This is a genomic window from Chitinophaga sp. RAB17, assembly GCF_052114225.1.
Classification (GTDB): domain Bacteria; phylum Bacteroidota; class Bacteroidia; order Chitinophagales; family Chitinophagaceae; genus Chitinophaga.
This window is the reverse complement of record NZ_JBFREI010000001.1, coordinates 807401-922743: the sequence shown is the minus strand read 5'-3', so window position 1 is coordinate 922743 and position 115343 is coordinate 807401. Positions and strand designations below refer to the sequence as shown.

89 protein-coding genes (1 of these 89 cut by a window edge) are annotated in these 115343 nt (G+C 44.9%); 59 read left to right on the top strand and 30 right to left on the bottom strand.

The features are described 5' to 3' along the window. Window positions 1-519, top strand: the 3' portion of a protein-coding gene (locus tag AB4Z08_RS03435) for an NAD-dependent epimerase/dehydratase family protein (protein WP_441572372.1). 546 nt of this gene lie to the left of the window's left edge; 519 of the gene's 1065 nt are visible here — the last part of the coding sequence; its start codon lies off the left edge, out of view; the stop codon is at window positions 517-519. A 254-nt stretch (window positions 520-773) separates the two neighbouring features. Continuing rightward, complete coding sequence (locus AB4Z08_RS03430; protein WP_441572371.1) at window positions 774-1973, top strand: glycoside hydrolase family protein; 1200 nt, start codon at window positions 774-776, stop codon at window positions 1971-1973. 97 nt (window positions 1974-2070) lie between these two features. Here AB4Z08_RS03430 and AB4Z08_RS03425 read toward each other — a convergent pair whose 3' ends face one another. Continuing rightward, entirely contained in the window at window positions 2071-2559 is a 489-nt protein-coding gene (locus AB4Z08_RS03425) for a DUF6702 family protein (RefSeq protein ID WP_441572370.1), read from the bottom strand. A gap of 70 nt (window positions 2560-2629) precedes the next feature. Between AB4Z08_RS03425 and AB4Z08_RS03420 the strand changes: the two genes are divergently transcribed. From AB4Z08_RS03420 to AB4Z08_RS03410, 3 genes are all read left to right on the top strand, one after another. Continuing rightward, on the top strand, window positions 2630-3211 hold the full coding sequence (locus tag AB4Z08_RS03420; protein ID WP_441572369.1) for a HupE/UreJ family protein: 582 nt from the start codon (window positions 2630-2632) through the stop codon (window positions 3209-3211). A gap of 8 nt (window positions 3212-3219) precedes the next feature. Beyond that, the gene (locus tag AB4Z08_RS03415) at window positions 3220-5544 is read left to right on the top strand and encodes a M1 family metallopeptidase (RefSeq protein WP_441572368.1); all 2325 of its coding nucleotides are present in this window, start codon (window positions 3220-3222) and stop codon (window positions 5542-5544) included. 84 nt (window positions 5545-5628) lie between these two features. Beyond that, entirely contained in the window at window positions 5629-6438 is an 810-nt protein-coding gene (locus AB4Z08_RS03410; protein ID WP_441572367.1) for an alpha/beta hydrolase, read from the top strand. A gap of 255 nt (window positions 6439-6693) precedes the next feature. Here the strand turns inward: AB4Z08_RS03410 and AB4Z08_RS03405 are convergent, their stop codons facing one another. The 7 genes from AB4Z08_RS03405 to AB4Z08_RS03375 form a co-directional block, all read right to left on the bottom strand. Next, window positions 6694-8316: a RagB/SusD family nutrient uptake outer membrane protein gene (locus tag AB4Z08_RS03405; protein ID WP_441572366.1), complete on the bottom strand. Its 1623-nt coding sequence runs from the start codon at window positions 8314-8316 to the stop codon at window positions 6694-6696. 26 nt (window positions 8317-8342) lie between these two features. Beyond that, on the bottom strand, window positions 8343-11459 hold the full coding sequence (locus AB4Z08_RS03400; protein WP_441572365.1) for a SusC/RagA family TonB-linked outer membrane protein: 3117 nt from the start codon (window positions 11457-11459) through the stop codon (window positions 8343-8345). A gap of 387 nt (window positions 11460-11846) precedes the next feature. Next, window positions 11847-13427: a SusD/RagB family nutrient-binding outer membrane lipoprotein gene (locus AB4Z08_RS03395; RefSeq protein ID WP_441572364.1), complete on the bottom strand. Its 1581-nt coding sequence runs from the start codon at window positions 13425-13427 to the stop codon at window positions 11847-11849. Between the two features lie 12 nt (window positions 13428-13439). Next, window positions 13440-16922, bottom strand: a complete 3483-nt coding sequence (locus AB4Z08_RS03390) for a SusC/RagA family TonB-linked outer membrane protein (protein ID WP_441572363.1) — start codon at window positions 16920-16922, stop codon at window positions 13440-13442. 5 nt (window positions 16923-16927) lie between these two features. Beyond that, window positions 16928-17953, bottom strand: coding sequence for a FecR family protein (locus AB4Z08_RS03385; protein WP_441572362.1), 1026 nt, complete (start codon window positions 17951-17953; stop codon window positions 16928-16930). Between the two features lie 115 nt (window positions 17954-18068). Then, on the bottom strand, window positions 18069-18653 hold the full coding sequence (locus AB4Z08_RS03380; RefSeq protein WP_441572361.1) for an RNA polymerase sigma factor: 585 nt from the start codon (window positions 18651-18653) through the stop codon (window positions 18069-18071). A 139-nt stretch (window positions 18654-18792) separates the two neighbouring features. Then, the gene (locus tag AB4Z08_RS03375; RefSeq protein ID WP_441572360.1) at window positions 18793-19668 is read right to left on the bottom strand and encodes an AraC family transcriptional regulator; all 876 of its coding nucleotides are present in this window, start codon (window positions 19666-19668) and stop codon (window positions 18793-18795) included. A 314-nt stretch (window positions 19669-19982) separates the two neighbouring features. On the opposite strand from AB4Z08_RS03375, the gene AB4Z08_RS03370 reads away from it, so the two are divergent. From AB4Z08_RS03370 to AB4Z08_RS03350, 5 genes are all read left to right on the top strand, one after another. Next, complete coding sequence (locus AB4Z08_RS03370; protein ID WP_441572359.1) at window positions 19983-21002, top strand: LacI family DNA-binding transcriptional regulator; 1020 nt, start codon at window positions 19983-19985, stop codon at window positions 21000-21002. A 215-nt stretch (window positions 21003-21217) separates the two neighbouring features. Beyond that, complete coding sequence (locus AB4Z08_RS03365) at window positions 21218-24328, top strand: SusC/RagA family TonB-linked outer membrane protein (protein WP_441572358.1); 3111 nt, start codon at window positions 21218-21220, stop codon at window positions 24326-24328. 11 nt (window positions 24329-24339) lie between these two features. Next, on the top strand, window positions 24340-25908 hold the full coding sequence (locus tag AB4Z08_RS03360) for a SusD/RagB family nutrient-binding outer membrane lipoprotein (RefSeq protein WP_441572357.1): 1569 nt from the start codon (window positions 24340-24342) through the stop codon (window positions 25906-25908). Between the two features lie 665 nt (window positions 25909-26573). Then, window positions 26574-29825 (top strand): SusC/RagA family TonB-linked outer membrane protein, encoded by a 3252-nt coding sequence (locus AB4Z08_RS03355; protein ID WP_441572356.1) that lies wholly within the window; start codon window positions 26574-26576, stop codon window positions 29823-29825. Window positions 29826-29855: 30 nt separating this feature from the next. Then, window positions 29856-31556 carry a SusD/RagB family nutrient-binding outer membrane lipoprotein gene (locus AB4Z08_RS03350; RefSeq protein WP_441572355.1) on the top strand — a complete coding sequence of 567 codons (1701 nt, stop codon included), beginning with the start codon at window positions 29856-29858 and terminating at the stop codon, window positions 31554-31556. Window positions 31557-31630: 74 nt separating this feature from the next. On the opposite strand, the gene mutS is transcribed toward AB4Z08_RS03350, so the two are convergent. After that, window positions 31631-34240: a DNA mismatch repair protein MutS gene (mutS, locus tag AB4Z08_RS03345; RefSeq protein WP_441572354.1), complete on the bottom strand. Its 2610-nt coding sequence runs from the start codon at window positions 34238-34240 to the stop codon at window positions 31631-31633. Window positions 34241-34286: 46 nt separating this feature from the next. Between mutS and AB4Z08_RS03340 the strand changes: the two genes are divergently transcribed. The 9 genes from AB4Z08_RS03340 (at window position 34287) to AB4Z08_RS03300 (ending at window position 41358) form a co-directional block, all read left to right on the top strand. Continuing rightward, window positions 34287-34826, top strand: coding sequence for an RNA methyltransferase (locus AB4Z08_RS03340; RefSeq protein ID WP_441572353.1), 540 nt, complete (start codon window positions 34287-34289; stop codon window positions 34824-34826). Between the two features lie 240 nt (window positions 34827-35066). Continuing rightward, the gene (locus AB4Z08_RS03335; protein ID WP_441572352.1) at window positions 35067-35933 is read left to right on the top strand and encodes a UbiA-like polyprenyltransferase; all 867 of its coding nucleotides are present in this window, start codon (window positions 35067-35069) and stop codon (window positions 35931-35933) included. A gap of 68 nt (window positions 35934-36001) precedes the next feature. Next, entirely contained in the window at window positions 36002-36415 is a 414-nt protein-coding gene (ruvX, locus tag AB4Z08_RS03330) for a Holliday junction resolvase RuvX (RefSeq protein WP_441572351.1), read from the top strand. 94 nt (window positions 36416-36509) lie between these two features. Further along, window positions 36510-37088 (top strand): peptide deformylase, encoded by a 579-nt coding sequence (def, locus tag AB4Z08_RS03325; protein ID WP_441572350.1) that lies wholly within the window; start codon window positions 36510-36512, stop codon window positions 37086-37088. Between the two features lie 149 nt (window positions 37089-37237). After that, window positions 37238-37711: an RNA polymerase sigma factor gene (locus tag AB4Z08_RS03320; protein WP_441572349.1), complete on the top strand. Its 474-nt coding sequence runs from the start codon at window positions 37238-37240 to the stop codon at window positions 37709-37711. 66 nt (window positions 37712-37777) lie between these two features. Beyond that, window positions 37778-38641: an anti-sigma factor domain-containing protein gene (locus AB4Z08_RS03315; protein WP_441572348.1), complete on the top strand. Its 864-nt coding sequence runs from the start codon at window positions 37778-37780 to the stop codon at window positions 38639-38641. A 204-nt stretch (window positions 38642-38845) separates the two neighbouring features. Continuing rightward, a complete protein-coding gene (locus AB4Z08_RS03310; RefSeq protein ID WP_441572347.1) occupies window positions 38846-39394 on the top strand; it encodes an RNA polymerase sigma factor in 549 nt (182 codons plus the stop codon). 60 nt (window positions 39395-39454) lie between these two features. Beyond that, the gene (locus AB4Z08_RS03305) at window positions 39455-40258 is read left to right on the top strand and encodes an anti-sigma factor (RefSeq protein WP_441572346.1); all 804 of its coding nucleotides are present in this window, start codon (window positions 39455-39457) and stop codon (window positions 40256-40258) included. A gap of 149 nt (window positions 40259-40407) precedes the next feature. Then, entirely contained in the window at window positions 40408-41358 is a 951-nt protein-coding gene (locus tag AB4Z08_RS03300) for a hypothetical protein (protein ID WP_441572345.1), read from the top strand. A gap of 16 nt (window positions 41359-41374) precedes the next feature. On the opposite strand, the gene AB4Z08_RS03295 is transcribed toward AB4Z08_RS03300, so the two are convergent. Next, the gene (locus tag AB4Z08_RS03295; protein ID WP_441572344.1) at window positions 41375-43048 is read right to left on the bottom strand and encodes a gliding motility-associated C-terminal domain-containing protein; all 1674 of its coding nucleotides are present in this window, start codon (window positions 43046-43048) and stop codon (window positions 41375-41377) included. A 170-nt stretch (window positions 43049-43218) separates the two neighbouring features. Then, window positions 43219-44292: an RluA family pseudouridine synthase gene (locus AB4Z08_RS03290; protein ID WP_441572343.1), complete on the bottom strand. Its 1074-nt coding sequence runs from the start codon at window positions 44290-44292 to the stop codon at window positions 43219-43221. Window positions 44293-44410: 118 nt separating this feature from the next. Here AB4Z08_RS03290 and lipB point away from each other — a divergent pair, with 118 nt between their 5' ends. Beyond that, window positions 44411-45115 carry a lipoyl(octanoyl) transferase LipB gene (gene lipB, locus AB4Z08_RS03285; RefSeq protein ID WP_441572342.1) on the top strand — a complete coding sequence of 235 codons (705 nt, stop codon included), beginning with the start codon at window positions 44411-44413 and terminating at the stop codon, window positions 45113-45115. Window positions 45116-45190: 75 nt separating this feature from the next. Here lipB and AB4Z08_RS03280 read toward each other — a convergent pair whose 3' ends face one another. The 3 genes from AB4Z08_RS03280 to AB4Z08_RS03270 form a co-directional block, all read right to left on the bottom strand. After that, window positions 45191-45886, bottom strand: a complete 696-nt coding sequence (locus AB4Z08_RS03280) for a hypothetical protein (RefSeq protein ID WP_441572341.1) — start codon at window positions 45884-45886, stop codon at window positions 45191-45193. 104 nt (window positions 45887-45990) lie between these two features. Continuing rightward, a complete protein-coding gene (locus tag AB4Z08_RS03275) occupies window positions 45991-46884 on the bottom strand; it encodes a 1-aminocyclopropane-1-carboxylate deaminase/D-cysteine desulfhydrase (protein ID WP_441572828.1) in 894 nt (297 codons plus the stop codon). Window positions 46885-46923: 39 nt separating this feature from the next. Then, window positions 46924-48264, bottom strand: coding sequence for an alpha-L-fucosidase (locus AB4Z08_RS03270; RefSeq protein ID WP_441572340.1), 1341 nt, complete (start codon window positions 48262-48264; stop codon window positions 46924-46926). A gap of 131 nt (window positions 48265-48395) precedes the next feature. Between AB4Z08_RS03270 and AB4Z08_RS03265 the strand changes: the two genes are divergently transcribed. From AB4Z08_RS03265 to ilvA, 8 genes are all read left to right on the top strand, one after another. Further along, window positions 48396-49295 (top strand): sugar phosphate nucleotidyltransferase, encoded by a 900-nt coding sequence (locus tag AB4Z08_RS03265; RefSeq protein ID WP_441572339.1) that lies wholly within the window; start codon window positions 48396-48398, stop codon window positions 49293-49295. Beyond that, window positions 49286-50383 (top strand): phosphotransferase enzyme family protein, encoded by a 1098-nt coding sequence (locus tag AB4Z08_RS03260; RefSeq protein WP_441572338.1) that lies wholly within the window; start codon window positions 49286-49288, stop codon window positions 50381-50383. The genes AB4Z08_RS03265 and AB4Z08_RS03260 overlap by 10 nt, the downstream gene beginning before the upstream one ends. 549 nt (window positions 50384-50932) lie before the next feature. After that, on the top strand, window positions 50933-51835 hold the full coding sequence (locus AB4Z08_RS03255; RefSeq protein WP_441572337.1) for a branched-chain amino acid transaminase: 903 nt from the start codon (window positions 50933-50935) through the stop codon (window positions 51833-51835). A gap of 313 nt (window positions 51836-52148) precedes the next feature. Further along, window positions 52149-53828: a dihydroxy-acid dehydratase gene (gene ilvD / locus AB4Z08_RS03250; protein ID WP_441572336.1), complete on the top strand. Its 1680-nt coding sequence runs from the start codon at window positions 52149-52151 to the stop codon at window positions 53826-53828. Beyond that, a complete protein-coding gene (gene ilvB, locus AB4Z08_RS03245) occupies window positions 53794-55542 on the top strand; it encodes a biosynthetic-type acetolactate synthase large subunit (protein WP_441572335.1) in 1749 nt (582 codons plus the stop codon). Before ilvD ends, ilvB begins: the two co-directional genes overlap by 35 nt. A gap of 48 nt (window positions 55543-55590) precedes the next feature. Further along, the gene (ilvN, locus tag AB4Z08_RS03240; RefSeq protein ID WP_441572334.1) at window positions 55591-56130 is read left to right on the top strand and encodes an acetolactate synthase small subunit; all 540 of its coding nucleotides are present in this window, start codon (window positions 55591-55593) and stop codon (window positions 56128-56130) included. A gap of 151 nt (window positions 56131-56281) precedes the next feature. Then, window positions 56282-57328: a ketol-acid reductoisomerase gene (gene ilvC / locus AB4Z08_RS03235; RefSeq protein WP_370912358.1), complete on the top strand. Its 1047-nt coding sequence runs from the start codon at window positions 56282-56284 to the stop codon at window positions 57326-57328. 162 nt (window positions 57329-57490) lie between these two features. Next, a complete protein-coding gene (ilvA, locus tag AB4Z08_RS03230) occupies window positions 57491-58747 on the top strand; it encodes a threonine ammonia-lyase IlvA (RefSeq protein WP_441572333.1) in 1257 nt (418 codons plus the stop codon). Between the two features lie 25 nt (window positions 58748-58772). Here the strand turns inward: ilvA and AB4Z08_RS03225 are convergent, their stop codons facing one another. Next, on the bottom strand, window positions 58773-59297 hold the full coding sequence (locus AB4Z08_RS03225; protein ID WP_441572332.1) for an OB-fold protein: 525 nt from the start codon (window positions 59295-59297) through the stop codon (window positions 58773-58775). Between the two features lie 149 nt (window positions 59298-59446). Next, window positions 59447-60493, bottom strand: a complete 1047-nt coding sequence (locus AB4Z08_RS03220) for an NAD(P)-dependent alcohol dehydrogenase (RefSeq protein ID WP_441572331.1) — start codon at window positions 60491-60493, stop codon at window positions 59447-59449. A 149-nt stretch (window positions 60494-60642) separates the two neighbouring features. Between AB4Z08_RS03220 and AB4Z08_RS03215 the strand changes: the two genes are divergently transcribed. Both AB4Z08_RS03215 and AB4Z08_RS03210 read left to right on the top strand, forming a co-directional pair. After that, window positions 60643-61443 carry an SDR family NAD(P)-dependent oxidoreductase gene (locus AB4Z08_RS03215; protein WP_441572330.1) on the top strand — a complete coding sequence of 267 codons (801 nt, stop codon included), beginning with the start codon at window positions 60643-60645 and terminating at the stop codon, window positions 61441-61443. 9 nt (window positions 61444-61452) lie between these two features. Further along, complete coding sequence (locus AB4Z08_RS03210) at window positions 61453-62592, top strand: NAD(P)/FAD-dependent oxidoreductase (RefSeq protein WP_441572329.1); 1140 nt, start codon at window positions 61453-61455, stop codon at window positions 62590-62592. A 35-nt stretch (window positions 62593-62627) separates the two neighbouring features. Here the strand turns inward: AB4Z08_RS03210 and AB4Z08_RS03205 are convergent, their stop codons facing one another. Further along, a complete protein-coding gene (locus AB4Z08_RS03205; protein WP_441572328.1) occupies window positions 62628-63674 on the bottom strand; it encodes a DUF481 domain-containing protein in 1047 nt (348 codons plus the stop codon). Window positions 63675-64199: 525 nt separating this feature from the next. Here AB4Z08_RS03205 and AB4Z08_RS03200 point away from each other — a divergent pair. The 6 genes from AB4Z08_RS03200 to AB4Z08_RS03175 all read left to right on the top strand — a co-directional run bounded on the left by AB4Z08_RS03200 (window position 64200) and on the right by AB4Z08_RS03175 (window position 71109). Then, window positions 64200-65885, top strand: a complete 1686-nt coding sequence (locus tag AB4Z08_RS03200) for a sodium/sugar symporter (RefSeq protein ID WP_441572327.1) — start codon at window positions 64200-64202, stop codon at window positions 65883-65885. Window positions 65886-65992: 107 nt separating this feature from the next. Beyond that, entirely contained in the window at window positions 65993-67471 is a 1479-nt protein-coding gene (locus tag AB4Z08_RS03195; RefSeq protein WP_441572326.1) for a xylulokinase, read from the top strand. A 42-nt stretch (window positions 67472-67513) separates the two neighbouring features. Then, on the top strand, window positions 67514-68842 hold the full coding sequence (xylA, locus tag AB4Z08_RS03190; protein ID WP_441572325.1) for a xylose isomerase: 1329 nt from the start codon (window positions 67514-67516) through the stop codon (window positions 68840-68842). A 141-nt stretch (window positions 68843-68983) separates the two neighbouring features. Then, the gene (locus tag AB4Z08_RS03185; RefSeq protein WP_441572324.1) at window positions 68984-69937 is read left to right on the top strand and encodes an aldose 1-epimerase; all 954 of its coding nucleotides are present in this window, start codon (window positions 68984-68986) and stop codon (window positions 69935-69937) included. An 82-nt stretch (window positions 69938-70019) separates the two neighbouring features. Then, a complete protein-coding gene (locus AB4Z08_RS03180) occupies window positions 70020-70205 on the top strand; it encodes a CsbD family protein (protein ID WP_133810180.1) in 186 nt (61 codons plus the stop codon). Window positions 70206-70386: 181 nt separating this feature from the next. After that, on the top strand, window positions 70387-71109 hold the full coding sequence (locus AB4Z08_RS03175; protein ID WP_441572323.1) for a hypothetical protein: 723 nt from the start codon (window positions 70387-70389) through the stop codon (window positions 71107-71109). A 100-nt stretch (window positions 71110-71209) separates the two neighbouring features. Here AB4Z08_RS03175 and AB4Z08_RS03170 read toward each other — a convergent pair whose 3' ends face one another. Together AB4Z08_RS03170 and AB4Z08_RS03165 are read right to left on the bottom strand one after the other, a co-directional pair. Then, entirely contained in the window at window positions 71210-72304 is a 1095-nt protein-coding gene (locus tag AB4Z08_RS03170) for a trypsin-like peptidase domain-containing protein (protein WP_441572322.1), read from the bottom strand. Between the two features lie 13 nt (window positions 72305-72317). Next, window positions 72318-72893, bottom strand: coding sequence for an RNA polymerase sigma factor (locus AB4Z08_RS03165; protein WP_441572321.1), 576 nt, complete (start codon window positions 72891-72893; stop codon window positions 72318-72320). Window positions 72894-73025: 132 nt separating this feature from the next. On the opposite strand from AB4Z08_RS03165, the gene AB4Z08_RS03160 reads away from it, so the two are divergent. The 8 genes from AB4Z08_RS03160 (at window position 73026) to AB4Z08_RS03125 (ending at window position 81354) form a co-directional block, all read left to right on the top strand. Then, entirely contained in the window at window positions 73026-73259 is a 234-nt protein-coding gene (locus AB4Z08_RS03160; RefSeq protein WP_441572320.1) for a hypothetical protein, read from the top strand. Window positions 73260-73815: 556 nt separating this feature from the next. Continuing rightward, window positions 73816-74640, top strand: coding sequence for a prephenate dehydratase (locus tag AB4Z08_RS03155; protein WP_441572319.1), 825 nt, complete (start codon window positions 73816-73818; stop codon window positions 74638-74640). 8 nt (window positions 74641-74648) lie between these two features. Then, entirely contained in the window at window positions 74649-75812 is a 1164-nt protein-coding gene (locus tag AB4Z08_RS03150) for a pyridoxal phosphate-dependent aminotransferase (RefSeq protein WP_441572318.1), read from the top strand. Then, entirely contained in the window at window positions 75809-76651 is an 843-nt protein-coding gene (locus tag AB4Z08_RS03145; protein WP_441572317.1) for a prephenate dehydrogenase, read from the top strand. The genes AB4Z08_RS03150 and AB4Z08_RS03145 overlap by 4 nt, the downstream gene beginning before the upstream one ends. Before the next feature lie 33 nt (window positions 76652-76684). Continuing rightward, the gene (locus AB4Z08_RS03140) at window positions 76685-77788 is read left to right on the top strand and encodes a chorismate mutase (RefSeq protein WP_441572316.1); all 1104 of its coding nucleotides are present in this window, start codon (window positions 76685-76687) and stop codon (window positions 77786-77788) included. A 159-nt stretch (window positions 77789-77947) separates the two neighbouring features. Then, complete coding sequence (aroB, locus tag AB4Z08_RS03135) at window positions 77948-78976, top strand: 3-dehydroquinate synthase (protein WP_441572315.1); 1029 nt, start codon at window positions 77948-77950, stop codon at window positions 78974-78976. 40 nt (window positions 78977-79016) lie between these two features. After that, window positions 79017-80279, top strand: coding sequence for a 3-phosphoshikimate 1-carboxyvinyltransferase (gene aroA, locus AB4Z08_RS03130; RefSeq protein ID WP_441572314.1), 1263 nt, complete (start codon window positions 79017-79019; stop codon window positions 80277-80279). Window positions 80280-80355: 76 nt separating this feature from the next. Beyond that, window positions 80356-81354, top strand: a complete 999-nt coding sequence (locus tag AB4Z08_RS03125) for a chorismate synthase (protein WP_441572313.1) — start codon at window positions 80356-80358, stop codon at window positions 81352-81354. 70 nt (window positions 81355-81424) lie between these two features. Here AB4Z08_RS03125 and AB4Z08_RS03120 read toward each other — a convergent pair whose 3' ends face one another. Then, window positions 81425-82153: an FKBP-type peptidyl-prolyl cis-trans isomerase gene (locus AB4Z08_RS03120; protein WP_441572312.1), complete on the bottom strand. Its 729-nt coding sequence runs from the start codon at window positions 82151-82153 to the stop codon at window positions 81425-81427. Between the two features lie 154 nt (window positions 82154-82307). On the opposite strand from AB4Z08_RS03120, the gene AB4Z08_RS03115 reads away from it, so the two are divergent. Further along, window positions 82308-83492 carry an acyloxyacyl hydrolase gene (locus AB4Z08_RS03115; protein ID WP_441572311.1) on the top strand — a complete coding sequence of 395 codons (1185 nt, stop codon included), beginning with the start codon at window positions 82308-82310 and terminating at the stop codon, window positions 83490-83492. A gap of 93 nt (window positions 83493-83585) precedes the next feature. Here AB4Z08_RS03115 and AB4Z08_RS03110 read toward each other — a convergent pair whose 3' ends face one another. The 4 genes from AB4Z08_RS03110 to AB4Z08_RS03095 form a co-directional block, all read right to left on the bottom strand. Further along, entirely contained in the window at window positions 83586-85478 is a 1893-nt protein-coding gene (locus AB4Z08_RS03110; protein WP_441572310.1) for a CocE/NonD family hydrolase, read from the bottom strand. A 78-nt stretch (window positions 85479-85556) separates the two neighbouring features. Further along, window positions 85557-85907, bottom strand: a complete 351-nt coding sequence (locus AB4Z08_RS03105; RefSeq protein WP_441572309.1) for an MmcQ/YjbR family DNA-binding protein — start codon at window positions 85905-85907, stop codon at window positions 85557-85559. A gap of 286 nt (window positions 85908-86193) precedes the next feature. After that, the gene (locus AB4Z08_RS03100; protein ID WP_441572308.1) at window positions 86194-87021 is read right to left on the bottom strand and encodes a hypothetical protein; all 828 of its coding nucleotides are present in this window, start codon (window positions 87019-87021) and stop codon (window positions 86194-86196) included. Between the two features lie 195 nt (window positions 87022-87216). Then, on the bottom strand, window positions 87217-87729 hold the full coding sequence (locus tag AB4Z08_RS03095) for a hypothetical protein (RefSeq protein WP_441572307.1): 513 nt from the start codon (window positions 87727-87729) through the stop codon (window positions 87217-87219). Between the two features lie 314 nt (window positions 87730-88043). On the opposite strand from AB4Z08_RS03095, the gene AB4Z08_RS03090 reads away from it, so the two are divergent. Further along, window positions 88044-89297: an alkaline phosphatase family protein gene (locus tag AB4Z08_RS03090; protein WP_441572306.1), complete on the top strand. Its 1254-nt coding sequence runs from the start codon at window positions 88044-88046 to the stop codon at window positions 89295-89297. 74 nt (window positions 89298-89371) lie between these two features. Here the strand turns inward: AB4Z08_RS03090 and gcvP are convergent, their stop codons facing one another. Next, window positions 89372-92233, bottom strand: coding sequence for an aminomethyl-transferring glycine dehydrogenase (gene gcvP / locus AB4Z08_RS03085; RefSeq protein WP_441572305.1), 2862 nt, complete (start codon window positions 92231-92233; stop codon window positions 89372-89374). Window positions 92234-92397: 164 nt separating this feature from the next. Between gcvP and AB4Z08_RS03080 the strand changes: the two genes are divergently transcribed. Next, window positions 92398-92892, top strand: coding sequence for a YkgJ family cysteine cluster protein (locus AB4Z08_RS03080; protein WP_441572304.1), 495 nt, complete (start codon window positions 92398-92400; stop codon window positions 92890-92892). Window positions 92893-93012: 120 nt separating this feature from the next. Here the strand turns inward: AB4Z08_RS03080 and AB4Z08_RS03075 are convergent, their stop codons facing one another. Continuing rightward, complete coding sequence (locus AB4Z08_RS03075; RefSeq protein ID WP_441572303.1) at window positions 93013-94269, bottom strand: MFS transporter; 1257 nt, start codon at window positions 94267-94269, stop codon at window positions 93013-93015. A 180-nt stretch (window positions 94270-94449) separates the two neighbouring features. Here AB4Z08_RS03075 and AB4Z08_RS03070 point away from each other — a divergent pair, with 180 nt between their 5' ends. From AB4Z08_RS03070 to AB4Z08_RS03060, 3 genes are all read left to right on the top strand, one after another. Continuing rightward, window positions 94450-95667 (top strand): PQQ-dependent sugar dehydrogenase, encoded by a 1218-nt coding sequence (locus AB4Z08_RS03070; RefSeq protein ID WP_441572302.1) that lies wholly within the window; start codon window positions 94450-94452, stop codon window positions 95665-95667. A gap of 210 nt (window positions 95668-95877) precedes the next feature. Beyond that, window positions 95878-97998 (top strand): carboxy terminal-processing peptidase, encoded by a 2121-nt coding sequence (locus AB4Z08_RS03065; protein WP_441572301.1) that lies wholly within the window; start codon window positions 95878-95880, stop codon window positions 97996-97998. 311 nt (window positions 97999-98309) lie between these two features. Further along, window positions 98310-99053, top strand: a complete 744-nt coding sequence (locus AB4Z08_RS03060; protein WP_441572300.1) for a hypothetical protein — start codon at window positions 98310-98312, stop codon at window positions 99051-99053. A 398-nt stretch (window positions 99054-99451) separates the two neighbouring features. On the opposite strand, the gene AB4Z08_RS03055 is transcribed toward AB4Z08_RS03060, so the two are convergent. Beyond that, complete coding sequence (locus tag AB4Z08_RS03055; protein ID WP_441572299.1) at window positions 99452-101056, bottom strand: S41 family peptidase; 1605 nt, start codon at window positions 101054-101056, stop codon at window positions 99452-99454. A 214-nt stretch (window positions 101057-101270) separates the two neighbouring features. On the opposite strand from AB4Z08_RS03055, the gene AB4Z08_RS03050 reads away from it, so the two are divergent. The 8 genes from AB4Z08_RS03050 to AB4Z08_RS03015 all read left to right on the top strand — a co-directional run bounded on the left by AB4Z08_RS03050 (window position 101271) and on the right by AB4Z08_RS03015 (window position 111092). Next, window positions 101271-102119, top strand: coding sequence for a BadF/BadG/BcrA/BcrD ATPase family protein (locus AB4Z08_RS03050; RefSeq protein ID WP_441572298.1), 849 nt, complete (start codon window positions 101271-101273; stop codon window positions 102117-102119). 19 nt (window positions 102120-102138) lie between these two features. Beyond that, entirely contained in the window at window positions 102139-102957 is an 819-nt protein-coding gene (murQ, locus tag AB4Z08_RS03045) for an N-acetylmuramic acid 6-phosphate etherase (protein WP_441572297.1), read from the top strand. 35 nt (window positions 102958-102992) lie between these two features. After that, window positions 102993-103556 (top strand): hypothetical protein, encoded by a 564-nt coding sequence (locus AB4Z08_RS03040; protein WP_441572296.1) that lies wholly within the window; start codon window positions 102993-102995, stop codon window positions 103554-103556. 186 nt (window positions 103557-103742) lie between these two features. Then, entirely contained in the window at window positions 103743-104426 is a 684-nt protein-coding gene (locus AB4Z08_RS03035) for a succinate dehydrogenase cytochrome b subunit (RefSeq protein WP_441572295.1), read from the top strand. A gap of 19 nt (window positions 104427-104445) precedes the next feature. Beyond that, on the top strand, window positions 104446-106419 hold the full coding sequence (locus AB4Z08_RS03030; RefSeq protein ID WP_441572294.1) for a fumarate reductase/succinate dehydrogenase flavoprotein subunit: 1974 nt from the start codon (window positions 104446-104448) through the stop codon (window positions 106417-106419). A 63-nt stretch (window positions 106420-106482) separates the two neighbouring features. After that, window positions 106483-107247 carry a succinate dehydrogenase/fumarate reductase iron-sulfur subunit gene (locus AB4Z08_RS03025; protein ID WP_133810154.1) on the top strand — a complete coding sequence of 255 codons (765 nt, stop codon included), beginning with the start codon at window positions 106483-106485 and terminating at the stop codon, window positions 107245-107247. A 225-nt stretch (window positions 107248-107472) separates the two neighbouring features. Then, window positions 107473-108864, top strand: a complete 1392-nt coding sequence (locus AB4Z08_RS03020; RefSeq protein ID WP_441572293.1) for a Gfo/Idh/MocA family protein — start codon at window positions 107473-107475, stop codon at window positions 108862-108864. Window positions 108865-109043: 179 nt separating this feature from the next. Further along, entirely contained in the window at window positions 109044-111092 is a 2049-nt protein-coding gene (locus AB4Z08_RS03015) for a S9 family peptidase (protein WP_441572292.1), read from the top strand. A gap of 67 nt (window positions 111093-111159) precedes the next feature. Here the strand turns inward: AB4Z08_RS03015 and murI are convergent, their stop codons facing one another. Both murI and AB4Z08_RS03005 read right to left on the bottom strand, forming a co-directional pair. Continuing rightward, window positions 111160-111978, bottom strand: coding sequence for a glutamate racemase (gene murI / locus AB4Z08_RS03010; RefSeq protein WP_441572291.1), 819 nt, complete (start codon window positions 111976-111978; stop codon window positions 111160-111162). Window positions 111979-111980: 2 nt separating this feature from the next. Continuing rightward, window positions 111981-112643 carry a carbonic anhydrase gene (locus AB4Z08_RS03005; protein WP_441572290.1) on the bottom strand — a complete coding sequence of 221 codons (663 nt, stop codon included), beginning with the start codon at window positions 112641-112643 and terminating at the stop codon, window positions 111981-111983. A gap of 302 nt (window positions 112644-112945) precedes the next feature. Between AB4Z08_RS03005 and AB4Z08_RS03000 the strand changes: the two genes are divergently transcribed. Then, window positions 112946-114589 carry an ABC-F family ATP-binding cassette domain-containing protein gene (locus tag AB4Z08_RS03000; protein ID WP_441572289.1) on the top strand — a complete coding sequence of 548 codons (1644 nt, stop codon included), beginning with the start codon at window positions 112946-112948 and terminating at the stop codon, window positions 114587-114589. Between the two features lie 119 nt (window positions 114590-114708). Here AB4Z08_RS03000 and AB4Z08_RS02995 read toward each other — a convergent pair whose 3' ends face one another. Next, window positions 114709-115095 carry a response regulator gene (locus AB4Z08_RS02995; protein ID WP_441572288.1) on the bottom strand — a complete coding sequence of 129 codons (387 nt, stop codon included), beginning with the start codon at window positions 115093-115095 and terminating at the stop codon, window positions 114709-114711. Window positions 115096-115343 lie beyond the last annotated feature (248 nt).

Here is a 115343-nt window from a genome sequence, read left to right as displayed (position 1 = left end):
CGGCAGTCCCATTTTGATCTTGTAACCATCAATCCCAGTCTGATACTTGGTCCCCCGCTGAATCCCAATGACACTTCTTCTGAGAGCTTCAAACTTTTAAAGCAACTGGGAGATGGCAGCATGAAACGGGGCATTCCCAGAGTCGGGCTGGGACTCGTTGATGTAAGGGATGTGGCTGAGGCGCATTTTCAAGCAGGCTTTTCGCCTAACGCCAGTGGCCGGTATATTACCTCCGGCCATAATACTGATCTGCTGGAGATCGCACGAATGTTGTTGCCAAAATACGGTACTAAGTTTCCACTTCCTAAAAGTGCTGTTCCGAAATGGTTGTTAATGCTCATCGGACCAATAGCCAATAAAATACTGACAAGGAGGTTTATACAAAACAATGTAGACATTCCCTGGAAAGCGGACAATGCTAAAATCAGGAGAGAATTGGGCGTTACTTTTCGTCCAATGAAAGAAACAATGGAAGATGCCTTCCAGGCGCTGGTGGACAGGGATGTTTTCGTTGCCTGAAGGACTTTAAAAGGGCTGCCCGATAACAGCATCACAAATCAAAAGCATCTTTAAAATTATTGAAGAACGAGGATGTCCGCAAACAGCAATGTAGTGGGATTCCTCGTTTTTAGTTATAAGCACAGATGTGTTTATTTCAGCAATAAAAGTGACGGTTGAAACGGGAACGTTCCCGGCCACTTCGTTTTCATTTATGAATGTAATGCCACCTGTAGCAGTATATTTGAGAAGTTTCCACCGTTAATGAAATGCAGATGATTGGAAAGCGGGACCAGATTTATTTCCTGATTGAAAAAGACAACGAACAACTTATGCTGCATCAATTTAAAGGATTTATCCTGTGCTCATTGTTCATCGTATCCGTAAGCCATGCGCTGGCACAGCATCCTGAGCTGGACAAAGCAGGAAATCTTATTTCTATGGATGACGTGAACATTTTTTCCATGGTACAACCAATTCCGGCTACAAATATTTTTAAAGATAGTTTGTACAATATCTGGTGCGGGTCAGTAGTAAAAGGAAAGAATGGCAAATTCTATATGTTCTACAGCCGGTGGCCGATCGCCGATGGTCATTTTGCGTGGGTAAACCGTTCAGAAATTGCGCTGGCGGTTGCAGACCAACCGGGTGGACCTTACCGGCACGTAAAAGTGATTCTTGCGCCAAGAGGAGGCCAGTACTGGGATGGCACCTGTACACACAATCCCGCTGCCATCGTGTACAAAGGAAAATATTATCTCTTCTACATGGGTACTACCGGTAACAGTACGCTAAAAGCACCTATTTCAATGGGAGACCCAAACTGGTGGGAATACAGGAACAACCAACGTATTGGTGTAGCGATGGCCGATGATCCGGAGGCAGTATGGGAGCGTTTTGATAAACCGGTGCTTGATATTGGTAAAGATAGCACAGCCTATGATGCGTTGATGGTATCGAATCCGGGCATAACGGTAGATGAGCAGGGAAGGGCGATCCTGGTATATAAAGAAGTTGGTAAGAATGGAAAACTGCAGGGTGGGCAGGTTCGTTTTGGTGTGGCTTTCGCCAAATCATTAGCAGGACCCTTTACGAAACATCCCGAACCAATCTTTGAAGCGAAGATACCCGGCCGGGAGGGCATGTATATGATGGCGGAAGATCCTTTTCTTTGGCATTATAAGGGGGTGAATTATGCTATTGTACGCGATGTGATGGGCGTTTTTAGTAAGAAAACGGCTACCTGGGCCTTGTTGCGTTCCACAGATGGGATAGATTGGCAACCTGCGAAATATCCCGCAGTAGCGCCCTGGTATCCACTGTTTGCCGATGGTACGAAGGCGAACGAATCTCCCGAAAGACCCTGTTTGTATCTGGAAAATGGAGTGCCTAAAGTATTGTTTGGCGCGCTGGGTATTACGATAAATAATAAAAGAAGGGCTACTGCTGAGAATATAGCGATGCCTTTGAAATAGATGTATTTCTTACGATCATTATAACGCCACGTAATGATCTGCTATTTGCCTGTCGCCGCTGGTTTGCAATGTCCGGCGGCGTGGGCGATGGCTGATCTCAAAACCCCATCACCGCTACATCCTTCGGATTATCCAGCTTCACACTCTTTCTTTCTCCCTGCACCAGCACATGGATCATATTCGTTTGCGTAGCATGCCTTTCATATAGCAAATCATTCTTCACCTGCACTTTCTTGGGCACAGGTACATTTTCCGCTTCCAGGAAGCTCCACACCGCATCTTCTTCTATTTTATACCCGATAAACCGCAGGGGAATATTTTTACCATCCAGGGTAACGGCCAGGTGCTGCGCTAAATAGGCGGCAATGTAGCCCTCTACCTGCTTGCGGTTGGCGGGATGCGTAATATCAAACGATGTTTTATACTGTGCTTTGAGCGTATTTTCCAGGTCATCTGCGAAAATGCGGCAACTTACCTGCAGTTCCTTTTTATCGGCATTATGGGAAATCTCCGTTACACTGGCATAGAAGGGGTGCAGTGCCGTCAGCCATAAAGTCATCCACCATTTACATAATAATAAACCCACTGGACTAATATTTTTTTTAAAATTAACTTTTACGCTTTATACTTACCAAAATTATAGAAAGCAGTGCACAATGGATGAGTTGTATTTTCAGTTAGGGTGGCAACATATTATAAATTGGGATGCTTATGATCATATTCTCTTTGTAATAGCGTTGAGTGCCATTTACTTACTGCGTGATTGGAGAAAAGTGCTGGTGTTGGTAACCGCTTTTACGGTTGGACATTCTATTACCCTGGCATTGAGTGTATTACATATTATCCGTATACCCGGCCCGCTGGTGGAATTCCTGATACCTGTCACCATTTGTGTGACGGCCATCTCCAATATCCTGCGAAGGGACGAAGAGCCGCAGAAATTACAGCTCAACTATTTTTACGCACTGTTTTTTGGATTAATTCACGGATTGGGGTTTTCCAATTATCTGAAAAGTTTGCTTGGCAGCCAGGCAAATATTGTTCAACCACTCCTGGGATTTAATTTAGGGCTGGAATTCGGGCAGATCCTCATCGTGATGAGTATACTGCTTATATCAACCGGAATCGTGAAAATTGGGCATATTAAACGCCGCGATTGGAATATGTTCCTGTCGTCTGCTACATTTGGAATTGCTTTTTTAATGGTTATACAAGGCGTGAGAGCGCTGTTTTTTTAATACTGTTTATGAGAAAATATCTTTACCTCGCCGGGGTACTGTGTGGCAGCCTATGCACGTTGCAGGCGCAGAACAACCCGGGATCCAACCATGGCAACCGTTTTGAGCAGCTGGGCACTATGCTGCAAACGCCTAACATGTACCGCTCTGCTTCCGGCGCTCCCGGGCCAAAATACTGGCAACAACGCGCCGACTACGAAATAGAGGCCCAACTGGACGATGCAAAGCAAAAGCTGACCGGCGCAGAAACCATCACCTACTTCAACAATTCTCCCGACCCGCTCACCTATCTCTGGTTACAGCTCGATGAGAATGAACACGACCCTAACAGCGATAACCAGCAGTTTAACGAAAGCCGTATGTCAGATAAAATGACCATGGCTACGTTGAACAGCCTGTTGCCCTCCACTAAAGACCTCGGTGTGAAGATCGTGAAGCTCACCGATGCAAATGGTACAGCACTGCCTTATACGGTTAACCAGACCATGATGCGCATTGACCTGCCTAAACCATTGATGCCGGGCGAGAAATACCGCTTCAAAGTATCCTGGTGGTATAACATCTCTGATCGTATGACCGTAGGCGGCCGCGGTGGTTATGAATATTTTCCGGAAGATAAAAATTACCTGTATACCATTGCCCAATGGTATCCACGCTTAGCCGTGTATTCCGATTTTCAGGGCTGGCAAAACAAACAGTTTACAGGAAGAGGAGAGTTTGCACTCACCTTCGGTAATTTTCGTGTACGCATGACAGTGCCCGCCGACCACGTGGTAGGCGCCACCGGCGAATGCCAGAACTACCGGGAAGTGCTGACACCAGCGCAATACCAGCGCTGGCAGCAGGCACAAACCAGTAAAGAGCCAGTGGAAGTTGTTACCCTCGATGAAGCAAAGAAAGCGATGCAGGGCAGCGCAGCGAATACCAAGACATGGGTATACGAAGCGCAGAATGTACGCGACTTTGCACTGGTATCTTCCCGCCGTATTGTTTGGGATGCGCTGGCCACCAATGTAGAAGGCAATAAGGTAATGGCCATGTCGTACTATGGTCCCGAAGCCTACCCGCTTTATCGCCGTTATTCTTCCAAAGTAGTAGCACATACGGTAAAATCCTATTCTAAACATACCATCCCTTACCCTTACCCGGTGGCTATTTCAGTAGAAGCGGCGAACGGGATGGAATACCCGATGATTTGTTTCAACTACGGCCGTGCTGATAAAGACGGTACCTATTCTGAATCCACCAAAAACGGTATGATAGGCGTTATCACCCACGAAGTAGGGCATAACTTCTTCCCCATGATTGTGAACTCTGATGAAAGACAGTGGACCTGGATGGATGAAGGCCTGAATACTTTCTGCCAGTTTATGGCGGAACAGGAGTGGGATAGCAACTTCCCATCCGGCCGCGGACCTGCGCATAAGATTGTGGATTATATGAAGATGCCAAAAGATCAGCTGGAGCCGATTATGACAAACTCCGAGAATATTGTACAGTTTGGACCTAATGCCTACGCTAAACCGGCTACTGCATTGAATATTCTCCGGGAAACAGTCATGGGCCGCGATCTGTTTGATTTCGCTTTCCGTGAATATGCACGCCGCTGGGCTTTCAAACATCCTACACCGGCAGACTTTTTCCGCACGATGGAAGATGCTTCTGCAGTTGATCTGGACTGGTTTTGGCGCGGATGGTTCTTTGGTACCGAGCCGGTAGACATCTCCCTGGACAACGTTAAATGGTACAGGATGGATGGCAAAGATCCTAATGAAACAGCGAAGGCAGCACAGGCAGCCTATGATAAAGGTATGGATCATGTAGCCAGACAGAAAAACAAGGCTGCCGGTGTGAAATATACCGTAGATCAGGATACCAGTCTGCAGGACTTCTACAGCAAATGGAACCGCTTTGAGGTAAGCCCCGAAGATAAAGCTGCCTATAGCCAGTTTTACAACGGATTAAGCCGCGAAGAGAAAGCATTGTATGATAGTAAGAAAAACTTCTACCAGCTCACTTTCTCCAATAAGGGAGGTCTCGTGATGCCATTGATCATTGAGTGGACCTTTACCGATGGCACCAAAGAAACAGACCGGATCTCTGCCTATATTTGGCGTAAAGATGAAAATGAAGTCACCAAAGTATTTGCGAAAGATAAACAGGTAGCAGCTGTAAAAATCGATCCATTGCGTGAAACCGCAGATATCGATGAAAGCAATAACAGCTGGCCCCGGGAAGCCACTCCATCTAAATTTGAGTTGTTTAAGGCAGCCGGAGCGGTACGCGGTGCCTCTACCGGTGACAACCCAATGAAGAAAGCAAATTCGAAATAAACAAGCTATTTTATATTTTGTGGCGGCTATCATCTCGTATGATAGCCGCTTTATTTTTTTAGGATCCTTTTAAAAGCCTAAGTTATGAAACGACTAGCCCGTCTTTTACTTTTGATATGCCTGGTGCAAACAGCCAGGGCCGCGGATGTAGATACTGTTAATATTTATAGCGATAAAATGCACCGTGCCTACAAGTGTGTGGTCATTACCCCATCGTCTTATAAAAACGGTACGCGACGCTATCCGGTGGTATATCTCTTGCATGGTGCCGGCGGCAATTATGCCAACTGGGTAAAGAATGTGCCCATGGTAAAAGAACTGGCCGACGCTTATCAGTGTATGATCGTTTGCCCCGATGGAGCAGTGTCCAGCTGGTATTTCGATAGCCCGGTAGACAGCTCCATGCGCTTTGAAACTTATGTATCCAAAGAAATTCCAGCCTATATAGATCGGCATTACCAGACATTGCCCGAACCCGCCCACCGGGCTATTGCCGGTCTGAGCATGGGTGGACACGGCGCTTTGTTCCTCGCTATCCGCCATTCGGATGTATTCGGTGCAGCAGGTAGTATGAGCGGTGGGGTGGATCTTCGCCCCTTCCCGAAAAACTGGGACCTGGCAAAACGCCTGGGCCCTCCCGGAACAGACGGTGCTAACTGGACCGACTATACGGTCATTAAACAGATAGAACGCCTGAAACCAGGTACCTTATCCCTGATCATCGACTGCGGAGTAAAAGACTTTTTTATTGATGTAAACCGGGATCTGCATAAAAAATTATTGCTGGCAGGTATCGATCACGACTATACGGAGCGCCCAGGGGAGCATAACTGGGCATACTGGGGTAATGCCATCAGATACCAGTTATTGTTCTTTCACCAGTTTTTTCAGTAAATACTTTAAATAGGAAAGCCGGTCTTTAACAAGACCGGCCTTTTATTTTGTCCAATTCTTATGAAAAATTAAATATTTGTTCTCTCTGAAAAAAGTCCGTCAGCAGGAATACCAACGGCTATTATTTGAATGTGACCTATGTTGATTGAATGCTAAGCGAATTATGTTAAGAACCGCGAGGTTTTATATAATGCCGGTCCTCAACAGGACCGGCCTTTTTTATGCACGCGATTCAAAATAAAAAGTTGAATAATATCATGGTTTATCCCACCAGAGACGGGTACCGGCATTGTCAAGCCCACCGAGCAATGTCACTGCTTTATCCACTTCCGCTTTGTTGGAAGTATACTCTGTATTCGGGAATGGTAATCTTCTGATCTGGATGGTGGTGCTCACCAGGCCATTGCTGTAGTTGTTTACCACGGTAAATAATTTAGGATAACCGGTTCTGCGGAATTCAGACCATGCTTCCTGTCCTTCAGGGAATACGGAGATCCATTTCTGCGTGATAATGCGTTCCAGCTTCTTATCGAAGGTGGCTGCGTCATCCCATTTGATAGTAATATCAGTAGTAGCCGGTGCATTGTTAACGGCAAACTGCGGATCTACGTATGCAATAGGCTTGCTGGTATTATCATTCAGGTAGTTGGAAATGCTGGCAGCATCTGCATCCCATTGTGCCAATGAGATACCCACTCCTTTTTCATACAGTTGCTGTGGTGTTCCGCCAGCATTTTTCCAGCCTCTTAAAGCCGCTTCTGCACGGAGGAAAAATACTTCTGCAGATACCATCAGCTGTATAGGTGTGTTGTTACGGAAAGTTTTAGTTTCTCTGACAGCCGGAACGGAGTAACCGGTGTAACCAGGTTTTGCAGTAATGGTGCTACCAATACGGATACCTTTGTACGTGTTAGGATAGCTAACAGAGTGGTCAAAGTACTTTGGAAGACGCGGATCTTTATAACCAACGAGGAACGATTCCATAGATGCACTCATGGAACAATCTGTCCAGGAGGTAACAATGGTAAACAGTGGATGTCTCAGACCAAAGCCGGAAACCTGCACGTTGTCCTTGTTGATTTCCATTACGCCTCCGTTAGCAGGATCGAGGGCTTTTTCGCCTTCCGCCTGTGCGCGTGCAGCATCTACTTTTACAATGCGCATTGCCAAACGTAAACGTAAGGAGTTGGCAAACTTAATCCATTGCTTGTAATCACCGGCATACACCATATCAAACTTACCAAATGGTGTTAAGCCAGGGTGCGCTGCTACGAAAGCTTTCAGTGTAGTATTAGCGGTATCCAGCTCTTTAAAGAAACGATCGTATATAACGGATTGTGCATCATAGGAGGAAGTAGTACCACCACTACCATAGCTGCTGTATGGAATAGGGCCGTAAACATCCGTTACCCGGTGCATGGCTTCTACTTTAAGGATCAGCGCTACTGCCCAGAAATCAGGTGCAATGGTTTGTGCTCCTCTGCGTTTGATTTCATTAATAGGCGCCATCACGTTGTTATAAGCCAGGTTGAAAGTGAAGCTATTCCAGCCATCAATCATCTTATACGACAGGTTACTCTGGTTTCCCTGGAAATCATGTGGAGGTGTCAGATAACCGGAATAAGCATCTGCATTCAGATTTTGTTGGAGCTGATAATCAGCCGTGGTATTGCCGAAGTTGAAATAGATAGAAGACTGAATCTGCGGAAAGAATCCACCGATAAAGTTAAAATCTGCTTTCAGGTCGTCTTCACCTAACCCGGTTTTATCAGTATTATATTCCTCGAATTTTTTTGTACAGGCACTCATGGCCAGTATGCCTGCCGCAAGAGCGATAGCAGTTAACGGTTTGTATAGTTTGAATCTGATCTTTTTCATCTGCTTTGATTTAAAGGTGAACATCATTAAAATCCAACATTCAGGCTAAAGCCATAACTACGGTTAGCAGGCATACTGAAAATGTCTACACCAGAAAGACCGTTGCCGGTAGACATGGTGATTTCAGGATCATATGGCGCCTTTTTGGTAATGTACCAGAGGTTTCTGCCAATCAGGGTCATACGGATGCTTTTTACGAAGCCATGTCCAAGTACACTGGATGGGATAGTGTAAGCAAGTGATGTTTCACGTAATCTTACAACAGTACCATCGTACATGTACTCGCCGGTAACACCATCACGTCCGCCTATTACACCATACCAGGTGGCAGCATCAATTTTGGTCACTTCTTTTTTAGTTTCTGTATTGATACCGTTGATGGTTACACCACCATTTTTACGTGCATCGCCGGTTTCAGCAGATACACCGTATTTATCCAGCAAGGCTTGTGTCAGTGACATTACTTTACCACCAAATTTGCCATCTACCAGGAAGTTCAGGCTGAAGTTTTTGTAAGAAAGATTGTTGCTCCAACCACCCTGCCATTTTGGAGTAGGGTTACCTATCAGCACGTTGTCGGAAGTAACCACTGGTTTGCCATCACTGCCAATCTGTACACGGCCCTGATCATCACGCACCAGTGTTTTACCATAGATGTCGCCATAAGAGCTTCCTTTCGACAGGATTAAAGCATAGTTGTTAGAGTTGGGAGGAGTGAGTACAAACTGATCAATGTTTGGCGCCAGCTCTATCACTTTGTTTTTATTCTGAGAGTAGTTGATAGTGGTATTCCAGTTGAAATCTTTGGATTTAATCACATTGTAACCTAACATCACTTCCACACCTGAGTTCTGGATATCTCCTGCATTGATGAAGCGGAAGCTATAACCGGTTCCTGGTGGTACGGCAATCTGGAAGTATTGATTTTTGGTATTGGTTTTATAGTAAGTGAAATCAAAGCTTAATCTGTTCTGGAGGAAACGCCATTCTGTACCTAACTCAAATGATTTTGTTCTTTCTGGTTTCAGGTCAGTGAAAGGCGCCTGGTTGTTGAATACAAATGTTCCGCCTACAGCACCTAACCTGTTTCTTGGGTTAGTTACATACACCGGAACAGAGTTGCCCACATCAGCAAAAGAAACACGCAACTTACCGTAGCTTACCGGTTCTGGTAAGTTCAGCAGCTGATGTACCATCAATGAAGCACCTACAGATGGATAGAAATAAGATCCATTAGGAGTGAATGCCAGTTTGGAAGACCAGTCGTTACGGCCGGAGAAGTCCAGGAATACGAGGTCTTTAAATGACAGGTTCACGTTACCAAATACTGCCTGTAATTGTTCGTGATTTTCCGGAGCCGTGAGAATTAAACTACCTGGTGTCATGTTCTGTAATGCAAAGAAATTAGCTACATACAGATCACCGTTGAAAGAATCGCCGAGTGTACCTTTGGTACGTATATCACTGATGCTGGTACCTAAGAGTGCATTCAGTTTAAACTGACCGAAAGATTTATTCAGGTTTACGATGAAGTCACCATACATCTGCGTAGTAGTGAGTTCGCTGGTGATGTAACGGCCATTAGGACCTGATAATACACCCTGTGTACCTGCGTAAATTTTTCCATCATAGTTATCAGTGGTGCGGTCTATATTACCACGTGCCTGTACATATAACCAGTCAGCAACATCATATTTGCCGGAAAGGCTGGCCAATGTTCTGTTACGTTTCGCTTCGCTGCCATTCCTGTTAACGATCCAATATGGATTTTGCTGTAAATCCTCATCAAAAGGCCAGTTTTGCAGATCAATCTGACGGTCTTTATCAAATTTGGTATAGTTTGTTTTGTAAGGAGACATATCCACCCCTCTTGGGAACAGGTACAAGCCAGTCAGCGGGTTAAAGTATAAACCGTTTACAGGGCCGTTGTCCAAAGATTGTGTTACGATATTTACATTACCATCCAGCGTTAATTTATCATTCAGGAATTTGCCGGTTTCTCTGAACGTAAAGTTATTACGTTTAAGGTCATTGCCCGGCATTACACCCTGTGCGGTAGTATTGGCGTAGGAAATGAAAGTTTGTGCTTTTTCTGTACCACCGGAGAAATTGATGGAATTGATCCAGGTATTACCTGTACGATAGAAATCACCGATATTATCGTGCGCGTTGCTGATATCTTTACCCCAGCTCTGTGTAGATCCTGGTTCTGTAGGACCATATGAATTCTGCAGTTTCGGAGTATATGCAACTTTATCCAGGGTAATACCGCTGGAGAATTCTACTTTGGAATTACCAGCTTTACCTTTTTTAGTGGTAATGAGGATAACACCATTGGCAGCCTGACTACCATATAAAGCCGATGCGGAAGCACCTTTTAATACAGAGATACTTTCGATATCATCGGGGTTCAGGTTGGAGATACCATCACCACCATCACGACCGGGAGAGTAGGTAATGTTACCATCACCACCCCAGGTACTATTGGGTTGTTGTGTGGTATAGTTGGTCATTGGAATACCATCTATTACATACAACGGTTGGTTGGAACCCTGTGCGGATTTGCTACCACGGAGCGTTACTTTTACGGAACCACCTACACCGGAACTACTCTTGCTGATGTTGATACCAGGAGCCTTACCATTGAGGGAGTTCATTACGTTCGCATCTTTAATTGTACTGATTTCTTCGTTGCCGATGCGCTGTGTGGAGTAGGTGAGTGATTTGGCCGCTTTCTTTACACCGAGTGCGGTTACTACCAGTTCATTTAATCCTTTAACGTTGTCATTAAGTCTTACATTCACTGATGCACTGCTACCTACTGTTACTTCGGTAGGTTCAAATCCGATAGAGGTGAATACCAATACATCACCTGATTTTGCGGCAAGGTGATAGGCACCCTGGTTATTTGTCTGAGTACCTTTGGTGGTTCCTTTTATTTGTACGGAAACACCAGGAAGTAAAGTTCCTTTGGCATCCTTTACGGTGCCGCCGATTTCTTTTTCCTGATAAGCGCTACGGAATGAAGATGTGGGCGACCAGGGATTGCCGGCTGCCTTCACATATGCACTGTCTGCTAATATGGAAGTGAGCGCCAGACCGGTCATAGCACACACTTTCATAAGGCGTAGGTTTTTTTTCATACTTGCCTTTTTTTTGGTTAATAAATGGGATTTGTATTGTTGAATTAAACTGACCATTTTTAATAGCGTGCATTGTTAGAAAATACGGAGCCGTTAGCATGGCGCGCACCATCCTTCGGGTCCTGATATTATACATGTTTTACTGTTGGCTACCTGTCCATAGGGGCGTGCAAGGCCTCATTGCTCATGGCAATGTGTAATCCGGGTTGAGTCGCAGCAGTATATTGTTATGTGTTTTCCTTACATGAAATGTTGTTTTTATAACGTCCTATTTTTACAGGCAGCATAGCTAATGAGCGCTGAAATGTTGCGCTACAGGAAAGGAGTCGTGTGTACGTATAAATAGTACTATCGGGTTTTAAAAAATTCTTAACTTTTTTTTAATTCTTATCGAAGGTCCCACCAGAGCGGAGTTCCGCCATTGTCTAAACCCTTTAATGTGAGTACAGCACGTGCTACTGCCTGAGGATTTGTGTTCAACTCCCGTTGTGGCATGGGTAAGCGGCGGATAAATTTTTCTGAAGAGATAGTGCCATTACTATTATTTATCACTACCGGAAATAATTTAGGATAGCCGGTGCGGCGAAATTCGCTCCAGGCTTCCTGTCCTTCCGGAAACATGGCAATCCATTTCTGGGTGATGATGCGTTCCAGCTTTGTTTGTACATTGTCGCCCTCGTTCCATTTAATGGTGATGGTGCTTAAATGTTTGTCGCCGGCTGGTACATTGTTATCTGCATTTTGTGGATCAATATAGGGTTTGGGTTTGTCCACATTATTATTCATATAGTCGTTAACGTTACTGATATTGTATTGTTTGAAAGAAGCAGTAATACCGGCTGCATAGTTCGCTGCGGCTGTCCCGGCGCCCTTCCAGCCATACAATGCTGCTTCCGCCTTCAGGAAGTATGCTTCGGCCGTTGTCATGAATTGTATTTTACTTTCAAACCTGACAAGCGGAGAAAAACCACTGTATTCTTCTTTTGCAGAAATTTTGATGCCATTACGGATACCATGATATACATTTACACCATCATCGGTAGGCACAAAATAATGGGATAACCGCGGATCTTTGTAACCAGTGAGAATGGATTCCATGGGAGCACTCATTCGCAAATCTGCCCAGGTATAACACATAATATTCAGCGGGTGTGTAACCGGCGAAATATTCACCGAAAAATTATCCTCCGGCGCAGATTGCAGTAAGCCTAAAGGATGACTGAGCGCAGCTTCCCCTTCTTCTTTGGCCTTTTTAGGGTCTACACCTGAAATACGTATAGCCAGCCGCAAACGCAGGGTGTTGGCAAATTTTACCCACTGGGTATAATCACCTTTATATACAAGGTCAAATGCCTGGATACGTTGCGGCGCTCCTCTTTTGATATAGGCAGTGAGGGTATCTATGCCCTGTGCCAGATCTTTGAAAAAAGCATAGTAAGCTTGTTGCTGGGAGTCATATTCTATACCCATTTCGCCGTTGGTTTCACCATAATGGGTATAAATAATTGGTCCGTAAATATCACTGAGGCGATGCATGGCTTCTACTTTGATTATCTGTGCCCAGGCATAAAAATCAGTAAAAGTATCCTTGGATTTCATCTGTGCAAAGTCACAGGTCTTCATCACCCGGTCGTAGGTTACTACCCAGGGGTTGTTGTTCCAGTAATACAGCAACCCATAATTGGTGTTATTAACATTCCCTTCAAATGGAGTAGGGGCCATCATATAACCGGAAAATACGTCTGCATTCAGATTCTGTTGCAGTTGTGCAGTAGGAGGGTCGTTGTAAATGAGCAGGTTTAACTGCGCCTGTGATAAAGGTTCCCCCATCAGCCGGAAGTCGGCTTTTAGTTCATCTTCATCAAAATCGTAGGGATTTTTGTTAATCTCAGCAAACTTTTTCGTACAGGCACTTGCCAGCAAAACAGCCAATAGGGCGAATAATGTGGTGATTTTCCAGTTTTTCATTTGTGAGTATTTTTAAATTCCTAATCTCAGGTTGATACCCATGCTGCGCACAGGCGGTAATCCGAATACATCTACGCCCTGCAAACCATTGCCGGTGCCCATAGATACTTCCGGATCAAATGGTGCGTGTAATTCAAAAAAGAACAGGTTCCGGCCAATGATTCCCATGCGCATATTGCGTATCCATTTCCACTTCAAAGGAATGCGATAGCTCAGGCTCAATTCCCGTAAACGGATATTGGTAGCGCTGTACATATACATTTCTCCAATACCTGCCCTGCTGCCAATGGTGGTGTAATAAGTTTGCGCGTCAATTTTTCCGGTATAAGGACTACCATCTTTATTAACCGCCCTGATGCTTACCCCTCCGTTATCCCGTGCCAGGGCGCTCGTTTCACTTACACCATACCAATCTAATACCGCCTGGGTTACGCTCATTACTTTTCCGCCAAAACGGCCATCTATCAAAAAGCTCAGATTTAAATTCTTATAGTCTATGCTGTTATTCCACCCCAGCGTAAAATCAGGATTGGGATTCCCTACTTTTTTAAACGCATTACGCGTTTGCAACTTGCCTGCAGCGTCCAGCATATAAGCCCCATTTTCATTCTGCACCAACTCTTTGTTAGAGTAAATATCTCCCCACGACCCACCTTCCATGATAAAGGAGCCGAACATATTCACACCAAAATCAGTCAGCACAAACATGCTGCTGGTGTCTGCTCCAATGATCCGTGAATTGGTAAGCGATACGATCTTATTTTTATTGGTCGCAAAATTAATGGTGCTGGTCCAGGAAAGATCTTTATTACGTATAGGCGTCAATGTGAGTGTTGCTTCCAATCCCTGGTTCTGTATATTACCCATGTTCAGATAATAGGTGTTATACTTGATACCCAGTGGAGCCGGCACTTCCATATACTGTTTGTAGTTATTATTTTTGTAGAAAGTAATATCTGCGGTAATCCTGTTTTTGAGCAGATGTGTTTCCAGTCCTATCTCAAAGGCACGGTTATCTTCCGGTTCCAGGGAAAGGCCCGGATAAAGGATGCGCTGATTAAGCATTACCCGGCTAACACCGGCAATAGTTTGTAAAGAAAACTGTGCCGGCCGGGAAGAATAAGCGGCAATGTCGTTGCCCACACGCGCATAGGAAATCCGTGAGCGCAGAAAATCTACAGGGGCCGGCATCTTAAACATATCGCTCCACACAGCAGAGAGACCGGCAGAATAATAAAAATATCCTTTATCCATGGTAGAAGTGAACGCAAAGGTGCTGGACCAGTCGTTTCGTCCGGTGAGATCCAGGAAGAGGAAGTTTTTAAATCCCACCTGCACGTTTGCGAAGAGGGCCTGCAGCTGCTTCTGATCTACACTGTGCTGCGCATCCATAGAATTGCTCGTAATATTGGATACGGAAAACTTATTGGGATAAATCAAACCCGGATCTGCGTTGGGATTAGAGCCATTAAAAGTACGTTCATGTGCTTTGGTGTCTGTAATGCTGGCGCCAATATTCCCTGATAGGTTCAGCCACTTATTTACTTTTCTGCTGGCATTCACCATCAGATCTCCATAGAGCTGTGTATTAAATTCTCTTTCCAGCGTATAGCGGCCATTGGAGCCGGCCAGTACGATCTGTGTGCCGGCATAGGCTTCAAGTTCATACTGATCCAGTGATTTATCAAAGTTGGCGCGTCCTTTCACGGCTAACCAGTCATTGAGCTGCCAGGTAAGCGACAAGGTGGCCAATCCCCGGTAACGGGTATCCAGTCGCAGGTTACGCAGCAATGCCCACATCGGGTTCTGCTGATCATCCTGCCCTATCCATCCTTTATCATTCCGGATGTCCCACCAGTTCTGCATATACAGGCTACGGCCGGCATCGTAATATTCGAAGTTGTTTTTATAATAACTAAAATCCTGTCCCCGTGGAAAAGTATACAGACCGGAAATAGGGCTGTAGTATAATCCGGAGGACAACCGGTTCTCTGTATTTTGTGCAGTAAAAGAAACGTTGGCGTCCATTACCAGTTTTTCATTCAGCAGTTTTAATGTTTCGCGTAGGTTGACAGTATGTCTGTTGAATTTATTGGTAGGCAATATGCCTTTGTTGGTGGTGTTGGCGTAGGAAAAATAACTTTGTGCTGTTTCGGTGCCGCCACTGAAGGCGATAGTATTGGTCCAGGTGGATCCGGTATTATAGAAATTTTTTACGTGGTCAGGAGCCTGTACAGGCGTGCCCCAACTGCCGAGAGAACCGGGTTGCGGCTTCCCTACGCGGTCGATCCCGGGAGGATCTGTTTGTCCGTAACGGTATTGTAAAGAAGGTAGGAGAGAAGGTGTTTCCCTGGTGTAATCAGAGGAAACATCAATTTTGCTTTTGCCGGGTTTCCCTTTCTTGGTAGTAATGAGGATCACGCCATTCGCGGCCTGACTGCCGTACAGTGCAGCTGCGGAAGCACCTTTCAAGATGCTGATGCTTTCAATATCATCGGGATTGATATTGGAAATACCATCTCCGCCATCCCGGCCGCCGGCGCCGGTGATATTGTGTGATTGCCCCCACACATCTGTTGGTTGGGAAGGCGTGTAATTAGCATACGGTACTCCATCTACAATATACAGTGGCTGATTTTCCCGGGTAGATTTGTTGCCACGTAAAACTACCCTTACGGAGCCGCCAACGCCGGAAGCACTGCGGGTAATAGTAACGCCGGCTGTTTTCCCGTTCAGACAGTTAATCACATTGGCGTCTTTCACCAGTTGAAGATCATCTCCATCCAGTTGTTGTGTAGCGTAAGGAAGTTCTTTGGCTTTTTTCTGCAGGCCCAGCGCAGTGACAACCAACTCGTTCAGTGCTTTCACGTTTTCCTGCATACGTACGTTGATGTCATCTTCTGTACCTACCAGTACTTCGCGGTTTAAAAAACCTACGCTACTAAACACAAGCATATCGCCGGTGCTGGCTTTCAGTGTAAAACCAGCATCGGCGTTTGTTTGGGTCCCTTTATTAGTGTGTTTAATCTGTATGGTTACTCCCGGGAGCGGCGTGCCTTTATTGTCGCGTACTATTCCTTTGATGTCCCTTTCGAGTGATACATGATTTAGCAGATCTACAGTGGGTGAGGGTCCGGTGTCACTTGCTGCGCCTACAATGATTTTGTTATTGATTCGGGTAAACTTTAATCCTGACTGAGTTGACATTAACGCGAGCACCTCATCGATGGGTGTTTTGTTGCAGTTTAAGGTGATCTTTTTCTTCAGGTTAAGATCAGTCTTGTCGTAGTGAAAGTTTAGCCCTGTTTTTACCGAAATTTCGGTCATTACATCTTCCAGGTTTTTATTTTTTACCTGGATGGTGACAACAGTCGGTGGCGGGTCGGGTGTTTGCGTGATAGCGCTAGTCGTAGTATTCAAGCTCCCCGCCAACAATAGTGTCAGCATCAACCCCATGGATACAAACCATTTCACGGGGCATGGCCTTACCCTCATATGGACTAGTTTTTGTTTTGCAGATAAATGGTGTCGTTTTTAATGGTATAGGAAAGTGATTTAGCCAGGCTGATGATGTCCATTACTTCTTTCAGGTTCTCATTTTTGAAAGATCCGTTGTAATTCCATTCTTTTTTGTTGCTTTCATTCATAACGGTAACACCATAACGATTTTCTATTCCTGTTACTACCTCATTATACGGAGCATCTTTAAATACCAGGTAGCCTTGTTTCCAACCGGTAATTTCTTCTGGTTTATTGAAAATGGTTTTTATGAGACTGAGTGAAACCCGGTCATAGCTGATTTGTTCGCTGGGAAGCAGGATTAGTGAGTTTGTTTTAGTCGTATTGTTATTTAACTGGTCAACTTTTACTTTACCACTTACCAGGGCTACAATTACTTTGTGCTCGCTGGCATAGGCCCTGATATTGAAAGAAGTACCCAAAGCGGTGGTAGCCAGTTCGCCGGCATTCACCACGAAGCGTCTGCGCGGGTCGGCAGCTACACTAAAAAAGGCTTCCCCTTCTTCCAGAAAAATGGTCCGGCTGCTATCGCTGAAATGTTCGGGATAGCGCACCTTGCTGCCGGCATTGAGTTCCATGGTACTGCCGTCTTCTAGCGTAATACTTTCTTTATGTCCTTTGATGGTAGCGATTTCAACGAATCCATTCCTGATTACACGGTTGGCCTGGTTAACAGCCATTGGTGCGGGTATTGGGCCGGTGGGCGGCTGATGTTCTTTTGATGACTGGTTAAACCAGAAAAGGCCGGCTGCAAGCAATACGGCTGCTGCTGCCGCTGCATACCAATAACGGGTATTCATCCGGCGTACCGGTGTGGCAGGCGTAATGTGCAGGTTCAATTGCCCTTTTATCTGATCAAGTTCCCGGTCAAGCTCATTTTCTTCTATGTAGGTGGACTGATGACGATTGATATTCTCAAACCATTGATCTACAATAGCCGCTTCCTCCGGTGAGCAACTCCCCTGATTATATCGCTCCAGCAATATTTTTATCTGTTCTGTGTCCACCTTGTTGGCGTTTTATGCGTTCTTAAGTCGTAATAACGTGGAAAAGGTACCATTGCACCTCGCTTTTTTTTCCTGGTTAATCGTTTTTGCACTGATACCGGCATTAAGCCGATGCCTATATAATGAAATAAACGAGTAGCAAAATGACGATAAGGTCTGTTCTGGCGTAGTTGGCCCTTAATATCTTTAATGCTTTGGTAATCTGGTTTTTAACGGTTTGTTGAGACAGACCTAAATGCGTGGATATTTGTTCTACGGTCAGATTCTCAAAGCGGCTGAGCATAAAGATCTCTTTCATGCGCTCCGGCAAATGATTGATCGCTTCGAACAGTTCCTGTGTTCTGGCCTTATTATCCACTGTTTCCGTAATTGAATGCGGCTGCGCATCGAAATGCTCGATCAGCTGCTGCAGATATTTGCGGTAGGTGGCGTTTTTACGGTAAATGTCTATGATTTTGTGACGGGCTACCTGGTACAGATAAGCCTTCAATGATTCTTTCAGAATCAAAGATTGGCGCTTTTCCCATAAGGAAATGAAAAGCTCCTGCAGTACATCTTTGCTGATCTCTGCCGCATCCAGTTTGCTGTGTATAAATAAATACAATGGCTTACTATAGCGGTCGTAGATGGCATTGAAGGCAGCGCAATCATCGCTTTTAAGCAGCGATACTAACTGGTTATCGGAAAAACTGCTGTACATCGAATTACAGTAGTAATTAAGCGTTTTGGTTGATAATTACTGGAAATGAATGTAAGAAGAAAATTTTGATATTTTCATATTTGGTTACTTACTTTTTAAAATAACTAAATAACCAAATAATAAAATAATTATATTTTTATCATGCTTCCTTCAGACGCAATTCATTTTTGTATTCTTTCGGCGTTTTACCTACTATTTCCTTGAAGAAACGATTGAAATTGGAGAGATTCTTAAATCCACAGGAGTAAGCGATTTCAGCGATAGACCAGTCTTCTTCCGTCAAACGCTTACAGGCATGACCTATGCGTACTTCATTCAAAAACTGTACAAAGGATTTTTTAGTACGGTTCTTAAAGAAGCGACAAAAAGATTGTGGTGACAGATTGGTAATGCTGGCCACATCCTGCAACGATATTTCCTTTGAGAAGTTATTCATTACGTATTTGAAAACTTCATCAATCTTATGGTTGTCCTTTACATTATAAGCATGTGAATAACCAGTGCTGGCCAGGTAATAACAGTCACGTGTTTCTGATAATGTTTTTAAGATGTGCAACAGGGAAATAATCCTGTCCAGCCCTTCTTTCCTGGGCAGCGCCAGTATTTCCGGCTTCAGCTGCTCATGGGTGGCACCAGTAATTTTCATGCCCCGTTGGGCACGATGGAAAAGCTCACTGAGCGCCTTTGTTTCCGGTAATCCATAAAATTTCTCGCCGAAAATATCTTTAGGGAAATAGATCACTACAGACCTGGCTTTCAGGTTGTCATCTCCCTTGTAATATTCTTCTTCATTATACCACACATGTGGTATATGCGGTCCAAGAAACACCATGTCGCCTTCTTCAAAGCTCTCGATGCTATCCCCCACTATTCTCTTCCCGTGGCTTTCCGTAACATATACCAACTCACATTCCGGATGGAAGTGGAAAGGTGTATTAAAATAAGGATCACTTCTCTCTATAATGGTGATCTGGTTATCGGCAAAAGCCCCAACTTTAATAAGGATGGGTTTCATTCATGTATTAATTTAAGCTACTATATTACTGTGGCAGTCCTATACTTTATTACCATAACCATTATTCCCACCAGGTGGAACCTTATGTGTGCAGGTGAGCAGTATTGAGATCGTCCTATGAATGATGCCAAATTAATAAAAAGTGGTTAAAAAAATATCATTCTCCCGAAAATAACCAATTTATGTGATAGAAAACTGATATGGTCGTTTTGAATAAGTTTTCAGTACTTCCTTGGAATAATTAGCACAACAACGTAATTTCCAAGTTCATTTTGTAAATTACGTCAGGCTAAATCGATGTAGCATTTTTTTCTATGAAAGGGATCTCTATTAAAGATATTGCAAAACAAGCCGGTGTATCTCCTACAACGGTATCTTTTGTACTCAACGGAAAGGCAAAGGAGAAAAGAATCAGTGAACAGGTGAGCAAAAAAATACAGAAAATTGCTACCCGGCTGAAGTACAAGCCTAACCAGCTTGCCCGTGGTCTGCGTACTGGAAAAACAAAAACCATCGGTCTCATTGTGGAAGATATCGCCAACAACTTCTTTGCTTCACTGGCCAAAGTAGTGGAAGACGAGGCCGACAAATACGGTTACAAAGTACTCTACGGCAGCACAGAAGATAATACTGAGAAAGCAAAAGGCTTACTGGAAGTACTCAAATACAGGCAGGTAGATGGTTACATCATTACACCCACCAAAAACCTGGACAAGGAAATTGAACTGCTGCAAACAGCTGCCAAGCCAATCGTACTCATGGACCGTTATTTCCCGCATGTAAGCAGCCATTATGTAGTACTCGACAACTTCAAAGGTGCTTACGATGCGACTGCTCACCTGGTGAAACAAGGCTATAAAAAAATTGCCATCGTTACCATCGCCTCTGAGCAAACACAAATGAAAGACCGCCTGGATGGATTTACAGCCGCACTCAAAGACAATAAAATTCCTTTTAATAAATCATTGGTGAAACGCCTGCCATTTGACCTGGACAGGGAAAGCTTTAACAATGAAATAAAAAAATTCCTGACTTCGGTAAAAGATATCGACGCCGTTTTCTTTGCTACCAACTACCTGGGTATTTCCGGTATCGAAAGTATCCGCTCCCTGGGATGGAAGATTGGTAAGGAAATAGGCCTGATAGGATTTGATGACCATGATCTTTTCCGTCTCCACAGCCCGTCTATCACCTGCGTATCACAACCCATAGGCGCCATCGGCAAACATATTGTGGAAGTACTGATGAATGAATTAAATCATCCTTCTGCCTCCCCGCAACAAATTGTATTGGCACCGGAACTGATCGTCAGAGAATCTTCTTCACTCACGTAGTCATCTCTTTTTATATTTTATTCTCAACGCCGGCATCACGCCGGCGTTTTTTTATGTCTGACCGGCAACACTTTTTTACTTCACGGTGTTAATAATGTTATTACCAAAACAATCTAACTACCAAATGACCATGTAGAATTATCAATCCATCTTTCTATTTCCTGTTTTCCCTCGCTATGGCATTAATTCCTATTCTTCATTTTATTCATTTAAGCATGATCCGGAAATCTATTAATCTTGTTTTACTGGCCGTGTTATTCCTATTGGCCGCCCCTGCTGCATGGGCGCAACAGGCTATTACCGGTAAAGTAACTGACACAGGTGGCCAGCCACTGACTGGTGTAAATATCCTGGTGAAAGGAACTTCGAAGGGTACCGTTACCTCGGGCGATGGTAACTTCTCCATCACAGTGGCACCGGGAAGTACACTGGTCTTTCGTTACCTGGGCTATCTTACGCAGGAAGTACCCGCGAATAACAGTCCACTCAATGTTGTCCTGAAAACGGATGAAAAAAATCTCAGCGAAGTAGTAGTAACCGCACTCGGTATCCGCAAGGAAAAGAAAGCCCTGGGATACGCGGTATCTGAAATAAAAGGAGATGAGCTCACACAAGCCCGGTCTACCAATATCGCTAACACCCTCTCCGGTAAAGTGGCCGGCTTGAATGTTACCTCCACAGCCACCGGCCCTGCAGGATCCAGCCGTATTATCCTGAGAGGAAATACCTCCATTGATAAAAACAGGAATAATCAACCACTCATTGTAGTAGATGGGATTCCTATCAATAATGATAACCTGGGACAAGCTAATGAGTACGGCGGCACCGATGCCGGCGATGGTATTTCCAGCATCAACCCGGATGATATTGCCACCATGTCTGTACTGAAAGGCGGTACTGCCGCCGCTTTGTACGGTTCACGTGCATCCAATGGCGTGATACTCATTACCACTAAAAGTGGTGCCAAACGAAAAGGCGTAGGCGTGGAATTCAGCAGTAACATTACCATCGACAAACCTATTGTGAATAACCTCGACTGGCAATACGACTATGGAATGGGTACCAATGGACTGAAACCACAAACACAGGCTGAAGCTACTTCTACCGGCCTGATGAGCTGGGGCGCCAAACTCGATGGATCTCCCGTGATCCAGTTCGATGGCAAAACGCATCCTTACAGTGCGGTAAAAGATAATTTCAAAAAATTCTATAAAAGCGGATATACTTTTACCAATTCCATCGGCATGAGTGGTGGTACCGATAAAATTAATTATCGCTTTGGTGCCACGGATATGAAGAATGAAGCCATTCTGCCTAACTCCGGCATCAGAAGAGATAACCTCTCCCTGAATGTATCAGCGCTGCTGGGAAAGAAGCTAACGCTGAATGTATATTCCAAGTATATCCGGGAACGCACTTATAACCGCCCCCGTGTGTCGGATTCCCCGGGTAACGCCAACTTCTCTTTGTATATGCTGCCCACCAGTCTGGCTGTACAAACACTCAAGGATAGTAAACTGGGACCAGATGGTTTCGAGCGTTACTGGAATGCAAATCAGTACATCACCAATCCCTGGTTTTCTGTATATGATTTTGAACAGAATGATAAAAAAGACAGGTTCATTAATTCCGCAGAGCTGCGCTACGACATCCTCCCATGGCTGTATGCCAAAGGACGCATAGGAGCAGATATGTACAACAGAAGCAACTTTGCCATTACGCCTACCGGTACTGCCTATAATGTGGGCGGCCAGATCAACGATCAGACAAGGCAAACCTTTTATGAACTGAATGCCGATGTTATGCTGGGGGTAGATAAACAATTTAATGACGACTGGCGCCTCACCGCCTTTGTGGGAGCCAATGTGATGCACAATAAAAATGATAAACTGTACCTCACCGGTAATACTTTTAATATTCCTTTCTTCTACGACCAAACTAATCTGCAAACAAAAACAGTCACCAACGATATCTTCGAAAAGAAGATCAACTCCGTATATGCATCAGCGGAAGTGGCCTTCAAAAGCTATCTATACCTGACTTTAACAGGTCGTAACGATTGGTTTTCCACATTGCCGCTCAACAGCAACAGCATTTTCTATCCTTCCGCAGGATTAAGCTTTGTGTTGTCTGATGCAGTAACAATGCCCAAATGGATTAACTACGCTAAAATCAGGACTTCCTGGGCACAGGTGGGTGGAGATACGGATCCTTACCGTTTAAGATTGTCTTACAACGTGCAAAACCCACTATCACTGGGTACTACCAGCTACCCTGTAGCCGATGTGAAAAAAGCACAGGATGGTACTTATGCAGTAGCTAATCCCATCCTGAAACCATATGTTAACACCAGTTTTGAAGCTGGTTTTGAAACGCGGATGTTCGACAACAGACTGAATATAGACTTCTCTTACTATACCCGTACTACCAAAGATGATATCGTGCAAACTACCATCTCCAATGCTTCCGGTTTTAATACCGCATTCATCAATGTTGGTAAAGTGAGTAATAAAGGAGTAGAAGTAATGATAACTGCTACGGCTATACGCACTAAAAATTTTACCTGGGATATCACCCCTAACTTCGCTTACAACAAAAGTGAGGTCATACAACTCGCAGCCGGACTAAAAGCATTGAAAGTATCGGATGTACGTACTTTTAACGCTACTATACAACAGGTGCCCGGACAGCCTTTTGGTGTAATAGAAGGATATAAGTTCAGGAGAGATGCCCAGGGCAATATTCTCTTCAACAGTGCCGGTAAGCCGCTACAGGGTGACTACACCATTTTTGGAACCGGTGTGGCGCCTTATACGCTGGGCTTTAACAACAACTTCACCTACAGGGATTTCTCACTCGGTGTACTAGTGGATGCCCGCTGGGGAAATAAAATATATTCCGGTACCAACGACTACGCTACCTATTTTGGTTTGCAGAAAAATACACTGGAAGGACGTAGTGGCGGGGTAACCGTGAAAGCGCAGGATGCTGCCGATCCTACCAAATATGTGGATAAAGTTATTCCTGCACAGGACTATTATCAAAATATCGCATTCAATATTGCTGAGCCATTTATTTACGATGGCAGTTTTATAAAGCTCCGTCAGATCATCCTGACTTACAGTTTGCCTGCACGTATCATGAGTAAATCACCATTTACCGGTGCTTCACTTTCCTTTGTAGCCCGTAACCTGTGGATCATTTACAAAGATATCCCTAACGTAGATCCAGAATCTACTTACAGCAACGGTGCTGGTCAGGGTGCTGAGTTAATGGGCTATCCGCAGACCAGGAGCTTTGGATTAAATCTGAATGTGAAATTTTAAATCAACTGATTATGGCTAAGTCAATATATAAACTACTGATACTGCTCATAGCAGGAACGCTGGCATGGAGCGGATGTACCAAAAATTTTGAGCAGATAAATACAGATCCTACTGCAGCGCCTATTATAGCGCCCAGCATTTTACTCACCAGGGGATTATTATTTACTTCCGGTGGGGAATATGAAGCATGGCGCGCCAATCTTATTTATTGTGGCCCTATGGTGCAACATACTTCTTCCCTGAGTTTAACTTATGTGGGAGATAAATACCTGTACAACGATGACTACTCCGGTGCGGCTTTTAATTCGTTTTATCCGAATGCCACCAAGATTCTGGCAACACTGATGAATCAAACGGCCAATGATGCTGCACAGAAAAACTACAATGCCATTGCGAAAATTGCACGGGTGATTGTGTTACAAAGACTCACGGATCTTTACGGAGATGTGCCTTACTCTCAGGCAGATAAAGCTTATCCAGACCTGATATTTTTGCCACAGTACGATCGCCAGGACGCTATTTATACCGGTTTGGCAACGGAGCTGGAGCAGGCGGCTGCAGCAATAGATGTGAACAGTAACGTAGCTGGTGATATCTCCGGTTATGGGGGAACCGCATCACAATGGAAAAAGCTGGCTTATTCTGTTATGCTGCGTATCGGCATGCGGTTGTCCAGGAAAACAGATCCCACCGCAGCCAAACAATGGGTGCAGAAAGCCATTGCTGGTGGCGTATTCACGGCCAACGAAGATGCGTTTTATATTCAGCATGCACCAGGTGATTATGATAATCCCAACAGTCATGTAATAGGTACTTATCCCAATAGCAGGGCAGAAACAGGTAAAGCGAACCAGGGGATTAAACTGTCCAGGTTCTTCGTGAATATGCTCAAAACAAAAGCAGATCCCCGGTTGAGAATTATCTCCGAATTGCCGAAAGCAGATTCTACACCGGGTGGTGATGATACCCCGGCCAATCAGAAAGGGTTGCCCAACGGTTATGATAATTCCTCTGATCCGGTGTATGGTATTGGTTCTACGGGAGATGCCAACATTGCGCACTATTCGCAGCCTAAGCAAATTATTGCGCAGCCCAATTCTCCCAATATCTTCATCACCTTTTCAGAAGTGCAGTTGATGAAGGCGGAAGCAGCAGCGAGGGGCTGGATTGCTGGGGATCCGGTATCCTTTTTTATCAGCGGTGTGAAATCCGGCATCTGGCAATGGGGGTTATATTCCAGCAGTATAGTTTATAATGACGCTACAGCAACGGCTTATGCTACTGCACAATCTTTAGCCGTGGCATCCGGTAGTTTGGCGGCTAAACTGGAAGCGATCAACACCCAGTATTACATCACCACCTTCCTGAATGAGTATGAAGCGTATGCCAACTGGCGCCGCAGCGGCTATCCGGTACTCACACCTGTGAATTATAAAAACAATGAAACCAACGGGCAAATTCCGCGGAGATTACGTTACCCACGTAGTGATTATGATGTGAACAGAACGAATATAGAAGCGGCAAATGCGGTTCAGGGACCAGATGTTTTTATGACGCCGGTATGGTGGGATAAGCCATAAAAATGTTGTTGAACACATTTAAAATCAAACTCCTTTTTAGTTAGTAATAATAAAAAGGTGGCTGTTTCATTTGAGAGATAGCCACCTTTTTTATACTGGAATTAGGCGCAAACCCGTTGCCGTTAAGAGATGTACGGGGATATTCTTGTTCTTCTCACGTTATTTGTCAGGGGAGAGCGACATTGTTTATATGGAATCGTTCCGATAAATGTATTCGTTACGTCTATTTTAAGGCATTTTTAATAATGTGCCTCACGACAGATTATGATGCTATTTTAATAGCTAAGAATAGTATTTTCTCTTTCTTAACGAGCTGTTAACTGAAAATAAAAAAATTGTTAAATCTTTTTTGCACTTCTCATAATTATCCCTAAGTTTGAAACCATTATTCTGACGGGTATGATAAACTTGGTGTGAAAAAGAAAAGTGAAAGAGATACACCAGTTTTTTTTTAAGGTAGCATGCTAAAACGTTTTACCACTGATATGATGTCAAAATAACAATTAATGCCAATGGAGTAATTCCATTTTTTATTTAAGGACGGAAATCACGTATTTATCAAAGGGATAGCTGTGCAATGCAGGTAACCATGATAGCGGAACCTCCGTGTTTTTTGCTTATGTGTCTGATTCACTTGTTATAATTCACTAAACCAAAAGGAAGCTATGCGAAGATCACTTCTTCTCACCACGTTGCTTTTCTTATGCTGCTGTATCACTGCGTGGGCGCAGGATAAGAAAACTTTTACGGGAGCCGTAAAAGATGCACAAGGAACGCCTTTGCCAGGCGTAACTGTAAAAGAGAAAAACGCCTCCAACGGTGCTACCACAGGCGCCGATGGAACATTCAAAATCCAGGTAGCCCCTGATGCTACACTCACTTTTTCCTATATCGGATTTATCAGCCAGGAAGTAGCCATTAATGGACAGGCTACATTAAACATCGTATTAAAAGAAGACAACAAGAATCTGAATGAGGTGGTAGTTACCGCACTCGGCATTAAACGCGAAGCGCGTAAACTTGGTTATGCGGTGACTGAGTTAAAAGGTGCTGATGTGGCTAAAACCAATTCCATCAACCCTGTAGCTGCACTGCAGGGCAAAGTAGCTGGTGTGGATATCTCCTCTGCTGCAGGTGGCCCACAGGCAGCTCCGCGAATTGTACTGCGTGGCGCTAAATCCCTAACAGGTAAGGATCAGCCGATTTTCATTATTGATGGAGTAATTTTTGAAAATGATGTATCAGCTAATGATGTAAACTTTGGTAACGTACTGAAGAACTTCAATCCGGACGATTATGAATCCGTATCTGTGTTAAAAGGTGCTGCTGCTACCGCTTTGTATGGTTCCCGTGCTATCAATGGCGCCATTCTGATCACCACTAAAAAGGGGATCCAGAGAAAAGGTATTGGTGTTAACGTGAGCCAGACCGCGCAGATGGAAAAAGTATACCGCTCGCCTATTGCTATGCAAAACAGCTATGGTCAGGGGCTTGATGGTACCTATGATAATACTGCCGGTGGCTTTAGCTTTGGTCCTAAAATGGACGGACGTGAAGTAACACTACTGGATGGCTCTAAAGCGAAGTTTGTGGCACGTCCGGATAATGTGACAGATCTCTACCAAACAGGTAAGTACTTCAACACCAACGTATCTATGGAAGGTGGTAGCGATAAAGGAACTTTCCGTATGTCTTACTCTCACCTGGATAATAACAGCGTATCTCCCAACAATAGTTTTGGCAGAAATAGTTTCGCTTTCCGCGGATCTTCTGTAATCTCCAAAGTACTGAGTGCAGACGTTGGTATGACTTACTCTACCAGTAAAACATTGAATCCTGATCGTCAGGGTGGAGACTATACCGGTTACAACATTGGTCGTAAATGGGTGTATGTTTTCCCTCGTAACTATGATCCAAGCTATTGGGGACAGGAGAAAAATTATCTTGGTCCTAACGGAGGTCGTGCAGATCTGGGTACACATCCCGGGGCTGATTATTTCTTCCAGAATGCCAATAACAGCTGGACCAGAAAAGAAACATTGCTGATGGGTAACTTCGCCCTGACTGCTACTACTACTGACTGGCTGAAATTTATTGTGAAAGGTAATTTCAGTAACGAACAAAGCGCTGACGAACGCAAAGAAGCGGGTACAAGTGCCAATTTCTCTGGTAGTGACGGTTATTATTCACAGGCAGGTGTAAATAAATCACAATACACTTTTACAGGCCTGGCAATGATTACGCCAAAGCTGGGTAAGAAGTTTGATGGTAATTTAACCCTGGGTGCGGAAGCCTGGAACAGCGGTATTGGTAAGCAGTACAACAACTACACGGATGGTGGCTTACGTATGCCATTCCTGTACGATATCAGTAATAGTATCAATGCTGCAAGGGTGAGTAATGATCCGTTGTTGCGTAAACGTATTAACTCCCTGTTCTTTGCAGCCAGCATCAGCTACAACAATGAACTTTTCCTGGATGTTACCGGACGTAATGACTGGTCTTCTGCATTGACTTATCAAAAGAAAAGCAATGGTACGACCTCTAATTCTTATTTCTACCCATCTGTGAGTGGCGCCTGGGAATTTACCCAAACGTTGAAAGATGTGATGCCTGCGTGGATCAGTTATGGTAAGCTTCGTGCGTCATTTGCCAGTGTAGGTGGAGATACGGATCCGTACTCCATTAATACCGGCTATTATACTTCAGATTATTTCAGAGGTGCTTCAACCGGAAACAATCTGCCGCTGATCAATATCTACAAGGGCGATGTTTTACCTAACATGTTCCTTAAACCATCTCTCGCTAACACGATAGAATTAGGTACCAATATACGTTTTGCCAATAACCGTATTGGACTGGATTTTGCATGGTATCGTACCAATGTTACCAATCAGATCATCAACCTGGGTACAACAGCTGAAACCGGTGTTACTTCCCGTTTGATTAATGCAGGTAGTATGGTGAACAGAGGTATAGAAGTGGCTATCAACGCTACGGCAATTCAGCATAAAAACTTCTCATGGGAAGTAAACTTAAATGGTAGCCGTAATAAAAATAAAATCGTTTCACTTGCACCAGGTATAAGCCAATTCCAGTTGAACGAAGATCAGGGCGTAAGAGCGATGGCGATCGTTGGTGGTTCTTATGGCGACCTGGTAACTGACTACGGTTTTACGCGTGATGCAAACGGTAAAGCGCTGATAGCACTGAATGGTTCTGACCAGCCTTACAAATTTGTTCGCGGAAACGCAGTGGTAGGTAACATTATGCCGGACTTTAACCTCGGGCTGTCTAACACTTTTACCTATAAAAACTGGACACTGGGTGTACTGGTGCAGGCTCGTATCGGTGGTGACTTCTTCTCTGCTTCTCATCAATATGGCACGGGTCGTGGTACTACTGCCAATACGGAATTTGGCCGCGATGCCGCGCATGGCGGTATTACCTATACAGATGCCTCTGGTGTTAAACGTGATGATGGTATGATTCCGGATGGTGTATTCCAGAAAGGAACTTCCATTACTAAAGACGGCCAGAGCATTCAATTGGATGGAATGACTTATCAGGATGCATATGCCAAAGGTTATGTTACTCCGATTACGCCATATCAATATTATAGCATGCAGGGCGACTGGGGTATCGGTATCCGTGAGACTTCTGTATTCGATGCTTCCTATGTAGCATTGCGTGAAGTGTCCATCGGTTACTCTCTGCCAACTCAGATGATACAACGCTGGAAATTGAACAGTCTCCGTGTATCACTGGTAGGCCGTAACCTGGGTTACCTGTTCAATAACCTGCCTGATCACATCAATCCTGAAGCAGTACGTAATAACGCTACCTCTGCATTCTCTGAATATGGTGCGGTTCCTTTCATCCGTAATATGGGAGCAACTATACAAGTAGGATTCTAATCATGCTGTTTAACAACAAAAAATATTAAAATGAAAGCTGTTAATAAATGGGGGATAGGAGCGGTGCTTGCTGGTATGATGCTGGGCTCCTGTACTAAAGGTTTCGAAGATCTTAATAAAAGTCCTAATATCAGTGATAACACATCACCGGAACTGCTGATTACACAATCTGTAAAAAGCATTGTGGATCGTGATTTCGACTGGTTCTACGACTCCTATCAATATCAGATGCAATGGATGCAGTTTGTAACAGCTGCGCCTACCTCTTCTGTTGGGGGATTGTTTAATCCAACCAATACCAACAATTTCTATTTTGCATTATATAACAATATTGGCCGTAACCTGGTGGATATCGAAGATATGGTGGGCAAAATGCCGGAAGATCAGAAAGCAAAGTATGCTGAACTGGTGGCCATTGCCAAAATCATAAAAGTGTATTCCGCCTGGCGCGTATCAGATGCCAATGGTAGTATTCCTTATACACAGGCATGGGGCGCACGTTACAACGGTACCTTTACACCAGTATACGATACACAGGAAGCACTGTTTGCCACCTGGGATGGGGAGTTGAAAGCAGCCCTGGCTACACTGTTGCAGAAATCACCGAATCAGGTGAGTTACGGTGCAGGTGATATTTTTTATAATGGTAATGCAGCCAATTGGGCCAAAGCGGGTAACGTTTTACGCCTGAAGCTGGCGATGCGTCAGATAAAAAGAGCGCCTACCAAAGTCGGTTCTATTGCTAAAGAAGTGCTGGCAAGTGCTGCTGGCCTGTTCACCGGTTTGGATGATGAATGGAAATTTGTTTCCGCAGAATCCAACTTTGCGCGCGGCGGTAACTGGTCTATGGCTAACAGTCCGATTGTAGCGGCAAAGAATATGGTAGACTACATGAATGCCAACAAAGATCCACGTCTTGGGCTGTTCTTTGAAAAGAATAGTTATACCAAAGCAGCTTTTGACAGTTTGAAAGCTGGTGGAGCTTTACCTGCTGGTGCTACCTATGATGGCGTACGTTATGTAGGATTACCTGCAAGCCCTGACAAGCGTACTAATGCAGCGTATGCCCCGCTGTTTGCCAAAAAAACATATAAACTTAATTTTGGTGGCACTATCGTTGAAAAAAACTACGATACAGTATCTAACATACAGAGACGTTTGTTCGACCTGAATCAGGAAGGCAACGGAGCCGGTAAATACACACAACCAATTCTGACTTATGCAGAAATGTGCTTTATGTTATCCGAACTTTCGGTACGTGGCATGATTGGCGAGGACGCGAAAACCTGGTACGAAAAAGGTATCGCTGCTTCTGTGGGTGCATATGATAAAATGGGGTCACTGGCAGCGATCCAGGATTATGTGTCATTGGACCCTGCTGCGGTACAAACATATATCAATATGCCCGCTGTTGCTTTCACCGGATCTACAGAAGTGTTACTGGAAAAAATCAATATTCAGAACTTCCTGAACCACTACAAATCTCCATGGGAAGCATGGGGGGCCTGGAAAAGAGCGGATGTTCCTAAAGTTGGGGGTATTCTTCCTTTTGAGCCTTTCATTTCTTTGGGACAGAATGTGGAGGTACCGCGTCGTTGGGCACTGCCACAACCAGGCACGATTGATAATATGACCAACTGGAGAAATGCGGTTTCTGATATGCAGAAAACCGGTGAGTATGGTAATGATGTAAATGCATATACCGGCCGTGTTTGGTGGGATAAGAAATAGTAGAATCATACTTGTTACAATAAAAAAACGTCCCGGATTTTCCGGGACGTTTTTTTATGATCCTACAGAAGATATTATCCGATCATATTCTTAATCTCACTCAGCTTCAGCAAGGCCTCCACCGGTGTTAACCGGTTAATGTCCACTGTTTCCAGCTTTTCACGGATTTCCTTGAAAGTATCACTGTGCGCATCAAATATATTCAACTGTAATTTTTGCGAAGGCGTATTGAGTTGTTTTACATTTTTCTGTAAAGGTGCGTCAATATGTTTTTCTTCCAGGTTCGCCAATACTTCATTGGCACGGTTGATCAACTCGGGCGGCATGCCTGCCATGCGGGCCACGTGAATACCAAAGCTGTGGCGGCTTCCGCCAGGCGCCAGTTTACGCAGGAAAATAATTTTATTGCCGGATTCCATATTGGTGATATGAAAGTTCTTCACCCGGCCGTGTTTATTTTCCAGTTCATTCAACTCATGATAGTGAGTGGCAAACAATGTTTTAGGACGATGCTCTGTCATATCGTGGAGGTATTCCACAATGCTCCAGGCAATGGAAATACCATCGTAGGTGCTGGTACCACGACCTATTTCATCGAGTATCACCAGGCTGCGCGCGGTGATGCTGTTGATGATGCTGGCGGTTTCGTTCATTTCCACCATGAAGGTAGATTCTCCTCCAGTCAGGTTATCAGACGCCCCTACGCGGGTAAATATTTTATCCGTCAGGCCAATGTCTGCGCTGGTAGCTGGTACGAAACTGCCCATATGTGCCATCAGGGTGATCAGGGCGGTTTGCCGCAACAGGGCGGATTTACCGCTCATGTTGGGACCTGTAAGGATAATGATCTGCTGGTTTTCTTTATCTAACTGCAGATCATTGGATACATATGTTTCACCGGCAGGCAGTCCTCTTTCTATTACCGGGTGCCGTCCTTCTTTAATCAGCAGGTCAAAACCATCGGTGATATTGGGACGGCGGTATTTATATTGTACTGCATTTTGCGCGAAGCATAAGAGGCAGTCGATGCGGGCAAATACCTGCGCATCTTCCTGTACGGGTTGAATAAATGCCTGCAGGGCCAGGACGAGTTCTTCAAACAGCCTGCTTTCGAGCACCTGTATTTTATCTTCTGCCCCTACAATCTTTTCTTCGTATTCTTTCAGTTCAGGGGTAATATATCGTTCGGCGTTGGCGAGCGTTTGTTTACGCATCCAACGATCCGGTACTTTGTTTTTATGCGTGTTGGTCACTTCCAGGTAGTAGCCGAAAACGTTGTTAAAGGCTATTTTCAGAGAAGGGATGCCGGTGGCTTCCGATTCTTTTTGTTGTATCTGAAGGAGGTAGTCTTTGCCTTTGTTGGCGATGTTGCGTAGTTCGTCCAGTTCAGCATTCACGCCTTCTTTGATACAGCCGCCTTTGTTCACCAGTACCGGCGGGTTCTCCATGATTTCATTGAGAATACGGTCCAGCAGGGGAGTGCAGGGATCCAGTTTTTCGTTCAGGCGTTTCAGGTAATCACTGCTGCTATCAGCCAGGAGTGCCTGTACAGCCTGTACCTGTTGCAGGGAGCGGGCCAGCTGCATCACTTCGCGTGGATTTATTTTCCGCAGGGGTATTTTGGATACCAGTCTCTCCAGGTCGCCGGTTTGTTTCAGGTGATGTACCAGTGATTTGGAAAGATCTGTTTCTTTGATGAAATATTCCACAGTATCCAGCCTTTCGTTGATTCCTTTGATATCGCGGAGCGGGAATACCATCCAGCGTTTGAGTAACCGGGCGCCCATGGGCGTTACGGTGTTATCCAGTACTTTGAGCAGGGTATGGCCGTTTTCCACACTGCTGTTCAGCAGTTCCAGGTTACGTACCGTGAAACGATCCATCCAGAGGAAGTCTTCCTGGCTGATACGCTGCATGCGGGTAATATGCTGGAGGTGTGGGTGTTCGGTATCTTTCAGATAGTGGAGGGTGGCGCCGGCAGCGATGATAGCGGCTGGCAGTCCTTCTACACCATAACCTTTCAGGGAATGTGTTTCAAAATGTTTGAGCAGTATTTCTTCTGCATAGGTGGTGGTAAATATCCACTCATCCATGGTGTAGGTATAGAAGCGGGTGCCGAAGGTAGCTTTAAAATGTTTCTGCTGCTGTTTGGCGAATAGTACTTCTGCGGGGCGGAAGCTCTGCAGGAGTTTATCCACATATTCTATGCTGCCTTCTGCGATAAAAAATTCGCCGGTAGAAATGTCCAGGAAAGACACGCCGGTGGTATCTGCTCCAAAATGTACCGCCGCAAGGAAGTTGTTGCTGGAATTTTCCAGGAGCTTATCATTGATGGCTACGCCGGGAGTCACCATTTCGGTAACGCCACGTTTTACGATGCCTTTTACTGTTTTGGGATCTTCCAGCTGATCGCATACGGCTACCCGGTAGCCGGCTTTTACCAGTTTATGCAGATAAGTATCTAACGAATGGTGTGGAAATCCTGCCAGGTCTACATAAGAAGCGGAGCCATTGGCTCTCTTGGTTAATACGATGCCCAGTACCCGGGCGGCTATAACTGCATCCTCATTAAACGTTTCATAAAAATCGCCAACACGGAACAACAGTACGGCATCAGGGTATTTATCCTTGATGGCTTTATGTTGTTGCATGAGCGGTGTTTCTTCCGTTTTACTTTTTGCCATGGCGCAAATATATAAAACTCATCCCATCCTATTATCTTTGCAGGTGATGAGAAAATTAAGCATGGATGAACTGGGCCGTAAAACCGTGGCTGAGTTCAAGGCGGCCGATAAAACGCCTATCGTACTGGTACTCGATAATATACGCAGCATGCACAATGTGGGCTCCGTATTCCGTACTGCAGATGCTTTTTTGGTGCAAGGCATCATTCTTTGCGGATATACCCCGGTACCTCCGCACCGGGATATCAACAAAACAGCGCTGGGTGCCACTGAAACGGTGGAATGGCAGTATTTTGATACCACAGTGAATGCAGTAGAAGAGCTGAAAGCAGCCGGTTACAAAGTGATGGCCATAGAACAGGCGGTGAACAGTCATATGCTGGATAGTTTTCAGCCTCCGGCAGATCAGCCACTGGCGTTGGTTTTTGGCAACGAAGTGAGCGGGGTCGATGGCGAAGTGATGAAAATAGTGGATGGCTGTATCGAAATTCCTCAGTTGGGTATGAAACATTCTTTGAATATTTCGGTGACGACGGGTATTGTGGTTTGGGATATCTTTGTAAAGCTGTTAGCTATTAGCCGTTAGCTTTTAGCTATCAGAAAGCAGTAATTATTATTAATCAGTGGCTATTGGCAGTTTTAAACAGTAAAGGCTAATAGCTAGTATATTTCAGTGACGACGGGCATTGTGGTTTGGGATATCTTTGTAAAGCTGTTAGCTATTAGCCGTTAGCTTTTAGTTATCAGAAAGGAGTAATTATTATTAATAAGTGGCTATTGGCAGTTTTAAACACTAAAAGCTAATAGCTAAAACCTAATAGCTAGTATGATTTCTACGGTTAACAAATACTTGTCGCTGGTAAAGTTCAGTCATACCATCTTTGCCATGCCATTTGCCCTCACCGGCTTTTTTATGGCTACTGCCAAAGGGGGGGGCAGCTTTAGCTGGGCTACATTTGGCCTGGTGATATTATGTATGGTGTTTGCGCGCAGCGCCGCCATGGCATTCAACCGCTGGCTGGATGTGGATATTGATAAGCTCAACCCACGTACGGCGAAAAGAGAGATACCAGCAGGTATCATTTCTCCCAAAAATGCCCTGTTCTTTATTATTGCCAATGTTGTTTTATTTATTATAACTACCTGGTTTATTAACCGTGTCTGCTTTTTCTTATCACCGGTAGCTTTACTGGTGGTACTGGGATATAGCTATACCAAGCGTTTTACGGCCCTGTGTCACCTGGTATTGGGTGTTGGGTTATCGTTGGCGCCGATAGGTGCCTACCTGGCCGTAACGGGCGAATTTGCCCTGTTACCGGTACTGGTATCTTTCCTGGTACTGTGCTGGGTGTCTGGTTTTGATATTATTTATTCCCTGCAGGATGAAGACTTTGATAAGTCACAGCAATTGAACTCCATTCCAGCCTGGCTGGGACTTCCCGGAGCGCTGCGTTTTTCGGAATTATTACATGTGGTGGCGGCAGCGTTGGTCGTGACTATCGGGTTAACCGGTCATTTTCACTGGCTGTTCTGGATAGGTGCCGCCGTATTTGTAGTGATGCTGGTATCGCAACATCTGCTCGTGAAACCGGATGATCTCAGTAAAGTCAATATTATGTTTATGACGACCAATGGTATTGCCAGCGTGGTATTTGCCGTATTTGCCATCGCGGATATGCTCATCTTTATATAAAACCGGCGGATCTCTAATATCTCCGCCGCATTACTAAAAGCTAAAAGCTAACATCTAAAAGCTGATTCATGGCCCGTTTAATGGCAATAGATTACGGAAAAAAAAGAACCGGACTGGCCGTAACAGATCCCTTGCAGTTGATTGCCAGTGGGCTTACCACCGTTGCTACGCATGAGCTGATCCCTTTTCTCAAAAAATACTTCGCCGCTGAACCCGTGGAAACGATTGTTATCGGCGAACCCAAAAACCTGGATGGCAATGCTACCCATGCTACGCCACTGGTAATAGAGTGTATCCGGATCCTTAAAAAGAACTTTCCTGATATTCCGATAGTGAAAGTAGATGAGCGGTTTACGTCAAAAATGGCTTTCCAGACAATGATTGATAGCGGTCTGAAGAAAAAAGACCGCCAGAACAAAGCCCTGGTAGACGAAATCAGTGCTACTATTATATTGCAGGAGTATCTTCGGAATAAAATATAATTAAAAATAAATATAACAACCATCATCAGGCAATCCCGGCACCAGACAGAATTCTAAAATGTCTATCTTTGCGGATTAAACCAAGTATTTGAACATGATTTTGCCAATAGTAGCTTACGGGCACCCGGTTTTGAGGAAAGTAGCGGAAGATATCACACCAGAGTATCCTAACCTGAAAGAATTAATTGCCAATATGTGGGATACCATGTATGGTTCAAATGGCGTGGGCATTGCAGCTCCGCAGGTAAATAAAGCGATTCGCCTGTTTGTAATTGATAGCGAACAGATTATTCATAACCTGGAAGAAGACGAGAAAAACGACTATCCCGGCGATACCGGCGTGAAAGGCGTTTTTATCAATGCACATATCGTGGAAACAGGAGGAAAAGACTGGGCGTATAACGAAGGCTGCCTGAGCATTCCTAAAGTACGGGAAGATGTAAACCGCGCAGAAACCGTTACCTTGAGCTATGTAGACGAAAATTTCACACCACATGAAAGAACATTCACAGGTGTTACCGCCCGGGTAATCCTGCACGAATACGACCATATAGACGGGGTTTTATTTATCGATCACCTGAAGCCATTAAAGCGCAGGATGCTGAAGAGTAAACTGGATGACATCACCAAAGGCAAAATCCGGGTAGATTACAAAATGAGCTTCCCTAAATAGGAAATAATTTTGTAATGTAAAGAAAACCTGTTATTTTGGTATCGTAAAGTATAACATCCATATCCTCAAACTTGGGAGCGACCTTAACATACACTGAAGTTGAATTGATTCAGGGCCTTTTGGCCAGGGATGAGAAAATATTTACTTATTTGTATGACCATTACTCACCGGCATTATATGGTGTAGCCCTCAAAGTAGTAGGAGAAGAAGCCGCAGCAGGAGATGTTTTACAGGAAGTTTTTGTAAAAATCTGGCGCAATATTGATCGTTACGATGCCTCAAAAGGACGTTTATTCACCTGGATGTTGAATATTACGCGCAACACAGCAATCGACAGTCTTCGCTCAAAAAATCACAAACTGGAACAACGGGTACAGGATGTAAACAGTGTATCGCTGATGTATGAACCGCAACTGGCGGTGCATCTGTCAGTAGACCATCTCGGCCTCACCAAAGTGATTGAACGTCTGCAAAAAGATCAACGCATTATTATAGACATGGCTTATTTCAAGGGACATACCCAGGAAGAAATAGCCAGGTCCCTTGAAATACCATTGGGTACCGTGAAAACGCGTATGCGCAATGCTATTATACAATTGAGAACACTCTTAAAACAATTGTAACTTTACAAAATAGTGGATGTACAACGCTACATATCATCCGGAATTCTTGAAAGCTACGTATTCGGTATGTTACCGGAAACGGAGCAGAATGAGGTGGAAACGGTCGTACTACAATACCCTGATATAAAAGCTGCAGTGGATTCGCTGCAACTGGACAAAGAAAGGTTTGTACAACTATACGCTGTTCCTCCACCCGCTGGAATTAAGGAGCGCCTGACAGAAATTATTCGTCAGGAAAATACGCAGGAAGGTAACGACCGGCTGCCTGAAGAACTACGTGCATCCCTTTCAGCCACTACTCCCGCAAAAAAGAACGGCAAACAGGTAATAGCGAAGGAAACACCAGTGAAAAAGCTGCCGGCCGCAAAACAGTCATCTGACCGCATCTGGAAATATGCCACAGCTGCCATTGTAATTCTGTTACTTGGCAGCGTAATCATGAATTTCTTTTTCTTTCAGAAATCCACCGACTATAAAAGCCGCTATAAATCATTAATAGCCACCAAAGAAAAACTGGAGGCAGATAAAGAACACCAGGCACTTACGAGTTTAAAAGAAACAAATCCTCTTCCAAAAGATCCGGATCCACTTACTAACCCAGATTTTAAATGGACCAGGATGCAAGGTGGTGGAGAATTTGCCGGTAAATCCATTTCCGTTGGCTGGAATGCACGTACACAAGCCGTTTACCTGCAGGCACAACTCATGCCCCTGCCTCCCTCAGGTAAGCAGTTTCAGTTATGGGCCATCGTGAATAAAAAACTGGTAGATGTAGGCGTTTTTGATACAGGCGCCAACGTATCCCAGCAATTACAACAAATGAAAGCCATTGCTGTAGCACAGGGTTTTGCAGTTACATTGGAAAGAAAAGGCGGCAGTCCGGAGCCATCCATGGACCAGGTATGCATGTCTGCCAAAATAGCCAAATAGAAAACGAGCGATTATTTAAGAATCTGTTTACCACTAGAAATCATTATATTGCTTAGATAATAAGCCCCGTTAATTAAGATACAAGTACAATAACTATTGAAAGATATCCTTGAAAGCTGAAGTCATGAAGATGAAGTTCCGTTATGTCATGTGCAGCACTCAGTTTCAATATTAAAACACCCATAAAATTATATCCAATCTGTTTTGGAATACGCTCCTACATATACAGAAGCTGAACTGGTACAGGGCTTAAGAGCCCGTGACCAGAAGGTTTTTAGTTATTTATATGATCATTATTCGCCGGCGTTATATGGTGTGATCGTAAAAGTGCTGAACGATAACAGTTCCGCAGGGGATGTGTTACAGGAGGTATTTCTCAAAATCTGGCGTCATCTCGACCGCTATGATGAGGAAAAAGGACGTCTCTTTACCTGGATGCTGAATATTGCACGTAATACTGCCATAGATATTCTCCGCTCCAAATCTCATAAGCTGGAACAAAAAATCCAAAATATAACGGATGCCGTACATTCAGTCAACGGACCATTATCCGTTCATCCATCTACCGACTACATAGGTTTTTCCCGGATCCTGGAAAAGCTAACCAAAGAGCAGCGTACCCTTATAGATTTAGCATATTATAAAGGCTGTACTCAGGAGGAAATCTCCCGGGTATTGGAGATCCCTTTGGGTACAGTGAAAACAAGAATGCGCAATGCAATCATTCAGTTAAGAAATATTTTAAACAAGTAAATTTTTATAGCAATAGTGGACTCACAACACTTCATATCGTCCGGAATTATTGAGCTCTATATGGCAGGCATAGCTACCGAAGAAGAGGTACGCGAGCTGGAAGCCGCTATGGCACAATATCCGGCTGTGGCAGCACAGGTAGAAGCCTACCGCCGCAGTATGGAAGCGTATATCGAGATGCAGGGGATAGATCCGGAACCGGATATCAAAGCAAGTTTATTCTCTAAAATCAATAATGAACCCAATTTGCAGGAGGGTGAGCCTGTACCCGATCAAGAACTGCAACAACCAAAAGTAGTGTCCATGCAAGAAACTAAAAGCCTATCCTGGAAATGGATTGCCACCGCTGCCGCCGTGCTGCTGGTCGGCAGCCTAGTCCTAAACTATGTGTTCTTTAACCGGTACAAAGAATTCAGAGAGTACAAAGACAAATATCAGTCTTTACTCGTATCTCAGAACTCTATTTTGTCAAAGAGCAATCTTTACAAAACCCGCTTAGAACAAATGCAGGAATCTATGGAAATTATCCAGGATCCTAAAGTATTGAAAGTGCCGATGCCAGGTACCAAAGCGTTCCCTGAAGCATTAGCCACCGTATTCTGGAACCCGTCAAGCCAGCAGGTGTATCTGAAAGTTAATAAACTGCCAGAACCAACCGCTGACAAACAGTATCAACTCTGGGCTATCGTAGATGGTAAACCAGTTGATATGGGCGTGTTCGAAATGGGTGATACGGCCAGCCTCCTCCAGAAAATGAAAGTAACCGGCAAAGCACAAATGTTTGCCATTACCCTGGAGAAAAAAGGTGGTGCGCTGTCGCCAACTATGGAACAAATGTATGTGGCCGGGAAAATCCCTGGTTGATTGAAGCGCTGAAAGCGTAAAGCATAAAGCAAAAAGCTATTGTAGCGAAGATTTAAGCGATATTATAGAAATATAACCGCTTTTATCCTCGCTACAATAGCTTTTTGCTTTATGCTTTACGCTTTCAGCTTTTTTATTAAATTGCAGCTATGTCACATTTATGGAAAAGTATAGGCGGAACCGTGGTGCTCTGTCTGTTAACCTGCTTACAACTTACAGCTCAGGACACTGCCCGGTATAAAGGGATGACTGTTAACCTGGATGAAGTGATTGTTGCTGCAAAACGTATAGGCTTTGACGTTAACAGTTTTATTAAAAGGGTGGAAGATGACACCACCTTTTATCGTGCATTCAAAAATTTACATATTGTAGGTTTCGATGCCGTAAACGATATACAGATCCTGGATAAAAAGGCAGCCATACAGGCATCCCTGTATAATGAAACTCACCAGGAAGTAAAAGGAAAATGCATGACCATGAAGGTGGCCAATGAAAAAATAACCGGCGACTTCTACACCCGTAAAGGCAATTACAATTACTACACCGCAGAATTATATGCCAATCTGTTTTTTACCAAAGGCACTATTTGTGTAGATGATGCCGGCGAAACACCGGAACGCTCCAACGGTAGCCTGGCCAGGCATAAAGCCCAGTTGAAACAACTGATCTTTAATCCCGGAAAACCTATCCGCGGTGTACCTATCGTAGGACAAAAAGTAGCCATCTTCAGTAATGAAGTGATGCGCTTTTATGACTTCTCTATCTCCGCAGAAAATTATGTAGATGGTACACCTTGTTATGTGTTTACCGCCAAAGCCAAGCCCGGTTTGAGTCGTATTGATAGAGCAGATGTGGTAATTGATGAACTGATTACCTGGTTTAACAAAGATAATTTTGAAATTGTAGGCCGTAAATATGCCCTTTCCTATAAAACAATGCTGTTTGACTTTAATGTGAAGATGAATGTGCAGATGACCAAATTTAACGGACTACTCATACCTTCACTGGTTACCTATAACGGTACCTGGAATGTGCCTTTCAAGAAAAGAGAAACCGCCATTTTTGTAGCGAAATTTGTAAATTTTACAGCCGCACAGTAATTAATTAATTAATTAATTAATTAATCAGCGTAATTGTTCCGGACTTATGCACCGGTATTCTGGTGTCTACTTCTTTATAATCTACTACCCACACATAGGTAGCTACATCCGCCATTTTACCATTTACACGCCCTGTCCAGCCCACCTGCGGATCGGTGGTGTAAAACACCCGTTCTCCCCAGCGATTGTAAATACTGATCGTATAATCGTATATGGGACACCGGTAGACCGGCCGGAAATAATCATTCCTGCCATCACCGTTAGGCGTGAAGGCAGTTGGGAAAAATAACTGACAGGCACAGTCGTGGTAACGGACTACAATGGAATCGGCAGTTTTACCGCAACTATTATAAGCTACAATGGCGTACAAACCAGGCTGTGTAACAGTATACATAGGCGTGCTGGTGCTGTCCTGCCATTTGTAAATACCACCACCGGCGCCAGTAGCGCGTAACTGGTATACTTCATTTCTGCAGAGCAGGGTATCCGGACCGAGGTTCACCCGCAGGGTATCTTCATATGATACGGAGATACTATCGAAAGATTCGCACCTGCCTATTTTGGCATGCACATAATAGTAGCCCGGTTGGGTAACATAATAGGTGGCCTGATCAGATCCATCCTGCCAGAGATAGGTGCCATTGCCGAAATCCGCTGTCAGCACAAGGAAATTGCCTTTGCAGATGGTGGTGTCATTACCCAGGTTCAGTTTCTTCAGTCGGTTATAATTAATGAAAATAGTATCGACAACGCTACAGATATGATTGATTTCCACCAGTGCCCAAAGATTGGTAGTGTTATTAATCGTTACTGCCGGTGTGGTGGCACCGGTACTCCATTCCCATTTGGTGGCCTCCGGAATGTTGGGTGCTATCCTGATAGATTCACCCGGACAAAGCAGGGTATCCGCTCCTAATGAAAAAGGATAGGGTGTCCCGGTAAAGGTAATGGTGATATCGTCCGAAATAGGGGCGCAACCTTTTGGAAACACATCTACATGATAGGTGCCTGATGTTGTTACCTCCTGCGTAGGCTCTGTATTACCAGTGTTCCATTTATATGTACAGTTCTGCGCTGTAGCATCCAGCGCAATATGTTCTCCGGTACATAAAATAAGATCCTTACCCAGATCTATTTTTGGAATAGGAGTATAGAAAACATTCACAGAATCAGGATTAGGACACCCATTGATAGATACTTTATAGGTTTTAGAGGTATCCACAAGGATGCTGCTACCGGTAGAACTGTCCTGCCAGAGATATTTAGCGCCGGGTATTACCGGGGCATTCAGCGTCATGGTAGCGCCCTCGCACAACGTGACATCCTGCGGACCGAGATCAAAAAAAACTGGTGTTACAATCGTGATTTGCTGGATGGTAGTATCGGGTATCCCTCTGCGCCAGGCCACCAGCGTATCTGTATAAGTACCAATATTATGGTAGATATGGAACGCGCGTATGGTTTTGGAAGAATCTTTATCAGCGGATAATGGATCTCCGAAAAACCATTTTACAGAATCAATGCCTGCAGGGGTGGTAATCTGGAAGAAGGAAGTATCATTCACACAGGTAGATGATACCGTAAACGGTGTTTTGCCTTGTGCGGCGGTGCTGTTGGTAAACAGGCAGCATACCAGTAAAACCGGTAAAAGATATAGGATGCGAAAGGATCTTGGTAATTGGCTTCTCATGCAATGACATGGTAATTGCTGCTAAGATAGCTTAAAGTATGTAGAATATTTATAATAATAACAATGAATTATCTGATTTCTTTATTAAGTAAAGTGCTAAGTGTATGAAACTAAAAGGCGTCAGATGGTTTATCAACCACTCTGACGCCTTTTAAATAACAATTATATCATTACACCTCATCGTCTTTCAGCGGTCTCGCTGAAATATATCTTTTCCACTTTTCCAATACGGAGGTAAAATCGGAAGGTAAAGCACTTTCAAAATACATCTGTTCGCGGGTGCGGGGATGTATGAAGCCCAGCTGTTGTGCATGCAGGGCGTGACGAGGCATAATTTCAAAACAGTTTTCTACAAACTGTTTGTATTTGGTGTATACCGTTCCTTTTACAATTCGGTTACCACCATAGGTTTCATCGTTAAAGAGTGAGTGACCTATATGTTGCATATGTACACGGATCTGGTGGGTACGGCCGGTTTCCAGTCTGCATTCCACCATTGTTACATAATTAAAGCGTTCCAGTACGCGGTAGTGGGTGATAGCTTCTTTACCATATTCCCCATCAGGGTATGCATCCATGATTTTACGTAACCGTTGGTGGCGGCCTACGTGGGCTACTACGGTTCCTTCATCTTCTTCAAAATCACCCCAAACCAGCGCAATATACCGGCGATGTACAGTGTGATCAAAAAATTGTTTCGCCAGGTCGTTCATCGCCTTGGGAGACTTGGCGATGACCAGCAAGCCGCTGGTATTTTTATCGATACGGTGTACCAGTCCAAACCGGGGTATTTCCGGTTCTGTGACCTGGGTTTTATCACCCAGGTACCAGGATAATCCATTTACCAGCGTACCATCGCGGTTACCGCAGCCTGGATGTACTACCAGGCCGGCAGGTTTGTCGATGATCATGATATCCTCATCTTCAAATACAATATTCAGTGGTAACTCCTGTGGGATAATGTCCGTATTCTCCGGGTTCCGGTTAGAAAACACAACAATCTTGTCCAATGGCTTGATCTTGTAATTGGCTTTAACGGGTTTATCGTTTACAATTACCATTTCACCATCGAGGGCCTGTTGTATCTTATTGCGGGTGGCGCCTTCTATGCGGGCCGTGAGGAATTTATCAATACGCAGTGGCTCCTGACCTTTGTCCACCACCATATTGATTTTCTCATATAGTTCCTCGCTGCCATCACCATTATCCAGCTCATCTTCCAGTTCCAGCAATTCTTCAGCCATTAATATAATTTTTTGCAAAGGTAAAGTTTAGTTGCCAGTTTAGCAGCCATCTGCGCAAATGTTCCGTATCACGGCGATTTGGCGTACCTTTGCGCAGCTGAAAAGACCAATAATGACCATGGAAAAAGTAAAGCAACAGATTGTAGTAAAAGACCTTGGCGTAATAGCATACCAGGCAGCCTGGGATTACCAGGAACAGTTGTTGAAAGAAAATGTGCAGTTGAAGTCCCACGCGGCCAATCAGTCACCCAAGCCTACTACTAATTACCTGTTGTTTTGTGAGCATCCTCCGGTATATACCATTGGCAAAAGCGGGCATATGGAAAACCTGCTGATCTCAGAAAAGGAGCTGCAGGAGCAGGGAATAGGCTTTGTTCCTACCAACCGTGGCGGAGATATTACCTTTCATGGCCCTGGTCAGGTAGTCGGCTATCCGATTATGGACCTGGAGAATTTTTTTACCGACATCGGCAAATACCTGCGCTTTCTGGAAGAAGTAATCATTCGCACCCTGGCGGATTACGGCGTAATTGGTGACCGCTCCAAAGGAGAAACCGGTGTATGGCTCGATCCCCACGATCAAGAAAAGGCCCGTAAAATATGCGCCATGGGCGTGCGTTGCAGCCGTTGGGTAACCATGCACGGCTTCGCTTTGAATGTAAATACCCTCATGGATTATTTTAATAATATCATCGCCTGCGGGATAGCAGATAAGAAAGTGGCTTCACTCGACAAAGAGCTGGGCCGGGAGGTAAGTATGGAAGAAGTGAAAGCAAGACTGAGCAAGCACTTCGGAGAAGTGTTCGAGGCAGAGATGGTGTAGCATAACAATATAAAAATGAAGGCCCGTATGGTATTCCATACGGGCCTTCATTTTTATGCCAGTGCGGCACATTAATTACATTTTATAGTTCAGCGGAATGAACAGGTTCCACTTCTCTTTCAGTTTACCTTCTTCAAATATTTCAAAGTTAAACCAGCCTGCATGCAGGAAAATGGCTTTCTCCAGGATAAGGAAAGGGGCTTTGATACGATCTATGTCAAAAAGAAAGGCACCGTTGGATTCGTAAAACTTAACGGAGTATTTCTTTTGCAGGGCATCCGGCAGTTTGATGTTGATGTTGCCATCGGCAGTCGTATAAATATAGTTAGATGGGTGCCACAGCACTCTTTCCGGTTCTTTGTTTTCCTGCTCTTTACCTCTCAGACCTTTGGCGGCATCTTTAATATCAGCATACTGCAGTTTCTGATCAGCACGGATGGTGCTGTCGGACAGTGCCAGCACGGTTTTGCTGTACATGAACCGGCCATTGGTGAATAAAATGAACAAACGATAATAGTTGCTGCCAGGTAATGGTTTGTTGTCCAGGTAAGCATTCCTTGTTTGAGTAGGATAGCTGGCGTAGCCAATGGTATTGAAGTTCAGTACACTGTCGAGCGACCGCTGTATACCAATTTCTTTTACCTGTGTGAAGCCGGAGATCCAGTCCAGCTGTATTTTGCCGGTTTTAATGGAGGCCGCGAAGTTAGGGAGTACCGGTGGAACATACTCCTGTTCCTGGGCCTGTCCTGTAAATGCGGTCAATAAAAACATTCCAATAACAAAAGTTATACGCACTAATTGCTTCATACTGATTATTCCGTGAGGCGCTTTAAGTTGGCAAAAATACACTACCGTTCAAATATAATGAACAGTTTTTAAAAGGATAGAACGCCGGGTGATAGGGAAAGATTGCCCTGCAGTCCGCCGGTATGTATTAATAATACTTTGCTGTTGTCCGGAAAGTAGCCCTGCTGGGCCAAATCACGGAAAGCCATGACAAGTTTGCCGGTATAAATTATATCAGTAGGAATGCCCGTGTCTGCATAAAAAGTATTGATAAAATCTATAAGTACCGGTGTTTTTTTCGCATATCCACCACCGTGATAGTCATGTAGTAGCTCCCAATGCGTAGTATTAGCAGGGTGTAGCAGGTCGCTGACTTCCTTGTCCAGGTATTGTGCGCCTTTTAATACCGGGATACCAATTACCTGCTGATGTGGTAATGCACTGTTGATAAGGCCCGCAAGGGTAGTGCCGGTGCCCACTGCACAGAGGATATGTGTGAAATCAGTAGTAGGGAAGATGGAAAGAATTTCTTCGCAGCCTTTGGCGCCCAGGGCGTTATGGCCGCCTTCGGGAACTATATGATAGTCCAGATAAAGGGTTTCCCATACCTCTTTTGCTTTGCCATTGCGATAATCTTCCCGGCTAACGAAAATCAATCCCATGCCATTATCGTCTGCCGTTTGAAGCGTATGGTTCAGTTGGGGATAGTGTTCTTCTCCCCGAATGATCCCCACACAGGGAAGTCCTGCTTCTTTACAGGCCAATGCAGTGGCGGCAATATGATTGGAGTAAGCACCGCCGTAAGTGAGCAAGCCGTTGCAGCCTTCGGCGATAGCGGCTTTTATATTTTCTTTCAGCTTAAACCACTTATTCCCTGATACTGCCGGATGAATCTTATCCAAACGCAGCATGGCTGCCTGGATACGATCCGGCAGCCATGTGGTATGAATTGCTTCTAAAGTAATATTATCGTAAGTGAGCATTGTCAATTGTCTGAGTTGCGAAGGTCAGACAAACTTCACTTAATCATTCGTTAAAAATCCGCCCTGTCCTCTGTACAGCTTCACGGCCTTATCCAGCTTCAGTTTCAGCACGGTGATGTATTTATCCTGTCCATGTTCCGGTACATCTATAAATACGAGTCCGGGTACCGGGCTCCAGGAAATTTTACCAACTACTTTGTGGGTCAGCTGTTGTCCGCTGCCCAACATGGTAATGCTTTCAATTTTATTAGTGAGTCCTTTCACCATTACCTGGCCACTGGTTTTAGCGGGCAGGAACAGGTAGAGGGTGCTGGAATCTTTAGAGAGGGTAGTTGGACCATAGAAGTGACCCTGCGGAATACCAGCGTTGGTATTGAACACTGCTTCTCCGTTGCGTTGGTTCCAGGCGCCCAGTTCTTTTAACATTGTTACTTCTTCCGCAGGGATAGTACCATCGGCCTTGGGACCTATGTCCAGCAGGAGGTTACCACCATTGCTGACAGCATCCACGAAGATGGTAATGATTTCGAAAGGTGTTTTCCAGTTGTTGTCCTGCGGCTGCCATCCCCAGTTGTTGTTGATGGTCATACAAAGTTCCCACCAGTGGTATTTTGGACGGGACACCGGAAAATTCTGTTCTGGTGTTTCATAATCTCCATAACCTTGTAAACGCCCGTTGATAATGGTTTTGGGGTTATGGGTGGTGAGCATGTTACGCATTTTAGGAGCTTCCCATTCTTCGGGGGAGTGTTCCCAGTCGCCGTCAAACCACCACAGGTCCGGGTTGAACTTGGTCATCACTTCGGCCATTTGTCCTTCGTAGTACTTCAGGAAGCGCTGCCATCTTTCAGGTTGGGCCTTGATATCGTAGCGATTACTGTCTTTCAGGAACTGTGGATAATCGTTATGACTCCAGTCGATCAGGGAAAAATAGGCACCACATTTGATACTATCGCGCCGCAATGCAGCGTAGAAGGGCGTGAGCACGTCTCTTTTAGCGGGGGTACTGTTAGCAACATCCAGTTTGCTGTATTTGCTGTCCCACAAAGCCACGCCATCGTGGTGTTTGGTGGTCATTACCGCATAACGGGCGCCGGATGCTTTGATCAGATCGGCCCAGGCTTGTGGATCGTAATTACTTGCAGTAAAGCCTTTCAGCTGCTGCATGTAGTCAGGATAAGATATTTTTTTGTTGTGGAATGACCAGGATTCATCAATTCCGTTGACGGAATAAATGCCCCAGTGGATGAATATGCCCAGTTTGGCGTCGGCAAACCATTGCATTTTTTCTTTAATCTCTTCTGGATTTGTTTTCTGTTGCGCATTTGCAGTAGGTAGAAGCTGCATGGCAAAGGCTCCCAGCACTAGTAATCTCTTCATTGTTCCGTTTAATTAATCTTTAAAAAAGGTGTTCCTCACAAAAAGAAAGTGTGAAAATAGTTTTAATGATTAAATTTAACGCCGATATTTTTAGGTAAATAATTGACAATTATAAAACTAATATCAAAAAAATGCAACCGACTTTATTGATTTTGGCGGCCGGTATGGCCAGTCGATATGGCAGTTTAAAGCAAATCCAGGAATTTGGCCCCAGCGGAGAAACTATCATAGACTACTCTATTTACGACGCTATCAGCGCCGGTTTTGGAAAAATAGTGTTCATCATCCGCGAAAATTTTGCAGCTGATTTCAAAGAAATCTTTGAACCTAAGCTCAAAGGCCGCGTGGCTGTTGATTATGTATACCAGGAGATGGATGCATTTGTAGGTGACCATGCGGTTCCTGCCGACAGGACCAAGCCATGGGGCACCGCTCATGCTGTCCTTTGCGCGAAAAACGCTATTAATGAACCATTTGCAGTAATTAATGCAGATGATTTCTATGGTACCGATGCTTTCGTTAAAATGGCTGCTTTCCTGAATAATGAATGCAAGCCGGACGTATACAGCGTGGTAGGCTATGAACTGGGCAAAACGATCAGTGAGCACGGTTCTGTTTCCCGCGGCGTATGCGAAGTGAGTGGTGGCAATCTTGCTGCTATCAACGAAAGAACAAAAATATACCCGGAAAACGGTCAGATCGTTTATGAAGAAGCAGACGGCAGCAAACATCCGCTGGCTGCAGATACCCCGGTATCCATGAACTTCTGGGGATTTCATCCGAGTGTATTTGAACTGAGCCAGGGCCTTTTCAACGAATTCCTGGATAAAAACCTCAGCAACCCTAAATCGGAATTCTTTATTACGATCGTTGCTGACGAATTTACCCGCCGGAATATAGGCCAGGTAAAAGTAATACCTACCAGCGCTAAATGGTTTGGGGTTACTTACAAAGAAGATGCACCAGGAGTGCAGGCCAGCTTATCAGCGCTGGTTGAGAATGGAGAATATCCAGACAATTTATGGAAATAAAACCCAACACAAAGATCCTTCAGGCTTTCGGACTTGAGCCTGAAGGATTAAATGTCCGAAAATTTGGATCAGGACACATCAACAACACTTTTTTGCTAGAAAAAAAGCAGGACGGCAGTAGATACGTTTTACAAAAAATCAATGTAAACGTATTTAAGGAACCAGATGTTATCGCCGCCAACCAAAGAATGGCAGCAGATTACCTGGCAGTTCATCATCCCGGCTATCTGTTTATTACGCCGATCCCCACGGTTAATGGGGAAGAGCTCTTTGTAATTGACAACGAATACTGGAGAATGATCCCTTTTATTGCGGATTCCGTAACGGTAGATCAGGCCGACAACCCAAAGCAGGCGTTTGAAGCAGCCAAACAGTTTGGCCGCCTCGCCAGTTACCTTTCGGGAATTGACCTGAAGCCGTTTAAAGCTTCTATTCCAAACTTTCACAACCTTACCCTACGGTACAGCGCCTTCCAGGATGCCATCCGTACTGCTAAGGAAGACAGGAAAGCTGAAGCAGAAGAGATGATTGAAGAATTCCTCCGCTATTCTGACATCGCTGTAACGTATGAACAACTGAAAACGAATCCCGAATTCAGGGACCATCTGATGCACCACGATACCAAAATCAATAACGTATTGCTCAACAAGGATACTTATGAAGGTATATGTGTTTGCGACCTGGATACCCTGATGCCCGGAAAAATCATCTCAGATCTTGGAGACATGGTACGCACTTATGTTTGCCCGGTTTCTGAAGAAGAAAGAGATTTCAGCCAGATCGTTATCCGCGAAGAATACTACGAAGCCCTGATGCAGGGGTACCTCGCAGAGATAGGCGGTACTTTAACAAAAGTAGAAAAAGAACAACTGTTCTTTGCCGGGAAGTTCATGATCTACATGCAGGGTATCAGGTTCCTCACCGATTACTTAAACGGTGACGTATACTACCCAATCAAGTACCCGACACACAATTACGACCGCGCCAAAAACCAATTGGTACTATTACAGCGGCTCATGGAAAAAGAAACGGTGCTGCAGGGAATCATTGACAAATGCCTGCACGTCAGCGTAACAAGTGAACAGTAAATGAAATCATTTTTAGAACGTGAACAGTAAGTGAAATGAAATCATTTTATCCCGGTGCTTCCTGCACCGGGATTTTTTTGCCCCCCAATTTACCCCTGCCTTCTGAAAGCAGTGCCCAAAATCCCTCTTATCCGCGTCTTTTGTACACAAAATCAGTAGATTAATTTATAACGATATATTGATTTGTTTAGAAAACACACAACTATTGACCTCTTTTTTTAAATATTTTCAAAAACGCTTAATGTGATTAATTTTTCACGAAATATTGGGGAGGTTATTGTTTTTTATTTTTTTCACGAATACTTTTGTAGAAACACTAAAGAAAATAAGACCTCCCATGTGGGTAAATAAAGACAACATAAAACTTAATCACATCGTACCTCAGCTCAACTGGGCTATCACGAAGGTCGTGATTATCGTCGTTGTCATTATTAGCCACCAGTATGGAGGATAGGTAAACGTGCATATAATCACAAAATATAACGCCTTCCTCCGCAAAGAGGAAGGCTTTTTTTTGGACTGTATATTCCCTTGTATAATTTCAATTTTATGTATAGCTATTACAACGACAACACCTTTCTTTACATCAACGGTGAGTACACCAAGGCAAACGCAGCTACAACAGACCTGTATGGCCAGTCACTCCACTACGGTTATGCAGTATTTGAAGGCATCCGCGCCTACAAAACCGCTAGCGGTGAAGTGAAAATCTTTAAAGCGAAAGAACACTTCGATCGCCTGAAGCGCTCCTGTGAGCTCATCCACATCCCATACAAATTTGATAACGAAGAGCTGATCGCCGCTTGTTACAAAATACTGGAGATGAACAACATGGAAGAAGCTTACATCAGACCCCTGGTTTTCTGTCCGCCTAACATGACCCTGAAAGCCGCTGCAGAATCACAAATCCTGATCTGCGCATGGGAATGGGGAGCTTACCTGGGAGAAAAACTGTTGCGCGTAATGACTTCCTCTTACGAACGACCAAATCCCAAAGCCTTCAAAATTGAATCCAAGTCAGCCGGCCTCTACGTAAACTCCATACTGGCCTCGCAGGAAGCAAAAGAAAAAGGCTACGATGAAGCACTCCTCCTCGACATGAATGGCTACGTTGCAGAAGGCCCCGGCGCTAATATCTTCTTCGAAAAAGACGGCAAAATATATACTCCTCCTGCCGGTAACATCCTCCCAGGCATCACCCGCGCCACTGTTATCGAACTTTGCCAGGAACTGAATATCCCACTGGAAGAAAAATTATTTACCATTCCTGAACTCAAAGAAGCCGAAGCTGCTTTCTTCTGCGGTACCGCTGCAGAACTCATTGGCCTCGACTCCCTGGATGGTCAGTCTTTCAGCAAACCATGGGCACAGTCACTGGGTAAAGTCCTCCAACAGGCCTACAAAGCCAGAGTATTGGGAAAAGTATTTCAACGCGAAGCGCAGTTGGCGTAAAGCGTAAAGCAGAAAGCAAAAAGCTATGGAAGCGGATGCCTTTAGCAACTGTTCTAACAAATAATGGCAAAAGGCCTTCAGACTACACAATAGCTTTCTGCTTTCTGCCTTCAGCTTTCACCTCTTGAAGGTTGTAAATCGAAAAACTTACAATCCTTTACTGTAAAGGATATGAAGACTCAAAAGACAGATTTGAAGACCGGTATATTGGAAATTGTTGGTTTGAATATGAAGACGCTACCAGGTAATTTGTGGAGAAGTTTTAAAATAGGGTTACTATAAACAGCAGTCACCCCGGTAATAACTAAAAGCAATGGAATTAAATAAGTATAGCAAAACGATCACACAAGACCCTACACAACCAGCTGCCCAAGCTCAGTTGTACGGAATTGGTTTAACAGAGGAAGACCTGAAAAAAGCACAGGTGGGCATCGTTAGCATGGGCTATGATGGTAACACCTGCAATATGCACCTGAATGACCTGGCTCAGGACGTGAAAAAAGGCGTCTGGGCAAATGATCTGGTAGGGCTCATCTTTCATACCATCGGGGTCAGTGACGGTATGAGCAATGGTACGCCAGGTATGCGTTATTCCCTCGTTAGCCGTGATCTGATTGCAGATTCCATTGAAACTGTTGCAGGCGCGCAGTATTATGACGCCCTGATCACCGTTCCAGGCTGCGATAAAAATATGCCCGGTTCCCTGATGGCTATGGGTCGCCTCAATCGCCCCTCTATCATGGTGTACGGCGGAACCATCGCTCCCGGAAAATACAAAGGCCAGGATCTCAACATCATCTCAGCATTTGAAGCTTTAGGTCAGAAAATGGCCGGCAAGCTGGATGAAGGCGATTTCAAAGGCATCGTACAAAATTCCTGCCCCGGTGCAGGTGCCTGTGGTGGTATGTATACCGCTAATACCATGTCTTCCGCTATCGAAGCACTCGGTATGAGCCTGCCCTACAGCTCATCCAACCCCGCGTTGAGCAAGGATAAAAAGGAAGAATGCCTCGCTGCAGGTCAATACATCCGCCTGCTCCTCGAAAGAGATATTAAGCCCAGAGACATCATGACGAAAGAAGCATTCGAAAATGCACTCACCATTATCATGGCTTTAGGTGGCAGCACCAACGCTGTACTGCATTTCATTGCTATCGCAAAATCAGTAGGCGTTTCCGTTAGACTGGAAGATTTTCAACGCATCAGCGACAAAACACCGCTGATCGCCGACCTTAAACCAAGTGGTAAATACCTGATGGAAGACCTGCACAACATTGGCGGCGTTCCACTGGTAATGAAATACCTCCTGAAGAAAGGATATATACACGGCCACTGTATGACTGTAACAGGTAAAACAATCGCCGAAAACCTGGAAAACGTGGCAGATATAGATTTCAGCACACAGGACATTATCGTTCCGCTGGAAAAACCACTGAAACCAACTGCACACATACAAATCCTCTACGGTAACCTCGCTACAGAAGGTTCCGTTGCTAAAATCACCGGCAAAGAAGGGGAGCGCTTCAGAGGCCCTGCCCGCGTATTTGACGGCGAATTTGAACTGATTGCCGGTATTACCTCCGGTAAAGTGAAAGAAGGAGATGTGGTGGTGATCCGTCAGGTAGGCCCTAAAGGTGCACCCGGTATGCCGGAAATGCTGAAACCTACCAGCGCCATCATGGGCGTGGGATTAGGCAAAAGCGTGGCACTGATCACCGATGGCCGCTTCTCCGGTGGCACCCACGGATTTGTGGTTGGACATATTACCCCTGAAGCTTTTGAAGGTGGTAACATCGCCCTCGTAAAAGACAACGACATCATCGAAATAGATGCAACAAAGAATTTTATCAATGTGGAAGTAAGTGAGGAAGAACTGGCAACCCGCAGAGCACAGTGGATACAACCCGCATTGAAAGCATCCAATGGAATCTTATTTAAGTACGCAAAACTTGTTAAAAATGCAACAGAAGGATGTGTTACCGATGAAGCCTGAGATAGCAGATAAGCAAATAACTGTTAAACCTGTGATTACAGGTTCCGAAGCTGTGATCCGCGCCCTCGTAGAAGAAGGTGTAGACACGATTTTCGGTTATCCCGGCGGGGCGATCATGCCTATTTATGATGCCCTCTACGATTTTCAGGATCAGGTTCGTCATATACTCGTCCGTCATGAACAGGGTGCTACACACGCCGCTCAGGGATATGCACGCAGTTCCGGCAAGGTAGGGGTGGCATTTGCTACTTCAGGTCCTGGCGCAACCAACCTGGTAACAGGTTTGGCAGATGCATACATGGACAGTACCCCAATGGTATGCATAACCGGCCAGGTGGCCGCTGCTCTGTTAGGTACCGATGCTTTCCAGGAAACAGATGTGATTGGTATCACCATGCCTATTACTAAGTGGAATATTCAGGTAACCCGCGCAGAAGATATTCCAGGCGCCATGGCCAAAGCATTTTATATTGCCCGTAGCGGCCGTCCAGGCCCGGTACTGGTAGATATCACCAAAAATGCCCAATTCGGCGAGTTCGAATACGAATACAAAAAATGCGATTATATCCGCAGCTACCGCCCCGTTCCTGAATTAAATCTGGAAGCAGTAGCCGCTGCAGCAGCACTGATCAACAGCGCGAAAAAACCATTCATTCTTTGCGGTCACGGTGTATTATTATCCGGCGCCGAAAAGGAACTGATTGCACTGGCGGAGAAAGCACAGATTCCTATGGGGATTACACTGCTGGGCCTTTCCGCCGTACCGGTAGATCACCCGTTGTATGTAGGTTTACTGGGTATGCACGGTAACTATGGTCCTAATATGCTCACTGGTGAAGCCGATGTGATCATTGCAGTTGGGATGCGCTTCGATGACCGCGTAACCGGTGATGTGGAAAGCTACGTACCAAACGCCAAAGTGATTCACATCGAAATCGATGCCGCCGAGATACATAAAATCATTAAAGCAGACGTACCCGTACACGCAGATGCTAAAGAAGCCCTGACAGCATTGATACAACAGGTAAACCCTGCTGAACATGCCGCCTGGCTGGAAGAATTCCGCGCTGCTGATAAAAAGGAATACGAAAAAGTACAGCATGCAGAACTGTATCCGCAGGAAGGTGAACTGAAAATGGCAGAAGTAATCCGCCTTATCTCAGAAAAAACCAAAGGCGAAGCAGTGCTGGTAACAGATGTAGGCCAGCACCAGATGGTGGCTTCCCGCTATTACCGCTTCAAAAATCCTAATACCAATATCACTTCCGGTGGTATGGGTACCATGGGCTTTTCGCTGCCGGCTGCTATGGGCGCCAAAACAGGCACCCCCGAAAAAGAAGTAGTAGCGATCATCGGTGATGGTTGCTTCCAGATGACCCTGCAGGAACTGGCCACTATCCACCAGTCACAGATCGGTGTGAAAATAGTGATCCTGAATAACAATTTCCTTGGCATGGTAAGACAATGGCAGCAACTTTTCTTCGACAAACGCTATTCCTCTACTGAAATGGTCAATCCCGACTTTGTACAGGTTGCCAAAGGATTTTATATCCCCGGCAAAAAAGTAACTGCAAGGGAAGATATATCCGCCTGCATTGACGAAATGCTGGCTCACCAGGGCGCTTATCTGCTGGAAGTAGTGGTGGAAAAAGAAGACAACGTATTCCCCATGGTGCCTGCCGGCGCTCCTGTCAACACTATCCGGCTCGAGTAGCATTGCAGGAAGGATTCATATTGATCATTTGTAATTCACAACAGGTATATGCAAAAAGAATATACAGTAACGGTATATACGGAAGATCGTATAGGTATAACCAACCGTATCACCATTATATTTACCCGCAGGGGCATCAATATCACCAGCTTAACAACAGCTGAAACAGAGATTCCCGGCGTATATAAGTTCATCATAACGGTGATGTCTACACGTGAAAAGCTGGATAAAGTGGTAGGCCAGATAGAAAGACTCATCGAAATACACCGCGCCTTTGTACACGAGGAAGAAGAAGTCGTTTACCAAGAACTGGCGCTGTACAAGATTTCTACCAAGTCATTACACACCGGTGATGTAGAAAGACTGATCCGCGAAAATAATGCGCGTATTCTGACGATCACCGCTGATTATTTTGTCATTGAAAAAACAGGCCACCAGCAGGAACTCACAGATTTCATTAAGAAACTGGAACCATACGGCCTGATCGAGTATTCAAAGAGCGGCAGGGTAGCCATCGTAAAATGGAGCCGCCGTTTCCACGAACACCTGAAAGAACTGCAGGAACAGGATGCTGAAAATAGCCTTTAGCTCTTTAGCATTTAGCCGTTAGCTTTTAACAAGCATGCTAAAAGCTAACTGCAAAAAGCTAAAAGCTTTCAAATTATAAATCATTATTCATTCAAATCAATCCTCAGCTAATAGCTAACTGCTAATAGCTAACAGCTAAAAAAAACTACACATGGCAACCATCAATTTTGGAGGGGTACTCGAACAAGTAGTAACCAGAGAAGAATTCCCTATGGAAAAAGCAAGGGAAGTGCTGAAGAACGAAGTGATTGCAGTAATTGGTTACGGCGTACAAGGTCCCGGCCAGGCACTGAACCTGAAAGACAATGGCTTTAACGTTATTGTAGGTCAACGTAAAAATTCTAAAACCTGGGATAAAGCAGTAGCTGATGGCTGGGTTCCTGGCGAAACTTTATTCGATATCGAAGAAGCTGCTCAGAAAGGTACTATTCTTCAGTTCCTGTTGTCTGATGCCGGACAAATCACCCTATGGCCTACTTTAAAGCAACACCTGACTCCTGGTAAAGCATTATACTTCTCCCATGGATTTGGTATCACGTATAAAGAACAAACCGGTATTATTCCTCCGGCTGATGTAGACGTTATCCTGGTAGCACCTAAAGGCTCCGGTACTTCTCTCCGTCGCCTGTTCCTGGCTGGTCAGGGTCTGAATTCCAGCTACGCTATCTTCCAGGATGCTACCGGCCGCGCTAAAGAACGCGTTGTAGCACTGGGTATCGGCGTTGGTTCCGGTTACCTGTTCGAAACAGATTTCAAAAAAGAAGTATTCTCTGATCTGACCGGCGAACGTGGTTCACTGATGGGCTGTATCCAGGGTATCTTCGCTGCTCAGTACGAAACATTGCGTAAGAATGGTCACTCGCCTTCTGAAGCTTTCAACGAAACAGTAGAAGAACTGACACAATCCCTGATGCCACTGGTAGCAGAAAACGGTATGGACTGGATGTATGCTAACTGCTCTACTACTGCTCAGCGCGGTGCGCTCGATTGGTGGAAGAAGTTTAAAACTGCTACCCAGCCAGTGTTCGATGAACTGTACGCCAGTGTTGCTGCAGGTAAAGAAGCTGCCCGTTCTATCGCATCCAACAGTACACCTGATTATCGCGAAAAACTGAACGAAGAACTGAAAGAACTGCGCGAAAGCGAAATGTGGCAGGCAGGTGCGGCTGTACGTAAGCTGCGTCCTAACAACGCGTAATAGCAACTATTATAAATTACAATGGCAAAGCATTTTCGAATTATTGAAATTATTGGTGCTGGTATTTAGTACAGAAGAAAAATATTCTTGCTGTTTACTAAGTACGGTTCCATGATTTCGATAGCCCCGGAAATGCTTTGCCATTTGTATTAATTACATTTTATGTCTGAAGTAATGAGTAGTGTCAATTCCCTGAATATCCTCGATGCTGCGGTGAAGCTGAAGCCAGTGATCACACGCACCCCGCTGATGTATAGTGCCAATCTTTCCCGGCGCTATAACTGTGATGTATATCTGAAAAGAGAGGACATGCAGATTGTACGCTCTTATAAATTGAGAGGCGCCTATAACCTGATCAGCAGCCTGCACGGGGATATCCTGGCCAAAGGTGTTACCTGCGCCAGCGCCGGAAACCATGCCCAGGGCTTCGCTTACGCCTGTAAAGCCATGAACATTAAAGGCGTGGTATTCATGCCTGTCATTACACCGAAACAAAAAGTTAACCAGGTAAATATGTTTGGCGGCGATAATATAGAAATCCGCCTAGTAGGTGATACTTTTGATGACTGCTCTGCGGAAGCCCAGGCTTTCACAAAAGCAAATGGTATGACCTTCATCCCACCATTCGATAATCCAAAAATTATAGAAGGACAAGGCACCGTTGCTGTGGAAATACTGGAAGACCAGTCAGCAATTGACTATCTCTTTGTACCCGTTGGTGGTGGCGGTTTGGCTGCCGGCTTAGGTACTTACTTTAAAACCTATAGCCCCAAAACCCACATCATTGGCGTAGAACCGGAAGGCGCTCCCTCCATGCTTCGCGCGTTGGAAAACGGCGCACCCGTTACCCTCGATGAAATTGAACGCTTTGTAGACGGTGCTGCTGTAAAAAGAGTAGGCACCCTCAACTATGAAATCTGCAAAGATGTACTGGAAAGAATGCACCTGGTTCCGGAAGGTAAAGTATGTTCTACTATCCTCCGGTTATATAATGAAGATGCAATAGTGGTCGAACCTGCTGGCGCTTTGTCCATCGCAGCACTGGACGATTTTGCAGAAGATATAAAAGGCAAAAAAGTAGTATGCGTGATCAGCGGCAGCAACAACGATATTGACCGCATGCAGGAAATAAAAGAACGCTCCCTCCTCTACGAAGGATTAAAGCACTATTTTATTGTACGCTTTGCACAGCGCCCCGGCGCACTGAAAGAATTTTTGAATCATATCCTCGGCCCCACCGATGATATCACCCGCTTTGAATACATACAAAAACATAATAAAGAAATCGGTCCCGCCCTGGTGGGTATAGAACTCAAGTACCGCGAAGATTATGACAAGCTCATGGCCAATTTCAAAAAGTATAATTTTCAGGTCACTGAGCTAAATAAGGACGATAGCTTATTTGGGTATCTGGTATAGTAATATGGCTCCTGTAAATTGGGGGCTATATTATTTTAGCTGTGGTTACAGGTATATCCAGCAGTTCACAGTCTTCAATTTTGAGATCCCATATCAGCCCCCGGCAGTACCCCTTTACTAACAAGGAGCTTCCCTTCATAATATATACTTCTTTATTATTCGACAGGAAGCATTTAATGGCATGAAACCTGTCATTGCTCCTCAGGAGCATATATGCGGTTCCCATCGGATCCCACCCTGTACCAATATAAGTTCCTGTGATGTAAACCGTTTTATTGGTATACTTTTCATTGGCTTCGGGATCGTTAGAAAGATAGAGCTTTTGTAATGTCATGACACCAATCGGATATTGCAGGCATTTGCCGATACTCGTATCTTCAGGAGAAACATCCAGCACGATGTTGGTGGAGTCATTAAGGGAGACGGTGTCTGGTTGATGAAAAAAATACCAGGCCATTACTCCTGCTACGAGGAGCAGCAACAGACCAACGGCAACAGTTATCAGACGACTGGACCTGTGATAGTTATTGGAGGTTATCTTCGTCATCATTTGAGGTTTTTAGGGATATAGTGGTTATAAAGATATCAACAAAATTAGATGACAGCCTTTGCTTAACGAATGTATAACAAAAAACACCCGTTACGGTTCAATCGTAACGGGTGTTTTACTACTAGTATACCCTACAAAACCGGGCCGGATTATTTTAAACTCGCAATATCAATCACAAACCGGTACTTCACATCTCCTTTCAACATGCGCTCGTAAGCCGTATTGATTTCATTGATATTGATCACTTCCACATCACTGGTAATATTATGCTCTGCACAATAGTCCAGCATCTCCTGTGTTTCGCGGATACCACCAATCAATGAACCCGCAATACTACGGCGACCCATGATGAGGTTGAAAGCCGGTACTATAGATGGTTCTGGAGGAACACCCAGGCAGATCATCACCCCGTCCAGGTTCAACAAATTCAGATAGGTAGTATAATCATGTGGTGCAGAAATAGTGTTGATAATAAAATCAAATTTGTTCCGCAATTGTTTCACCTGCTCTTTATCGGTCATCAGTGCAAAATGATGAGCGCCGAGTCTTTTAGCATCAGCTTCTTTAGAAGGAGAAGTACTTAACATCGTCACCTCTGCACCCATAGATGCTGCCAGTTTCACCGCCATATGTCCCAAACCGCCCAAACCTACCACTGCTACTTTATGGCCTTTGCCAACTTTCCAGTGACGCAGGGGAGAATAAGTAGTGATGCCGGCACATAATAATGGCGCTACACCTTCCAGGGGTAATTTATCAGAAATTTTCAGGGTATATTTCTCATCTGTTACAATATGCGTAGAGTAGCCGCCGTAAGTATGTGTTTTACGATCCATCTCATACCCGTTGTAAGTACTGGCGCCGCCAGTTACACAGTATTGCTCTTCACCTGCTTTGCAGGGATCACATTCGCGGCAGGAGTCTACAAAGCAACCAATACCTGCCAGATCTCCTACTTTGAAACGGGTAACATGATCACCTACTTTGGTAATGCGGCCTACTATTTCATGGCCGGGCACCATTGGGTAAATGGAATTGCCCCACTCATTTCTCACCTGGTGTATATCGGAATGGCATACACCGCAATATAAAATTTCAATCTGTACATCATGCGGACCGGGTTCTCTGCGCTCAAAGTTCCATGGACCCAGCGGTGAAGCAGCATCCTGCACAGCATAAGCTTTTGTTGCAATCATGGTGTAAATTTTAGGCCCCGAAGCTACGTAATTTGTACAATTCGGAATAAGTTCACCTCAGCACTCCCGCCTTTTTACCGTTTTTTCAATAACTTATACTGTAAATCCCCTCATCGCATCTTTTACTTTTGATATAAAATAATAAAATCATGGAGCTCAATTTAAAAGGAAAGGTCGCCATTGTTACAGGTGGCAGTAAAGGTATAGGCAAAGGCATTGCTACGGCTTTACTGAAGGAAGGCGCTATCGTTGTGATCACCGCCCGCAATGCAGATGAACTGGAAGACACTGCCGCCATGTTCCGCTTACAGGGTAATGAGGTCCTGGCAGTAGTAGCGGATATGGCAAAAGAAGCCGACCTTCAACACCTTGTCACCACTACCATACAGCAATACGGACATATAGATATACTCGTAAATAATGCAGGTGGTATAGATACTTTTGGTCCGTTGGAAACCATTACAATGGATCAGTGGCGACGTATTTTTGAAGTGAATTTCTTTGGCCAGGTAGCGCTCACCAACCTGGTGATCCCTCACCTGAAAAAACAAGGTGGTGGACGCATCATCAATATCTCCTCCGAAAATGCAGAGCAGCCGGATCCTAACATGGGCCACTACAATGCTACCAAAGCGGCACTGAATAATTATTCCAAAACCCTGTCGCAGAATTATGGTAAGGATAACATACTGGTGAATACCGTTTCTCCGGCATTTATTAAAACACCTTTGGTAGATGATATGCTGGAAGGCATCTCCAAAGAAAAAGGTATTTCCATCGTGGATGCAGCTAAACAATTCCTGAAAGAAAACCGCCCTTACCAGGTGCTGGGACGGGTAGGATTGCCGGAAGAAACCGGTGGTATCGTGGCTTTTCTGGCGTCAGATCATGCCGCCTTTATCACAGGTGCCGTATTCCGGGTGGATGGTGGATCCGTAGGAACAGTATAAATTACAGCTATGCTCAGCTATTGGGAAAAACAAAGTCTTTTGCAATACGACTATATCATCATCGGGAGTGGTATGGTAGGGTTGTCTGCTGCTATCAGTCTGAAGGAAAAGGCGCCGCAAAGCCGCGTAATGGTGCTGGAAAGGGAAGTGCTGCCTACCGGTGCCAGCACTAAAAATGCAGGTTTTGCCTGTATTGGAAGTCTGACCGAAATCCTGGCAGATCTGCAAACCATGCCGGTGGAAGCGGTACTGAACCTGGTAAACCTTCGGCTGTCTGGTCTGCGTTTGCTTCGGAAGCGTTTAGGAGATGACCGTATAGGATATCGTGAAAATGGCAGCTTTGAACTCATCGGCTCCCGGGAGGAATGGGCGCTGCAACAACTCCCCGAAGTCAATAAAATGCTGGGTACCCTGTTCGGTGAACAGCCTGCCTTTACACGAACAGATGAGAAGCTGGCAGCGTTTGGCTTTGAGCGGCAATACATCAAAGCGCTTATCCGTAATAACTTCGAAGGGGAACTACATACCGGCAAAATGATGCGTGCCCTGATAGACACGGCTATCGCCTGTGGCGTGGAAATTAAAACAGGATGCACCGTGAGCAGCATCGAAGATTTTCATACAGGGGTGAACGTTATTGTGCCCAATCATACTTTGAAAGAAGACATTATATTCACTGCCCATAAGGTACTGATCTGTACCAACGCTTTTACCAGGCAGCTGCTGCCGGAGGAAGAGGTGGTGCCAGGCAGGGGACAGGTACTGATCACAGCGCCCGTGAAGGATTTGCCGTTTAAAGGCATCTTTCACCTGGAAGAAGGATATTACTATTTCCGGGAGCTGGATGGCCGGATACTGCTGGGCGGTGGGCGTCAGCTGGACTTTACCGGTGAAACCACCACCGAATTTCAATTCAATGATCGTATACAGCAGGAGCTGGAAGTGTTATTGCATACTATCATCCTACCCGGCCGCGAGGTAGCGATCGCCGACCGGTGGACAGGTATCATGGCTTTCGGCAAAACCAAACAACCTTTGGTGAAAACACATACAAAGAATGTCATTATGGGAGTGCGCATGGGAGGAATGGGCGTAGCCATCGGATCTATGATCGGAGAGCAGATTGCATTGATGGCGCTGAACAGTTAGATACGGATACCACTACCGATCTGAAACACCGATAACTAAAAGCTGTATCCTATCCCAAACACCAGACTATAATCCGACTTCGAAAACATTTTCGCCGGCGGTTGATTATCATAGCTATTATAAAATATCAGGTTCACGCTGAAAGTGTCTATAATATCGTAAGCCGCGCGGATTAACCCTTCTCCCCGAATTCTTCCTCCTTCATTTAATCCAACAAAAACACCCTGCACCAACTGCAACCGGAAATTATTATCCTTCAGGAGATAGAGGTTATATTGTAAGATGAGAGGGGCTTCCAGCATGCCGTTGCGGAAAGCTCCCTGGAAAGCACTCTCCTGGGTGGTCACTACACCAGCTACCAGTTGTGCATCCATATGTTGCCGGACCAGGAACTGATGGCCTATGCCGGCGCCTTCTATAAATCGTTTGGACGTTCCCAGTTCCAGGTTACGCTGATAACTGAATATCCCGGCTACCTGCCAGGAAGCTGTAAAGTAATAGCCCGGTGTAAGCCATACATACTCCCGGATCCTTTTGGTGCCATCGGAAGTAAACCCCGTAATACCACTCATATTCAGATCCCCGGCAAACCGGCCATCGAAGTAACGGATATCATTATACGTATTTAATACTCCCAGGGAGGCAGATTTTGTGAAGACATACCCCAATGCAAGGGTACCGGACAGGTTATGAAAGAACCCTGTATCATAAGAGGCAATAACAGATAGTTCTTTCAGTGGCAACAATAGCGTATCGGTGCCCGTAAGGATCCTGACCATACCGCTATCTGCTTTGGCCAGTGTGCCATAATACACCACACTTCGGATGGTCGTGATCCGGTAGGAATAGGAGCTGGCAGCCAGCGTGCTTATTTTATAGGTACTGATTTCCTGATCGTCCAGTTCATCGGAAGAAAAAGAAATCATCCCCCTTTCCATATGATCCAACTCACCGGATAGCTTTAACCCGGTTTTGAAATACAGGGTGTCGGTAGACTGAGCCTGCAGGGCTCCACTGCATAACATCCATCCGAAGGTGAGCAGTAAGAGGGGTTTATGTAAAAGGGGAAAAGCTTCTGCCATAATAACCTCCAAACACGGTCACCAACCAAAATGTTTGTGTATTCCCAACGGAACCCCCAAATGACAGGGTAACAGCAAATGGCAAGCTAACACCTAATAACTAAAAGCTAACAGCTAAAAAAATGGCAGGGTAACAGCAAATGGCAAGCTAACGGCTAATAGCTAAAAGCTAACAGCTAAAAAAAACTTGCTTCCCGAATATCTCTTTTCTATATTTAAATTTTATTTCCACGCTATCAGGCATTCAGTCGACCATTCCCACCCCATAAAGGAAAGGAAATCAAGCTGAAAGAATATTATTATAGTGTTCACAGGTACCTTTTGTGTAAGTAAAGGGTATTAATTGTTTCTTTTTTTATAAACAAGCTATGACAAGTGATTTAAATTAATAGTTTTATCACCCGGAGAACCGCGGCAGCTGTCGCGGTTTTACTTTTCGCGTTAAAAAAAAACTTTGTAAGCGTATTTTTTACATTTATTATGTATATTGATTCGCTAAATTTTTTATAACCACGTTTGAACGTTATGCAAACAAAATCCTTACACATCTTTGATTACCTGGTATTCCTGGTATATTTTGTAATAGTGGCAGGCTATGGCTACTATATTTATCGCCGGAAGAAGAAGGCGACCACGGATTCGAAAGACTTTTTCCTCGCGGAAGGATCTCTTACCTGGTGGGCAATTGGTGCCTCCCTGATAGCTTCCAATATTTCTGCGGAACAATTTATCGGGATGTCCGGAAATGGTTTCAGTATAGGATTAGCCATTTCTACTTATGAATGGATGGCTGCTGCCACGTTGATCGTAGTAGCGGTATTTTTCCTGCCCATTTATCTGAAGAACAAGATCTATACGATGCCCCAGTTCCTGGAGCGGAGGTATAATCAAACCGTAAGTACCATTATGGCCGTGTTCTGGCTGTTGTTGTATGTGGTGGTAAACCTTACGTCTATCCTGTATCTTGGCGCCTTAGCAGTATCTACTATTTCCGGTATTAACTTTTATGTCTGTATGGTGGCACTGGCCTTTTTTGCCATCCTCATTACACTGGGAGGCATGAAGGTGATTGGTTATACGGATGTAATACAGGTGTTCTTCCTGATCCTGGGAGGTCTGGCTACTACTTATCTTGCCTTACAGCTGGTATCCGAGCATTTTGGTACTACAGGTGTACTGAAAGGCTTCTCCCTGATGACCCAACATGCCAGTGAACATTTCCACATGATCCTGCATAAGGAAAACCCCAAGTACCTGGATCTGCCCGGATTGAGTGTATTGATTGGTGGTATGTGGATTGTGAACCTGAATTACTGGGGCTGCAACCAGTATATCACGCAACGTGCACTGGGCGCGGATCTGAAAACCGCACGCAGTGGTTTACTGTTTGCGGGTTTCCTGAAATTGCTGATGCCTGTGATCGTGGTATTGCCTGGTATTGCGGCTTATGTGCTGTACTCTCAGAACCATGGCGATTTTGCGCAGTCCATGATGAAAGGTGGCTCGCTGAATGCAGATAATGCTTACCCGGTATTGCTGAACCTCCTGCCTGTTGGACTGAAAGGTCTGGCATTTGCTGCGCTTACAGCGGCGGTAGTAGCTTCTCTGGCTGGTAAAGCCAATAGTATTTCTACCATTTTTTCTTTGGATATTTATAAGAAGATATATAACAAGGATGCCGATGAGAAGAAGATTGTAAGCGTAGGCCGTTTGGTGGTGGTAGTGACTATGATTATTGCGATCGTGATTTCCAACTTCCTTGGTATTGATAAAAAAGGAGGCTTCCAGTTTATCCAGGAATACACCGGTTTTGTGTCCCCGGGGGTATTTGCTATGTTCGCTCTCGGATTTTTCTGGAAACGTACTACTTCCAGCGCAGCGATGTTTGCGATGATTGGTGGTTTACTGCTCTCTTTCTTCCTGAAGTTTATGCCGGCATGGGTGAACCTGGAGCCTTTGCACCAGATTGGTTTCTCCGCATTAAATCCGGACAGCGGCTTATGGGAAATGGCTTTCATTGACCGTATGGGTCTTGTGTTTGTGGTATGTGTAATTGGTATGGTGATCATTACCCTGAGCGATAAAGCCAGCGCTAATAATCCAAAAGGTCTGGCGATCGACAGCAGCATGTTCAAACCCAATATGGGCTTCACTGTTGGCGCATTGCTCATCATAGGTATACTGATCGCATTGTATACTGTGTTCTGGTAATAGAAACATTTTGTTATTTTGTTGCCGGTCATTTCCCGGTTCTGAGCAGTTAATCGGAACCGGGAAATATACTGGTCTTATATTGATGATCGCTAATTTTTCACGTTATGTACTTTATTGGATACGATATTGGGTCCTCATCTATCAAGGCAGCCTTGCTCAATGCCGATACCGGCGTTTGCGTAGCTACTGCTACCTGCCCTGAAAAAGAGATGGCCATTGATGTGCCTCACCCAAGCTGGGCCGAGCAAAACCCGGATAGCTGGTGGCAGGAAATCATTAACGCCACAAGGATTTTGCTAAATCGATTTACTGTAGCTCCGGAACAGATCAAAGGAATAGGCATTGCCTATCAGATGCATGGGTTGGTATGTGTGGATAAAAACCAACAGGTATTAAGACCTGCCATTATCTGGTGCGACAGTCGCGCCGTAGACATCGGCAATGCTGCCTTTAAAGCACTGGGAGAGCAATATTGTTTGTCACACCTGTTGAACTCACCTGGCAACTTCACCGCCTCCAAACTGCGTTGGATCCGGGAAAATGAACCGCATATCTATGAGCGTATTCATAAAGTAATGCTGCCCGGCGATTTCATTGCCATGAAATTAACCGGTGATGCCTGCACCACTATTTCCGGTCTTTCTGAAGGCACCTTCTGGGACTTCGCGGAAAACAGTGTATCCAAAGCATTGCTGAAACATTATAATATTGACGAAAACCTGTTGTCCGCCGTTGTACCCACCTTTGGAGTGCAGGGACAACTAACCGCTGCTGCCGCGGCCACGCTGAAACTGGCGCCAGGCACACCAGTCACCTATCGTGCTGGTGATCAGCCTAACAATGCTTTCTCTCTCAATGTACTGCAACCCGGCGAAGCTGCTACCACCGCAGGTACTTCAGGCGTGGTATATGCTGTGCATGACAAAAATAGTTTCGACCGTCAGAGCCGTGTTAATGCATTTGTACATGTTAATAACGATGACGCACATACGAGAAATGGTGTGCTCATGTGTTTGAACGGTACCGGTATTGCCAATAGCTGGCTGAAAAACATGGTAGGGGATGTCACCTATCCAGAAATGAATGCCCTGGCTGCGCAGGCGCCTATTGGGGCTGACGGTCTGCAGGTATTTCCTTTCGGTAATGGCGCCGAACGAATCCTGGAAAACAGGAGTATAGGCGCTTCCGTTAGTCACCTGAATTTCAACCGCCACCAACGCTCGCATATGATGCGTGCAGTACAGGAAGGTATTGTATTCGGACTCAACTACGGCATGGATATCATGGCGGAAATGGACCTGAACATTCACCGGGTAAGGGCAGGACATGCCAACATGTTCCTCAGCCCCCTGTTCCGGGAAGCATTTGCCAATACTGCCAATGTTGTCATAGAATTATATAATACAGACGGCGCCCAGGGTGCTGCCCGCGGAGCCGCGGTAGGAGCAGGTTATGTAAGTACTGCAGATGCTTTCCGCGGCATGGAATGCCTGTCTGTAATAGAACCGGATGCTGCCCTGCAGTCACAATACCGTGATGTATACGGCAACTGGCTAAACGGACTGCGTACTTTGATGCATTAACGGAAACATATAAGTCAAGCATTTTAAAAAACCACACTAGTTATGAGTATTACATTAGGAAACAACGAGTATTTTAAAGGGATTGGTAAAATACAGTTTGAAGGAGTACAGTCAGATAATCCACTTGCCTACAAATGGTATGATGAAAACCGCATCATTGCCGGCAAATCCATGAAGGAACTGTTCCGCTTCGCAGTATCTTACTGGCATACCTTCTGCGGTACCGGTGGAGACCCTTTCGGTCCGGGTACTAAAAATTTCCCCTGGCTGGCATCAGCTGATGCAAATCAGAGCGCGAAAGACAAGATGGACGCAGCTTTTGAGTTCATCACCAAAATGGGTCTTCCTTACTATTGCTTCCACGATGTGGATCTGGTAGATGAAGGTGCTAACATAGCAGAATACGAAAGTCGCATGCAGCAGATCGTTGCTTACGCAAAACAAAAACAACAGGCCAGCGGTGTAAAACTGCTGTGGGGAACCGCAAATGTATTCAGCAATCCACGCTACATGAATGGTGCTGCTACCAACCCCGACTTTGCTGTACTGGCATACGCAGGTACACAGGTGAAAAACTCCCTCGATGCTACTATCGCATTGGGTGGTGAAAACTATGTATTCTGGGGCGGTCGCGAAGGCTATATGACCCTGCTGAATACAGATATGAAACGGGAACAGGAACACCTGGGCCGTTTCCTTGGTATGGCCCGCGATTACGCGCGTGCACAGGGTTTCAAAGGTACTTTCTTCATCGAACCTAAACCTTGCGAACCTACCAAACACCAGTACGATTACGATGCAGCTACAGTAATCGGTTTCCTCCGTCAATATGGCCTGGATAAAGATTTCAAATTAAATCTCGAAGTAAACCACGCAACACTGGCAGGACATACCTTCCAGCACGAATTACAGGTAGCCGTAGATGCAGGCATGCTGGGCAGCATTGACGCAAACCGCGGTGATGCACAGAATGGCTGGGATACAGACCAGTTCCCAACCAACCTTAATGACCTCATCGAAAGCATGCTGGTTATCCTGGAAGCAGGTGGATTTGCAGGTGGTGGCGTTAACTTTGATGCTAAAACACGTCGTAATTCTACCGACCTGGAAGATATCTTCCACGCACATATTGGCGGTATCGATACTTTCGCAAGAGCAGCAATCGTTGCGGAAAAAGTGTTGACAGCCACCCCCTATAAAAAATTCCGTCACGATCGCTACGATTCTTTCAACAGCGGTAAAGGCCAGGAATTTGAAGCTGGTAAACTGACCCTGGAAGACCTCCGCAACTTTGCAGCTGCAAACGGAGCGCCTAAACAAACCAGCGGTAAACAGGAATGGCTGGAAAATCTGATCAACGCCAGCATCTGATGATGTGGTAAATAATATAGCAGCAAGCATCTGTCCTACAAGGCAGATGCTTACTTGTTTATAAACCAGCTGCCTGTTCGTTTAATCCCTTCATCTCAGTAAAATTTTTATTATTTTGTCTGGAATTCAAAATATTGAACAATGAAATTTGGCATCCATTCTTTTAAAGAAGCAGGATTTGATATCATCGCACTACAGGATCTGACAACAGGAACACAGGTGGAAATCATCCCTGCTTATGGTGCACTGCTGCACGCATTTAAGGTAACGCGTCAACAGGAAACCCTCAACCTGATCGACAGTTATAAAGATCTGTCTGACCTGGAAGCAAATCTTCGCATCAGCTTCAAAAGCGTAAAACTGAGTCCTTATGCCTGCCGCATCAAGGATGCACGATATACCTGGGAAGGAACTTCCTATAGCATTCAGAAAACGCTTGCTCCCGGCAACGCTATCCACGGCTTATTATACGATGCGCCTTTTACTATTACGACACAACACGCAGATGATCAACAGGCAACGGTTACCCTGATCCATCATTTCAAGCAAACAGATGATGCCGGATATCCTTTTGCTTACGATTGCATCGCTACGTTTACACTGCGCGCCAATAATGACCTGCAGATGAATACCACTATCATCAATCAAAGCAGCAGCACTATTCCTGTAATGGATGGCTGGCATCCCTACTTCAGCACGGGTACTCATGTAGATGAACTGGAACTTACTTTTGCTTCCAAACAAATAGTGGAGTTCAACGAAAAACTATTGCCTACCGGTAATCTCCTGCCATATACAGAATTTACAGCAGGTAAGTCGCTGAAAGGGGTAGAACTCGATAATTCTTTTATACTGGACCAAAGCAAGGCACAACCGCTGGCGACAATCCACGATCCGAAGAAAAATATCAACATCGCATTCTATCCGGGTAACAACTACCCGATACTGCAAATATACATTCCACCTCACCGTACCAGCATCGCAGTGGAGAACCTCAGCGGCGCGCCGGATGCCTTTAACAACGGGCTTGGACTGGTTCAGCTGGCTGCGGGTGAAAGTCGTGTTTTTGATACCCGTATCCAGGTATCCTTGTAACCTTGTTGGGCAGATGGCATAGTTGTTGGCTTCCTCTCCTTTGTAAGTAACCAGATTATATCACCATATAAATTGAAAAATTATGGACAAGTTACAGATCAAAGGAAAGTGGAATGAACTCAAAGGTACCCTCAAACAGAAGTATGCAGATTTAACCGATGACGACCTGTTGTATGAAGAAGGTCAGGAAGATAAGTTGATCGGAAAACTCCAGCAGAAATTGGGTAAAAGCCGTGAAGAAGTGATCAGTTTACTGAAATCAGCCTGATTGGTATATATCCTGAAATGCAATTACAACAATCCTTCTGCCATCGGCAGAAGGATTTTGTTTTTTAACACCGGGGCATTTCCTTTAATTTGTAACTTCAAATAAGGATATGAACAATGTCCATATTGATCTGTTTGTAAGGAGAGGACGGGATTCAACAGTTAAATTTATTATACTCTATATGAAGGTTTTATTACGCATCATAGCATTGGGCTGTATTTTCAGTATGGCATTTGCTTCCCTGGTGAACGCACAGGTGACAGTTACAGGGATGATTTCGGACAGCAATAAACTGGTGCTACCCTATGCCACTGTCAGCAACCTTAACTCCGGCAAACGTTCGCTCTCCGACCAGGGCGGATACTACAAAATAACCGGTAACCGCAACGATCGCATCGTTATCACATTTGTAGGCTATGTACCGGATACGGTGATCGTGAACCAAACAATGGGTACCCAGACAACTAATGTCATCCTGGTATCTGCCGGTAAATTTCTGAAAGGGGTAGAAGTTACTTCTCAGTATTCACCCTACCAGATAGATTCTATAGAAAGACGCAACCAGTACGGTTATATTCTCGATAAGCCCAACCAGCAGCTGGCGGGTGGCAGCACACCACAAGGTGCAGGTATCGTCATCAGTCCCATCACCCGCTTCTCTAAAAAAGAAAAACAAAAACGGCAGTTTAAGACGAATTATGAGAAGATGGAAAAAGAAAAGTACATCGACTCCCGCTTTACACCAATCCTGGTAAATAAAGTAACCGGTCTTACCGGCGACTCCCTTCAGTTATTTATGCGGGATAATTACCCTGATTATAATACCATGCGTACTATCGGAAACAATGATCTGCTTTACTGGATCACAGATAAGTATAAAGCATGGATGGCGAAACAGCATTAGGCTTTTCGCCATTGGCTTTTAGCAAAAATGCAGCGAGGAACATATAATGTTCTCCGCTGCATTTTTGCTAAAAGCCAATGGCTAATGGCTAAAAGCTGTTTCAATTATAGACCTTCACCATATATACAAAATCTTCGAGTTTCTTAATCTGATCTACCCTGTTCATACCATCCAGGTGGCTTTTATGGCTCCAATCTTTCCTGGACTGCTTGTCTTTCGGCATTTCATCCAGCAGGTGTTTGAGATGAGCAGACTTTACCGCAAAGGCAATACCATCGGAGGTAGTTTGTTTGCCGGTAACGATACCTACTACATCGCCTTTGCTGTCGAGCAGGGGAGCGCCGCTGTTACCGGGATTCACCGGAATAGATACCTGGTAAGCGGTAGTGTCGCCGTTAAATCCTGTTTTGGCGCTGATATAACCTTTGCCATAAACAATTTCATCGCGGGGGAAGCCCATCGTAAATACTTCTTCACCCAGTCTGACATTCTGTGGTTTCAAAGCATAAGGTAGTGGTTGACTTTTAAAAGTGGAGTCAGCTATCTTTAATATGGCCAGGTCACTGGAAATATCTTCAAATATGCTCACTGCTTTAAAAGCTTCTCCTTTATTATTTTGAACATATACAGAGTCGGCGCCGGCTACTACATGATAGTTGGTGACAATATAACCATTGCCGGATACTGCGAAACCAGTACCACCATAGGTGCCAGGGTTTAACGGAGCTTTACTTTTACTGTTCATATCATTAATGAGTGCATTCTGAGAGCGTTGAATATTATTCAGCACTCGTCTTACATCTTCATATTGAGCAGTAGATTTATTCCTGGCTACATTCTGTATAACTGCGATGGTAGACAGAGAGGTGACCAGAGCAATACAGGCGGCAGCTGCCAGGTTGGTGATGGTTCTGCGGCGGATGGATAATCTTTTTGCAGCCTGGTTTCCTTCCTGCGCTTGTTTGCGGAGAGTAGGCATATCCAGTTGCTGATGTATCTTTTCCAGTTTGGCCTGTAGGTTTTGTCTTTGCCCGTAATTGCCCAGGTGCTGCAGAAACAACTGGTGTTCTTCTACTTGCCGGTTAATCAACGGGTTAGTACGGCGTAATTCATCGAAAGCAGTTTTTTCCTGTTCGCTCATTTCCCCTTCCAGGTAACGCTCAATTTCACGTAATAAGATCATATCTTCTTTCATGGCTGCTTTCTTCTTATAATGGTGTATTGTACTGATCAAAAAATAACTTCTTCAAACGCATCAGGCACTTGTATTTCTGGTTCTTGGCGTTTTCAGCGTTGGTGTATCCAAACTTCTCCGCTATTTCCTGCATCGATTTCCTGTGCAGATAATAATCTTCGAGGATGGTTTGGCAGGGCTGACCAATACTGCTCATCGCCCCTTCCATGATCCTGAATTCCTGATCCCTGGCATAATGTTCCTCCAGTTCCTCTGTGGCAGGAATAACTTCTTCCAGCTCAGGGGTTAAGGCGTATAGTCCGTAAGTGCGTTGAACTTTTTTAAGCCACAGGTGGCGGCAAACCGAATAAAGGAAGGTTTTGAGCCTGCTGCTGAGCGTAAAATCATTGTTTTGCACCTTTTCATATAAGACTATAATAGCCTCCTGGAACACATCTTTGGCATCATCTTCTGAACCGTTGTGCTGAAGGATCATCCTCAAAACCACCGGAAAATTCTCTGAATAGATGATTTCCAATGATTTATCTTCACCTTTTGCCAGTCCCAGCAATAATTCCCTATCTCTTGTTATGTCTTGATTTTGCTTCACTCTTAATACAGTTATTAGGCATTTGGTAACCCAAAGTACCGAAAAAAAATATTTTTAAAAGTTTGGGTTACCTTTTGGGTGATCCCGGTATAAAGGTTAAATCATTCAAAAAACAACTTAAATAATTGTATCATGAAGAACGTAATTAAAATCGGTTTCCTGGCTCTGTCTTTCGGTATTTTCGCAGTTGCTTGCGGCGGTGGTGCTGCAAAAACTGAAGGTGATTCTACAGCTACTGCTGCTAGCAATGTTATCGATTCAGCTGCAAAAACTGCAACTTCTGCTGTTGATTCAGTAGCTACTGCTGCTAAAGCAACCGTTGATTCTGCTGCTAAAACTATCGATTCAGCTGCTGCAAAACACTAATTTAACTTTAGGTTTTATAAATAACCGTCCCGGCTTGGCCAGGACGGTTTTTTTATGCCCGGTAGATTTATAGATCACGTTTTCTTGAAAGTTATTCAATAAATGCCCTTCATTATTAAAAAAAGTATATTTTTTGATATTACCCCTTGGATAATTAAAATCGTGCCGTATTTTTGTCCTACACTCAAAAGGTTTACAATAATTACATGAAACAACAAACGACTTTTGGATTTTTTGGCTTTTATTATTTCTGGTACCAGAAATAGGAAGGTCGTTTGTGTAAAATAAAAGATACTACAAAAGGGCCTTCCGGTAAATCGGAAGGCCTTTTTTAATAACATTAATAAACAGTAGGTATATGTTACAGCCAGCTTTAGGCAATTCTTTTTTTTATTACTTCTCTTACTTCTTTTATGCGAAGAAGCAGGGGACTCGTTTGCAATAATATACTTACAACATAAAGTACTACGCAAAAGGGTCCCAACAAGGGGCCCTTTCTGTTTTTAATAGCTAGTTGCTGTAGCAACTATAAATAAATAAAATCAATCACATACACATGAAAATTGCCATACAGGGGTTTGAAGGATGTTTTCACCAGGTAGCTGCCCAGGGATATTTCGGAAAAAATGTCGAAATAGAATGCTGTGCCTCCTTTTCGGAGCTGGTTAAGAAAGCAAAACAGCAACCCGATGTGGATGCAGGTATCATGGCCATCGAAAACTCTATTGCTGGCAGCATTTTACCCAACTATAGCCTCATCAAAAATTCAGGCCTGCATATTACCGGTGAAATCTACCTGCAGATTAATCAACACCTGATGGTATTACCGGGTCAAACAATGGAAGATCTCCGGGAAGTACATTCTCACCCGATGGCATTATTACAGTGTATGGATTTCCTGGAAAAATACCCGCACATCAAACTGGTAGAAACAGAAGATACCGCCCTCAGCGCCAAACATGTAAGACAGAAAAAACTGAAAAGTACCGGCGCCATTGCAGGTAAACTGGCAGCAGAAATCTTCGAACTGGATATCATCGCTCCTAATATTCATACAAATAAAAATAACTATACCCGTTTCCTGGCTGTATCCCGCACACCAATGGCTACACCGGAAGATGCCAACAAAGCTTCGGTATATTTTCAGACCAGTCACGACAGAGGAAGTCTGGCCAAAGTACTGACCCAGATCGCAGTAGCAGGTATTAATCTCTCTAAACTGCAATCCTTTCCTATCCCGGCAAAAGAATGGAACTATTACTTCCACGCCGATATGGAATTCGATAACGCTGCTCACTTTGAAAAAGCACTGTCTAAAATAGAGCCGCTCACCGAACACCTCACAGTACTGGGTATTTATAAAAAAGGGAAAACACATTAATCAGTTTTATGCAGATACAGGTTGCTAAAAGATTACAAGGCACAGAAGAATACTACTTCTCCAAAAAACTCAGGGAAATAGAGGAAATGAACCAAACAGGTACAAAGGTGATCAACCTGGGCATCGGTAGCCCGGATTTACCCCCTCATCCTTCTGTGGTGGCTGCATTGAACGAAAATGCTGCTTTGCCAAATACCCATAACTACCAGGGCTATAAAGGTATTCCTGCCCTGCGTAAGGCAATGGCAGAATGGTATCAGCGCTATTATAACGTAACCCTGAACCCGGATACAGAAGTGCTGCCACTGATAGGCTCCAAGGAAGGGATTATGCATATCTGCATGACCTATCTGCAGGAAGGAGATGAAGCGTTGATTCCTAACCCGGGTTATCCAACCTACCGGTCTGCGGTAAACCTGAGTGGTGCTACCATAGTGGATTATGACCTGACAGCAGAAAACAGTTGGTTGCCGGATCTGGATGCCCTGGCAAAAAAAGACCTGAGCCGCGTAAAACTGATGTGGGTAAACTATCCGCATATGCCTACCGGTGCCAAAGTAAACAAGGAGTTCGCTGCTAAGCTGATCACTTTTGCAAAGCAACATAACATCCTCATCTGCCACGATAATCCATATAGTTTCATTTTAAATGAGCAACCGGAAAGTCTGCTGCAGTTTGAAGGCGCAAAAGATGTGGTACTGGAACTGAACTCTCTCAGCAAATCTTCCAACATGGCTGGCTGGCGTATAGGCATGCTCGTTGGTAAGGCAGAATGGATTGCAGAAGTACTACGCTTTAAAAGCAATATGGATTCCGGCATGTTCCAGCCTATGCAAATGGCCGCAGTAAAGGCTTTGCAGCTGGGGAAGGACTGGTACGATGATCTGAATAAAATATACCGTGCACGCCGCGAAAAAGTATTTCAATTACTCGATCTGCTGCATTGCACCTATGATAAAAACCAGGTAGGAATGTTCGTATGGGCAAAAATACCTGCGACTAACGAAAATGGCTATACGCTGACTGATGAAATACTGCAAAAAGCCCGTGTATTCATTACGCCCGGAGGAATATTCGGTAGTAACGGTAACGGCTATATCAGGGTGAGTCTTTGCCAGGATGAAAAAGTTTTCCAGGAAGCGATAGAACGCATCAAAACAAACGTAAAATGATTGTAACAATAATAGGTACCGGATTAATAGGTGGCTCACTCGCCATCACGCTGAAAGAAAAAGGCGTGGCGGAGCGGATCATCGGGGTAGATCAGAACCAGGAACACCTGCAGCGTGCCCTGGATCTGAACATCATCGACGAGGGGGCTACGCTGGAAGAAGCAATGCTTCGCTCCGACCTGGTAGTACTGGCCATTCCTGTGGATGCAGTATTGCAGGCGTTGCCCGGTATTATGGACAAAGCACGCCCCGGCCAGGTAATTATGGATGTAGGTTCTACGAAAGAAAAAATACTGCAACTCGTTGCCGGTCATCCCCACAGAGGTCGCTTCGTAGCTGCCCATCCGATGGCCGGCACCGAGTATTCCGGCCCCGATGCTGCCGTACGCAATCTTTTCGTACACAAAACCATGGTATTATGTGATGTAAAAAACAGCGATGAAGATGCCCTGGAAGTAGTGGAAAATATGGTAGACCAACTGCAGATGCGCACGGTATATATGAATGCGGAAGAGCATGATCTGCACACAGCCTATGTATCACATATTTCTCATATCACCTCTTTTGCACTGGCACTCACTGTGCTGAAAAAAGAGAAGGAATCAGGTCGCATTTTCGAACTGGCCAGCGGTGGTTTTGAATCTACCGTGCGCCTTGCGAAAAGCTCTCCTGATATGTGGGTACCCATCTTCAAGCATAACCGCAACAATGTGCTGGACGTACTGGAAGAACATATCAACCAGCTACAGCAAATGAAAACATTGCTCGAAACAGAAGACTACGATACCTTTTATAAACTGATTCAAAAATCCAATAAAATCAGGAAGATCCTGAAATAATTTAATTCTGATAATCTACTTAACTTCAATACTATGGTACAGACAATGGAACAGATATTATCTAAAACCAAATTCTCCGATCCGTCTTCCGATAAAAAGCCGTTGATCATTTCCGGACCCTGCAGTGCAGAAACCGAAGAGCAGGTATTAGCCACCGCACTGGCCCTGCAAAAAACAGGTAAAGTAGACGTGTTACGCGCTGGTATCTGGAAACCACGTACCCGTCCCGGTTCCTTCGAAGGTATCGGTACCAAAGGTCTCGCATGGTTGCAGAAAGCCCGCGAAATCACCGGTTTACCACTGGCAGTGGAAGTAGCTACTGCTAAACAGGTAGAAGATGCGCTGCATTTTGGTGTAGATATTCTGTGGGTAGGTGCACGTACTACAGTAAACCCTTTCTCCGTACAGGAAGTAGCTGATGCGCTGAGAGGTGTGGATACTACCGTGTTAATTAAGAATCCTATCAATCCTGATCTGGAACTGTGGATCGGTGCCGTAGAAAGAATTCAGAAAGCAGGTATCAACAAAGTTGGTTTAATCCACCGTGGTTTCTCCAGCTATGGCAATACCCAATACCGTAATGCGCCGATGTGGCACCTGGCTATTGAGCTGAAACGCCGTATGCCTGAACTGCCAATGATCTGCGATCCCTCTCACATCTCCGGCCGCCGCGATATCTTACAGGAAGTTTCTCAGGAAGCAATTGACCTGGATTACGATGGTCTGATGCTGGAAACACACGTAGATCCGGACAACGCATGGAGCGATGCAAAACAACAGATCACACCGGAAAAACTGGCTGACCTGCTGGATGGTATCGTTTGGAGAAGAGAACATACCGATAAAAAAGACTTCAACTCTGCCCTGGAAAAACTGCGTGCGCAAATCAACCAGGTAGATGATGAAATTATGCTGTTGCTCGGCAACCGTATGAAAATTGCAGAAAAGATCGGTACCTATAAGAAAGAAAATAATATCACCATCCTGCAAACAAACCGCTGGAATGAAATCCTGGATCGCAACATCGCGAAAGGTGAGAAACTGGGTCTGACGAAAGAATTCATCCTGAAATATTTCGATGCAGTTCACCTGGAATCTATCAACCGCCAGAACAAAGTGATGAACGAAGAGAAATAGTGAAACAGCTGTTAGCCATTAGCTTTTAGCTTTTAGTAAATGCAGCGAAGATTAACATATTATATGTCTCCGCTGCATTTACTAAAAGCTAAAAGCTAATGGCTAACAGCTATCAAAGTCCCGATCTTCTTTTTCTAAAAGCTAAAAGCTAATAGCTAAATGCTAGTAAAACAGACCCACCAGTTTGAACAACAGGAAACTACCTATTTTTTAGGAGAAAGCCTGCTGCAGCTGGGCAATCATGTAGACCGTAACAGGGCAGTACTGGTAATAGATGAAAATGTGGAACGACATCACGGTCATCATCTGCACGACTGGAAAAAAATTGTGGTGCCGGCAGGAGAGGAGGTGAAAAACATGGCCACCGTTGAAACAATCATTGATGGTTTGACGGCACATGAGGCCGATCGTAAAACCACCCTGGTAGGTATTGGCGGAGGTATGATCACAGATGTCGCCGGTTTTGCTGCCAGCATTTATATGCGCGGTATTCCCTTTGGATTTGTACCCACAACTTTGCTGGCCCAGGTAGATGCTTCTATTGGTGGCAAAAATGGGGTGAGTCATGGTAAACATAAAAACCTGCTGGGCATTATCCGCCAGCCGCAGTTTATTTTGTTCGACTATTCCTTACCACTCACCATGCCGGCAGAAGAATGGCATAACGGCTTTGCAGAGATCATCAAATACGCCTGCATCATGGATGCAGAACTGTTTGATTTCCTGGAAAAGAACCGGGAAAAAGCGTTGTCACGCGATGTGGCAATACTGGAATACCTGGTGGAAAAATCTGTTGCAGCAAAAACAAAAGTAGTACTGGAAGATGAGCTGGAAACCGGTCCACGCCGCTGGCTTAACTTCGGTCATACTCTCGGACATGCAGTGGAAAAGCTGGAACATATTGCACACGGTAAAGCAGTGGCAATAGGGATGGTAGCAGCTGCCCGTTTTTCAGAGAAGCTGATGAACTATCCCACGGAACAAACTATCCGTCTTATAAAACTGATCAGCGACTACCAGTTGCCGGTGGCTTTTACTTCTGATAAGGAAGCTGTGTTTGACATCTTTAAACTGGATAAAAAACGGGAGAAAGACGTCATACATTTTGTATTACTGGAGCAAACAGGCAAGGCTACCACCATGCCCATACCCATTGCAGAACTGAAGTTGTTACTGCAGGAGTTGTAAAATTTTTTCTAATCATTTTAAAGGCGGACGAAATATACATATGCAAGTTACTGTATCACCAGCCAGCATTACCGGCACTGTTACGGCCAATCCTTCTAAAAGCGCTATGCAACGTGCTGTGGCAGCAGCTTTGCTGGCAAAAGGAACTACCATTATCCGTAATCCGGGTCTCAGTAATGACTGCCTGGCAGCACTGGAAGTAGCCGAAAATCTGGGCGCTAAAATCAAACGGGAACACGATTATTTTGAAATCACCAGCAATGGTGTGGCGCCGTTTTATGATGAAATCAACTGCGGTGAATCCGGTTTAGGTATTCGTATGTTTACCCCCATCGCGGCGTTGTCATCCCTGCCTATTACGATCGAAGGACATGGTAGCTTAACTACCCGCCCTATGGATTTCTTCGAACAGGTATTGCCGCAGCTGGATGTGAAATGTACTACACAAGGTGGTAAACTGCCCCTGCACATAGAAGGTCCTTTACAACCTAAAAATATTACCATCGATGGTTCGCTCAGCTCACAGTTCCTCACCGGCCTGCTCATGGCTTATGGTGCTGCTGCGGAAGATGTGACCATCACAGTAACAGATCTGAAGAGTAAACCATACATTGCGTTAACCCTGCAACTGATGGCACACTTTGGTGTACAGGTGGAAGAAAAGAATTTTGAAACATTCCATTTTGGGAAGAAGCAGGCATATAAGGCCTGCGATTATACAGTGGAAGGTGACTGGAGCGGCGCCGCATTCCTGCTGGTAGCAGCAGCGGTAGCCGGTAAAGCAGAAGTGCAGCATTTGAATGTTGCTTCCGCTCAGTCAGATAAAGCGATACTGGAAGCATTGGAAAAAGCAGGTGCACAGATGATGTCCGGCGTTTTCACTGTGAACATAGAAAAAGGTGGACTGAACGCATTTGAAATAGATGCAACAGATTGTCCGGACCTGTTTCCGCCACTGGTAGCACTGGCTGCTAACTGTAACGGTACTACGAAAATTAAAGGCGTAAGCCGCCTTGCACATAAAGAAAGCGATCGCGGTTTAACACTGCAGGCTGAATTTGGCAAGATGGGTATTAAAATAGATCTGCAGGGCGATATCATGTTGGTACACGGTGGTACTGGTATCAAAGGAGCATCGGTACATTCACATAACGACCACCGCATTGCGATGGCCTGCGCAGTAGCAGCACTCACCGCAGATGGTCCGGTAGTGATCGACAATGCAGAGGCGATCAATAAATCCTATCCGGAGTTTTATGATCACCTGGCGCTGTTAGGTGGCAAGGTAGCGGTAACCGTATAGCTTTTAGCCGTTAGCGTTTAGCATCTCTCTAAAAGCTAACAGCAAAAGGTGTTTTTTCACTTTAAATTATCAGCGTGTGAACAGTTTTGGCAGATTATTCAGGGTAAATGTTTTTGGAGAATCACATGGCGCCAGTGTTGGCGTAAATATAGATGGCATACCCGCTGGTTTGCCACTAAAGCAGGAAGATTTCCTGGCGGACCTGGAACGCCGCAAAGGTGGCTCCAGAGGTACTACCCCCCGCAAGGAGGAAGACCTGCCCTTCATCAAATCCGGTGTATTCAACGATCATACCACCGGCGCACCCGTGACTATTCTCTTTGAAAATAATAATACCCGCAGCGCAGATTACGACAAACTGCGGGAGTTTCCACGTCCGGGGCATGCCGACTTTGTGGCAACCGAAAAATTCGGCGGCTTCGAAGACTTCCGCGGCGGCGGACATTTCAGCGGCAGGCTCACCCTCAACCTGGTAGCCGCCGGTGTAATTGCAAAGAAAATTTTAGGTAACGATATACAGGTAAATGCTACCATCACAGAAGTAGGTGGTTATGCTAACCCGGAAGAAGGTCTGGAAGCAGCCATTGCTGCGAAAGACTCTGTAGGCGGTATTGTGGAATGTGTGGTGAATGGCTTGCCTATCGGGCTGGGAGAACCTTTCTTTGACTCCCTGGAATCAGCACTGGCACATGCCGTATTTGCTATTCCTGCTATCAAAGGTATTGAGTTTGGCGCCGGCTTTGCTGCCGCAAAAATGAAAGGACTGGAACACAACGATGCCATTATTGATAAAACGGGTAAAACCGCTACTAATCATGCAGGCGGTATTGTTGGCGGTATCAGCAATGGTAATCCGCTCGTATTTCGTATAGCCGTTAAGCCTACGTCCAGCACCCCTAAAGAACAACAAACACTGAACATAAAAAGCGGTGAAGTGGAAACATTCAGCGTAAAAGGTCGCCATGACCTGTGCATCGCACTCCGTGTACCGGTGGTACTGGAAGCCGTAACCGCGATGGTGTTGGCAGATTTTATGCTGCTGGAACAGCGCAGACCGCGCGTATGGAAAGGATAATGATGATATAAGCTATAAAAAGGAATGGCCGGAAATATTTCCGGCCATTCCTTTTTATAGCTTATAAAGTTTACTGTTCTATTGCCAGTAATTCTACATCAAACACCAGTGTGCTTCCTGGGCCGATTTTCGGACCAGCACCACGATCGCCGTACGCCAGCTCAGAGGGGATGAAAAGACGCCATTTAGAGCCTACAGGCATTAATTGCAGCGCTTCTGTCCAGCCTTTGATTACGCCACCTACCGGGAAGGAGATAGGTTGACCTCTGTCTACAGAGCTATCGAACACGGTGCCATCAATTAAAGTCCCGTGGTAATGTGTTTTTACTTTGTCGTTAATAGTTGGTTTAGGACCATCACCTGCTTTCAGGATCTGATACTGTAAGCCATCAGGCAGTGTTACTACGCCTGGTCTTACTTTGTTCTCCGCCAGGAATTTAAGTCCCGCTTCGCGGTTTTTTGCAGATTTGTCAGATTTTAACTGCTGCAGATAATTACTTATGCTCATATCACATTGTTCTTTTGATAGTAATAATGTTTGATTCTTCAGTGCATCCTGTATGCCTTTGGCTAACATGGCGGTATTGACATTATCCAGTCCTTGTGCTTTCAGATTTTCAGCGATGCTGGCCCCTATACCATAGCTCACCGAATCCAGACGTGTTTTCAATACCGGTGCTTTAACGGCGCCTTTCACGGCAGTTTTGGCGACAGGCTTCTTAGGTGTAGGTTTGGTTTGGCTGAAACCTTGTACAGACAAGCATCCCAGCGCACCGATGAACAGGTATTTTTTGTACATAAAAGAATTGTTGTCAGAAATATTATTTAAAATAAGGGTTTTATTGATGCCTGCAAGTTAATCAATAAAATATTTCACCGGGCAAGGCTTTTGCAGCATTGAACATTCAGGTGGAATCCTTGTTTTCCTCCCATAGTTCGATTATCCGTCTTTTATGAAAAAATATACCCTGTTGTTTTTACTTTTATTTTTCGGGAGATGGCTATCCGCGCAGGATACCACTGATTTGTGGAGGAAAGCCAGGATGAATCCTAACCTGGGCAGCCATAAGTATATTGAGCTGAAAGTCCATGGGGGCACGCATCTGTATTCAGGCGATGAGCTGAAAAACGCGCTGAATGACGGTTACAAGTCGCTTGAGCTGAGAATGGGCTGGCAATCTACCGGCGAAAAAGCGTGGCAGCGTGTATTTAATTATCCAAGTTATGGAATCGGTTTCTACACTGGCGACATCGGTACCCCCACAATTTTGGGTAACCCCAGTGGAGTATATTCTTTTTTTTATGCCCCTTTTCACCGCCGTAAGAAAAACTATTTTGAAGCCGGTATCTCACTGGGGATCACCTACGATTTAAACCCCTACGATTCCGGCGCCAACCCGCTGAACGACGCCATAGGCTCCAAACTTGATGTGTATTTTAATGTGGGTATCACCGGGGTATTGAAAGTATCAGATTCATTTGATTTCCTGTATGGCGCCGACCTGACACATTTTTCCAATGGCCGTACCCATACACCTAACCTGGGACTGAACATGGTGGGACTTAACGTAGGATTGCGCTACCACTATAATACGATTCGCAGCATTGTAAAAAAACAAATCGACCCCACTTACACCGCGCCCCGGCGCCCCACCTTCATCGATGCGCCAATACCCCGGCAGCTACACTACAATGAAATCAGCGGATATGCTGGCTTTGGAATAGTACAGGCATCCAGTGACGAACACCTGGACGCTTTTTATGGTACCGCCTCTCTGATACTGGAGTATAATCGCCGGATCTCCCATAAAAGCAGCTTTGGTGGCGGACTCGATGGCTTTTATGATGGCTCTCTGGGCTGGACTTACCATCAGCTTTACACCAACGTAAAACCCAGCGATAAAATGCTGATGGGTATCCATGCCGGCTATGTGCTGCACCTCAGAGATTTTGAAGTGAGGGCACAGGTAGGCACCTATGCATGGAAAAGGGATGGCGAAAAAGGAGATTACTTTATGCGCCTGGCGCTGCGCTATAATATCGGTAAATACGGATTTGTGCAGCTGGGCCTTAAAACCCAGGACGGTGTAGCATCTGACTGGATTGAATGGGGCGGGGGAGGAAAAAAGAGATTTTAGCTTTTAGCCGTTAGCTTTTAGCAAATGCAGCGAAGACCAACATATAACGATCTTCGCTGCATTTGCTAAAAGCTAAAAGCTAACGGCTAACAGCTATTTCACTATCGGCAGTATCACACTAGACGGATGCTGTGCATCGTGGTAAATGCGGATGGTTGCCTTTTTAAAATCTTTATCAGTGGCTTTGTAAATATCCATGAACTGTTGCGGGTTGCGATCCACCAGTGGGAACCAGCTGCTTTGTACCTGGATCATCATGCGGTGTCCTTTCTGGAAAGTATGGGCTACATCCGGTAGAGTGAACTTTACAGAAGCTGGTTGGTTAGGTACAAATGCCTCCGGATTTTCCAGGCTGTTACGGAATTTACCTCTCATGATTTCTGCACGCACCAGCATCTGGTAGCCTCCCATAGGGTAGGTCGCAGAAGGTACGCGGCGATGCTCGCTGCTGGCATCTTCTTCATATTTAAAATCATTGGGAAACACATCAATCACTTTTACAATGAAGTCAGCATCTGTGGTGCTGGTGCTCGCAATGAGATCTGCTACCACCGGACCTGCCAGGGTGATATCATTGTTCAGTACATCACTCTCAAATACAGCTACGTCCGGTCTGCGGGCGGCAAAGCGCTGATCATCCGTCATGTAGTTAATGGTGCGGTTAAAATGCACATCTTCTGTATATGGAACAGGTTTAGCCGGATCACTTACGTATTCGCTGAAACTATTGCTGACAGATGGTTTGGTGAAAGCGAGCTTGCCATCTTCCTGCAGGTAAACAGGTTGTTCTTCCACATTGGCCGGAGGCCATTTGGGAAGCTGTCTCCATTTGTTTTCGCCGGTAAAAAAGATGGTAGCTTCTGCAATACCAGCTGCTTGTCCTTTGCCTTTCAGGTAATAGTTGAAGAAAGGAATTTCGATGTTGTTGGCGTAGTACTCGGAAGTATTGCTGCCAAAGCGGACATTACCCAGGTGGGTACCATCAGTAGAACCCCACTGACCGTGATACCACGGCCCCATAACGAGGCGGTTGTTGGTGCCGGGACTTTTCTCTTCAATTGCTTTATAGGTATTCCAGGCGCCGAAGCAGTCTTCTGCATCAAATAAACCACCTACTATCAGCATAGCAGGCTTTACGTTTTGCAGGAAGTTGCGCACGTTACGCGCTTTCCACCACGCATCGTAGGTAGGGTGATCATACATCTCCTGCCAGAAGGCTACACTGTCGCCGATGATTTTGGCGAAGTTAGGCAGCGCACCGGTTTCCAGGTAATATTTGTAGTTGTCATGCGTATAGTAGTTGATGCCTTTAGGTCCTACCGTTGTTGGTTTTGGATGCGGCTGATCAAAAACGGTGTAGAAGGAAAAGGCGTCAGAAATAAAGAACGCACCGTTGTGATGAAAGTCATCTCCTATAAACCAATCTGTAACAGGCGCCTGCGGGCTTACTGCTTTCAGTGCAGGGTGACCACTCAGCGCAGCCATGGTAGAGTAGAAGCCGGGATAGGAAGTGCCAAGTACGCCTACATTACCGTTGTTACCGGTAATATTTTTTACCAGCCAGTCAATGGTATCATAGGTATCGCTGGCTTCATCAATTTCTTTCTTTCCTTTTTTAGCAGGATTAAAAGGACGCACATTCACAAACTGTCCTTCGCTCATCCAGGTGCCTCTGACATCCTGTGTTACTATAATATACCCCTCTTTCAGGTAGGTGTTAAAGTGGTTTTTGTAATAAGGGCGAAAGTCGTTTTCGCCATAAGGAGCGCAGGAATACGGTGTGCGCGTCATTAAGATGGGATGTTTCTCCGATTGATCTTTTGGTAAGTAAACGGAGGTAAACAGTTTAACCCCATCCCGCATAGGGATGTATAATTCTTTTTTGGTGTAGTGCTCGTACATCCAGAGTGAGTCCTGGTTAACGGCTTTACACGCAGTGGGTAACAGGAACAGCGTGGCGCAGGCCAGCAGCAGCCATTTTCTCATAAACAGTTTATTTAAGATTTAGATCGTGGCTAAAGTAACAAAAAAATGTGGATAGCCCGGCAGGTATATGGGGAACGGTTATTGACCCAGTTTTTCCCTTTCTTTTTTAGGAAGACTGGCCACTACCAGGTTGTAAGAATTTTTAATCCATTGCAACAGGAGTTTATTGGCAATGCCGGAATGTACGTCCACGGTATTCCAGTGCTTTTTATTCATATGATAGCCTGGTATTACGCCTTCATAGCGCTCGCGCAGCTCTATGGCTTCTTCAGGATCACATTTCAGGTTAATGGAGTGGAAGTCGGATAGTCCACTGAGGGCAAATACTTTGCCGCTTACTTTATACACAAGGGTTTCATCTCCAAAAGGAAATTCTTCGGTAACACCGGGAAGAGAAAGGCAATATTCCTGAAATTGAGCGAGGGTCATGAGTGTAACGGTTTACTGATTTTTGTAGTCAGATGTTGACCACAAAAATCAGTAAATTTTTTGTAATTATGGTAGCGACATATAGCTACGGCATTTTATCATAAGTAAATTTCGTGCTTTTGGGAGCACCTGTGGGCCCGGGTGTTGGAACACTATCTTCCCTGGTGCCCCCAACGATAGTTAATAATGCAGCGACGTTAAATAGCAGAGATGTTTCATATAGTATTTTGAGCATCGTTATTGCTTCGCCTTACGGAAAGAATAATTGTATTGGAGTGATGAATAACTACTTCGGTAATTTAACAAGACCATAAGTAATTTTAAAAACCCCGCTGTTACCTTGGAAAGTGTTTTCCTGTACAATGTCTGTTCCGGTCACAGTGGTGGAGGTAACGGTTTGATTTTCGCCATTTCTGCCAACAGCTGTTACTTTAGTGACGTTGTTCTGACTGAGCAACGATGCGTGCATATCAGACAGGTCCAGTGCCAGTATCGGATTTTTGGAAACATAACCATATAGTGGATTGACGAGCTTCCCGTATTCCATTACGTACCTGAAATCATCGGATGAAGTATTGCCGCTATAGTAATAAACATCGTTGAAAGTAGTGATGTTATTGCCGGTGTATCCCCATTCCGTGTAATTCACGGTTTTGCCAGTGCCGGAACTAAGGGTATCTTTTGTATTAAATAACGCCAGCCTGTTATTTGCATCCAGCTTAAGCGTGGTGGTATCCCAGCTAACGGCTGCTCCGGTGAGTTCGGCATAGAAGACACTGTAAATAATCACTTTTTCCGGTTTCCATCCGATAGAATCTGTAGATCTCAGGTACATATTGGTCTGACGGTAATTCTGGTAATTGACGGAACGAAGCAGGCGGCCGTCGGCACCGTAAGTGTAGAGGCTTTTTTGTCTGTAGGCTTTATCATCTTCATCATAGATCCAGTTTTCAACAATCTGGTTGTTCGCGTAAATGAAGCTGTCTACAGGCGTGCCGGTGAAATAAATGGTTTTTACCTGGTAGGTATCTGCTGTTTTTTCAGGAGCAGGAGCCTCATCTTTTTTGCTACAGGAGGCGAGGGCCAGGAATGTGGCTGCTGCTATACATTTCATAGCAGCTTTGTTTTTTAACATAAACATGCGATATAGGATTTTAGAAAAGACAGTTGTGATATTTAGCTTATCATGTATGAACCAGTACCTCCTATTATAAGAAAATCAGCCGGTAGCGGCTGATTAATATTCTATCGTGAAGCCGGCTACGTTGGTATTATAACGTGACCGGCTATACGATAATAACAGAGAAAATTATTTCTTATTGATACTAATGATCACACGGGAATAACGGGCATATGTAATTTCTACTTCCTGTCCGGCACGATATCCTTCCAGTGCACCACGCATCCAGTAAAACAGGCGTTTTTTCCTGTTTTCCAACAGGATCATAATATTGGTCTGCGAGTCATTGTTTTCCAGGTAAACAGCTTCCATTGGCGCATTCAGCGTACCTTTCTGTAATGCAGAAAGGTCCTTCTTAATGGCCCAGTAACGAATATCTGTTACTTTAATCAGTGCAAATATCAGTGCTATCACAAAGCATAACAGCCATACCCAGAACCAAAGGTTTTTGAACGACAGGAGCGAATCATCTGCATCACCCAGGTTGTTGTGGGTATACAAATAAATTTGTGGGATAACAGCTGCGATCAATAATAACCCAAAACCTATAAGGATAAATTTGATCAACTGTTGTTTGTTTCTCTTCAGCGCATCCTGTAATAAAAAGTGTTCCTCAGTTGTAATAAAGGTGTAGTCAGACATAGTTGTTAGATGGTTTTTCAGTAGGCTAATATATAGATAAACAATTAATTAATGAATATTATATATATAAATTTTTATTTAGTGGTTATCATTTTGCCTGTTTGTAGCGGTTTAGCGATAATATGTGTTAAAATATTATTACATATTTATAAGATGAACATATGAGGGGCAACATACTTCAACGGGTTTATTAACGTATTTATAATTATGCATACCGCTTTGAGTGAAAATAGTTTTCTAATTTGCGGCCCATTATAACCCATCATCTGTTATTCTTCCCCATTTTATTAGCTGTTAATCATAAAACAATAATTGTGAAAAGGATTTTTTTATTCGCCGTAGCCCTGCTATTGATCAGCATCAATAACTATGCACAGGATACGGCCCAACTAACGGTAGAAGGGCGGAAAAACAGCGCTACGCAGCAAACCAGGCCTTATGTGATCATGATTTCCATTGATGGATTCCGGTATGATTATGCAGAGAAATACAACGCAACTCAGCTCCTGCAATTATCAGGCGCAGGGGTAAGGGCTACTGCCATGCAACCCTCCTTTCCATCACTCACCTTCCCCAACCATTACTCGCTGGCCACCGGGTTATATCCCGCACATCATGGCCTGGTAGATAATTTCTTTTATGATCGTAAGCGGGATGCCGTATACAAGGTGGGTAACCGCGATGCCGTGGAAGACGGTACCTGGTACAATGGTGTGCCATTATGGGTACTGGCAGAAAAGCAACAAATGATCAGCGCCAGTTATTTCTGGGTAGGCTCTGAAAGCGCCATACAAAATGTAAGACCTACTTATTACTTCAGATACCAGGAAAAGACAGGCATCGATCAGCGTATTCAGCAGGTGGTTGACTGGCTGCAGCTGCCGGAAGATCAACGCCCGCACCTGATCACCTTTTACTTCCCGGAAGTGGATCATATGGGACACCGTTATGGCCCGGATGCCGACAGCGTTCGCAGCGCCGTGCAATTGGTAGATGCTGCCATCGGTAAAATGGTGGCCGCTGTCAACAAACTCCAGTTGCCTGTAAATTATATCGTGGTGTCTGATCACGGTATGATGGCGGTAGATACCGTGAATACCATACAACTGCCTGCAGTACCGGAACTGCAGCCCATGAAAATAATGCCCGGCAATGAAAAGGTGATGCTGTATGGTAAAAATGAACAGGAGATAAAAACCGCCTATGACTATCTGAAAACCCATGAAAATCATTATACAGCTTACCTGAAAAATGAAACACCGGAAAGATGGCACTACGGACAGGAAGATGTGTATAACCGTATTGGTGATATTATCCTGCTGGCAGAAGCCAACTACGCATTCGGTACATCCGGCAAAAAAATGCATCCCGGACATCACGGCTACGATAATAATCTCACCAATATGAATGCGGTATTCATGGCCTGGGGACCTGCGTTTAAATCCAATACCCGCATCGCTACTTTCGAAAACGTACATGTGTATCCGTTAGTAGCAAAAATATTGGGACTGGATATTACACAACCAATTGATGGCAGGATGGAAGTACTGGAACCCATCCTGAAATAATAACCGCTTTACATAAAAAAGAACGGGGATAGAAATGAATCTATCCCCGTTCTTTTTTATGTAAGACAAACAGCTTATACAGCTGCTTCCTCATATGCACTTGCAGGTTCGCAGGTACAAATCAGGTTCCTGTCGCCGAACGTATTATTGATACGGCTTACAGAAGGCCAGAATTTATTTGCTTTCACATAATCCAGCGGGAATGCTGCCTGCTGGCGGCTGTATGGACGGGTCCATTCGTCAGCAGTGATTACCTGTTGTGTATGTGGCGCATTTTTTAATACGTTGTTTTGTTTGTCGGAAGTGCCCTGTTCTACTGCAGCAATTTCAGCACGGATAGACAACATGGCATCGCAGAAGCGATCCAGTTCTCCTTTATCCTCACTTTCAGTAGGCTCAATCATGATGGTGCCCGGAACCGGGAAACTCATGGTAGGTGCGTGGAAGCCGTAGTCCATCAAACGTTTGGCCACATCTTCCGCTTCGATGCCGGCAGATGCTTTAAACGGACGAAGATCTACGATGAACTCATGCGCACAGGTGCCATTAACGCCGGTATACAAAATCTCATATGCTTTTTCCAGTCTTGCCTTCATATAGTTGGCATTCAGAATAGCATATTCAGAAGCTAATTTCACACCTTTGAATCCAAGCATACGGATATACGCGTAGGAAATCAGCAGGATACTCGCAGAGCCAAACGGAGCTGCAGATACTGCATTGGAAGGTTTGCCATCATTCAGCGTAACGTGACCAGGCAGGAATGGTGTCAGGTGTTTTGCCACGCAGATAGGGCCCATGCCCGGACCGCCGCCACCATGAGGGATAGCAAAGGTTTTATGCAGGTTCAGGTGACACACATCCGCACCAATCAGACCAGGAGCAGTTAAGCCTACCTGTGCATTCATGTTGGCACCGTCCATATATACCTGTCCGCCATGTTCGTGAATAGTAGCACAAATTTCTTTCACACTTTCTTCATACACACCGTAGGTAGATGGATAAGTGATCATGATACCGGCCAGGTCATTGCTATAGGTAGCTGCCTTTGCCTTCAGATCTTCTACATCGATATAACCATTTTCCAGTGCTTTTACGATCACTACCTTGTAGCCAGCCATTACTGCAGATGCCGGATTGGTACCGTGTGCGCTGATAGGAATCAGCATGATATTACGGTGGCCCTGACCTCTGCTCTTCTGGTATTCACGGATAACGAGTAAGCCGGCATATTCACCCTGCGCACCACTGTTGGGCTGCAGACTGCATGCGTCAAAACCGGTAATCTTGCTCAGGTATTCACCCAGTTCAGTCGCCATCTGTAAATAGCCACCTACCTGGTTAGTTGGTGCAAAAGGATGCATTTTGCTCCAGTGTGCCCAGCTCAATGGAATCATCTCAGTAGCTGCGTTCAGTTTCATGGTGCAGGAACCCAGAGAGATCATGGAAGTATTCAGGGACAGATCCTTGTTTTCCAGCATCTTCAGGTAACGCATCATTAATGATTCGCTGTGATGATTGTTAAACACCGGATGTAACAGGTAAGGAGAAGTACGCTGTAAGTCAGCAGCAATACCGGTAGTGCCGTTAGAAATTGCGGTAGCATCTGTTTTACCAGCGCCAAATACCTGCAGGATATCATTCACATCTTCAATAGTCACCGTTTCATCCAGAGATATACCTACATTACCATTAGCGAAATAACGGAAGTTGATACCCGCTGCTTCAGCAGCTGATTTTATATCAGCGCTTTCTATCACGATAGTATCAAAGAAGTTATCAGCAACCAGTTTCAGCCCTTTCGCTTTCAGCTTGCCAGCCAGTGTATTGGTCAGCAGGGAAATGCGGGTAGCAATATTTTTCAATCCTTCCGGACCATGATATACCGCATACATAGCTGCCATGTTAGCCAGCAATGCCTGTGCAGTACAGATGTTGGAAGTTGCTTTTTCACGTTTGATATGTTGTTCACGTGTCTGCAGTGCCATACGCAATGCACGACCACCGTTTGCATCAATGCTCACGCCGATGATACGACCGGGGATAGAACGTTTGAAATCATCCTTCACTGCAAAAAATGCTGCGTGCGGACCACCAAAGCCCAACGGAACACCGAAGCGCTGTGCAGAACCAAAGGCCGCATCAGCACCCATTTCGCCCGGAGAGGTCAGCAGGGTCAATGCCAGCAGGTCTGTTGCCACACCTACAAATGCACCTACCGCATGCACGCTGTCTATGAATGCACGGTAATCAGCAGTAGCTCCTACGTTATCAGGATACTGGATCAGCGCACCAAAATAAGATTCATCGAAAGCAGCTGTTTTGTAGTCGCCTACTACCACTTCAATCAGCAGCGGTGTTGCGCGGGTATAAATTACATCCAGCGTTTGCGGATATACGTTATTGTCTACAAAAAACTTAGGCCTGGTTACATGATCATGATCCTTGTTCAACGCATTGAAGAACATGGTCATCGCTTCTGCTGCCGCTGTAGCTTCATCCAGCAGGGACGCATTGGCAATTGGCAGCCCTGTCAGATCACATACCATCGTCTGGTAGTTCAGCAGGCTTTCCAGTCTGCCCTGAGAAATCTCAGCCTGATACGGGGTGTACTGTGTATACCATCCTGGATTTTCAAATACATTACGCAGAATAACGCTCGGCGTAATAGTATCGAAGTAACCCTGTCCGATATAGTTACGGTATACCTTGTTTTTCAGTGAAACTTCCTTCAGGTGACGGAGATAATCACTTTCACTCATCGCTGCAGGAATAGCCAGTGGCTGTTGCATACGGATGGCGCCCGGAACTGTTTTGCTGATCAGCTGGTCCAGGTTGGAGGCCCCGATGGTTTCGAGCATCTGGTTGGTCTCCCCTTCATTCGGCCCTATGTGACGGTGCACGAATTCATTTTGTTGAATATCAAAAAGATTCATGATGTAAGCAGGTAATTTGAAATAGAATGCGCAAAGCTATGCAGATTTTAAGCAACGGCCAAACAATCAACACTGGCGGGGGAAAACAGTGATAAATGACAGATAGTTAAACTACGTTTATGTCATGATTTTGTCCATCTACTAATTACCTATCTTTGCATCAAATGAGCAAAATATTAGAAGACTGGGAACAGAAAGCCCAGGATAAGCAAAAGGCTAACAAACAGTTCCTCGCGAAACTGCAAACCCGTCGCGGTAAAGGAGTGGAGAAGCTGTTGCCCGATCTCCACGAGGAAGCATTCAGTAAAATTGACTGCCTCCAATGTGGTAATTGCTGTAAAACCATCAGCCCCCGCTTCAAAGGCCCTGATATCAGGCGCATTTCAAAGCACCTGGGCATGAAGGAAGGCGACTTTATAGAAACTTACCTCCGACTGGATAAGGATGAGGACTATGTGGTGAAATTTACCCCCTGCCCATTCCTTGGAGCAGACAACTACTGCGGCATCTATGATGTACGCCCGGGCGACTGCGCCAACTATCCCTACACAGATAGCTACGACTTCTTCAAACGCCCGAAAATTACATATGAAAACAGCACCACCTGTCCCGCTGTTTATTATGTACTGGAAAAATTGAAAGAGACCATGAAATTATAGAAAGCTGGTAGCCATTTTAGCTTTTAGCCATTAGCTGTTAGCTGTTAGTAAATGCAGCGAAGATCATATTGTGTTGGTCTTCGCTGCATTTACTAACAGCTAACAGCTAATGGCTAAAAGCTACGGTTTCAGCTCCAGCTTACGCATAGCCGGAGAAATAACATAAGTTGTAATGACTACCCCCAGTGTTACACAACCTCCAAATACTACTGAAGGCACCAATCCAATCGCCCTGGCCATAAAGCCACTCTCAAAAGCCCCCAGCTCATTGGAGGAGCCTACAAACATAGAACTAACGGAAGCTACCCGCCCACGCATATCATCAGGGGTTTTTAACTGCAGAATCGTTTGGCGGATAATAACACTGATACCATCCAGAGCGCCACTGATCAGCAAGGCAAATATCGACAGGTAAAAACTGGTGGAAAGACCAAAAAGTATAATCGTTAAACCAAAGCCGAAAACCGCTGCCAGTAACTTAATACCGGGTTTAATTACCAATGGCTTATGTGCCAGTATAAACATCGTTACCAGAGCCCCCACTGCAGGTGCAGAGCGTAACAAACCATAACCAAGAGAACCCACATGCAGTACATCCGTAGCAAATGCCGGCAACATCGCTATAGCGCCGCCAAATAATACGGCAAACATGTCCAGTGCCATCGCATTCAATACCACCTTGGTTTTCCATACAAAACGCATCCCTTCGGTCAGCCCGGTCACAAAGCTCTCTCCCTTCGACTTATAGTAAATAGGCTTAGGCTTTATTTTAATTAAACTGTATAACGGCGCAAGGAATATAAACACTACCAGTAGCATCGACCAGTGTACCCCGAACCAGTGAATAAATAGTCCACCCAGCGCAGGCCCCAGTACACCACCTATCTGCCACGCGGAGCTGCTCCACGTAGAGGCGTTGGCGTATAATTCCCGCGGTACGAGCAACGACATTAAAGTAAAGTTGGAAGGACTGGTAAAGGCGCGTACAACACCACCCATGAACACCAGCAGATAGATCAGATTGAGCACCCAGTGTGTGGAGATACCCACTACTGCACGATCCCAGGTAAGCAGGAACAATCCTGAGCTGATAAAAATATAGGCAATCACACATTTAAGCAACATGCCCCTTTTCTCCCGCTTGTCTACCATATGCCCTGCGAAAGGCGACAGCAACACTGCCGGTATCACTTCAGACAAACCAATCAATCCAAGTGAGAAAGGGTCTTTGGAGATTTCATATACTTTCCATTCGATGATGGCAAACTGCATCGCCAGTGCAAATACAAGCGCAAAGCGGATAACTAGGTAGTAATTGAATTCCGTAAAGCGTAGCGAAGCGTATGGGTCGTTCTTTTTTGGTGCCGTTGTGTCCAACCTGATGTGTTTTTTGCGAAGATACAAAATAGCGTTTAGCCATTGGCATTAAGCTTTTAGCTTTTAGCAAATGCAGCGAAGATCATATTGTGGTGGTCTTCGCTGCATTTGCTAAAAGCTAAAAGCTAACTGCTAAAAGCTAAATGTTTTATATTTAGTCTGCATAAATACCGCAGCAGTATGAAACTATATTCCATGATTTTCCGGGCTTTATTACCGGTAGTGTTCCTGCAGGTCTCCTGTGCGGGCAGCGACGCCAAAAAAGAGATGGCGCCACCGGTCCGTAAAGCGAAGCTGCAGCTGGTGACAGACAGGTTTATATCTCCCGTAAACATGGCAGTACCCGGTGATGGTTCCGGCAGGTTATTTTTTTGTCAGAAAGAAGGGAAAGTATGGATTGTACAGCAAAACAAGCTGCTGCCTACTCCTTTCCTGGATGTTAGCAGTGATATGATCTCTGTGAACCCCGGCTATGATGAAAGAGGGTTGCTTGGAATGGCTTTCCATCCCGATTTCAGAAGAAACCATAAGTTTTATGTGTACTACAGTGCCCCCACAACAAAGAATGGATTCAATCATACCAGCCGGCTGGTAGAATTTACGGTGGCTGCCGGCAACCCCAATATTGCTGATCGGGCCACCCGCAGGGTATTGCTGGAAGTAGATGAGCCGGAATCCAATCACAATGGTGGTCAGCTGCAGTTCGGCCCGGACGGTTACCTGTATATAGGTTTGGGTGATGGCGGTGGTGGTGGAGATAAACATGGTACTATGGGTAATGGACAGGATCTTACCACCTTACTGGGTAAAATATTAAGGATAAATGTCGATGGCACACCCTATAAAGTGCCTGCAGATAATCCTTTTGTCAACCAGCCCGGCGCCAGACCTGAAATATGGGCATATGGTCTCCGCAACCCGTGGCGCTTTTCCTTCGACAGGAAGAGCAAAATGCTGTTTACCGGAGATGTTGGACAAGATAAGTATGAAGAGGTGGACATCATCATAAAAGGAGGCAACTATGGCTGGCGCATCATGGAAGGCTTTCACGACTACAAAGTGCCTGCCGGCACCGATAAGTCACAGTTGATAACCCCTATCCACGAATACAACCACGATCTGGGGATAAGTATCACCGGCGGTTACGTTTACCGGGGCAGCGCAATCCCTTCACTGCAGGGACTATACGTTTTTGGGGACTACAACGGAAAAGCCTTTGTACTGGAGTCAAAAGGGAACAAATGGGAACGCGACACCCTGCAATTATCTGGCCTGCCTGCCGATAACATGCAGATACTCAGCTGGGGAGAGGATGAACAGGGCGAGCTGTATGTACTCACCAGCACCTCTGGCAGGGATGGTTTCAAAGGAGCGGTCTACAAACTGGTGAAAGATTAGCCCTATTCAACATTCGGCATACTTTAACCGTTATCTAACCGGATGCCTTACAAACGTGCAGCGTGGCGGTTATGTGGCTGTTTTCAGCCGCATATCTCTCCCAGCACCCGTTTGGCCCAATTTTTTGTTAAAAGGAAATAAATTGCACGACCGACGGGTGATTTTATTTTATATTTGATTTGACAACGTTTACGTTCAATTGAGATACATATGAGACTGAAAGTGATTATACCGGTTGTGCTACTTAGCATCTCCGCAGGCGTGTTAGCTTTTAATAAGCTCGGACATAACGAAGATCCTCCTGGACGTTATGAGGTGATCATGAACCTGGTAGGGCAGATGCTGAAAGAAGGGCATTATCAACCCAAACCCATAGATGATAAATTCTCCACCGAAGTTTTTGATAAATACCTGCGTAGCCTGGATACGGAAAAGAAATTTTTCCTGAAAACAGATGTGGACAAATTATTACCGTTATCCACCCATATTGATGATGAGCTGAAAGGTGCACCGATCGACTGTTTCCGCAGCATCAACACCCTCATCAAACAACGTGTGGCGGAAGCAGCAGCTATTTATCCGGAAATACTTTCCAAACCATTCGACTTTACAGTGGATGAGAAAGTAACATTGGATCCTGATAAAGTAGACTACCCTGCAGACGAAAATGCACGTAAGGAAGCCTGGCGCAAAGTGTTAAAATACCGCACGCTGGAAAAGCTGACTGACCTGCAGGAAATGCGCGAAAAAGATAAAGGGAAAGACAGCGTAAAAGTTAAAACCGACACCGAACTGGAAGCAGAAGCCCGCGTGAAAGTAAAACAACTGTACGACCGTTATTTTGAGCGTTTGAAAAACAGACAAAATGATAATGATCGCTTCAATCTTTATGTAAACGCGATCACTACTACCATGGATCCGCATACCGACTACTTCCCGCCTGATGAAAAACGCGCGTTCGAAGAACAGATGGCCGGTAAATTCTTTGGTATTGGTGCTCAGCTGAAAGAAGAAGGCGATAAGATCAGAGTCATCAGCATCGTAACAGGTAGCCCAAGCTGGAAACAAGGCCAGTTAAAAGCCAACGATGTGATCCAGAAAGTAGCACAGGGAACCAGCGAATCAGTAGACATTACCGGCTACCCGGTAGAAGACGCCGTGAAACTGATCCGTGGTAAAAAAGGCACCCCGGTTAGATTAACCGTAAGAAGTGTGGACGGTACTACAAAAGAAATTACCATCATCCGTGATGAAATTGTAACAGAGGAAACTTTCGCGAAATCTGCCATCATCAACGGACAACATAAAATAGGATATATCTACCTCCCTGAGTTTTATGCTGACTTCAACGATCGTAACGGCGCCCGCAGTGCGGAAGACGTGGCGAAAGAAGTAGCCAAACTGAAAGCAGAGAAAGTAGAAGGTATTATCCTGGATCTCCGCTTCAATGGTGGTGGTTCCCTGCAGGACGTAGTACAAATGGCTGGCCTGTTTATTCCGGAAGGTCCGGTAGTACAGGTTCGCTCCAGAGGTGGTGACGCCGTAGTATTACGCGATCGTGATAAAAATGTACAATATGAGGGCCCGCTGGCGATCATGGTAAATGAATACAGCGCTTCGGCTTCTGAAATCATGGCCGCTGCCATGCAGGATTATAAACGCGCCGTGATCATCGGTAGCACACAAACCTTTGGTAAAGGTACCGTACAACGCCTCTTTAACCTGGATGATTTCTATCCTGTAAAAGATGGTGGCAGCCTCGGTGCGCTGAAACTGACCCAGCAGAAATTCTATCGTGCAAATGGTGGTTCTACCCAGCTGAAAGGGGTTGCTTCCGATATCGTATTACCAGATCCATACTATGAAGTAGCAGAACGTAAAGATTCAGATGCATTGGCATATGATGAAATACCCCGCGCTGCTTTCACTGCCTGGTATAACCCGGTAAATACAGAATCACTGAAAAAGAACAGTGAAAAGAGAATGGCTTCCAGCCCGGCGTTCAAACTGCTCAACGAAAACCTGAGCACCCTGAAAAAACTGGAAAAACAGGAAACTTATTCACTGAACTTACTGACATATAAAACAGAGCAAAAGTCTAACACCGCTGCCCTGAAAAAATATGATGCCGTAAATGATAAAGTGAAAGAATTAAGTATCATCAATATCAAATCTGATATCGAAAAATTTGGTGGAGATTCTTCCAAAATTGCCCGTAACAAGGATTGGATCAAGATCAGAACCAAAGATATTTACCTGGATGAAGCAGTGAATGTAATGAATGACCTCATTGTACAGTCATTGCCTAAAATGCAGCGTAAGAATCAGTAAGCGCGTAGAAGATCGCCCTCGGCGATTGTCTTAGGACAGGATTAAAATGATTTAATTGAGTTTTGTTATAAAGATTTGGGGAGATAGAAACGGAATAATCCGTTTCTATCTCCCCAAATTGTTTGAGGGAATATCTTTTTTCAATATGCTCTAAATGCCCATACACTCGCATTTGTCATTCTCAAATCCCTACTACACTATCTTTGAATATTATACAATACGCCATACACTCCCTTTAGCTAATCTTCCATCTGCCCTGAAAACACGTTCCCCGAATTATGTTATATTTATAGTAATCAAAATAATCTCCCATGGCAAAACAAATGTCTATCCTTCCCTTTACGGGAAAACTCGGCCCTCTCATTGGGTATAAGCGCAATGGGCAATACTTCCTGCGCTCCATGCCAGAAAGCGTGCAGCAAACGGCTGCTACCCGCCGCGCATCCAGGCGCTTTGGCTTCGCCAGCAGGAAAGGCGCTTTTATCCGTCATGCTTTCTACCCCCACCTGGATATCCACTGTGACGGCGGCCACATCAATCGGCTCAACAAGCTTCTCATTGCTGCCGGTGATCATCATGCGGCCCTGACAGGCTTCCGCTTCAATCAGCATACAGGAGTAGATCGCTTTTTTGCGGTGGCTCCCCGGCTTCTCCCTAACGGGATATTAAATATTCCCGCACAAACCATCGATGGGTATAAAAGCATTGCTGCCCTGGAAGTAAAAGTGATCGCAACGCGTATTGATTTTATATCGCGTCAGGTGGTGGGTAGCGAAACGGTTACGCTCATGATAGCCCCCGATACCACTTTTCAGGAAACAAATGTTTCGCTCGATGTAACCGGACAGGGTTCACTGGTAGTGGTTTTCCAGGTAAGAGCCCTATACAAGGACGGCCCATCGAACGGCAGACAATACATGGCCGCCGATATTATTGCGGTGGCAGCGACACAGGTACCCAAATATGCTAAAAAGCGCACTTATCCAAAGCGGACAAGATTGCTTCCTAACCTTACCTATACACACGCATATCCAGCTGTCATTCAACTCGAATAAAGCTATTTTGCCTCCGGAGATATTTTGATGAATAATCCCTTTATGCCTGCTTCCTTTAAATAATACACTTCTTTCCGCAACTACAGCCTGGTACTGAAGCGGCCCTGCTATGGCCACTTCTGACCTCTATCCTTCTTCTGATTCAATTTCATCGCGGTTATACATCCGAACGTCATCCCCGCATCAAGTCCACCTCTACTGCGCTGCTACTATAGGTGCTAAGCGGGTGCTAAGCATAGCATCGACGGAGCCAACATAATCACAATACCACAAAAGATTAGGGGAGATAAAAGCATCATCCGCTTTTATCTCCCCTAATCTTTATAACAAAACTCAATTAAATCAGTATAATCAACTTAATCCTGTCCAAAGACAATCGCCGAAGGCGATCCCCTCCGTTATTTCTCTTTCTCCACTATTTCCAGCGCTTTCTTCACCATTGGATCTTCTGCGTTGATTGTTTCATAAAACCCTTCTGTTCTGTACAGCTGACGGGCCAGCATCGCTTTAAGACGGGTACGGATCTCCATTTCATCACGGGAGCTTATATGATCCAGTCCGGGAACACTGTCCTTTTTAGCATATACCTTGAAATCGCTGATCACTTCATTGCCAAGCTGGAAGTTTTTGGCAAAGGCAGCGGCATCTTTATACGGTGTAAATACATCTTTGTGAGCAGTATAATACTGGTAAGCAAAGTTGCTGAACGTATTGCGGGTATAAATAGCAGTGAGGGTAGGTGAGAAGCGGGAAGTATCGAACGGAATAAAAATATCCGGTGTAATACCACCGCCACCGTATACGCGGCGGCCTGCGGCCGTTTTATAAGGAACGGTATCTGTAATTTTGATACTGTCTTTGTTCACCAGTTCTCCATGATGGTAGCGTTCTGCAATATCATCATCATAGTCGTCATGTCCTTTGCCATATGGTTTCTGAATACTTCTGCCGGAAGGAATATAATAACGGGCAACGGTGAGACGCAGTGCACCGCCGTTGTCAAGATCATATTGTTCCTGTACCAGTCCTTTACCAAATGTACGGCGGCCTATAATGGTGCCACGATCCCAGTCCTGTACAGCGCCGGCGAGAATTTCACTGGCGGAGGCAGAACCTTCATCGGTGAGTACTGCGAGTGCACCCCTTTCAAACATGCCGGGGCGCTTGGTTTTGTAGTCGGTCCGTGGGAAGTCTTTACCCTTGGTGTATACAATCAGTTTCTGATCTTCCAGCAGTTCATCCGCAATGCGGGTGGCTGCGTCGAGGTAGCCGCCGGGGTTTTGTCTCAGGTCAATGATCAGTTTTTTCATGCCTTGTTTATTCAGTGCTACGATGGCTTTCATAAACTCATCATAGGTGGTGGCAGAAAACTTACTGATTTTGATATATCCTACTTCCGGTGCTGCCATGTAGCTGGCATCCACGCTATATAAAGGAATAACGCCTCTTTTAATAGGGACCTTTATTTGTTTTTGCTGTCTTAATATCAGGGTATTTACCACAGAACCGGCAGGGCCGCGCAGTAATTTGCGGATTTTGTCCGGGGTAACGCTGTTACCAGCTACCAGGCTGTCGTTGACCTTCAGTATTTTATCGCCGGTTTGTACACCAGCGTTTTCAGACGGGCCGCCACTCAGTACACTCACTACGTTTACGGTATCCGCGGTGATATTGAATTCTACGCCGATGCCTTCAAAATTGCCTTCCATATCTTCATTCACCCTTTGCAGTTCTGCCGGGGGAATATAAATGGAGTGGGGATCCAGATGAGCCAGTACGCCTTCTATGGCTTCCTGTTGTAAATCATCTGTATTGAGAGAATCTACATATTTCGCTTTGATCAGGTCCATTACTTCCTGTAAGGGCCCTCTATTGGGTTTATTGAAAAACACAGTGGCTCCTCCGTTGTTCGATCCAGGCATTTTATGACCGAGGAACATTCCCAGGGCTAATACAACTGCAAAGAGAAGAGGTAAAAAAACATTCAACTTCCTGTTAGACATAATCAGATTATTATCCCGCTATTTATATGACCAATCTTTATCCATGTAGTATTAGCACCTGGCGGAAAGCAATCTGCCGCATACATGTATCATCATCATTTAAAGTTAAGGGGAGCTATTTGTTTATATGAAACCCTTTTGTTTAAATTGTGACAAAAATAGCATAAATCAGGTGCAAACTTTTAGGATTCTTTAATTTCATAAATTACCGGATATGGGTGCTGGAATAAAGTTGATAGCAGACAGCGGATCTACAAAGACCGAATGGGGCGTGCTGGGCGCAGATCAGCCACTTATTTTGAAAACGCAGGGTGTAAGTCCCTACTTTCAATCTGCAGAACAGATAAAAGCGATCCTGGACACAGAGCTGGCACCACAGTTGCCCGCTGGCAGTCATGTTACCGCCGTGTACTTTTATGGAACAGGCCTGTCACAGCCTAAAAATCTGCAACTGGTATCTGATGCTATAAAGGCAGTATGGCCGGATGCCGAGTCAGATGTGCAGCACGACCTGATGGGAGCGGCCCGCTCACTTTGCGGCCACCAGGAAGGAGTAGCGAGCATTTTGGGCACCGGTTCCAATTCCTGCTATTATAATGGAAAGGAGATTGTGAAGAATAATCCGGGCCTGGGTTATATTTTGGGAGATGAGGGCAGCGGCGCTTATCTGGGCCGTAAGGTGCTGCAGTATTACCTTTATAATAGTTTTGATGACGATCTGCTCGCCCGTTTTGATTATAAGTACCATACCACTAAAGACGAAATACTGGAAAACGTATACCGGAAACCGTTAGCCAACCGCTATCTGGCGGGGTTTGCAGAGTTCCTGTCGGAAAACCGTGAACATTTCATGATCCAGAATATCCTGGAAGACGGCCTGAACGACTTCTTCTTTAACCACATCTATAAATACCGCGAAAGCTGGACAACCGCCCTGCACTTCACCGGTGGCATTGCCTGGCATTTCCGCGATATCCTCACTGAGCTGTGCGAACTCTATGAACTGCCCATGGGCAAAGTGCTGCGGACCCCTATGGACGGCTTGCTGGAATTTCATCGTTAATCATTTTCAACAGATAAATATGTCATTTATAAAAGTAACGGAACAGGTATCTCACTATAATCATCTGGAAAAGATGAGTGTAACGGAGTTGCTCGTTGATATGAACAAGGAAGATCAAACGGTGCCGTTGGCCGTTGCAAAAGCGATTCCACAGATAGAAAAACTGGTTGCCGCCGTGGCAGATAAAATGCTGGCAGGTGGACGGCTGTTTTATATAGGAGCAGGTACCAGTGGCCGTTTGGGGGTGGTAGATGCCTCTGAGTGCCCGCCTACCTTTGGTGTGCCACAGGGATTGGTAGTAGGATTGATTGCCGGTGGTGACACGGCTATACGTAAAGCGGTGGAGTTTGCGGAAGACGACCGTAGACAGGGATGGATAGATTTACAGGCACATGATATAACAGATAAAGATGTGGTAGTAGGTATCGCTGCCAGCGGTACCACGCCTTATGTAATAGGGGCACTGGATGAGTGTCGCCGTCATGGTATTGTTACCGGCAGCATTAGCTGTAATCCCGATACACCGGTATCTGCTGCCGCCGATTTCCCGGTGGAGGTAGTGGTAGGCCCGGAGTTTGTTACCGGCAGCACCCGGCTGAAAAGTGGCACTGCGCAGAAGCTGGTGCTGAACATGCTCTCCACCGCGGTAATGATACAGTTGGGCAGGGTGGAAGACAATAAAATGGTGAATATGCAACTCAGCAACGAAAAGCTGGTGGACCGCGGCGTGAAAATGCTGATGGAACAGTTGTCACTTACCGACTATCAACAGGCCCAGGAACTATTGCTGAAAGCGGGCAGCGTAAAAAAAGCAGTAGACGATTTTGTGAAAAAATGATTTAACCAGACCTTTGCATCATCGATAAACCAGGTATGCATAACATAGAGCCATATTACAACTGGCGGCACTTATACACCGCAGAAGAAGATGAGTATTCTCCTTTTTATGGAAGGGAATATAGTGAATTCGAATATTCCAATTCGGTATATAACTATTATATACATCCACAATGGGATGAATTTGGTTCACGCAACTTATACATGAAAATCCTGTTTACGGACTACCAATTCAATTTTGCCATTATAGAATTACTGGGGGAATGGAATGATGCCATAGACAATGATATCATGACGATGAAACGAAATATTATTGATACACTCATCGCCCAGGGCATCACTAAATTTATTCTCATCACCGAAAATGTCATGAATTTCCATTCTTCAGACGATTGCTATTATGAAGAGTGGTGGGAAGATATCCGCGATGATGGCGGCTGGATCGTTAGTCTTAATATGCCGGTACAAACACGCGAAGAGTTTGAAAGATCCCGTTTACACTATTATGTTCATCTGTTAGATGATGATAAATGGCGAACATATCAGCCTTTGCATCTGTTTAACATGGTGGATAACATCATGCTGAAGCGTTTGGAATAATATTAATTTTCATTACAAAATGAAAGATATCATGCGTGAATGCCTGATAACCATGCCTTAATATATTTAACCGGCAGTTTATGCATTGTGAAACCTGATAAATATCATTTTTTTTTATTTTTCCTGCGTTAAATTTGCCCGACATTTCAATCATCTTTTTATACTAGGAAGCTTAGATTTTTACTTATGAAGTGGTCACAGTTCTTTAATACCTCTATCGGTAAGAAGTTATTGGTAGGTGCTACCGGCTTGTTTCTTTGCAGTTTTGTTATCGTACATCTGGCAGGTAATTTCCAGCTGTTGTACAACGATGAAGGCAAAGCCTTTAACGCATACGCTGCGTTCATGGGACACAACAGCCTGATTCAGTTTATAGCCTGGGGGCTGAAAATTGTGATCGTATTGCACGCATTCATTGCGCTGCAGCTCACATTCAGCAACAGAGCAGCCCGTCCGGTGAAATACGCCGTTAATCCGGGTAACCAGACATCTTCCTGGTTCAGCCGTCAGATGGCTATCATGGGAAGCATTCTCCTTATCTTCATCGTCATCCACCTGGTTAACTTCTGGGGACAATTTCACTACGGCCAATTACCCACCCGTACCTATGAAGGAAGCGTTGAACCGCTGAAAGACCTGTATGCCTTATCTTATGAGACTTTCAAAAATGGCTGGTTGGTTGCATTGTATGTGATAGGTATGATCGGTTTATCCTTCCACCTGATCCATGGCTTTAAAAGCGCCTGTCAGACCTTTGGTTTAAATCATAAAAAATACAACGGTTTAATCAGCTTTATTGGTGTTTGGCTGTTTGGAATAGCGATCCCTATTGGTTTTGCTATCATACCCGTTTATATTTATTTCAAATAATTCTGTAAAGTAAGGATATATGTTTGACGCAAAAATTCCTGCCGGACCATTAAATTCCAAATGGGAAGACTACAAAGGACATTGTAAATTGGTGAACCCTGCCAATAAGCGCAATCTGGAAGTGATCATCATTGGTACCGGTTTGGCCGGCGCTTCCGCAGCGGCTTCATTAGGTGAGTTGGGATATAAAGTAAAAGCATTCTGCTTTCAGGATAGTCCGCGCCGCGCACACAGTATTGCTGCCCAGGGTGGTATCAATGCGGCAAAAAATTATCAGAATGATGGTGACTCTGTTTTCCGTTTATTCTACGACACAGTAAAAGGTGGTGACTACCGCGCCCGCGAAGCCAACGTACATCGTCTGGCTGAAGTGAGCGGTAATATTATAGATCAATGCGTGGCACAGGGTGTTCCCTTTGCACGTGAATACGGTGGCCTGTTAAGTAACCGCTCTTTCGGTGGTACACAGGTACAACGTACTTTTTATGCCGCAGGTCAAACCGGCCAGCAGCTGCTGCTCGGTGCATACTCTGCACTGGAGCGCCAGGTAGCATTGGGCAACGTGAAGATGTACAATCGCCACGAAATGCTGGACATCGTGAAAATTGATGGTAAAGCACGTGGTATCATTGCACGTGATCTGGTTACCGGTGAACTGGAGCGCCATTTCGGTCATGCGGTACTGATCTGCAGCGGTGGTTATGGTAACGTATTCTACCTGTCTACCAACGCCATGGGCTCTAACGTAACAGCAGCATGGAAAGCCACCAAAAGCGGTGCTTACTTCGCTAACCCGTGCTTCACACAGATCCACCCTACCTGTATCCCGGTTTCCGGCGATCACCAGTCTAAACTGACCCTCATGTCAGAATCACTGCGTAATGATGGTCGTATCTGGGTTCCTAAAAAACAAAACGATACCCGTAAAGCCAGCGATATTCCTGAAGAAGAAAGGGATTATTACCTGGAAAGAAGATATCCTGCCTTCGGTAACCTCGTTCCCCGTGACGTGGCTTCCCGTGCAGCTAAAGAAAGATGTGATGCCGGCTATGGTGTAGGTACTTCCAAACAGGCGGTATACCTCGACTTCGCCGCAGCTATCGAACGTTATGGCAGCATCGAAGTAGGTAAACGCCAGATGGGCAACGTATCCAAAGAAGAAATCATTAAACTGGGTAAAGAAGTAGTAGCCGAGAAATATGGTAACCTGTTTGACATGTATGCCAAAATCACCGGTGAAAATCCTTACGAATTACCAATGCGTATTTATCCTGCAGTGCACTACACCATGGGTGGACTCTGGGTGGATTATGAACTGGGTACTACCGTTCCTGGTTTATATTCCCTGGGAGAAGCTAACTTCTCTGATCACGGTGCTAACCGCCTCGGCGCATCTGCACTGATGCAGGGGCTGGCAGATGGTTACTTCGTGATTCCTTACACTGTCGGTAACTACCTGGCAGATGAAATCCGTACCAAGGCGATCCCTACAGATCACCCTGCATTTGTGGAAGCAGAAAATAAAGTAAAAGCAACGATCAATAAATTCATGACGATCAAGGGCACCAAATCCGTTGATTTCTTCCACAAAAGACTCGGTAAGATCATGTGGGATAAATGCGGTATGGCGCGTAATGAAAAAGGTCTGAGAGAGGCGATCGAAGAAATCAAAGCGCTGCGTGCAGAATTCTGGAGTAACGTACGTGTTCCCGGTGAAGCAAATGAATTTAACCCTGAGCTGGAGAAAGCCGGTCGTGTGGCCGACTTCCTGGAACTGGGCGAATTGATGTGTCTCGATGCACTGGACCGCCGCGAATCCTGTGGTGGCCACTTCCGCGAAGAATCACAAACCGATGAAGGGGAAGCACAACGTGACGACGTGAATTTCAGCTATGTATCTGCATGGGAATACAAAGGCGAAGGCCAGTACGAACTGCACAAGGAACCGCTGGAATTCGTAGAATGTAAACCTACACAACGTAGCTACAAATAATGGTTATTGGCCGGCTGCTTAACAGCTGACCAGGATTATAAATCAAATAATTGTCCAAGGTATATGGAACATTATAACATGAACCTCACATTAAAAGTGTGGAGGCAGAAAAACAAAAATGCTCAGGGTAACTTTGAAACATTACAGGCTAAAAACATTTCTTCTGAAATGTCTTTCCTGGAAATGTTTGATGTGGTGAATGAAGAGCTGATCAACGAAGGCAAAGAACCAGTAGCATTTGATCACGATTGCCGTGAAGGTATTTGTGGCGCATGCTCCATGCATATCAATGGCCGTGCTCACGGCCCATGGGATGGAACCACTACCTGCCAGTTGCACATGCGCGCTTTCAAAGATGGTGATACTATCACAGTAGAACCATGGAGAGCGGGTGCATTCCCGGTAGTAAAAGATCTGACAGTTGACAGATCTGCGTTTGACCGTATCATTGAAGCGGGTGGTTATATCTCTGTGAATACAGGTAACGCACAGGATGCAAACTGTTTACCGGTAGATAAAACCAAAGCAGATCTCGCATTTGCTGCGGCAGCCTGTATCGGTTGTGGCGCCTGCGTAGCGGCTTGTAAAAACTCTTCAGCGATGCTGTTTGTATCTGCTAAAGTATCCCAGCTGGCATTGCTGCCACAGGGCCATCCTGAAAAACAATCCCGTGCCCTCAACATGGTGGCACAAATGGATAAGGAAGGTTTTGGTAGCTGTACCAACACCGGCGCCTGCGAAGCAGAATGTCCGAAAGAAATTTCTCTCACCAATATCGCTCGTCTTAACAGAGAGTTTATCGGTGCAGGTTTTTCTTCTGAGAAATAACAACACTATATTTTATTTAAAAGCGAAGATGAAGGTGGAGTTATCCACTTTTGTCTTCGCTTTTTTTTATTTCCCTGCACCAGGAAAAATCCGGGAAATCATCTAATTCAGTATAATCCCGGACAAGACATATATCTACACTCCGCTCATCCCAGGAAATTTATCTTTCTAAATTTTTTTACTATCATGTGTTTTTTCCACGCAACCTGTTTTAAATAACACTATATGTCAGAACAATCACGCAGAAGGTTTATCAAACACATCGGCAGCACGGCAGCGCTGCTGGGAATTGGCCAGCTGGCGGCCATGGCAAAAGAATCCGAACATGTGCAGCTGTTACAACCCGAAAAAAGAATTTCTCCCAACGATAAAATACGCATTGCCTGCGTAGGCATGGGAATCATGGGATTTGGAGATGTGGAAACCGCAGTGAAAGTACCCGGTGTAGAATTCGTGGGTGCCGCCGACCTGTATGATGGCCACCTTACCCGCGTAAAAGATGTATTTGGTCCACAAGTATATACCACCCGCGATTACCGCGAACTACTGAAAAGAAAAGATATAGATGCTATTATTGTAGCTACGCCGGATCACTGGCATGATACTATTGCCATTGCAGCCATGGAGGCTGGTAAGGCCGTATACTGCGAAAAACCAATGGTTCAGCAGATAGAAGAAGGACATAAAGTAATTGCTGCACAAAAACGTACGAAAGCTGTTTTCCAGGTGGGCAGTCAGCGCGTGAGCAGTATTGCATTAGCGGAGGCCCGTAAACGTTACCAGGCCGGCGAAATAGGCCAGCTCAACGTGGTAGAAGCCAGGATGGATCGCCATAGCGCATTGGGAGCCTGGCAGTATTCCATTCCGCCGGATGCTTCTCCTGCTACCATCGACTTTGATACCTTCCTGAAAGACACAGCCAAATTACCTTTTGATCCGGTACGCTTCTTCCGCTGGCGCAACTACCAGGCCTATGGCACCGGTATCCCCGGCGATCTCTTCGTACACCTCATCTCCGGTCTGCACTTCATCACCGGATCCCTCGGTCCTACTACCATCTACGCCAGCGGCAACCTGGTACAGTGGAAAGATGGCCGCGATGTACCAGATACCGTCGTCGCTATTTTCGACTACCCCGAAACAAAAGAACATCCTTCCTTTCAGATGACACTGCGCGTTAATTTTGCAGATGGCAGCGGTGGAGGGGAATATACCCGCCTCATTGGTACGGAAGGTGTGCTGGAACTCGGCTGGAACGATTTTAAAATAAAGAAACATAAACTGCCTGAAGCTCCCGGCTATGGCGGTTGGGATACTTACAATACTTTTACGAAAGCCCAGCAGGCTGCCTACGTAAAGGAATATAACGCCAAATACCCCGCAGATAAAAGAAACGCAATAGAAACATCCAGTGCTTACGCAGCCCCTAAAGGCTATGACGACAGACTGGAACACTTCACCAACTTCTTTGAATCTATGCGCACCGGCAAAGCAGTAGTGGAAGACGCCGTATTTGGCCTTCGGGCCGCAGGACCCGCATTGCTCACCAATGAGAGTTACTTTAGTAAGAAACTGGTAAATTGGGATCCGGTGAACATGAAGAAAATTACGAGTTAAGAATTACGAATTACGGGATGATCTCCTGCATTATCCCGTAATTCGTAATTCTTAATTCGTAATTTTCTTAAATTTATCCATACTATTTAAAACTATCTCCTATGTTTAAGAACTTCCAGGGTAATATTTTGTTGCTTTTGGGAACGGTCCTTTTGTCTTGTAATGAAAAGAAGAATACTATGAATGATCAGGCTGATATTAAACCTCCTGTGGCAGAAAAGATAGCTAAAGAATTCAGTATCCACGGTGATAAGCGCATCGACAATTATTACTGGATGAATGACCGCGAAAACCCTAAAGTGCTGGCATGGCTCAACGCGGAAAATGCTTACCTGGACACTATCCTGTCGCCGGAGAAAAAATTGCGGGAAAAGCTTTTTGAGGAGATGAAGTCACGCATCAAAGAAACAGACATGAGCGTGCCCTATCTGAAAAACGGCTACTATTATTATACCCGTTTTGAAGCAGGCAAAGAATACCCGGTATACTGCCGTAAAAAAGGCAGCCTGGAAGCTGCTGAACAGGTAATACTCAATGTAAATGACCTGGCTGCAGGACATCCATATTGCCATGTAGGCGGTATGAGTGTGAGCCCGGATGCCACCTTGCTGGCCTACGGAATAGATACGGTAAGCCGCAGACGTTATGCCATTCATATTAAGAACCTGGAAACAAACGAGGTACTCACCGATGTAATCCCGGAAACAACAGCAGCCAGTACCTGGGCCAGTGATAATAAAACCCTGTTTTATACCCGCAAAGATACTGTTACGCTTCGTGGCGACCGGATCATGCGGCATACGCTGGGAACGGCGGCAGACAAAGAAGTGTATCACGAAGCAGATGAAACCTTTGATGTCAGCGTGTCGAAAACCAAATCAGGAAAGTATATCGTTATCAACAGCGAAAGTACATTGTCGTCTGAAAGCCGCATCCTCGATGCTGCCAAACCAAATGATGCATTCCGTGTATTTCAGCCCCGCGAAAAAGAAATGCTCTATAGCATCGATCATCGCGATGATAAATTTTACATCGTTACCAACTGGGATGCACTCAATTTTCGTTTGATGGAATCCCCGCTGGATAAGACTTCCCGGCAGAACTGGAAAGAGCTGATCCCCAATCGTCCGGATGTATTACTGGAGGGCCTTCAACTATTTAAGGACTTCACCGTATTGGAAGAAAGAAAAGGGGGCTTAACGCTGATCCGGGTGATCAATGATAAAACGCATACTGATAAATACCTGCCTTTTTCAGAAGCAGCCTATACTGCTTCTGTAGGTAATAATCCGGAAATGGATAGTAAAGAGTTGCGGTATAACTATACTTCCATGATTACGCCCAATTCTGTATATGACTATAACCTCGAAACAGGTAAAAGTGAATTGAAGCGGCAACAGGAAGTGTTGGGTGGTTATGATCCCAAAGACTATGCTACTGAAAGACTCTTTGCTACTGCAACAGATGGCACCAGGATTCCGGTGTCTATTGTGTACAGGAAAACATTTGAGAAAAACGGGAAATGTCCTCTGCTGTTATATGGCTACGGTTCTTATGGCCATAGCATGGATGCAACTTTCGACTCCGGCCTGTTAAGCTTGCTGGACCGTGGTTTCGCCTTTGCGATCGCGCATATTCGTGGTGGCCAGGAAATGGGCCGGCAGTGGTATGAAGATGGTAAGATGTTTAAGAAGAAAAACACTTTCACCGACTTCATCGCCTGCGCGCATTACCTGATAGAACAGCGTTATACTGATAGCGCGCACTTGTATGCTATGGGAGGCAGTGCCGGTGGCCTGCTGATGGGTGCAGTAGTGAATATGGAGCCACAGCTATTTCACGGTATCGTGGCGCAGGTGCCTTTTGTAGATGTGGTTACTACCATGCTGGATGAAACCATTCCATTAACGACCGGTGAATTCGATGAATGGGGCAATCCAAAAAATAAGGATTCATACGACTATATGAAGTCGTATTCTCCTTACGATAATGTAACGGCTAAAGCCTATCCGAATATGCTGGTAACTACCGGCTTGCACGACTCACAAGTGCAGTACTGGGAACCGGCAAAATGGGTGGCTAAATTAAGAGAGCTGAAAACAGATCACAACTTATTGTTATTGCATACCAATATGGAAGCCGGTCATGGTGGCGCTTCCGGAAGGTTCAAAGCATTGCATGAAGTGGCATTGGATTATGCCTTTCTGCTAAAGCTGGAAGGAAAATAAGCACGAGTATATAAAAAGGAAAGGCCGGAAGTAATTCCGGCCTTTCCTTTTTATAGCTATGTTAATATTACTTTGTCAACATCTTTTTTGAGGTGACTGTTTTTCCGAAAAATATCTCCGCCATCCTGTCAAAAATAGCCGGATCATCTGTGGTATAAAATTGCTGTTGTTGCTGTTTACTCAGTCTGCTCTCCATTTCTGGATGGCGTTTCAGATAATCTTTCAGGCTATGTGCTACAATTTTGCCCTGAGATAGTAATGTAATACCACCTGGTAAAAACTGTTTGATTTTTTTCATCAGCAGGGGATAATGGGTACAACCCAATACCAGCGTATCTATATCTGCAGATTCCGACAATATTTTCTCCAGGTATTCTTTCACAAAATAATCCGCGCCGTCACTTTCGTGCTCATTGTTTTCGATCAGGGGCACCCACATCGGGCAGGCCAGCTGATAGGTTTTTACGTGCGGAAAAAATTTATGAATTTCCAGTGGATAAGATTCAGATGATACCGTACCATTGGTAGCAAGAATCCCTACTTCCCCGGTTTGTGTGATAGTACCTACCATTTCAGAGGTAGGACGTATAACACCCAGCACCCTGTTATCCGGTGCTATATGGGGAAGATCTTTTTGCTGAATAGTGCGGAGTGCTTTTGCCGAGGCGGTATTGCAGGCAATAATCACCAGCGGGCAGCCCAGGTCAAATAATTTTTGTACACATTCCAGCGTATAGGCGTGAATGGTATCAAAGCCGCGATTCCCATAAGGTGCGCGGGCATTGTCTCCCAGGTAGATATAGTCGTATGCCGGGAGTTCTCTTACGATTTCTTTCAGTACCGTTAATCCGCCGTAGCCGGAGTCAAACACGCCAATAGGACCCATGATTATTCACCGTCTTTTTGCATCAGGCCAGAGCCTGTTAAGTCATAAATTTTTTGAATTTCATGCAGTACGCCTTCAAAGTCTATTTCCAGGTCTTTCAGCATACCATTTTTCAGATCGTATACCCAGCCGTGAACCGTTGGATAACCTTTCTCTACATAAGATTTTTGTACGGCGGCAGTTTTGATGACGTTAATACATTGTTCCTGGGTATTGAGTTCAACCAGGCGATTATAGCGTGTATGCTCATCCGTTATGGCATTTAATTCATCCATATGAAGACGGTAAACATCGCGGATGTTGCGCAGCCAGGGATTCAGAATACCGAGGTCTTTGGCCTGCATCGCGGATTTCACGCCACCGCAGTTGTAATGTCCGCAAACAATGATGTGTTTTACTTCCAGGTGTACCACTGCGTAGTTGATCACGCCCATTACATTGAGATCGGTGTTGGGTACAAGATTAGCAATATTACGGTGAACAAATACTTCTCCTGCTTCCAGTCCCATGATTTCATTGGTGGGAACACGACTGTCGCTGCAACCAATATACAGATAGGCTGGTTTCTGAGAATCCGCCATCTTGTCGAAAAACGCCGCATCTGTGGCTAATTTGGAAGCTACCCAAACCTTGTTGTTCTCAAATATCTGGTTATATGCTGTCATCCTGTATTAATTTTTATGCGCTAAAGATACGCATAGAAAGTATATACTCCTGAACGGTGGACATTATGAAATTATGGAGATGGTGTTCCGCAACCGTTCCCTTTGGGCAAGATCTGTGGCAGGTATCTTCTCCTGTTGTTGATTAGGAGGCAGTATTATCTGCTTAAGGAGTTGTGAATATATAAAAAGCTATTTTGATGTCGGTTGTGTATGTTGTTTTGTTATCATGTGAAGATCGTTGTCTGCTTGGAAAGCCCGCATAAAATCTGTACCTTTGCAGCTTCAAAATTTACATAGCCAGCATGATCAGTGTTAAAAACGTAACGCTCTCTTTTGGTAAGAGAGTATTGTTTGACGAAGTAAACCTCAATTTCACAAAAGGGAACTGTTATGGTGTGATTGGGGCCAATGGAGCAGGGAAGTCTACTTTTCTGAAGATATTGTCCGGTGAAATAGAACCGAATAAAGGTACTGTGGAAATCACTCCGGGTGAGCGCATGAGCGTTCTCTCGCAGAATCACTTTGGATTTGATGAGGTTACAGTACTGAATGCCGTATTAATGGGTAATAGCAAGCTTTGGAAAATAGCGCAGGAAAGAGATGCTATTTATGCCAAAGAAGATTTTACCGAAGAAGATGGTATGCGTGCCGGTGAACTGGAAGCAGAATATGGTGAAATGGGTGGTTATACCGCAGAAAGTGATGCAGGCGTGTTGTTGAGCGATCTGGGTGTAAAAGAAGAAGTACACGGTTCACTGATGAAAGATATTGCCGGTAGTCTGAAGGTGCGTGTTTTGCTGGCACAGGCCCTGTTCGGTAATCCGGACATACTGTTGCTGGATGAGCCTACGAATGACCTGGATGTGGAAACAATTGGCTGGCTGGAAAACTTCCTGGCTGACTATCAGAATATCGTGATCGTTGTATCGCATGATCGTCACTTCCTCGATGCTGTATGTACGCATGTGGCGGATGTGGATCGTGCCAAGATCCAGATCTTCAGTGGTAACTATACCTTCTGGTACGAATCATCCCAGTTGATGGCCCGTCAGATTTCTGATAAGAACAAGAAAATGGAAGATAAGCGTAAAGACCTCATGGACTTTATCGCCCGATTCAGTGCCAATGCCTCCAAAAGTAAACAGGCTACTTCCCGTAAGAAAGCTTTGGAAAAACTGGTGGTGGAAGATATTCAGCCTTCTAACCGTAAGTATCCGGGTATCATCTTCAAGCAACAGCGTGAAGTAGGTAACCAGATCCTGAATGTAGAAAAGCTGGAAAAACTGGTAGATGGTCGCAAACTCTTTACAGATGTAACCTTCTCTGTTAACAAGGGAGATAAGATTGCTTTCCTGTCTAAAGATCACCTGGCTCTCACTACTTTCTTCCAGGTAATCAACAACGAAGCGCAGGCGGATAGCGGTAAATTTGAGTGGGGTACTACTGTTACCAGTGCTTACCTGCCTAATGATAACGCTGAGTTCTTTACCAATAAAGACCTGAACCTGATGGATTGGTTACGTCAGTATGTACCACCACACGTTACAGATGTGGATGAGCCATTCCTGCGTGGTTTCCTGGGTAAAATGTTGTTTGGTGGAGATGAAATCATGAAGAAAACTTCCGTATTGAGCGGTGGTGAAAAAGTACGTTGCATGACCAGCCGCATGATGCTGCAGGATCCAAACGTATTGGTACTCGATGAGCCTACCAACCACCTGGATCTGGAATCTATCCAGTCTTTCAACGAAAGCATGATCAACTATAAAGGCGTGGTTTTATTCACCACACATGACCATACCTTTATGCAATCAGTAGCTACCCGTATCATAGAGCTGACACCTAAAGGTATCATCGATCGACTGATGACCTTTGATGAGTATCTGGCAGATGAACGTGTGAAAACATTGCGTGAAGAAATGTACGGTAACGCAGTACTGGCATAAAAGAAATTACGAATTTCAAATTACGAATTACGGCTTTGTAAGAAGATGATAAACGCGAAGAGCATTCGCTGTTACCTTCTCACAAAGCCGTAATTCGTAATTTGAAATTCGTAATTTCTTTATAGATATTCCTCTATTACCTTGAGTTTATTTTTATCAAGTGGCTTGGTGATGTAAGCCATCAATTCCGGTGTATGCTGTACTTTTTGCATATCCCTTACATCCACAGAGGAAGAGCACATGATAATCGGAATTGTATTTTTGAGAGATGTTTTTAACCCTCTGTATGCTTCAATAAAATCCCATCCGTTCATCCGCTGCATATTCATATCCAGAATAATAAGAGAGGGCAATGTAGGCTGAGGATCACTTGAAAGCTGTTCCAGCGCTTCTTCTGCGCAAAGGAAAGAGGTAACTACCAGGTGATTGCTTTGCTGCCCCAACATCTTTTTGATAATGAAATGAAAAATTTCATCATCATCTACAACGTACACTATTTTACTCATGTCTTCCATGCTTCGGTTTTAATTGGGCTTCTTATCTTATCCGTTAAATAACAAAAGGGCACACCCCAACGACGATAGTTTAAGGGAAGAATCGCATTGCATTGATACCGTTTTACCGCAAAATAAGACCAGTGACTCCAGGTATAACAAGCTACTGAAATCAGTCATCCATTACTGTAAACGCGGGTTTAATCGGGCATTATAATTTGCCTGTCACATTCTTCTTCTCAAGCATTGGTCTGGGAACA

What these genes read in the sequence shown, in the direction of transcription:
- AB4Z08_RS03430 (WP_441572371.1), top strand. Translation starts at nt 774, where the DNA reads ATGATTGGAAAGCGGGACCAGATTTATTTCCTGATTGAAAAAGACAAC.
- AB4Z08_RS03420 (WP_441572369.1), top strand. Translation starts at nt 2,630, where the DNA reads ATGGATGAGTTGTATTTTCAGTTAGGGTGGCAACATATTATAAATTGG.
- AB4Z08_RS03415 (WP_441572368.1), top strand. Translation starts at nt 3,220, where the DNA reads ATGAGAAAATATCTTTACCTCGCCGGGGTACTGTGTGGCAGCCTATGC.
- AB4Z08_RS03410 (WP_441572367.1), top strand. Translation starts at nt 5,629, where the DNA reads ATGAAACGACTAGCCCGTCTTTTACTTTTGATATGCCTGGTGCAAACA.
- AB4Z08_RS03405 (WP_441572366.1), bottom strand. Translation starts at nt 8,316, where the DNA reads ATGAAAAAGATCAGATTCAAACTATACAAACCGTTAACTGCTATCGCT.
- AB4Z08_RS03400 (WP_441572365.1), bottom strand. Translation starts at nt 11,459, where the DNA reads ATGAAAAAAAACCTACGCCTTATGAAAGTGTGTGCTATGACCGGTCTG.
- AB4Z08_RS03395 (WP_441572364.1), bottom strand. Translation starts at nt 13,427, where the DNA reads ATGAAAAACTGGAAAATCACCACATTATTCGCCCTATTGGCTGTTTTG.
- AB4Z08_RS03390 (WP_441572363.1), bottom strand. Translation starts at nt 16,922, where the DNA reads ATGAGGGTAAGGCCATGCCCCGTGAAATGGTTTGTATCCATGGGGTTG.
- AB4Z08_RS03380 (WP_441572361.1), bottom strand. Translation starts at nt 18,653, where the DNA reads ATGTACAGCAGTTTTTCCGATAACCAGTTAGTATCGCTGCTTAAAAGC.
- AB4Z08_RS03375 (WP_441572360.1), bottom strand. Translation starts at nt 19,668, where the DNA reads ATGAAACCCATCCTTATTAAAGTTGGGGCTTTTGCCGATAACCAGATC.
- AB4Z08_RS03370 (WP_441572359.1), top strand. Translation starts at nt 19,983, where the DNA reads ATGAAAGGGATCTCTATTAAAGATATTGCAAAACAAGCCGGTGTATCT.
- AB4Z08_RS03365 (WP_441572358.1), top strand. Translation starts at nt 21,218, where the DNA reads ATGATCCGGAAATCTATTAATCTTGTTTTACTGGCCGTGTTATTCCTA.
- AB4Z08_RS03360 (WP_441572357.1), top strand. Translation starts at nt 24,340, where the DNA reads ATGGCTAAGTCAATATATAAACTACTGATACTGCTCATAGCAGGAACG.
- AB4Z08_RS03355 (WP_441572356.1), top strand. Translation starts at nt 26,574, where the DNA reads ATGCGAAGATCACTTCTTCTCACCACGTTGCTTTTCTTATGCTGCTGT.
- AB4Z08_RS03350 (WP_441572355.1), top strand. Translation starts at nt 29,856, where the DNA reads ATGAAAGCTGTTAATAAATGGGGGATAGGAGCGGTGCTTGCTGGTATG.
- mutS (WP_441572354.1), bottom strand. Translation starts at nt 34,240, where the DNA reads ATGGCAAAAAGTAAAACGGAAGAAACACCGCTCATGCAACAACATAAA.
- AB4Z08_RS03340 (WP_441572353.1), top strand. Translation starts at nt 34,287, where the DNA reads ATGAGAAAATTAAGCATGGATGAACTGGGCCGTAAAACCGTGGCTGAG.
- AB4Z08_RS03335 (WP_441572352.1), top strand. Translation starts at nt 35,067, where the DNA reads ATGATTTCTACGGTTAACAAATACTTGTCGCTGGTAAAGTTCAGTCAT.
- ruvX (WP_441572351.1), top strand. Translation starts at nt 36,002, where the DNA reads ATGGCCCGTTTAATGGCAATAGATTACGGAAAAAAAAGAACCGGACTG.
- def (WP_441572350.1), top strand. Translation starts at nt 36,510, where the DNA reads ATGATTTTGCCAATAGTAGCTTACGGGCACCCGGTTTTGAGGAAAGTA.
- AB4Z08_RS03315 (WP_441572348.1), top strand. Translation starts at nt 37,778, where the DNA reads ATGTTACCGGAAACGGAGCAGAATGAGGTGGAAACGGTCGTACTACAA.
- AB4Z08_RS03305 (WP_441572346.1), top strand. Translation starts at nt 39,455, where the DNA reads ATGGCAGGCATAGCTACCGAAGAAGAGGTACGCGAGCTGGAAGCCGCT.
- AB4Z08_RS03300 (WP_441572345.1), top strand. Translation starts at nt 40,408, where the DNA reads ATGTCACATTTATGGAAAAGTATAGGCGGAACCGTGGTGCTCTGTCTG.
- AB4Z08_RS03295 (WP_441572344.1), bottom strand. Translation starts at nt 43,048, where the DNA reads ATGAGAAGCCAATTACCAAGATCCTTTCGCATCCTATATCTTTTACCG.
- AB4Z08_RS03290 (WP_441572343.1), bottom strand. Translation starts at nt 44,292, where the DNA reads ATGGCTGAAGAATTGCTGGAACTGGAAGATGAGCTGGATAATGGTGAT.
- lipB (WP_441572342.1), top strand. Translation starts at nt 44,411, where the DNA reads ATGGAAAAAGTAAAGCAACAGATTGTAGTAAAAGACCTTGGCGTAATA.
- AB4Z08_RS03280 (WP_441572341.1), bottom strand. Translation starts at nt 45,886, where the DNA reads ATGTTTTTATTGACCGCATTTACAGGACAGGCCCAGGAACAGGAGTAT.
- AB4Z08_RS03275 (WP_441572828.1), bottom strand. Translation starts at nt 46,884, where the DNA reads ATGCTCACTTACGATAATATTACTTTAGAAGCAATTCATACCACATGG.
- AB4Z08_RS03270 (WP_441572340.1), bottom strand. Translation starts at nt 48,264, where the DNA reads ATGAAGAGATTACTAGTGCTGGGAGCCTTTGCCATGCAGCTTCTACCT.
- AB4Z08_RS03265 (WP_441572339.1), top strand. Translation starts at nt 48,396, where the DNA reads ATGCAACCGACTTTATTGATTTTGGCGGCCGGTATGGCCAGTCGATAT.
- AB4Z08_RS03260 (WP_441572338.1), top strand. Translation starts at nt 49,286, where the DNA reads ATGGAAATAAAACCCAACACAAAGATCCTTCAGGCTTTCGGACTTGAG.
- AB4Z08_RS03255 (WP_441572337.1), top strand. Translation starts at nt 50,933, where the DNA reads ATGTATAGCTATTACAACGACAACACCTTTCTTTACATCAACGGTGAG.
- ilvD (WP_441572336.1), top strand. Translation starts at nt 52,149, where the DNA reads ATGGAATTAAATAAGTATAGCAAAACGATCACACAAGACCCTACACAA.
- ilvB (WP_441572335.1), top strand. Translation starts at nt 53,794, where the DNA reads ATGCAACAGAAGGATGTGTTACCGATGAAGCCTGAGATAGCAGATAAG.
- ilvN (WP_441572334.1), top strand. Translation starts at nt 55,591, where the DNA reads ATGCAAAAAGAATATACAGTAACGGTATATACGGAAGATCGTATAGGT.
- ilvC (WP_370912358.1), top strand. Translation starts at nt 56,282, where the DNA reads ATGGCAACCATCAATTTTGGAGGGGTACTCGAACAAGTAGTAACCAGA.
- ilvA (WP_441572333.1), top strand. Translation starts at nt 57,491, where the DNA reads ATGTCTGAAGTAATGAGTAGTGTCAATTCCCTGAATATCCTCGATGCT.
- AB4Z08_RS03225 (WP_441572332.1), bottom strand. Translation starts at nt 59,297, where the DNA reads ATGATGACGAAGATAACCTCCAATAACTATCACAGGTCCAGTCGTCTG.
- AB4Z08_RS03220 (WP_441572331.1), bottom strand. Translation starts at nt 60,493, where the DNA reads ATGATTGCAACAAAAGCTTATGCTGTGCAGGATGCTGCTTCACCGCTG.
- AB4Z08_RS03215 (WP_441572330.1), top strand. Translation starts at nt 60,643, where the DNA reads ATGGAGCTCAATTTAAAAGGAAAGGTCGCCATTGTTACAGGTGGCAGT.
- AB4Z08_RS03210 (WP_441572329.1), top strand. Translation starts at nt 61,453, where the DNA reads ATGCTCAGCTATTGGGAAAAACAAAGTCTTTTGCAATACGACTATATC.
- AB4Z08_RS03205 (WP_441572328.1), bottom strand. Translation starts at nt 63,674, where the DNA reads ATGGCAGAAGCTTTTCCCCTTTTACATAAACCCCTCTTACTGCTCACC.
- AB4Z08_RS03200 (WP_441572327.1), top strand. Translation starts at nt 64,200, where the DNA reads ATGCAAACAAAATCCTTACACATCTTTGATTACCTGGTATTCCTGGTA.
- AB4Z08_RS03195 (WP_441572326.1), top strand. Translation starts at nt 65,993, where the DNA reads ATGTACTTTATTGGATACGATATTGGGTCCTCATCTATCAAGGCAGCC.
- xylA (WP_441572325.1), top strand. Translation starts at nt 67,514, where the DNA reads ATGAGTATTACATTAGGAAACAACGAGTATTTTAAAGGGATTGGTAAA.
- AB4Z08_RS03185 (WP_441572324.1), top strand. Translation starts at nt 68,984, where the DNA reads ATGAAATTTGGCATCCATTCTTTTAAAGAAGCAGGATTTGATATCATC.
- AB4Z08_RS03180 (WP_133810180.1), top strand. Translation starts at nt 70,020, where the DNA reads ATGGACAAGTTACAGATCAAAGGAAAGTGGAATGAACTCAAAGGTACC.
- AB4Z08_RS03175 (WP_441572323.1), top strand. Translation starts at nt 70,387, where the DNA reads ATGAAGGTTTTATTACGCATCATAGCATTGGGCTGTATTTTCAGTATG.
- AB4Z08_RS03170 (WP_441572322.1), bottom strand. Translation starts at nt 72,304, where the DNA reads ATGAAAGAAGATATGATCTTATTACGTGAAATTGAGCGTTACCTGGAA.
- AB4Z08_RS03160 (WP_441572320.1), top strand. Translation starts at nt 73,026, where the DNA reads ATGAAGAACGTAATTAAAATCGGTTTCCTGGCTCTGTCTTTCGGTATT.
- AB4Z08_RS03155 (WP_441572319.1), top strand. Translation starts at nt 73,816, where the DNA reads ATGAAAATTGCCATACAGGGGTTTGAAGGATGTTTTCACCAGGTAGCT.
- AB4Z08_RS03150 (WP_441572318.1), top strand. Translation starts at nt 74,649, where the DNA reads ATGCAGATACAGGTTGCTAAAAGATTACAAGGCACAGAAGAATACTAC.
- AB4Z08_RS03145 (WP_441572317.1), top strand. Translation starts at nt 75,809, where the DNA reads ATGATTGTAACAATAATAGGTACCGGATTAATAGGTGGCTCACTCGCC.
- AB4Z08_RS03140 (WP_441572316.1), top strand. Translation starts at nt 76,685, where the DNA reads ATGGTACAGACAATGGAACAGATATTATCTAAAACCAAATTCTCCGAT.
- aroB (WP_441572315.1), top strand. Translation starts at nt 77,948, where the DNA reads ATGCTAGTAAAACAGACCCACCAGTTTGAACAACAGGAAACTACCTAT.
- aroA (WP_441572314.1), top strand. Translation starts at nt 79,017, where the DNA reads ATGCAAGTTACTGTATCACCAGCCAGCATTACCGGCACTGTTACGGCC.
- AB4Z08_RS03120 (WP_441572312.1), bottom strand. Translation starts at nt 82,153, where the DNA reads ATGTACAAAAAATACCTGTTCATCGGTGCGCTGGGATGCTTGTCTGTA.
- AB4Z08_RS03115 (WP_441572311.1), top strand. Translation starts at nt 82,308, where the DNA reads ATGAAAAAATATACCCTGTTGTTTTTACTTTTATTTTTCGGGAGATGG.
- AB4Z08_RS03110 (WP_441572310.1), bottom strand. Translation starts at nt 85,478, where the DNA reads ATGAGAAAATGGCTGCTGCTGGCCTGCGCCACGCTGTTCCTGTTACCC.
- AB4Z08_RS03105 (WP_441572309.1), bottom strand. Translation starts at nt 85,907, where the DNA reads ATGACCCTCGCTCAATTTCAGGAATATTGCCTTTCTCTTCCCGGTGTT.
- AB4Z08_RS03100 (WP_441572308.1), bottom strand. Translation starts at nt 87,021, where the DNA reads ATGAAATGTATAGCAGCAGCCACATTCCTGGCCCTCGCCTCCTGTAGC.
- AB4Z08_RS03095 (WP_441572307.1), bottom strand. Translation starts at nt 87,729, where the DNA reads ATGTCTGACTACACCTTTATTACAACTGAGGAACACTTTTTATTACAG.
- gcvP (WP_441572305.1), bottom strand. Translation starts at nt 92,233, where the DNA reads ATGAATCTTTTTGATATTCAACAAAATGAATTCGTGCACCGTCACATA.
- AB4Z08_RS03080 (WP_441572304.1), top strand. Translation starts at nt 92,398, where the DNA reads ATGAGCAAAATATTAGAAGACTGGGAACAGAAAGCCCAGGATAAGCAA.
- AB4Z08_RS03070 (WP_441572302.1), top strand. Translation starts at nt 94,450, where the DNA reads ATGAAACTATATTCCATGATTTTCCGGGCTTTATTACCGGTAGTGTTC.
- AB4Z08_RS03065 (WP_441572301.1), top strand. Translation starts at nt 95,878, where the DNA reads ATGAGACTGAAAGTGATTATACCGGTTGTGCTACTTAGCATCTCCGCA.
- AB4Z08_RS03060 (WP_441572300.1), top strand. Translation starts at nt 98,310, where the DNA reads ATGGCAAAACAAATGTCTATCCTTCCCTTTACGGGAAAACTCGGCCCT.
- AB4Z08_RS03055 (WP_441572299.1), bottom strand. Translation starts at nt 101,056, where the DNA reads ATGTCTAACAGGAAGTTGAATGTTTTTTTACCTCTTCTCTTTGCAGTT.
- AB4Z08_RS03050 (WP_441572298.1), top strand. Translation starts at nt 101,271, where the DNA reads ATGGGTGCTGGAATAAAGTTGATAGCAGACAGCGGATCTACAAAGACC.
- murQ (WP_441572297.1), top strand. Translation starts at nt 102,139, where the DNA reads ATGTCATTTATAAAAGTAACGGAACAGGTATCTCACTATAATCATCTG.
- AB4Z08_RS03040 (WP_441572296.1), top strand. Translation starts at nt 102,993, where the DNA reads ATGCATAACATAGAGCCATATTACAACTGGCGGCACTTATACACCGCA.
- AB4Z08_RS03035 (WP_441572295.1), top strand. Translation starts at nt 103,743, where the DNA reads ATGAAGTGGTCACAGTTCTTTAATACCTCTATCGGTAAGAAGTTATTG.
- AB4Z08_RS03030 (WP_441572294.1), top strand. Translation starts at nt 104,446, where the DNA reads ATGTTTGACGCAAAAATTCCTGCCGGACCATTAAATTCCAAATGGGAA.
- AB4Z08_RS03025 (WP_133810154.1), top strand. Translation starts at nt 106,483, where the DNA reads ATGGAACATTATAACATGAACCTCACATTAAAAGTGTGGAGGCAGAAA.
- AB4Z08_RS03020 (WP_441572293.1), top strand. Translation starts at nt 107,473, where the DNA reads ATGTCAGAACAATCACGCAGAAGGTTTATCAAACACATCGGCAGCACG.
- AB4Z08_RS03015 (WP_441572292.1), top strand. Translation starts at nt 109,044, where the DNA reads ATGAATGATCAGGCTGATATTAAACCTCCTGTGGCAGAAAAGATAGCT.
- murI (WP_441572291.1), bottom strand. Translation starts at nt 111,978, where the DNA reads ATGGGTCCTATTGGCGTGTTTGACTCCGGCTACGGCGGATTAACGGTA.
- AB4Z08_RS03005 (WP_441572290.1), bottom strand. Translation starts at nt 112,643, where the DNA reads ATGACAGCATATAACCAGATATTTGAGAACAACAAGGTTTGGGTAGCT.
- AB4Z08_RS03000 (WP_441572289.1), top strand. Translation starts at nt 112,946, where the DNA reads ATGATCAGTGTTAAAAACGTAACGCTCTCTTTTGGTAAGAGAGTATTG.
- AB4Z08_RS02995 (WP_441572288.1), bottom strand. Translation starts at nt 115,095, where the DNA reads ATGAGTAAAATAGTGTACGTTGTAGATGATGATGAAATTTTTCATTTC.